Genomic DNA, 111,818 nt, shown 5'->3' with positions numbered 1-111,818 from the left:
TGCACGTCCAGCGCCGCGCGGGCCAGCTCCAGCATCCGGTCCCCCGCCGCGGTCCGCGACACGCAGACCGTCGGCTTTATGTCCCGGTTCATTTCGCTCAGCGTCCAGGAATCGCCCAGCGACAGATCGGCATCGAAGCCGAAATGGTCGAAACAGGCGAGGCACTTCTTTTCCGAGAAATAGTGAAGGTTCTGGAAATGCGTGAACTGCCTGGTCGAGGTGACGATGGGCGCGTCCCCCTTGGGCGTCATGGTGAGATTTCCCCGCCAAGATCCGGTGCGGTAGGTGAACCCCTCCAGGTCGGCCCAATCGACTCCGTGGCGCGCACAGACGATTTCGGTCAGATCGGGCAGCGAGTTATGGCCGCAAAACAGGGCAAGAATGCCGACGACCTGTTGCTCAAGCTCCGGGCTGCGCTCCATGCGGCGGCGAAGATACGTTGCGTCGCAGGGAAGCGCGACCACGGCGATGCGGCCGTCGAAGGCCTGTATCACCGGCATGGCGTCGCGGGCGAAATAGGTGGCGACATAGGTGCTGGTCCTGGCCGAAAGGACTTGCTCGGCCGTTGTCGCCATGATGGGCTCGGCGCAGGGGCGCCCGTCGCGCGTGCCCAGCTTCCACACCAGCGCGCCGTCAATGAAACCTTTGCTCAGCAGCTCGATCAGGATCTGGGACGTGGTTCCGCCCGAGGCGGCCCCGGCGCGCACGTCCGCGTCTTTGCTGCAGGTCAGAAAACAGCCCGAAACGGTGCCTAGAAAGCGATTGGCATCGGCGTTCGACCATTTCTTATCCATGCCGACAGAAACCGCCCGCGATGGTCAAAGAAACGGCGCGATCGCCGACCGCGCGAAGTCTACGAAACGGTTTCATGCCTTCCACCTGAATAGGGCTGCGCGGAACCGGCAATCCCTGGTCTGCCTCCATTAGCTGGTTTTCATTGGTTGTTAGTACAGAACGGGCGCCCGATCCATCGCGTTGATGCCTTGCGCGCCGCGGCGAACCGTACACAGAGCGGCCGCCGATGGCCCAAAGGCAACACCCCAAACAACGGGGTTGCCGCGGCGGCGGGCCGGGCGTATGTGATCCGCGGCGCCCGAGCGCGCCCAATGGAGACTTTATGTCAGAGCTTGTGTGATAAGGCTCTCTGCCCGCCAGAGAGCCTCGTGATCTGAAAATCGGCTGACCGCGCCGCGGCCGGCCTGTTTGTCATATCTGTCACACGAGACCCCAATGAACATTTCCCGCTTCGAACAGCGTGTTCTGCACGTTCTGGCCCTTGGGGGCCGTATCCACCATGAGCGCGACCATCGGCGAAAGGTCACCGGCGTCACCTGCGTGACCCGCGAAGGCCTGATCCTGTCCGATTGCGTGCTCGCCGTCTTTCAGTCGCTGCGCCGCAAGCGGCTGATCGAATCCCGCAATGGCGCGCCCTACACCATCTCCTACCGCGGGCGGTGCACCGTGCGCGCCCAGTTCGACAACCAGGGAGGCTGACATGCTGGTCCGCACCGAAAACCCGCGGGACATCCCCGCCATCACCGCCCTGGTCGAGGACGCCTTCCGGGCCGCGCCTCATTCCAGCGGAACCGAGGCGGACATCGTCACGGGCCTGCGAAACGCCGGCGCCCTGTCGCTGTCGCTGGTGGCCGAAGATCGCGGCACGGTCATCGGCCATCTCGCCGCCTCCGGCGGGCGGATCGGCGACACCGACGGTTGGCACGTGATCGGGCCCCTCGCGGTCCTGCCAGAGCGGCAGGGCCGCCGGGTCGGCACGGCCCTGATGCGCGTGGCCCTCGACCGGCTGCGGCGCTCCGGCCGGGGGGCCGTGCTGGTCGGCGATCCGGTCTTCTACGGCCGTTTCGGCTTTCGCGCCTTTCCCCGCCTGCGAATGCCGGGCGTGCCTGCGGAGGCGGTGCAGGCCCTGCCGTTCGGCGCGGACACGCCGCAGGGACAGCTGTTCCATCACCCCGCCTTCGGCCTCGGGCCAGAGCACAGCCTTTAGGCCGCAGCAAAAGCGGACCGCCGGGCATCTGCCGATGCCCGGCGGTCCCCGCAACGCAGGACGCGTCGATTACGCCGGTGCGAAACCGGCCTCAGTCGTCTTCGTAATAGCCGCGATCGGCACCGCGGTGGCAGGCGACGCAGTTCGACATCGTCTTTGCCCGGTCCCTCATGCGCTGGCTGACTTCGTGATCGTGTTCATGCTTGAACCATGGCAGTTCGCTGATCCTGAGCGGGGTCTCGTCGGCCGGGATGCTCCGGGTGCGCCGGGCGGCCCCGGACACGAGATATGCCTCGATCTCGGCGCGCGTGGCCTCGTCCAGGTCGGCGTTCTCACCGAAGTGGTTGGCCAGGTCGCCCATGATCGCGCTCCAGGATCGCGCCGGCAGTAAACCCGGCTGGTAGGCCATGTGGCACGCGCCGCATTCCTCTTGCGTGGCGGCGTGGGTCACCGGCGGAATGTAGTCGTCGTCGGCCAGGGCGGGCGACGCGGCAAGCGCGAGGGCGAGGGCTGCTGAAAATCGGGTCATTCTTTGGTCCTTTCGGTCAGAGGCTGGCAAGCCAGGCGATGATGTTGGCCTTCTCGGCGGCGGTGCAGTCGCGGCCGAGAACGCTGTTGCAGTTGCGGCCGAACCATTTCTCGACCTTCCCGGTATCGGTCATGCGCTGGCCGTTGGCCGCGGGGGCCAGCGGGTCGATGGCCTTACCCGCACGGGTCTGGCCGCCCGCACGCGGGTCGGCGGTGTGACAGGTGGTGCAGGACGGCGTCTCGGGTTTGCCGCCGCCATGCTCGGCGAGGAACAGGTCCTTGCCCGCGGCAGGGTCCGCAGCGGTCCCCGCGGCGGCCTCGTACCCCGCGATCAGCTTCGCGGGCGAGGTATCCTGGGCAACCGCGGGCGCGGCGGCGCCGGCAAGCAGCAGGACGGCAAGCGTAAAGGTCTTCATTCGGTGGTCTCCTTCGGAAGTTTGATGGCAAAGGGGTTGAAAAGGCCGGTTTCGGCATCGGCATGGCAGGCGGCGCAATTGCCCCGCGACAGCACCGGCGCGCGCTCGAACAGCGCATCGGGCAGGTCGTGGTGTATCCGCCGCCAGGCCGGGGTTTCGGTCAGTGCGCCGGGCGCGGCGGGATCGGTTCGGGAAAACAGCGTGGCAGGCCCCGTGGCCACGGTTTCGGCGGCATTGGCCGTCAGCCACGCCTCGATTTCGGCGGCGTCGGCCGGGGCGATCCAGGCATTCTCGCCGAAATGGGAGTCGAGCCCGGTCATCACCTGCCGCCACGATGCCGCGGGCAAGAGACTGGGGTGATAGACCATGTGGCAGGCGCCGCATTCCTCGGCGGTCAGCGGGTCGATCTGGCGGACGGGCAGGTTATCAGCGGGCCGCGCCCAAAGCGCGAGCGCGCCCAGCGTCAGCACCGCGGCAAGCCCTGCGATGACCTTGAGCGCCGAGGCACCCTGCGGACGGCCCTCGATGGGCCGGGCATCGCCCGGGCGCGCCTGCTTGCGCCCCGTCACCATCGACCGCGCGAGGTTTTCGCCGTCGCGGCGGCTCTCGACGGCGACGCCGCCAACATGGAGCGCAACGAGCGCAAGCACGGCGAACGCGACGACCTCGTGCAGCGCGCGCGCCGCCTGTCCCGCATCGGGATCGAGCCCGGCGGCCAGCGGCCCGAGGCGAAACCACCCGCCCAAGATCACAAGACCGCTTACCGTCAGCGCGAGGACCGCCGCAATCAACGCCAGGACCATCAAGGCCCCGAGGGGGTTATGGCCGCGATGCCGCGGGCCGGTGCCGCGGATATGCGCGAGCAGCGCAGCCGGGCGCGGCAGGAAGTCGGCAAATCGCGCATGCGGCGTGCCCAGCACGCCCCAGACGATGCGCGCCAGAACCAGCCCTGCCGCCGCCAGCCCGGCGGCGACATGCACCGCCGCCCAGCGGGCATCGGCAAGAAAACCGGTCAGCGCAGCCGTGACCATGCAAAGCACCAGCCCCCAGTGAAAGAGGCGTACCCAGATGTCCCAGACAGGGACAGGGGAAACGGGGACGGTTCGGGATCGGGTCTGCATCGGCGCGGCTCTTCCACTGAACAGGGTCGAGCCGACAGTCGCACACGATACCTGACGCTGGCCTGATCCGGCCCGTCAGCGATCTGTCAGCAAGCTGTCCGCAGCCGGCAAGGTCAGCCGAGCCTCCAGGCCGGGCGTGGCCGGGCGCAGCTCCAGCGCGCCGCCCAGGGCCTCGGCAATGTCGCTGGCAATGGCAAGGCCGAGACCCGTGCCTTGCGTGTCGGCCCGCGCCCCGCGCGCCATCATCGCCTCGACGCGCTCGGGCGGGATGCCGGGGCCGTCGTCGCGTACGGTGATCTCGATCAGCGGGCCAAGTCGGCGCCCCGCGATCAGGACACGGGCCTGCGCATGACGTGCGGCGTTCTCGATCAGCGCGCCCAGCGCATCGGCGACATCGGCGGCATCGGCCGCGGCCAGCAGCCCATCGGATACATCCACCTGCCAGTCGCGCCGCTCTCCGTCCTGGGTTCGGCGCACGACGCGCACCAGCCCGCCGATGACCTGAGCCAGATCGGCCGCCGGCTGCCGGGCGCCCATCGCCACCCTGGTGCGCGCCAGTTCCCGATCGACCTGCCGGCGCATGGTGCCCGCGATCTCTTCGATGGCGTCGGCCGCGGCCGCCTGTTCTTGCGCCCGCAGCCGCCCGGCCTCGCCCATCAGCGCCTGCAGCGGCGTCTTGAGCAGATGCGCCAGATCGCCCGCCCGCGTGCGCGCCCGCGCGACCTCTTCCTCGCGGGCGGCCAACAGGTCGTCGACCTCGCCTGCGAGCGGCTGCACCTCGGACGGCAAATCGAGCCCCAGCCGCTTTGCCCGGCCCGAACGGATGTCGACCACCCGCGCCCGGATGGCCCCGAGCGGACGAAGCCCGACCGCGATCTGCGCCCACCCTGCAAGGATCAGCGATACCGCCAGCAGGATCGAGTAGGGCGTCAGATCGCGCAGGAAGTCGGCGCGCGCCGCGGCCAGTTCTGTCCGGTCCATCGCCACCGCCGCGCGCAGCCTCGTGCCGCCCAGTCGCCGGGGCAGGGTCGCGCTACGCTCGATCAACAGCAGGGGCTGCGCCGCCGGTCCCGGCAGCGTATGCACATGTTCCGCCCCGTCGGCGAGGCTGTCGGCGGGCAGAGGGATCTCGTAGTCCCACAGCGACCGCGACCGCAGCACCCGCTCCTCCGCCGCGATCTGCCAGTAAAGCCCGCCATAGACCTGCCGAAAGCGCGGGTCGGCGGGGGCGGTCGCAAGCATCAGCTGGCCCTCGGGCCCGCGTTCGATGCTCGCCAGGACCTGGTCGAGCTGCACCGACAGCTCGGCCAGCGCGCGGCGTTCGACATGCGCGCCGAAAAGCGCCGCAAGCCCCAGCGACGACAAAAGGATCGCCAGCGTCACCGTTACCGCGCCGGCCAGTGCCAGCCGCAGCCGCAGCGACAGCCGCCTCATCGGTCGCCGTCTCCGGCATCGAGGAAATAGCCAAAACCGCGCCGTGTCTGGATCGCGCCGGCGCCCAGCTTGCGCCGCAGCCGCGCGACCACGGCCTCCAGCGCGTTGGCCTCGCGCGCGTCGTCGTCACCGTAAAGATGTTCCAGAAGTTCGGTTTGCGGCACGACCCGGCTGCGGTTGAGCATGAGATAGGCGAGCAGCCGGTATTCCAGTGCGGTGGTATCCACCGGCACGCCGCGCAACGACACCGTCATGCGGTTGGTGTCGAGCGTCAGATCGCCCGCCGACTGCACCGCGCTGGCCTGCCCGGCCGACCGGCGCACCAGCGCCCGCGCGCGCGCCACCAGCTCTTCCATGCGGAACGGCTTGGGCAGGTAATCGTCGGCGCCCGCGTCGATGCCTTCGACCCGCTCGTTCCAGGTGCCGCGGGCGGTCAGCACCAGCACCGGCATTTCGCGGCCATTGGCCCGCCACCGCTTGAGAACCGTCAGCCCGTCGAGGCCCGGCAGCCCGAGATCGAGCACGATCAAGCCGTAATCCTCGGTATCTCCCAGAAACCACGCCTCTTCGCCGTCGGTGCAGATTTCCACGCGAAAACCCGCCGCGCCCAGCGCGGCGGACAGATCGCTGGCGATTCTCGGGTCATCCTCGACGGCCAGCACCCGCATCAATCGTCCTCGGTCTCATGCTCGAGCACGGCACCGGTGGTCGCATCCACCATCACCTCCATGATTCGCCCGCCGGGGGTGATCAGCTCTACCTCGTAGACGAAGACGCCGTGCTCGCGCTCCAGCTCCACCTCCAGCATACGCGCGCCGAAACGCTCTTCCAGTTTCGGAAGGATCGTGTGCAGCGGCAGGATCTCGCCGCGCGCCAGCGCCGCGCGCGCGCGGTCGTGGTCGCGGTCGCGGTCGTGGTCGCGGTCACTGTCGGCCACGGCAGGCGGTGCGAACCCCGCAAAGAGCCCCAGCACGAGGCATGGCAAAATCGATGTTGGTTTCATGCGACGGGCTTACTCTGCCCCGTCTGACAGCGCGCTGACAAGCGCGGTCAGGCCCGCGTCAGCAGCCCTGCAATAAAACATGCCCATCACCGCCGGCGACCCGCTGGCGAACATGCAAACCGAAAAAAGGAGACCGACATGAAACGCACGCTTTTCCTCACGGCCGCGCTGGCCTCACTCGCGGGGCTGCTCTCGCCCGCCGCTGCGCTGGCCTCGGGCGATGATCGTATCGCGGTGGAACAGCCGGCGGCCTGGATGCCGCTGGGCGAACTGATCGCCAAGCTTGAGGGCCAGGGCTACAGCGTTCTCGAGGCCGAGCGCGAAGACGGGCGGTATTGGCAGGTTCGCATGCAGGATGCGAACGGCATGATCGTCGAGACCTATCTCGACCCGGCCACCGGCATGCCCGCGAACCGGATCGAAAGGGAGGACGACTGATGGCGGACGAAACCGTTCAAGACCGCGCGCTGGTGCGGGTCTGGGACCCGGTCGTGCGAATCGGGCATTGGGTCCTGGTGGCGGGATTCGCCATCGCCTACATCACCGAGGGCGAGCCGGAATGGCTGCATTCCTGGGCCGGCTACGCCATCGCGATCACCGTCGCAGCCCGTATCGTATGGGGGCTGATCGGGCCAAAGCATGCGCGGTTTACGGGGTTCGTGACCGGCCCCGCCGCGGTGATCGCCTATCTCAAGGACCTCGTCTCGGGCAAGGCGGACAGGCATCTGGGCCACAGCCCCGCGGGCGGTGCGATGACCGTCGCGCTGCTGGCGATGCTGGCGCTCACCACCTATTCCGGCATGGCGACCCTGGCCGCGGAAGAGGGTGAAGGCCCGTTGGCCGGCGTGATCGCCCAGAGTGAAAGGACAGAGCGCGTCGGCGACACCCTGCCCGACGCGTATGAGCGTGAAGGACACGACGAGGACGAAGAGCACGAAGGCGGCGAGAGCAATTGGGAAGAAATCCACGAAAGCGCCGCGAATATCACGCTGTTCCTGATCTTCCTGCATATCGGCGGCGTGCTTCTGGCCAGCATGGTGCATCGTGAAAACCTTGCTCACAGCATGGTCACCGGCGACAAGCGCGCGTGACCGGCAGGCTGATGCGCATGATCGCGGGCAGGCTCCTGCCCGCGGTCACAGGGTTTCGGCCCCATGGGCGCCCAGCCCCCGGCCCTGCACGGCAACCGCCAGCCCGCTGGCCCGTGCACCCGGCTGTCGCACGGCACACAACCGGGGCAGCGCGGCCGCCCCGTCCTCTCGCCTCAGTCGATCACCGGGTCGAGACCCATCAAACGGCTGACGGGCGCATGGTCATCGGTCAGAACCCGCGCTTTTCGCTGCGCGACGATGCCGTCGACAAAGCGCCGGTCGAGCACCGCGAAGGTTTTGGGCTCGGGCGCGCGCGTGGCGATCGAGGAAACCGGGCTCGGCGTCGCGCCGGCCAAAAGGACGAAGACCCGGCGTTCTCCGGGCTCGGGCGGGCGCGCCTCGGTCCAGACCTCGACGCTGGGAAACACCGCGTCCAGCGTCACGACGACCGCGGCCAGCGCGTCCAGCCGGTCGGCGGCATCGATCAGGTTCATGGCAAAGACGCCCCGTGGCGTCAGCCGCTCGGCCACGAGGCGAAAGAACTCTTCGGTCACCAGGTGCTCGGGCACCGCGATGTCGGTAAACGCATCGCCTACGATGACGTCATAGCGCACCGGGCTGGCGCGCAGGGCGATCCGGGCATCGCGATGCAGCACAGTGGCGATCTCGGGGCGGAACCAGAAATCCTCGACGGCCTGCGCGGTGACCGCCGGGTCGATCTCGGCAACCGTCATGCCGGTGATCCCGCGGTCGGCCCAGGCGCGCGGCACGGAATAAGACCCGCCGCCGATATGGAACGAGGTAAAATCGGTGCGGCCCATGCGCATCCGCGGCAGCGCATCCAGCATCGCCGCGTGGTCGGTGAACATCAGCCGCGGCGCCTCTCGCGCGCTGATCCCGTGGGCGAGGTGATCGACGACCATAAGGTGCACCGGGTCGTCGGCATCCTCGGACAAGGCCACTGTGCGGATGCAGTAGTAGCTGCTTTCCCGGTCGCAAACCGACGGCAGGCCGGCCGCGCCGATCCCCAGCATGGCCGCGCCCGAAAGCCCGGCCGCGGCCCAAAGCATCTGGCCCCGCCCCGGCCGGCCCAGCGCAAAGCACAACAGCGCGGCGATGGCGTAAACCGCGGCGATCACCCCCAGCGTGGCCACGGAGCCGAGCCAGGGCACGAACACGAACCCCGCCAGCAACGTCCCGCCGATCGCGCCCGCGGCGCCGGCCGCATACATCGCGCCGAGCGCCCGCTCCGACTGGGTGCGCCCGCGCATGGCGGCCACGGCCAGCACCGGTGCCGGCACCCCGGCGAAGAGCGACGGCAGGAAAAACACCAGCGAACTGAGCACCGTGATCGCGGCGAGGGGATGAGCGAACGTGCTGAGCACCGGGCCCGACGCCGCCCGCAACAGCAGCGACGCGCCCGCGGTCGCACAGGCGGCTGCGACCATCGTCCACCCGGCACGCCGCAGGGCGCGGCCGGTCTCGTGGGCGGCGATACGCCCGCCCCACCAATGGCCGATCGAAAAACCGGCGAGAACCACGGCGATGATCGCGGTCCAGGTGTAAAGGCTCATGCCGACATAGGGCGCGATCATGCGCCCGGCCACGATCTCGACCACGAGGCTGGCACCCGACACGCTGGCCTGCAGCGCGATCAGCAGCCAGAGCGGCGCGCGCGATGGCGTATCCCGCGAATGCGTCATCGGGTCATTAGGTCACGCCTTGCGGCAGCGTCAACATTCTGTCGCCCCTGCACCGATCAATGACCGCAGGGGCGCGTTCACGTTCGTGAAAACGGGCAGACGGCAAAAGTGACTTTGCCCGGGCTGCTCTATATCATTGCTGGGCCTGTAGCTGCCCGGCGCAGATCACATGGAGCATCTTCGGTGCGGCAACTCCTCCTTTCAATCCTCCTGATCGCGGGCACGCTTGCGCTATGGGTCGCCTATGTGCCGTCGGCCATGCCGGTCCTCGACCGCCTGGGCGTTCTGGATCTTGTGGGCCTGGAGGCCCCCGAAGCCGACAGCGGCTCCGGCGGGCGCCGGTTCGGCGGCGGCGGCCCGGCCGCGGTCGTGGTGACCGAGGTGGACGAGGGCACGATCCGCGACCAGGTCATCGCCATTGGCGACGGCCAGGCACTGCGCAACGTCACCGTGCGCGCCAAGGTCACCGGCCAGGTGGTGGAGCTGGGGCTTTCGGACGGCGACCGGGTAGAGGCAAACGCGGTGCTGGTGCGGCTCGACGACGAGGCCGAGCGCATCGCGGTCGAACGCGCCCGCCTCGTGCTGGACGACGCGCGCGAAGAAGCCGAGCGGATCGTCCGGCTGGAAAATACCGGCGCGGTGACCGAGGTGCGGCGCCGCGAGGCCAATCTTGCCCTGCGCACCGCCGAGCTGGGGCTGCGCCAGGCCGAGTTCGACCTGGCCGAACGCACCGTGCGCGCCCCCTTTGCGGGCTGGGCGGGCGTGCTTGACATCTCGGTAGGCGACCGCGTGTCCAGCGGCGACACGCTGGTCACGCTGACCGACCGGTCGAAAATCCTGATCGATTTCCATGTGCCAGAGCGCGTGGTGGGCCGGATCGCGCCGGGAATGCCGCTTGCCGCCCACCCGCTGGCCCTGCCCGGGCTGGAGCTGGCCGGCGAGGTGCACGCCCTCGACAACATCGTGGACAGCACCAGCCGGACGCTCAGGGTGCAGGGCCGGCTCGAAAACGATGGCGACCGTTTGCGCGGCGGCATGGCCTTCGAGGTGGCGCTCAGCTTGCCGGGCGAGGCGCTGCCGAGCGTCGATCCGCTGGCGGTGCAATGGTCGAGCGAGGGCGCCTATGTCTGGGTCGTGCGCGACGGCAAGGCGGCGCGCGTGCCGGTCAAGATCCGCCAGCGCAACGCCGATTCCGTGCTCGTCGAGGCCGAGTTGGAACCGGGCGATCAGGTGGTAACCGAGGGCGTGCAAACGCTGCGCCCGGGCGCCGAGCTACGCATCGTCGCGCCGCAGGCAGCCGTCAAGCGCCCGCCCGGCGCGCAATCGCTCTAGGAGAGCCAGAAGATGCTGGAACAGGCGACCCGCGCGGCGGAAGGGGGCGGCCCGGCACTGTTCGTGCGCCGGCCGATACTGGCGCTGGTGGTCAGCGCGCTGATCGTGCTGGCCGGCATTGCCGCGCTCTTCGGCGTTGAAATCCGCGAATTGCCGAACGTCGACCGGCCCGTCGTCACCGTGACCACGCAGTTCCCCGGCGCCTCGCCCGAGACCATCGACCAGGAGGTCACGGGCCGGATCGAAGGCGCGGTGGGCCGCGTCGCCGGCATTCGCGCGATCTCTTCCAACTCGCGCTTCGGGCGCAGCCGGGTGACGCTGGAGTTTTCCGAAAGCATCGACATCGACGTGGCCGCCACCGACACCCGCGACGTGGTCGCGCGCATCGCGGACGATCTGCCCGACGGCGCCGAAGACCCCGAGATCGTCAAGGCCGATGCCGACGCCCAGCCGGTGATGCGCATCGCGGTGACCTCGCCCTCGCGCAGCTCGCACGAGTTGACAGAAATCGTCCAGGACAGGGTCGAGGACCGGCTGGTCTCGGTCGAGGGGGTGGCCGATGTCAATATCTACGGCGATTCAGAGCCGATCTTCCGTGTCGATATCGACCAGGCGCAGCTGGCAAGCCGGGGCCTGACGCTGGCGGACATGCGCGATGCGCTGGCCGATGCGGGGTTCAACGCGGCGGCGGGCGATCTGGCGGGAAACCGGCAGTCGATCAACGTGCGCACCACCGCCATGGTGGCCTCGTCCGAGGCGTTCGAGGCGCTCAGGATCGCGCCCAATGTCTATCTGCGCGACGTCGCCCGCGTCAGCCTGGGCCCCGCGCCGAACGAGACGATCCTGCGCGCCAACGGTCAGACCGGCGTGGGCATGGGCATCATCCGGCAGGCCGGAAGCAACACGCTGGATATCTCCAGCGCGGTCCGCGCGGCGGTGGCGGAACTGGACCGCACCCTGCCCGACGACATCTCGATCTTCGTCACCTCCGACGACGCGGTCTTCGTCAAGGGCGCGATCGTCGAGGTGCTGAAAACCCTGGGGCTGGCCATCGGCATCGTCGTGCTGGTGATCTTCGTGTTCCTGCGCGATCTGCGCGCCACGCTGATCCCGGCCCTGACGATGCCTGTGGCGCTGATCGGCACGCTTGCGGCGATCTATCTCGTGGGCTTTTCGGTCAACATCCTGACGCTCTTGGCGCTGGTGCTGGCCACCGGGCTGGTGGTGGACGACGCCATCGTCGTGCTGGAAAACATCGTGCGCCGCCGGGCCGAGGGCATGGGCGCGCGCGCCGCCGCCGTTCTGGGCACCAAGCAGGTGTTCTTTGCCGTCGTCACCACCACCGCCACGCTGGCCGCCGTCTTCGTGCCGCTGTCGTTCTTGCCGGGGCAGGCGGGCGGGCTGTTCCGCGAATTCGGCTTTACGCTGGCGATCGCGGTGGCGATCTCGTCGGTGGTGGCGCTGACGCTGTGCCCGGTGCTGGCCAGCCGCCTGCTGAAGGAAGACACCGGCGGCCGGCCCGGCCCCATCGGCTGGGTCGGCGCCCGGCTGGCCGCGCTTTACGCCCGCACCCTGGGCTGGGCGCTTGCGGTGCCCTTCGTCGTGGTGCTGGCCGCGGGTCTCTTCGCGGCAACCGCCGCGCTGGTCGCCGACGGCATCCGCCAGGAGCTGACCCCGCGCGAGGACCGCGCCGTGGCGCTGCTCAGGATCACCGCGCCGCAAGGCGTTTCGCTGGAATATACCCAGGGCAAGATGCGCGGCATCGAGGACGCGGTGGCCACCCTGCGCGAGAGCGGCGAGATCACCAATGTCTTCTCGATCTCCGGCTTCGGCGCGGATAACCGCGGGTTCATGGTGTTCACGCTGGCGCGCTGGGACGACCGCGCACGCAGCCAGCAGGAAATCGTCGACGACATCAACACCCGGCTCAGAGAGATCGTGGGCGTGCGCGCCTTCGTGATCCAGCCCAATTCGCTGGGCATCCGCGGCGCCGGGCGGGGCCTGAGTTTCGCGATCACCGGCGACAGCTACGAGCAGCTGGCCGAGGTGTCCGAAACCCTGGTCGCGCGGATGGAGGAAAACCCCGCCTTCGGCTCGGTCCGGCTGGAATACGAGCGCACCCAGCCCCAGCTTTTCGTCGAGATCGACCGCACCCGCGCCTCCGACCTCGGGATCGACATCGCCGGGCTGGGACAGGCGCTCAGGGCGGTGCTGAACGGGCGCAGCGTGGGCTCGGTCTTCATCGGCGACAAGAGTTACGACGTGCAGATGCTGTCGACCTCCGACCCGGTGGACGATCCCGGCGATCTGGAGAACGTGTTCGTGCAGACCAGCGCCGGGCAGATGGTGCCGATGTCCAGCTTCGTCCGCCTCGAAGAACGCGCCGTCGCCCCGGAACTCGACCGCGAGGACCAAAGCCGGTCGGTCGAGATCTCGGCCGGGCTGACGCCCGAGCTGGCCCTCGGTGACGCGCTGCGCGAGGTCGAGCGCCTGGGCGAGGATCTCCTGGCCGAGGAAAACAGGATCGTGCCGCTGGGCGAGGCCGCGACGCTGGGCCAGACCAACTCGGGCCTGGCGATCATCTTCGGCTTTGCCATCGCGGTGGTGTTTCTCGTGCTGGCCGCCCAATTCGAAAGCTTCGTCTCGGCCATCGTGGTGATGGCGACGGTGCCCCTGGGGCTGGCCTGCGCGGTCGTCGCCTTGTTGCTGACCGGGCAGAGCCTCAACGTCTACAGCCAGATCGGCCTGGTGATGCTGATCGGGATCATGGCCAAGAACGGCATCCTGATCGTCGAGTTCGCCAACCAGCTGCGTGATGGCGGCGCGGAGATCGGCAAGGCGATCTTCGACGCCGCCACCATCCGCCTGCGGCCGGTCATGATGACGATGACCTCGACGGTGCTGGGCGGCGTGCCGCTGATCCTGTCCAGCGGCGCCGGCGCCGAGGCACGCGAGGCGCTTGGCTGGGTGATCGTCGGCGGGCTGGGGCTGGCGACGCTGTCGACGCTCTACCTCACACCCGTGGCCTATCTCCTGCTCGCCCGCTTTTCACCGCCCCGTGCGGTGGAAACGCGCAAGCTCGCCCGCGAACTGGAAGAGGCGCTGTCGGCCTGAGCGCGGCTGGCCGCGGCGCGCCGCATGATCGCCGCCGGGCCTCATTGGCCCAGGGCGATGCCCTCGCGCCGCGGATCGGCACCGCCTTGCAGGGTTTGCCCGACCGCGATCGCGTGAAGGCCCGAGTTCAGGTCGCGCGCCCCCACCTCGTAGCCATACGCCGCCAGCGCCTGCGACAGCTCGGTCGCCCTTGTCCCCTCTTCCAGGTCGTAGCTGCCGAAGCGATTGACGAGATGCGGCATCGCCACCGCCTGCTGCACATCCATGCCCCAGTCGAGATGGGCGATGATCGCCTGCGCCACATAGCCGATGATCCGGCTGCCGCCGGGGCTGCCGATCACCAGCACGGGTTGGCCGTCTTTCAGAACGATCGTCGGGGACATCGACGAGCGCGGCCGCTTGCCCGGCTCGACGCGGTTGGCGATCGGCACGCCGTCGGCATGGGTTCGAAACGAGAAATCGGTCAGTTCGTTGTTGAGCAGAAAGCCGCGCACGAACAGCCGCGATCCGAACGCGTTCTCGATGGTGGTGGTCATCGACAGGGCGTTGCCCTGGGCATCGACGATCGAGATATGCGAGGTCGACGGCAGCTCTATCGACATGTCGTCGGCCCACAGGAACGCATGGTCCCATTGCGGCGCGCCGGGGCTGACCTGCGGCAGCGCATCGTCGCCCGACAGCAATTCGGCGCGCTCGGCAAGGTAGGCCGGATCGACCAGGCCCTCGGCGGGGACCGGTACGAAATCGGCATCGGCCATGTAGCGGCCCCGGTCGGCAAAGGCCAGGCGCGAGGCGTCGCCGATCAGGCGCCAGCTTTCCGCCGACTGCGGGCCCAGCCCGGCAAGGTCGTAATGCGCCAGCATGCCCAGGATCTGCCCGACCGTCAGCGCGCCCGACGACGGCGGGCCCATCCCGCAGACGTCGTGGCCGCGATAGGCGACGCAGACCGGCGGACGTTCCTTGACCCGGTATAGCGCAAGATCAACGGTCGAAAGAACACCGGGGTTGCCCCCGGCGCCGCGCACCTTGGCCACGATCTCCTCGGCCACAGCACCTGCGTAAAAGGCCCGCGCGCCGTCACCGGCGATCTGGCGCAACGTCGCGGCATAGGGCCGGTTGGTCAGGCGGTCCCCGGCCGCGATGGGGCCCCCGTCGGGAAAGAAATAGGCCTCGGTCGCGGGAAAGCGGCGCAGGCGCTTCGCGTCACCGGCGACAAGATCGGCCAGCCGCGGCGACACCGTGAACCCGTCCTCGGCCAGCGCGATGGCGTCGTCGAACAACCCCGCCCAGTTCGCCCTGCCCCAGCGCCGATGCGCCTCTTCCATCAGCATCGGTGTGCCCGGCGTGCCGACCGAGCGCCCGCCGACGACAGCGTCGAAAAACTTCAACGGCTCGCCCTGGGCCGTCTGGAACAGCCGCGGGGTGGCGGCCAGCGGGGCCGTCTCGCGCCCGTCCAGCGTCGTGATCGCGCTGGATTCGGCGTCGTACCAAACCAGGAACGCCCCGCCCCCAAGGCCCGAGGATTGCGGCTCGACCAGGCCGAGAACGGCCTGCACCGCCACCATCGCATCCGCCGCGCTGCCGCCCGCGCGCAGCACGCGCGCCCCGGCCTCGACAGCCAGCGGATTGGCCGCGGCGACCATCCATTCGCCTGCCTCGGTCGGCCGGCCCGCCTGCTTGGCCATCATCGCCGCGCGGGCGTCCGCGGACAGGCCGGCAAAGGCCGCCGCCGCGTCCGACCCGGCCTCGGGCGCGACGGTATCGGCCTCTTGCTGTGCCGTAGCGGCCCCGCTCACGAAAAATGCGATCAGAAATGCGATCAGCCAAGTCCACATTGCGCCATCCCCCGGTCTGCCTGTTCCGCGCACCAGCCTACACGAAAGCCGGCGCAGGTCCCAAGCTGGACCGCGCGGGACAGGCAACGCCCGCCAATCGCTCAGCAGCAGACCAGCCCGTCATCGACGACCAGCGTCTGGCCCGTGACCGCGCGCGCCCTCGCGGGCACAGGCACGGGCAATCGCGGCCCCAAGGCCGCGGCCGGCCCCGGTGATCAGCACGGTCCGGTTTTTTATGTGCGGTGTCATGTTCGGGCGGTCTCCGGCGTGAAGGCATGGAAATGGTGGACGGGTCCGTGACCCGACCCGACGTTCAGCGCACCCGCCTGGGCGATGGCGCCGGAGATATAGCTCTTGGCCTGCCGGACCGCCTCGGCCAGTGGACGTTTCTGCCCAAGCTGCGCGGCCAGCGCCGAAGAGAGGGTGCAGCCCGTGCCGTGGGTGTTTTCCGTGGCGCAGCGCCGGCCCTCGAACCAGTGCTCGCCCTCGGCGGAAACCAGCAGGTCGGGGCTGTCATTGCCGCCCAGATGCCCGCCTTTCAGCAGGACGGCACCGGACCCGAGCCCGAGCAGGGCATACGCCTGCCTTGCCATCTCGCCGCGTGTCGTTGCCGGGACGTCCCCGAGAAGGTCGGCGGCTTCGGGCAGGTTCGGCGTGACAACCGACGCGCGGGGCAACAGCCGCTCTCGCACCGCGGCAACGGCCTCGGGCGCGAGCAGGCGGTCACCGCCCTTGGCGACCATCACCGGGTCCAGCACGATGGGTGCCGAAAGCCCGGCCAGCGCATCCGCGACACGCGCCGCAATGGCCGCGCTGCCCAACATGCCGATCTTGACAGCGTCGATGCGCACGTCCTCTCGGATGGCGGCGATCTGCGCACCGACCATCTCGGGATCGATCAGCGCGACGCCCTGCACGCCTTGCGTGTTCTGCGCCGTCAGCGCGGTGATCGCGGCCATGGCGTAGCCGCCATTCGCCGAGATTGCCTTGATATCGGCCTGGATACCGGCGCCGCCCGACGGGTCGGACCCGGCGATCGCCAGGATGTTCGCAATCATGTCTGCCTCCATGTCTGGACAAGGGTTCGGGTCGCGGCCTCGGGATCGGCCGCGCGGGACACCGCCGAGACCACCGCCATGCCACGCGCCCCGGCCTGACGCAGCGCGGGCACATCCCCCGCGCCCAGCCCGCCGATCGCCACCGTGGGCACCGGCGACGCGGCGACGATGCGCGCAAGGCCCGCCGCGCCGATGGGCCGGGCCGCATCGGGTTTCGTCGCCGTCGCACGAAACGGACCCGCCCCGATATAGCTGACGCCCTCGGGGATCGCGGCGCATTGCGCGACGGTCTCGACCGAGAGACCGAGCAGCGCGTCAGGAGCGATCCGGTCGCGCGCAGCGCGCGGGTCGCCATCGGACTGGCCGATATGCAGATCGGCCCCGGTGTCCTGCGCGACCGCGACCCGGTCGTTGACGAAGACGCGCACGCCAAGGGGACACAGCGCCTGCATAAGCGCGCCGGTCATCCGGGCCATCTGGGCATCGCTCGCGGTCTTGTCGCGCAGTTGCACCGCCCAGGCCCCGCCGCGTGCAGCGGCCAGCGCCTGATCCATGATCGACCGCGCCGCGCCGGGATCGGTGACGACGTAGACCGGGCCGATCATGTCACCGCCTCGACCCGGGCCGAGGCGTCCAGCGCGGTCGGCGTCAGGCGATACAGCGCGTCCAGGAAGGCCGGCTGAAAGCTGCCCGGCCCGTGCGCCTCGCGGCCTGCGGCCTCTCCGGCCACGCCGTAGGCGGCGAGCGCGGCGGCCGTCGCGTCGAGCGTCGGCTGGCCGACGCAAAAGGCCGCGATCACACCGTTGAGCGAGCACCCCATCACCGTGATCCGGGCCATCAGCGGGTGGCCGTTCGCCACGCGCAGGGCGCAGGCGCCGTCGGTGACGTAATCGACCGGCCCCGAAACGGCGACCACGCCGCCGGTGCGCTGCGCCAGCGCCGCCGCCGCCCCCTCGGCGGCCTCGACGGTGTCACCCGCATCGACACCCTGCGCGGCGCCGCCCAGCCCGGCCAGCGTGAGGATTTCCGAGGCGTTGCCACGCACGACCGTGGGCCGCAGGTCGAGCAGGCTGTTGGACAACTCCTGGCGAAACCGCGTCGCCGCGACCCCCACCGGATCGAAGACCCAGGGGCGGCCTGCCCTGGCCATCACGGCGGCAGCCTCTTGCATCGCGGCGCCCCAGGCGGTGTCGGCGGTGCCGATATTGACCGTCAGCGCCTGCGCCAGACCGGCGAATTCCGCCGCCTCTTCACGGGCATGGACCATCGCGGGCGAGGCGCCGATCGCAAGAAGGACGTTGGCCATGAAATTCATCGCCACGAAATTGGTGATGTTGTGGACGAGCGGGCCCGTGTCCCGCACGGACTGAAGATAGGCGCCGGGGTTGGTCATCTTGCCTCCTTTGGGGCGGAGGCACGGGACGCACATCGCGCGCGATGTGGCCCCGCAACTTCCTCCGCCGGCATGATCCGGGTCAGGTTCAAAGGGTGCTTCTCAGCCCGCGCGATGCGAACGCCCCTGTTGCATGCGGCAGACTTGCAGTTGGGCGTGATGAATTCAAGTGTCCGGCGCAAGCCGGCGGTTTGCCTTTCCGCCCCGATGGGCCCGGAAACGAGCGCGACCGCAGGTCAAAGGGCCCCTAGCCGCGCCTGTTTTCCGCCGGATCCGGCACTGGACCGGATGGCGGGCCGGACTCGGCCAGCGCCACCGCCTTCAGCCGGGCGACGACCTGCTCGCCCTGGTGCAGGCCCAGCCGGTCCCATGACTTGCGCGAGACGCGGGCCAGCAGCGCCGCCCCCTCGCCGTCGGCGCCCAGCCGAAGGCGCACGGTCATCTGGTGGTCGCGGGTCGTCTCGGCGCCCTCGATCCGCGCGGGCAAGGCGTTCAGGATCGTGGTGTCGAGCGGCACGTGGCGCCCGAGGCTGACATCGCTGGCCGGGATGCGCAGCCGGCAGCGCGTGCCGGGCGGTCCGAGATCGCCTGGCACCACCACGACACCGCCGGGCACGTTCACATCGCACAGCCCGTATTGCGGGTCGGATGCGATCACCTTGCCGTCGATCACCGCGGCAGGCTCTGGCAAGTGGATGAGCGGCAGCGCGGGATCGGCCAAAAGATCGGCGATCGGCCCCGCGGCACGCACACGGCCCGCCTGCATCAGCACCAGCGTATCGGCCAGCCGTTCGACCTCGGCGATGTCGTGGCTGACGTAGAGCACCGGGATCGACAGCGCCGCGTGCAGCCGTTCAAGATAGGGCAGGATGTCATCCTTGGAAAACCGGTCGAGCGCCGATAGCGGCTCGTCCATCAACAGAAGGTCGGGCTGGGACAAGAGCGCCCGCCCGATGGCCACCCGCTGACGCTCTCCCCCCGACAGCATTTCCGCCGGGCGGTCGAACAAGGGCGCGATGCCGAGCAGCGCCACCACATCGTCCATCCCGATACGGGGCGCACACCGGGCGCGGCGCAGGCCGAAACGCAGGTTCGCCTCGACCGACAGATGGGGAAAAAGGCTGGCCTCTTGAAAAACGTAGCCGATGGCGCGGCGGTGCGGCGGGACAAAGCGGCGGCCCGCCTGCCATTGCGCGCCATTGACGCAAAGCTGCCCGCCGGGCAGGCGCATCAGGCCCGCGACGGCGCGCAACACCGTGGTCTTGCCGCAGCCCGACGGGCCGAAAAGCGCCGTGATGCCCCGGCCCGGCACCGCAAACCCGACATCCAGATCGAAGCTGCCCAGCCGCCCGCGAAAGGATGCCTCGATCATCGCCGCGCCTTCTTCAGCCGCCGCTCGGCCAGCATCATCGCAAGGATCACGACGAACGACATCGCCAGCATGCCACCGGCCAGGATATGCGCCTTGGCCCATTGCAGCGTCTCGACATAGTCGAAGATGGTGACCGACAGCACCTTGGTCACGCCCGGAATGCCGCCGCCGATCATCAGCACCACGCCGAACTCGCCCACCGTATGGGCAAACCCCAGGATCGCGCCGGTAAAGAGCCCCGGCAGCGCCAGCGGCAACGCAACCGTGAAGAACGCGTCGAGAGGCGAGGCGCGCAGCGTCGCTGCCACCTCCATCGGGCGCGGGCCCATCGCCTCGAACGCGTTGCGGATCGGGTTGACCACGAAGGGCAGCGAATAGACGACCGACCCGACCACGAGCCCCTCGAAGGTAAAGGACAGCTTGCGGCCCAAAAGCGCGGTCAGGGGCGAGTCCGGCCCCATCGCGATCAGCAGGTAAAAGCCCAGCACCGTCGGCGGCAGCACGATGGGCAGGGCCACGACCGTGGCGACCACGTCTTTCCACAGCCCGCGCGACCGGGCCAGCCACCACGCCAGGGGGGTGCCAACCAACAGCAGCACGACGGTCGTGACCGTTGCCAGCTTGAGCGTCAGCATGATCGTCTCGATCATGGCCGCGTCCAGCAGGGCGCCTTCTGCCATGGGTCAGTCTCCCGTGCCGTAGCCGTATCGGGCGATGATCGCGCGGGCCTCGGGGCCCTGCAAAAAGGCAAGGTAGGCCTTCGCGGCGGCGCTGTCGGCACCGGCGGCCAGCAGCACCGCGTCCTGCCGGATCGGGGTATACATCTCCTGCGGCACCGCCCAGCGCGACCCCGCGTCGTGGCCAACGATCTGCGACAGCGCGACAAAGCCCACCTCTGCATTGCCGGTGGCGACGAATTGATGGGCCTGGCTGATGCTCTTGCCCTCAACGAGCTTGGGCGCCAGCGCATCGTAGACGCCCAACGCCCTCATCACCTCGACCGCTGCCGCGCCATAGGGGGCGGTCCTGGGGTTGGCGATGGCGATATGGGTGAGATCGGGGGCGGCCAGCGCGTCGCGGCCCGCGACCCTGGCGGGATCGGGGCTCCACAGCACCAGTTGGCCGACCGCGTAGGTAAAGCGCGCGCCCGGCACGGCGTAACCCTCGGCCTCGGCCCGTTCGGGGCGGGCCTGATCGGCAGCGAGGAACAGCTCGAAAGGCGCACCTTGCGTGATCTGGGTGTAGATCTGCCCGGTCGGGCCGAAACTGTAGCTCACCGTGTGGCCGGTGGCATCGGCAAAGGCCGTGCCGATTTCCTTGGCCGCCTCGGTGAAATTGGCGGCCACGGCGGCAAGCGTCTCGCCCGCGCGGGCCGGGTCGGTCGGCACGAGCAGCGCCAGCAGGGCAGCGCATCCAATGCGCATCGCGGATTTGGGGGGGATCATGGAGGGCAAGACCTTCGGTGCCGGTTGCGTTTCGGGATCAGGGTATGGCGAGGATGACGTGGCTCGCCTTGAACAGCGCCGTTGCCGTGGCGCCGGGCCGCAACCCCAGGCTCTCGGCGCTTGTCGTCGTGATCGTCGCCACCAGCATGGTATTTTCGCCGATATCGAGGGTAATTTCGCTGTTTACCGGCCCATCGCTGCGGGCGGCAACGGTGCCCGCCACACGGTTGCAGGCAGAAACGGCGAGGCCATCCGCGCCCGCGGCGAGCATCACGAAGCTGGCCTTGACCAACGCATGGACGCGCGCGCCCACGCAGAGGCGCATTTCATCGGCGCTGCGTTCGGTGATGACCGCGGCCAGCTTGTGACCGCCGGGCAGCGCGAGGTCGATCCGGGCGTTGACGCTACCCCGGATGATCGCGGTGACGGTGCCGATCAGGACGTTTCGCGCGCTGCTCTGCACCGGGCCGCCGCGGGCGCCGTCGCCGAACCGGCGCTCTGGGTCCGGCCGGTCTGGACATCTTGCGGGCAGGCGGGTCGGCACGGGTTTCGACATGGGCTGGCGGGCTCTGACAAGCTGGTTTTCGCTATATACCCTGACTGCCTATCGCCGGACGAAAGCAGAACGCAAGTGGATTCGTTGGATAGCCCGGGTATATAGCGGTATCGTGCCCAGGCATCCTGGTTTTTCGGCAACCATGGGCGGGGGGGACGCGACATGACCTCTGCGGCGCAGGCCGGGCGGCTGCGCCGCAGCCACGCACGAAAAGTGGCACCGCGCGTCCGTTCGCGGTAAGACAACCGGGCGCAAGGGAGAAGACACATGCCGACACCGGCGGGATTGCGGGGCGCGTTGACCTTCGAACGGCAAGGCGCGCGGATGGGCGCTGACCGGGTGGCGCTCTTGGCGGCGGTCGGGCGAACTGGGTCGATATCGGCCGCCGCGCGCGAGATCGGGCTGTCCTACAAGGCCGCTTGGGACGGCGTGAACGCCATGAACAACCTTTTTGCCAACCCGCTGGTGGTCGCCGCGCCGGGCGGACGTTCGGGCGGCGGGGCGCGCCTGACACCCGCCGGCGAACGCGTGATCGCCGCCTTCGGCGCGCTGCAAGAGGGGCTGGAACGTGTCGCGGCGACGCTGGAAACCCAGATCGACCTCGATCCGGGCGATTTCGTCCGAAGCATGATGATGAAGACCTCGGCGCGAAACACCTATCGCTGCACCGTCACGGCCGTCACCAAGAGCCCGGTCAGCGCCGAGGTCCAGATGGACATCGGCGGCGGCCAGACCCTCGCCGCCGTCATCACCGGGCATAGCGCCGACGAAATGGGCCTCGCGCCGGGGACCGAGGTCTTCGCGCTGGTCAAGTCCAGCTTCGTGATCCTGGCCAAGGGCCGCGAGGACGGCAAGATGTCGGTCCGCAACCGCCTGGTCGGCACCGTGACGGCCCGGACCGACGGCCCGGTCAACAGCGAGGTCGTCATGGACCTCGGCGGCAGCAAGACCCTGGCCGCAACCATCACCCGCGAAAGCGCCGAGGCCCTTGACATACAGCCGGGCGACACGGCGACCGCGCTGGTGAAGTCGAGCCACGTGATCCTCGCACTGGCCTGAGGCTGCGCGGTGCCCGACCGGGGCGCGGGCGACGGCCGCTCTGCCCCGCGACCGGCACCGGCGCCAGCGTGGCCGCGTGCGCATTCCAAAAAACGATGCGGGCCGTTCTACGGCGCGAAAGACGCGATGAAATACCCCGCGACCACGGCGGTGCCGATCACGCCGGCCACGTTCGGCCCCATCGCGTGCATGAGCAGGAAATTTCCGGGGTCCGCCCGCTGGCCCTCGACCTGGCTGACCCGTGCGGCCATCGGCACCGCGGACACGCCGGCCGACCCGATCAGCGGGTTGATCTTGGTCTTGCTGACAAGGTTCATCGCCTTGGCCATCAGCACGCCCGCCGCCGTGGCGACGCAGAATGCGATCACGCCAAGCCCGAGGATCTTCAGCGTGTCCGCGTTGATGAAACGTTCGCCGGTCATGGTGATGCCCACCGAGGTGCCGAGAAAGATCGTGACGACATTGATCAGCTCGTTCTGGGCGGCCTTGGCCAGGCGCTCGGTCACGAGGCTTTCGCGCAGGATGTTGCCGAGCATCAGCATCCCGATCAGGGCCGAGGCCGCGGGCACCAGCAAGATGACCAGCACCGTCACCAGCAACGCGAAGATCAGCTTTTCCAGCCGCGACACCGGGCGCAGAGATTTCATGCGGATCCTGCGCTCGCGCTCGGTGGTCAGCACCCGCATGATCGGCGGCTGCAAGAGCGGGACGAGGGCCATGTAGCTGTAGGCCGCCACCGCGATCGGGGCCAGCAGATCCGGCGCCAGCTTGTTTGCAAGAAAGATCGAGGTCGGCCCGTCAGCGCCGCCGATGATGCCGATGGCCCCGGCCTGCATTGCGCTGAACCCGATCAACGTCGCACCGATAAACGTGGCGAAAACGCCGAATTGCGCGGCCGCGCCCAGCAGCAGCGTGCGCGGATTGGCGATCAGCGGCCCGAAATCGGTCAGCGCCCCGACGCCGAGAAAGATCAGGGGCGGAAATATCTCGTACTCCACGCCCTTGGCGATGTAGTAATAAAGCCCCCCCGCGCCGCCGCCCTCGGGCGGGTTGATCAGGCCCTCGGTCGGCAGGTTGGCCAGCAACGCGCCAAAGGCGATGGGGACGAGCAGAAGCGGCTCGAACTTCTTGTAGATCGCCAGGTAGAACAGCAGGGCGACGATCGCCCACATCACCACCATCTGCCAGGTGACGTCCGCAATCGCGTTCAGGGCCCAGATCTGGTCGAGCAGAGCCGTCGTTGACGTGCCGTTCTCCATCGCGCTGCGCCTTCCTCAGGACAGGGTGAGGAGGGCCTGCCCCTCGGTCACCGTCGCGCCGGGGGCGACGCTGATCGCGGTGACGGTCCCGTTCTGGGGCGCCGAGATGGTGGTGTTCATCTTCATCGCCTCCAGCACCAGCAGGCTGTCGCCGGCCGCCACCGACTGTCCGACCGACACCTCGACCTGAACGACCGTGCCGGCCAGCGGGCTGGGCACCGCGCCGGGCTCTGCCGTGGCGGCAGGCGCCTGGGCCGGGGCCGCAGCGCGCGGCACCGCGGCCGGGGCCGGGGCCGGAGCCGTCACGGCGGCAGCGGTCGGGCTGGCCTGTTTGGGGGCGGCCGGCGATGACGCCGGCGCGGCGTCGAGCTCTTCGACCGTGACATCGTAGGCGATGCCCTCCACGGTGATGCGCAGACGTTTCATTTCCGATGTCCTCTCAGAATGTCGGGGGTCTCGCCGCCGAGGGATGGCCGGGTCGGGCCCCAATCGGTGCGGATGCGGTGGGCGGTGAAGGTCTCGATCCGCCCCTCCATGGGCCAGCCGGCGATCAGGTGGGGCGGGGCCGACACGCGCGTCACCCGGTGCCCCTCGCCCAGCGTATGGGCAACGGCCGCGGCGATCGCGGCCATGTGGTGCGGCGGCACGCCGGGGGCCGTCTGCCCTGCCTCGCGGGCCGGCGTATCGACGGGTGCCGCGGACCTTGCGCTGCGGGTAAACGCCAGCCCGACCGCGGCACAGGCCCCCCAGATCAGCATCAGCACCGACAGCACCACGGCGAAACCCGTACCGACCAATTCGAGATTTTCCAGCATGGCGCGCGCGACCGTTCTAGAGGGGAATGTTGCCGTGCTTCTTCGGTGGCCGTGTCTCGCGCTTTGACATCAGCCCGCGCAGGGTCAGGGCGATGGCGGCGCGCGTTTCGCGGGGCTGCAGCACGTCGGAGACAAACAGCATTCCCGCCGAGAGATAGGGCGACGAGAACTCCTCGCGGTATTCCGCGGCCAGCTCTGCGGCCCGCGCGGCGCGGTCGTCGGCCTCGGCCAGTTCCTTGCGGTAAAGGATGTTGACCGCGCCTTCCGCGCCCATCACGGCGATTTCCGCGGTCGGCCAGGCGATGATGCGGTCGGCCCCCATGTCCTGGCTGCACATGGCGATATAGGCCCCGCCATACGCCTTGCGCATGATCACGGTCAGCTTCGGCACGGTGGCCGAGGCATAGGCAAAGAGCAGCTTTGCCCCGTGGCGGATGATGCCCCCGCGTTCCTCGTGCACACCCGGCAAGAACCCCGGCACATCCACCAGGTTGACCAGCGGCACGTTGAACGCATTGCAAAAGCGCACGAAACGGGCGGCCTTGTCGCTGGCGTCGATGTCGATCGCCCCGGCCTTGACCATCGGCTGGTTCGCAACGAAGCCCACCACGATACCGCCGATACGGCCGAACCCGATGACCATGTTCTGGGCAAAGCCGGCGCTGACCTCCAGGAAATCGCCGTCGTCGGCCAGCCGCTCGATCACCGCGCGGCAGTCGAAGGGCGTCTTGGGGTCGTCCGGCACCAGTTCGTCCAACTCCGGATCGTCGGCGAGCGACAGTTCGGGCTCGATCCGGTGGGGCGGGTCCATCATGTTGTTGGAGGGCAGGAAGGACAGCAGCCGGTGGACGATCGCCACGGCATGCGCGTCGTCTTCCGCGATGAAATGGATCGTGCCGGCCACCGTCGCATGCATATCAGCCGAGCCGATCTCGTCCATCGTCGTGGCCTGCCCGGTGACCGCGCGAATGACCTCGGGACCGCAGATGAACAGGCTGGCATGTTCGCGGGTCATGATGATGAAATCGGTCAGCGCCGGGCTGTAGGCCGCGCCGCCCGCGCAGGGCCCGGCGATGACCGAGATCTGCGGCACGACGCCCGAAAGCTGCACGTTGCGGTAAAAGACCTGGCCATAGGCCGACAGCGCGCCCACGCCTTCCTGGATGCGCGCACCCCCGGAATCGTTGAACCCGATGACGGGGATGCCGGCCTTCAGCGCATGGTCCAGCGTCTGGCAGATCTTCCTGGCGTGGATCTCTCCCAGCGTTCCGCCGGCGACGGTGAAATCCTGGGCGAACGCGGCTGCCGGGCGGCCGCCGATAAAGCCGGTGCCGGTGACGACGCCGTCGCCGGGCAGCGATTTCTTTTCCATGCCGAAATGTCGGGTTGCATGCTGCGCGTGCAGCCCGACCTCCTGAAAGGTACCGGCGGAAAACAGCGAATCCAGCCGCTCGCGCGCGGTCAGCCGGCCCTTGGCGTGGCGGTCGTCGGCCTTTTGCTTGCCACCCGCCTCCAATGCGCTTGCGCGACGGCGTTCGAGCCCTTCGCTCACACTCTTGGAAATCGCCATCAAGAACACCTTTGCGCGAAAAGGGCGGACCTTGGGGGCACCGGGTCGGCGCGTCGACCCCGCCTCGACGCCTCTATACCGAAGCGTCGGCCCGAGTGCCAGAATCCACGGCTGAAAAGACCTTTTAATCGCAGGACGATGCAAGCTTTGGCCAAACCGAAGCATTTTTGAGCAGCCCTGACACGACAGGGCCAGCGCGACCGGCGGCCTTGCGGTTTTGGCCGTATGCGCGGGGGTCGCCACGCGCATTGGCGCCATTCGCCGACCGGGCGGTTGACCCGCAGGCCCGGCGCCCAAACTTTAGACGGGTCATATCGAAACAGACGGGCACCCGATCATGCACTGCCAAACCAGGCGACGGATACTGGCCTGCGGCGCCTCGACTCTCGGCGCCGCGCTGATCGGCAGCCGCGTCTCTGCGCAGGACGGTCTCTCGGCGATTGCCGCCGAGGCCGGAAACCTCGACCAGATGCGCGCGCTGGTCGTCCATCAGGCCGGCGAACCGCTCTTCGCCGAGGCGTTCCGCGGCCCGGCTCTCGACCGGCCCGCGAATGTAAAGTCGGTCTCAAAGACCATCGTCGCCCTTCTGACCGGCATCGCAATCGACCGGGGCGTCCTGGACGGCACCGATCAGCGCGTCCTGCCGATCTTGGGCCGCGCCCCATTCGGCGACGACCGCGACGCGCTGACGATCGGTCACCTGCTGTCAATGCGGACCGGCCTCGGTAGCACGTCGGGCGGCAACTACGGGGCGTGGGTGTCCAGCGGCAACTGGGTCGACTACGCGCTGTCGCAGCCGCTGAACGGCCGCCCCGGCGGGCGCTTCATCTATTCGACCGGCGGCTGGCATGTGCTGGGCGCGGCGCTGGCCCGCGCGTCCGGCAAGAACCTGCATCGTCTGGCGCAAGACTGGCTGGGCGATCCGCTGAACATCGTCATCCCGCCCTGGACCGCCGATCCGCAGGGCCGTTACCTCGGCGGCAACAACATGGCGATCAGCCCGCTCGGCCTGGCGCGGATCGGCGACATGGTGCTGAACGGGGGGCAGATCGACGGGACAAGAGTGGTCAGCGAGGCGTGGCTCGATGTCTCGTGGCAGCCGCGCACACGCTCGCCGTTTTCGGGCGACCAATACGGCTATGGCTGGTTCCTGACCCGCTTCGGCGGGCGCGACGCCGCCTATGCGCGGGGCTATGGCGGGCAGATGCTGGCTGTCGTGCCGGAGCGCCGCCTGTCGATCGTGATCACGTCCGATCCGCTGCGCCCCGCCCGCAGCAGCGGGTATTTCGGCGATTTGCGGAACCTGACGGCAAACCTCGTCTCGGCCGTCTGATCCGCTGGCTGCGCTTTTTCGGGCGCGGCAGACCACCTTCGGCCGAGAGCGAACCGCCCGGCCCGGCCGAAACCGGCACGCAGGCCACCGCGGACGGCCCCGCCCGATCATCCTCGCCCGGCTGGCATCTCGACGGCGCGGCATGCATTGACCTAGCCGTACCGCGCAGCCACCCTATCGGTTGGACTGGGGGGCGGAACCGCGCTAGCAAGGACCCACGCGGCCCTTGCCGCCTTCCCGCCCCCACCTCTGCGTGTCGGCCCACGAAGTCCGTTACCTATGGTAAGACATCTTCTTCCGATTTCTGCGCTTCTGTTCGGCTCCGCCCTTCTTCTCTTTGCGGGCGGCATTCACAGCCTCATCCTGCCGGTGCGCGGCTCGGCAGAGGGGTTCACAGCCACGTCCCTCGGGCTGCTTGGAACGGGCTGGGCCATCGGCTACGTGCTGGGCTGCCTGTTCGTGCCTCGCCTGGTCGGGGCGGTCGGTCATATCCGCACCTTCGGGGTGATGTGCGCCTTCGCCGCGGTTTCGATCCTCATCCAGGCGCTGATCGTAGAGGAATGGGCATGGATCCCGGTGCGGGCCGTGTCGGGCTTTTGTTTCGCCGGTGCCGCGATGATCGTCGAATCCTGGCTGAACGACCGCGCCCAGCCAAGCACGCGGGGCACCATTTTCGGCATCTACACCATGGTGAACCTTGTCGCGCTCACCGCCGGGCAAATGGCGATTTCACAGGGCGATACCACGGGGTTCCTGTTCTTCGCCGTGGGCGCTGTCTTCTACTGCCTGGCCCTGGTTCCGACGGCGTTGTCGACATCGGCCTCGCCGGCGCCGCTGACAACGGTGCGCCTGAATTTGCCGGCGCTCTGGCGCAACTCGCCGGTTGCCGTCGCGGCGGTTTTCATGGTCGGCATTTCCAACGCCGCGTTCGGCACGCTGGCTGCGGTCTATGCCGACCGGGTCGGCCTCGGGCTGACATCGCTCGCGCTTTTTGCCAGCGTTCCGGTCCTTGCAGGCGCTCTGTCGCAGGTGCCGATCGGCTTTGCCAGCGACCGCATGGACCGCCGCATCGTGCTGATCGCGGCCGCCGTCGCGGCCTTGTCGGCCGACCTGGCGTTCATTCTGCTCGCGCCGGAGGGACGGCTGGAAAACCTGCTTCTGGCCGGGCTGTTCGGCGCCGCGATCTTTGCGATGTACCCCATCATCGTCGCGCACGCCAACGACCACGCGCCGCCGGGCACGTCGATCCAGGTCTCGGGCGGCCTTTTGATGGTATTCGGCCTGGGCTCGATCGTGGGGCCGCTGATTGCCGGTGTCATGATGTCAAAGGCCGGGCCCCAGGGCCTGTTCCTGACGACCATCTGCGCCCATGCGACCATGCGACCATGATCGCGTACACGCTCTGGCGGATGTCGCGCAGCCCGAAGGTTCCGGAGGCCGAGAAAGGCGCCTTTCAGGTCGGTCTGCCGGCCCGCGGGGCCACGCCGGAAACCGCCGCGCTCGCAGCGGGCGAGGACGAGGCGATGCCGCTGGTCAACCAGCCCGATATCGCCGACCCTCGGCAGGCCGAACCGTAGCATCGGCCGTTGCCCCGGACAGATCAGGGCCAGATGTAGAAGACATACCCACCATAGCCGGCAAGCAGCAGCCCGCCTTCCCACCGTGCGATCCGCATGCCGCTATAGGCGAAACCGACCAGCACAAACGAAACGCCGACCATGACGAGATTGTCGAAGCGGACAATTTCCGGCGGTACCGCCCCGGGGGCGATCAAGGCGGTCGCACCGCCGATACCGAGGATATTGTAGATGTTCGAGCCGACGATATTGCCGAATGCGACATCGCTCTGTCGCTTCAGCCCGGCGACGATCGAGGTCACCAACTCCGGCATGGACGTCCCGATGGCGACGATAGTCAGACCGATCACCGTTTCGGACATTCCAAAGCCCCGCGCCAGTGCGACAGCCCCCTCGACCAGAAGCTTTCCGCCAAGAACGACCAGGGCGAGCCCGGCCACGGCCAGCAACACCGAGACCGCCATCGATCCACCGGGCGCCGTCGGCGGCGAAAGCGCCGGGTCGGCGTCCTGGGTGGCGCGGCTCTTGTCGTAGACGGCCCCGTGGTCCGGATGCGCCGGCGAGCGTTCCTGACGGAACGCGCGATAGATGTAGAGCGCAAGCGCCGCCACGAACACGGCGCCAAGCGGCCGGCTCGGTGACATCGTGGCGGCGAGACCGGCAAAGGCGACCGTCGCGGCCAGCATGACGAACGCGTCTCGCCTCAGCGCCGAGGAGGTGACCGCAATCGGGAAGACGATCGAGGCAACCCCGCCGATCAGAAGAACGTTGGCGATATTCGAACCGACGATGTTGCCGTAGGCGATCCCTGGCGCGTCGGTCAGAGCGGCCTGTACCGAGGTGACGAGTTCCGGTGTCGATGTGCCGAAGCCAACCAGGGTGAGCCCGATCACGAGGGGCGAGACTCCCAAGGTTGCGGCCACCCGGACAGCGCCGCGCACAAGGAGGTCTCCGCCGGCAATCAGCAGAACCAATCCGCCGACGAGCGGTATCAAGATGTCCAGCACGGTGTTTCCCCGCATTCGGTCCGAAGATGGTGAAAGCCTAGCGGATTGACCCCAGACGTCCAAAACAGCCCCGCCAACCGCCACTGTCCGCGCCGAGAAAAGGACACCGACCGTGCAGGATAAGAGCGGCGTGTGTGCCGCAATATCCGACCGGCGCCGCGGCTGAACGCCGGCGGCCGGCGCAAAGCGTTACCTTTTGCGTCGTGGCGGCGCGTCGCCGCCCTTGCGGTTCGGCGTCGATTTCCCGGCACGCCGTTTCTTGGCATCGGGCCGGTCCATCCGTTTCGAGGTGTCCATGGCACCGGCACGCGTCGCATCGCGGCCGGCCTCGCCCTTCGGCCCGGCCTGCGCGGGCCCGCGCTGGTCGGCGTTGGGCCGTACCGCGTCCTTTTTCCGGGCCGGGTGGCGCGGCTTGCGCGGGGCGTCCTTTTCCTTGGCTTTCGCTGGCGCGGCGGGGGGCCGGGGCGCCGGCGAGTTGGGCTTGGGGTCGGGTTTCCGGGGGGGCTTGGGCGCGGTTTCCGGGCGCGCCGCGGCGCGGGGCGCACCGGTTTGGGCAGGCGGCTTGCGGGCCGGGCGCGGCGCGCTGTCATCCTCTCGCGCGGGGCGCGGACGGTCCGGCGCCGGACGGGGCACATGGGTGTCTTCGGGCGGGCTGTCGCGTTTTACCGCGTGAATACCGTCTTCCAGCTCGCCCTGCGGTCCCAGCCGGTCGAGCATGCCGGGCACCGCCGACTCGGCGATCTCGACGAGGGTGGTGTCGGGCAGCACGCGGATCTTGCCGATCTGCGTCTTGTCGAGGTTTCCGGCCCGGCAGAGCAGCGGCAGCAGCCAGCGCGCCTCGGCCCGGCGGTCGTGACCGACCGACAGCTCGAACCAGACCGAGGGACCGAAAGGCGCGCGTTCGGTTCGAGGGGCACGGGCCGTTGGCGCGTTCAGCTCTTCGGGGGCGGACAGGCGCGCTCGGTAGAGCCGCAGGCAGGCCGCAGCGATCCGCTCGGGCCCGTATTCGGCCATCAGCCCGGCTGCGAAGGCGGCCTCGGCCTCGGTCAATTCGGGCGTCCAGACCGGATCGGCAAGCAGGCGGGTTTCATCGAGGGCGAGGATTTCCTCGGGGGTCGGCGCGAAGATCCATTCGGCCTCGATCTTCGCCCATTTCAATAGCCGCGCGGCCTTGTTCGAAAACTTGTCGGGCACGATCAGCGCCGAGATCCCCTTGCGCCCGGCACGGCCCGTGCGCCCCGATCGGTGCAGCAATCCCTCGGTATTGGTGGGCAGGTCGGCATGGATCACCAGGTCGAGGTTCGGCAGGTCGATACCGCGGGCAGCCACGTCGGTGGCGACGCAGACCCGCGCGCGCCCGTCGCGCATCGCCTGCAGCGCGTGGCTGCGCTCGTCCTGGCTGAGCTCACCCGAGAGGCTGACGACAGGCAGCCCCCTGTTGGCAAGGCGCGCGGCCAGACGGGCGACCGCGGCCCGCGTATTGGCAAAGACGATCGACCGGGGCGCGTCGTGAAACCGCAGCAGGTTGATGATCGCGTGTTCGCAATCGGCCATGGAAACCTGCACGGCCTGATAGGCGATATCGGCGTGCTGCGTGCCGCGCGACAGGGTCGTCACGCGAACCGCGTCGCGCTGATACTGCTTGGCGAGGTCGGCAATCGCCGGCGGCACGGTGGCCGAAAACAGCAGCGTCCGGCGATCTTCGGGCGCCGCGCCCAGCATGAATTCCAGATCCTCGCGAAAGCCGAGGTCCAGCATCTCGTCCGCCTCGTCCAGCACGATGGCGCGGATGCCGGTCAGATCGAGGTTGCCGCGGGTGATGTGATCGCGCAGCCGCCCCGGCGTGCCGACGACGATATGCGCGCCGCGGTCCAGCGCGCGCCGTTCCTCGCGCGCGTCCATGCCCCCGATGCAGGACACCACCCGCGCGCCCGCCTTGGCGTATAGCCAGGCCAGTTCCCGCTGGACCTGCAGCGCCAGTTCCCGCGTCGGCGCGACGACCAGCGCCAGCGGGGCTGCCGGGGGCGCAAGGCGCACCTCCGGCCCCATCAGCGTCGCCGCAATGGCAAGCCCGAACCCCACGGTCTTGCCCGACCCGGTCTGGGCCGAGACCAACAGGTCTGCTTCGGCCAGGTCGGGGGCCGTCACGGCCTGCTGTACCTCGGTCAGGGTGTCGAACCCGCGTTCGGCGAGGGCATCGGCAAGGGTTGAGATCATCGGGGCAACATCCGTGGGGCCATGCGCCGGCGCGGCGCGAAAGGCTGTACCGCTACGTCAGCCGGGGCGGCATGTCTAGGCACATAAGAGGCCGGATCGTCCAGGCGTCACCGCAAGACCGTCTTTTGGGACCCGTGGCACGGGACGCCCGGTGGGGCAAGGTCAACGGCCGATCTTGCGCCGCGATTGGTGTTGCCTTTTTGGGCGCGTGCTTGCGGGGCCGGTTTCTCGGTGTCCCGCCCGGAGGGCCGCCCGGCGCGCAAGGCCCACTTGCCTCGGGCAGCATTTCCGCGGCCGCACTTGCCTTCCAGGGACACAGCAACAGTTGTTTCACTGAAGGACCAAGGAAAACGGGGGCCGACGATGACCAAAACGCTGCTTATCACTGGCGCATCCACCGGTATCGGCGCCGCGACGGCCCGTGCCGCGACCGCAATGGGCTGGAATGTCGGCCTGATGGCGCGATCGGCAGACAGGATCGAGGCGCTCGCGTCCGAGCTGGGCGATGCCGCGTTGCCACTTGCGGGGGATGCCACCGACCTGGCCGCACAACAGGCGGCCGTGGCGCAAACGGTGGAGCGGTTCGGCGCGCTCGATGCCGCCTTCGCCAATGCCGGCCGCGGCCTCGACACGCCCGGCACCGAAAACGGCGATCCCGACGAGTGGCGTCAACTGGTCGATCTCAACGTGATGGGCGTTCTTTACACCGCGCGCGCCGCGCTGCCGGAGTTGCGCAAGTCCAAAGGGCATCTGGTGCTGACCGGCTCGGCCGCGGGACGACGCCATATCAAGGGCTCGATCTATTCCGCGACGAAGTGGTTCGTGCACGGTTATGGCGGCAACATGTCCGAGGAAATGCGCGAATGGGGCGGGCGCTGTACGGTGATCTCGCCCGGAATGGTCGACACGCCGTTCTTCGACACGCCGAAGCCGGACAAGATCAAACCCGAGGATGTCGCCGACGCGGTGATGTTCGCGCTCGAGTCGAACCCGCGCGCAGAGGTGCGCGAAATCCACATCATGCCGACGGGCTAATCCTCGGGCCGCACCGCTCGCGCCACCGATTTCTCCGAGATGCGGACGCGACGCGACCAAGGCCAAAGCGACGCCATCGCAGACCTAACGGAAACCGACATCATGACCGAAGCCCCCGTCATCGCCGCGAAATCCCCGCAGACCGTCGATCTGGAGGAGGGAAAAACCTATTCCTGGTGCCGGTGCGGACGTTCGCAAAATCAACCGTTTTGCGACGGCTCTCACGAAGGCACCGGTCTCGAACCCGTCAGCTTTACCGCCGAAAAGACCGAGCGCGCGACGCTGTGCCGGTGCAAGGCGACGGGCAACGCGCCGTTTTGCGACGGCACCCATGCAACGCTGGACGACCTGTCGGTTGGCGATGACGTACCGTCATCTCAGGAGCGCGAGGGCAACAGCGCCCCCGACGCCAAGCCCACGGCAGAGGAACCGACCGTCGCGCGCATCCACGCCCTGGCGCGTGACGGGCTGTCACAGATCGGCCGGCACGGCGAGGTCGACGCGATGGGGGTGCCGCGAAAGGATCTGCCGCACTGGGACGACATTCAGATCCTGCCGGCGCAGGTGGCGCGCAAGCCCCTTGCCGACGATCACCCCGTCGCCACGGAAACGGTGATCGGGCCGCGTGCCGCCAAGCCGCTGCGCCTCGGCATTCCGCTCTTCGTGTCGGACATGAGCTTTGGCGCGCTGTCCGAGGAAGCCAAGATCGCGCTGGCACGCGGGGCAGAGATGGCGGGCACCGGCATCTGCTCGGGCGAAGGCGGTATGCTGGCCGAGGAAAAGGCCGAGAACAGCCGGTATTTCTACGAGCTGGCACCGGCCGGGTTCGGCTGGGAGCCGGAACTGGTCGAGACGGTCCAGGCCTTTCATTTCAAGGGCGGCCAGGCCGCCAAGACGGGCACGGGCGGATACCTTCCCGGTGAAAAGGTCGAGGGCAAGATCGCCGAACTGCGCGGCGTGGAGCCCGGTCAAAGCGCCTACTCGCCCAGCAGTTTCCCCGATCTCGACAGCGCCGGGGACTTTCGCAAGCTGGCGGACGAGGTGCGCGAACGCTCCGGCGGCATTCCCATCGGGTTCAAGCTGTCGGCCAACCATATCGAAGACGACATCGATTTCGCGCTGGAGGCCGGCGCCGACTACATCATCCTCGACGGGCGGGGCGGCGGCACCGGGGCCGCGCCCCTTCTGTTCCGCGATCATATCTCGGTTCCGACCATACCGGCGCTGGCCCGCGCGCGCCGGCACCTGGACAATCGCACGGGCGGCGAGGTGACGCTGGTGATAACCGGCGGCCTCAGGGTTGCCGAGGATTTCACCAAGGCACTGGCGCTGGGGGCGGATGCCGTCGCTGTGGCCAATGCGGGCATCCAGGCGGTCGGCTGTGTCGCGGCGCGGATCTGCCATACCAACAACTGCCCGTCCGGCGTTGCCACACAAGACCCTGAACTGCGCGCCCGGCTCGACGTGCAGGTGGGCGCAAAGCGGCTTGCCCGCTACTTCGGCGCATCGGTCGAACTGATGCAGGTGCTCGCCCGCGCTTGCGGGCACGACAAGCTGTCGGACCTGTCACAGCGCGACCTCGCCACCTGGAAGCGCGAGATGGCCGATCTGAGCGGCGTCCGCTTCGCCGGCGTCGGGACCTGACGGCGCGGCCTAATTCCGCGCCGCCCCGGTCGCGCTATCGGCACCACGCCCGCAGGGTATCACTCAAGACCCGGCGCAGCATCGACCCACAATACGGGATGTTTGCGGTCAGAGTTTTCCGGCGCCGGCTCAAGGTGCTGAAGTCGGGCACCGTCCAGTCGAGATCGGCCAGGCGCAATCGGCGCTCGACGAAGCCGGTCGTCTGCAGCGTCGACATTGTCGCTCGGACCAATGACGCTCTCAATGTCGACCATGCCGAACAGCCCTTTCATTGAAAGGCAGGTCTGGATGGCGGCAGCGCCTGCCTGTCGGGGCGGCACCCCAGCTCATCCCGGGGTCGAACCAGATCGTCAGCGAGCCCCGGCGCTTCAGCGCCTCATTTTAGGCCGGCCAGTTCCTGGTCCTGTAGATCGGGGGGGTAGGTCTGCGCCTGTATCCCAGCTACCACGCTGGAGTCACGAGATGAATCCCTGACAGGATTTGTGCAACAGAGCCTTTGGATGGCGCAAATGGACACGATTTGGCGGTCACATCACCCGACCCTGTCAGCCGCTCACGAGCATTTGGAATGCCCGCAACTCATGCAGGTCATGCAGCCCTCGACCATCCGCATCTCGTAAGAGCCGCAGCTTGGGCAGGCCGGGCCGCGGCGGGTTTCGCCGACCGCCATGGCCTCGATCTGCGGGTCGGCTTTCAGCCCCATCCCCTCGCCGTCGATGAAACCGATCGAGATCAGGTGGTGCTCGATCACGCCGCCGATGGCGGCCAGGATCGAGGGGATGTACTTTCCCTGCATCCAGGCCCCACCGCGGGGGTCGAACACGGCCTTCAGTTCCTCGACCACGAAGGACACGTCGCCGCCGCGCCGGAATACCGCCGAGATCATCCGCGTCAGCGCGACCGTCCAGGCGAAATGCTCCATGTTCTTGGAGTTGATGAACACCTCGAAGGGGCGCCGCCGCCCGCCGACCACCACGTCGTTGATGGTGATGTAGATCGCGTGCTCGCTGTCGGGCCATTTGAGCTTGTAGGTGTTGCCCTCCAGCGCCTGCGGGCGGTCCAGCGGCTCGGAGATGTAGACCACGTCGCCGGGCGGCACCGCGTGCTGGCCGTCGGTTACGACGATATGCTCGGCCGAGGCGGCCTCGGGTTTTTGCTCCGATACACTCAGCACACTGCCGGTCACATCGTTCGGCCGGTAGGTGGTGCAGCCCTTGCACCCGGTCTCGTAGGCTTGCAGGTAGACGTTCTGAAAGGCGTCGAAGTCGATATCCTCGGGGCAGTTGATCGTCTTGGAAATCGACGAATCCACCCATTTCTGCGCCGCGGCCTGCATCTTCACATGCTCCGACGGGCTCAGCGTCTGGGCATTGACGAAATGGTCGGGCAGTTCGGCCTCGCCGAATTTTTCGCGCCACATCTGTACGGCGTAATCGACCACCTCTTCCTCGCTGCGCGAGCCGTCGCGCTGCAGTACCTTGCGGGTGTAGCTGTAGGCGAAGACCGGCTCGATACCCGACGAGACGTTGCCGGCGTAAAGCGAGATCGTGCCGGTGGGCGCGATCGAGGTCAGCAGGGCGTTGCGGATGCCGTGCTCGGCGATGGCCGCGCGCACGTCCTCGTCCATGTGGGTCAGCGACCCGCTGGCGAGGTATTTTTCCGCCTCGAACAGCGGGAAGGCGCCCTTCTCCTTCGCCAATTGCACCGAACCCAGGTAGGCGGCGCGGGCGATCCGGTGCAGCCAGCGTTCCGTCTGGCGCGCCGCCTCGTCAGAGCCGTAGCGCAGCCCCACCATGAGCAGCGCATCGGCCAGCCCCGTCACGCCCAGCCCGATCCGCCGCTTGGCCTTGGCCTCGTCGGCCTGCTGCGGCAGGGCGAAGCGGGAGACGTCGACCACGTTGTCCATCATCCGCACGGCGGTGGTGACCAGCTCGTCCAGTTCCGCTTCGTCCAGCGCCGCGGCATCCTCGAACGGGTCGCGCACCAGCCGAGCGAGGTTGATCGACCCCAGCAGGCAGGCGCCGTAGGGCGGCAGGGGCTGCTCGCCGCAGGGGTTGGTGGCCGCGATGGTCTCGCAATAGCTGAGGTTGTTCATCGCGTTGATGCGGTCGATGAAGATCACGCCCGGCTCGGCATAGTCGTAGGTGGCGCGCATGATCTTGTTCCACAGATCGCGGGCCTGGACCGTGTGGTAGACCTTGCCGCCGAAGATCAGCTCCCAAGATCCGTCGTTTTTCACCGCCTCCATGAACGCGTCGGTCACCAGCACCGAGAGGTTGAACATCCGCAGGCGCGCGGCGTCCTGCTTGGCGGTGATGAAATCCTCGATGTCGGGGTGGTCGCAGCGCATGGTGGCCATCATCGCGCCCCGGCGCGAGCCCGCCGACATGATCGTGCGGCACATCGCGTCCCATACGTCCATGAAGCTCAAGGGCCCCGAGGCGTCGGCCGCCACGCCGTGCACATCGGCGCCCTTGGGCCGAATGGTCGAGAAATCGTAACCAATGCCGCCGCCCTGCTGCATGGTCAGCGCGGCCTCTTTCAGCATGTCGAAGATGCCGGCCATGCTGTCGGGGATCGTGCCCATCACGAAGCAGTTGAACAGCGTCACCGACCGCCCCGTGCCGGCACCGGCGGTGATGCGGCCGGCGGGCAGAAAGCGGAAATCCACGAGCGCATCGTAAAACCGCTCTTCCCATTGGGCCGGGTCGTCCTCGACCACGGCAAGCGCGCGGGCGATGCGCCGCCAGCTGTCCTCGACCGTCAGATCGCGGGGCGTGCCGTCGGCCGCCTTGAGGCGGTATTTCATGTCCCAGATCTGCTCGGCGATGGGGGCGGCGAAACGGGTCATCGGGCGGGTCCTCGGGCGGCGGGAAAGGGCGATCAGGATACGGGTTCGGCTTGAACTCCGCAACAACTAGCCTACCCTGCCGACTCATCATCATGATCTAGGGGGCACGATGGGCAAGGCCCATGTCAATCTGGTAAAGCTCTGCGTCGGCGCCGAGCGGGTAGAGGATCTGCTGCACTGGCAGGCCCAGCCGCGCGCCAAGGGGCCCGACGGGCTGCCCCGCCACGTCACCCGGATGTGGCCCAAGCGCGAGGCCGAACTGCTGAACGGCGGCTCGCTTTACTGGGTGTTCAAGGGGGTGCTGCTGGCGCGGCAACGCATCCTGCGCCTCGACGCGGTCGATGGCGCCGATGGCATCACCCGCTGCGGCATCGTACTGGACCCGGACGTGGTGCGCACCGAGGCCGTGCCCAAACGCCCTTTCCAGGGCTGGCGCTACCTGCCGTCAGAGATCGCTCCGCGCGACCTGTCCGCCGCCCGCCAGCACGACACCGACCTGCCGCCCAGACTGATGGCCGCGCTGGCCGAGATCGGTGTGCGCTGAGACGCGGTCCCACGCCGACAAGGCGACGGGTCGTCTCGGCAGCTTGGCGCCACGCCTGACCGCGCCCAAGCGGGCCACGCGGCGAGGGCCGCCGCGAACATGCCGATGTCGATCGGATGAACATCCGCGTGCCCTCGCGCAACGCCGGGCTTCGGGTCGAGGCTTGGGGCGGCAACCGGGTCGCAATGCTCGGACCAAGGCAATTCCCGAGGCACGTCCGGCCGGCAGCACGATCCGGCTTTGCAGCCCTTCACGGCTGCGCGCGCTCACTCCCCCAGGCCCAGCCGGTCCGCCAGTCGCTGATAGACGCCCCGCGCCCCGTTGTCCCAATCGGCCCCGCGCGCTTTGAAAAGCGTCGCCTGGCTGCGGTGAATCACCCCGTCGGACAGGATCTTCAGGTGGTTGGCGCGCAGGGTCTCGCCGGTCGAGGTGATGTCGGCGATAGCCTCGGCGGTGAGGTTCTTGACCGTGCCCTCGGTCGCGCCCTGGCTGTCGACGAGGGCATAATCGGCCACACCCGCCTCGCGCAGGAACTCCCGCACGAGGCGGTGGTATTTCGTGGCGATCCTGAGGCGGTGCCCATGCGCCGCGCGAAAGGCCGCGGCGGCGGCGTCGAGATCGTCGAGCGTTTCGACATCGGCCCAGAAGGCGGGCACCGCGATCACCAGGTCGGCAAAGCCGAAGCCCATGGGCTCCAGCGCCGCGACGCGGGCTTGCCAATCGGCCAGCTTTTCCTGCACCAGGTCAGAGCCCGTCACACCCAGATGGATGCGCCCCGCCGCCAGCTCGCGCGGAATCTCGCCCGCCGACAGCAGCACCAGCTCGATCCCGTCGATCCCCTCGACCGCGCCGGCATATTCGCGCTCCGACCCGGTACGCCGGATCGACACACCGTGCCCCGCGAACCAGTCGAAGGTCTTGTCCATCAGCCGGCCCTTCGAGGGCACCCCCAGTTTCAGCGTCATTGCCCGGCCCCCGACAGCGTCAGCACCAGTTCGGGGCGCACCACCCCGCCCACGGCGGGCACGCCCGTGCCGCCGCCCAGCCGCGCGGTCAGCGCGTCGTAGCGCCCGCCGGTGGCCACAGGGGGCAGGTCGGGCCGCGCCTCGGCGTAAAAGCCAAAGACGAAACCGTCGTAATATTCCATCGTCGTGCGCCCGTAGCTCGCCTCGAAATCCAGCAGATCCACGTCGATGCCTTCGGCTGCCAGCGCATCCAGGCGCGCGGCCATGCGGTCGATGGCGGGCGCGATGGCGGGCATGTCGACGGCGATGTCGCGCAAATGCTCCAGCGCGTTCACGCAGGTCTCGCGCAGCGACATGAGGTCATCGAGCAGCGCAACCTCGGCGGCGGCGATCGGCGGCTCGGCGGCATCTTGGGCAAGCGCGTCCAGCCGCGCGGCCACCTCGTCGCGCCGCCTGAGCCCGATCTCGGGGCCGGCCCTGCCGATCAGCGCCTCGGCGCCCTCGGCCTCCAGCGCCTGCAAGAGCCTGGCACGCGCCTCGCGCACCGGTACGCGCCCGCCGAACCGGTCGAGCAGCGCCTTGAAGCGCCGTGGCCGCCAGAGATGCCGCCGGAGCGCGGCCTTGCGCTTTTCGGTGGTCGAGAGCCCCGCAACGGCAGACAGCAACAGCCCGATATCGCCGGTGGCCGCGCGCAGGCCCAGCGGCGACAGCACCTCGGAGAAGAGCGCGAAAACCTCGGCCTCGGCGGCCGCCGGGTTTTCGCCGTCGAAAATCTCGAACCCCACCTGGATGTATTCGCTGGCCCGGCCGGGGTGCTGTTCCTGCCGGCGGAAAACCTCGCCCAGGTAGGTATAGCGCGCGGGCGCGGCGCCCTCGGCCATGTGCATCTGCACCACCGGCACGGTGAAATCGGGCCGCAGCATCTGTTCGCCCCGCAGCGCGTCGGAGGTGACGTAGGCCCGCCCGCGGATGTCCTCGCCGTAGAGGTCCAGCAGCGCCTCGGCGGGCTGCAAGATGTCGGTTTCCACCGGCACCGCCCCGGCACCCTTGAAGAAGCCCTGCAACCGCTCGGCCTGGGCGCGGATCTCGGCCTTGGTGGGCATCAGTATTTCTCCAGCAGGCTGCTGAGCTCGGTCACCAGATCGGCGCGCGGCACCTCGAATTGCGCGGGCTGGGATTTCCATTCTTCCAGGCTGGCGCTCTCGGCGATCTTGGCGCCGAGGACCAGATCCTTGATCTGCACCACGCCGCGCTCGGCCTCGTCACTGCCCTGGATGATGGCGGCCGGCGAATTGCGCTTGTCGGCGTATTTGAGCTGGTTGCCGAAATTCTTGGGGTTGCCGAGGTAGACCTCGGCGCGGATGCCGGCGGCGCGCAGCTCGCCCACCATTTTCTGGTAGTCGGCCATGCGGTCGCGGTCCATCACCGTGACGATCACGGGGCCTTGCAGGGTCGCGCCCGCCCGGCCCTTTTCGCGCAGCGCGGCGAGCAGCCGGTCGACCCCGATGGAAACGCCGGTCGCCGGCACCGCCTGCCCGGTGAAGCGCTTGACGAGGTCATCGTAACGCCCGCCGCCCGCGACCGAGCCGAACTGGCGCGGGCGGCCCTTCTCGTCGAGGATCTCGAAGGTGAGTTCGGCCTCGTAAACGGGGCCGGTATAGTAACCGAGGCCGCGCACGACCGAGGGGTCAAGCTCGATCCGTTCAGGGCCATAGCCCTGTGCTGCCAGAAGCGCGGCGATGGTTTCCAGCTCGGTCACACCTTCCGAACCTATGGTTGAGTGCGCCACCAGCTCGCGCAGGCGCGTGCAGGTCGCCTCGCCATTCTCGCGTTTTGCGGCCATGAAGCCCATCACCACCTCGGCCTGCTCGTCCGAGAGCCCGGCCCCTTCGGTGAAATCCCCCGACTCGTCGCGGCGCCCCTCGCCCAGAAGTGCACGCACGCCGTACTCGCCCAGCCGGTCGAGCTTGTCGATGGCGCGCAGCACGATGCCGCGTTCGTGCTCGTGCTTGTCGGGGTCGGCGGGGTCCAGCACGCCGGCCACCTCCATCACCCCATTCAGAACCTTGCGGTTGTTCACCCGCACGATGTAGTCGCCGCGCGGAATGCCCACGGCCTCCAGCGTGTCGGCCAGCATCGCGCAGATCTCGGCATCGGCGGCAACGCTCGCCGCCCCCACCGTGTCGGCGTCGCATTGGTAGAACTGGCGGAACCGCCCCGGCCCCGGCTTTTCGTTGCGCCAGACCGGACCCATGGCGTAGCGCCGATAGGGGCTGGGCAGGTCGTTGCGGAACTGCGCGGCAACGCGGGCGAGCGGCGCGGTCAGGTCATAGCGCAGCGCCAGCCAGTCGCCGTCGTCCTCCTGCCAGGCGAAGACGCCGGCATGGGGGCGGTCGACATCGGGCAGGTACTTGCCCAGCGCGTCCAGGGTTTCGACGCCCGAGCTTTCCAGCGGGTCGAACCCGTAGCGATGGTAGACCTCGGCGATGGTGTCGAGCATCGCCTTGCGCTCGGTCACGTCCGCGCCGAAATAGTCGCGAAAGCCCTTGGGCGTTTCCGCCTTGGGCCGCCGCGCTTTCTTGTCCTTGGCCATCGCTTTCCGCCTCGCGTCGCTGTCGCGCGGTCTCTAGCGGATGGGGGGCGGGGGGGCAAGGTACCGGGCGCAGGGTCGGGGCGGGGTGTTTCCTACCCGTCTTCCGGCACGTCCTTGCCCAGCGCCTCGGCCACGTGCCGGCCCAGGATCACCCGTTTGCCCCGCGCCCGTTCCTCGGCCACGCGCCTGCGGAAATACGCGCGTTCGAAATCGGGCTTGTGCGAATAGGTCTTGTCGCGGGTCATCAGCCCCTTCAGCCGCGCCTCGGCGCTGGCGTCAGAGGTGAAATCGTCGTTGTAGCCGGGCACATAGCCGGTCTGGAAAAAGGTAAACCCGACGACGTGGAACCGTGCGAATTCCTGCCCCAGCACCCATTCCAGCGCCGCCATTCCCGCCGTGGGCTTGGCCCCGTGCAACCGGTCGGCCAGCGCGTTCAGAAAGCGCGGGCCGATGAACCAGACATCGAGCGGATGCCTGAGAAACGGCAAGAAGATCAGCTTTCGCCCCAGCTTGGGCAGCTCGCGCCAGCGGTAGAACAGGAACACAAGGTTTTCCACCCCCCGCGCCCGCAGGTTGGCGCCGGTGTAATGCCCCGCCAACGCGCCGGCCCGGTTGCCGTTCTGGTTGCGGATATAGGTGTTGAACCGGTTCGCGCCGCGCCCTTGCCCGAGGCTTTCCAGCTCGATCGCGCGGTTGATGCGGATGACGATGTCGAATGCCGCCGGGTCGACCCCCTGCAACTCGTCCTCCGCCGTGCCCGCGGGGCCGATGATGAGCACCGTTTTGCCCGACAGGAAACGGTTGCCGAAATGCAGCCGCTTGCCGCGCCGCGCGCTGGGAGTAGGTGACTTCATCGCCGGAACGTGCCCTAGAACTCTTCGACCGTCAAAACCCCCGCAAAGGCCTTGATCGCGCCCTTGATCTGCGGGTTCACCGGGTATTCTTCGTCCAGCGACATCTCGACCTCGCCGGGCAGATCGGGCGCCATCAAACAGAAACAGACCGGCCCGCGCCCCTTGATGCCGCCCTCGGACTTGGCGCGCTGCAACAGGCCCGAGACCGATTTCACCGCCACCGGGTCGTCGACGAACACCCGCAGGCCCAACGCGCCCACATCAGCCACGACGCCATCGACCGGCTGAACCGACCGCGCCAGCAGCTTGAGCTGGTCGGATTCCAGCGTCGCCTCGACCCCCAGCACCACGTTCTGCCCCGCCTCCAGATGGTCGCGCGCCTGTTCCAGAACGTCCGAAAAGACGGTGACCTCGTATAGCCCGGTCGGGTCGGAAAGCTGGGCAAAGGCAAAGCGGTTCCCGCGGGCCGATTTCCGCTCTTGCCGTCCCGAGACGGCCCCGGCCAGCTTGGCCACGCGCGGCCCGGCCTTGACGGCCTCGGCCAGGTCCGAAAGCGTCGTCACCCCCTTGCGCTTGAGCGCGGCCATGTAATCGTCGAGCGGATGGCCCGACAGGTAAAAGCCGACCGCCTTGTGCTCTTCGGCCAGCCGCTCGTTGGGCAGCCAGTCGGCCACGGGGCTCAGCCGCGGCTCGGGCAGATCGTCGCCCGCCTCGCCGAACAGCGACACCTGCGCCGACCCGCGCTGGTCATGCACCGCCGCGGAATAGGCGGCCAGCGCGTCGAGGCTGTCAAAGACACGCCGGCGGTTGGGGTCGAGCTGGTCGAACGCGCCGGCGCGGGCCAGCATCTCCAGCGGCCGCTTGCCGATGCGTTTGAGATCAACCCGCCGGGCGAAATCGAAAAGCGTGACGAAGGGCTTGTCAGGGCTGGCCTCGTCACCCGGATCGGCGCGCCGCGCCGCGACGATCATCTTCATCGCCTCGACGCCCACGTTTTTCAGCGCCCCCAGCCCGTAAACCAGCTTGCCGTCCGCCACCCCGAACATCGCGCCGGAACGGTTCACGCAGGGCGGCACGATCTCGATATCGAGGCCGCGGCGCACCTCTTCGGCATAGACGGCCAGCTTGTCGGTAAGGTGGATATCGCAGTTCATGACACCGGCCATGAACTCGACCGGATGGTTCGCCTTCAGCCACGCGGTCTGGTAGCTGACCACCGCATAGGCCGCGGCGTGGGACTTGTTGAAGCCGTAATTGGCGAACTTGTCCAGCAGCGCCCAGGTCTCCTGCGCCTTCTTCTCGTCCACCCCGTTCGCCTTGGCCCCGGCCAGGAACTTGGGCTTCTCGGCATCCATCGCTTCCTGGATCTTCTTGCCCATGGCGCGGCGCAGCAGGTCGGCGCCGCCGAGGCTGTAGCCCGCCATCTCCTGCGCGATCTGCATCACCTGTTCCTGGTAGACGATGATGCCCTGGGTTTCGTCCAGAATGTGATCGACGGTGGGATGCAGGCGGTCGCGTTTCGACAGTCCGTTCTTCACCTCGCAATATTTCGGGATGTTCTCCATCGGGCCGGGGCGGTAAAGCGCCACCAGCGCCACGATATCCTCGATGCAGGTGGGCTTCATCCGCCTCAGCGCATCCATCATGCCCGAGCTTTCCACCTGGAACACGGCGACCGTTTTCGCGCTGGCATAAAGGCGATAGGTCTTTTCGTCCTCCAGCGGGATCTGGCCGATATCGTTCTCCGCCCCCTCGGCCGGTTGATAAAGGACGCTTCCGTCGGCCGCCTCGTGCAGATTGCGCCCGCCGCCGAGGATCTGCTCGATCGCGTTCTGGATCACCGTCAGGGTTTTCAGCCCGAGAAAGTCGAACTTCACCAGCCCCGCCTGCTCGACCCACTTCATGTTGAACTGGGTCGCCGGCATGTCCGAGCGCGGGTCCTGGTAGAGCGGCACCAGCGCGTCCAGGGGCCGGTCGCCGATCACCACGCCGGCGGCATGGGTCGAGGCGTTTCTGAGCAGCCCCTCGACCTGCTGGCCGTAGGTCAAGAGACGGTCCACCACCTCCTCGGCGCGCGCGGCCTCGCGCAGGCGCGGCTCGTCGGTCAGCGCCTGGGCAATCGAGACGGGCTTGACCCCTTCCACCGGGATCAGCTTCGACAGCTTGTCGACCTGCCCGTAGGGCATCTGCAGCACGCGCCCCACGTCGCGCACCGCAGCCTTTGACAAGAGCGCGCCGAAGGTGATGATCTGCGCCACCTTCTCGCGCCCGTACTTGCGCTGGACGTACTCGATCACCTCTTCGCGCCGGTCCATGCAGAAGTCGATGTCGAAGTCGGGCATACTGACCCGCTCGGGGTTGAGGAACCGTTCGAACAGCAGCGAATAGCGCAGCGGGTCGAGATCGGTGATGGTCAGCGCATAGGCCACCAGGCTGCCGGCGCCCGAACCCCGCCCCGGCCCCACCGGGATGTCCTGCTCTTTCGCCCATTTGATGAAATCGGCCACGATCAGGAAATAGCCGGGAAAGCCCATGCCCTCGATGATGCCCAGCTCGAACTCCAGCCGCTTTTCGTAGGCATCGACCGGCGCGGCATGGGGGATCACCGCCAGCCGCGCGGCCAGCCCCTCCTTCGCCTGCCGGCGCAACTCCTCGACCTCGTCATCGGCAAAGCGCGGCAGGATCGGCGGGCGTTTCTCCGCCTTGACCGCGCAGCGCCTTGCGATCTCGACGGTGTTTTCCAGCGCCTCGGGCAGGTCGGCGAAAAGCGCGGCCATCTCGTCGGCGCTCTTGAAATAGTGCTGCGCGGTCAGCCGCCGGCGCGGATCGGCCTGGTCGACATAGGCGCCCTCGGAAATGCAGATTAGCGCGTCATGGGCCTCGTACATCTCTTCCTTGGGAAAATAGACATCGTTGGTCGCCACCAGCGGCAGCTCCATCGCATAGGCGATCTCGACATGGCCGCGCTCTGTCGCCTGCTCCGCCTCGGTCGGATGTCCGCCGGGCCCCGGGTGGCGCTGCAGCTCGACGTAAAGCCTGTCGGGAAAGGCCCCCGCCAGCCGCGCCGCCAACGCCTCGGCCTTGGGCCGCTGGCCGGCCTGCAACAACCGCCCCACCGGCCCCTCGGGCCCGCCGGTCAGACAAATCAGCCCGCCGGCATGCGCCACCAGCTCGTCCAGCGTCACCTGCGGCAGCTGCCCCGCCTTGCCAAGGTAGAGGCAGGAATTCAGCTTCATCAGGTTGCCGTAACCCGCCTCGTCCTGCGCCAGCAGAACCAAGGGCGCCGGCGCGCGCGGCCGCTCGCCCGGCGCCGCGGGATCGTAGGCCAGATCGACCTGGCACCCCAGGATCGGCTGGATGCCCGCGCCCGCGGCCAGCGTCGAAAACTCCAGCGCGCAGAACATGTTATTGGTGTCGGTCACGGCGACGGTGGGCATCCCCGCGGCACGGCACATCTCGGGCAGCTTCTTCACCCGCACCGCCCCTTCCAGAAGCGAATACTCGGTGTGAAGCCGCAGGTGAATGAATCGGGGAAGGCTGCTCATGGCCGGCAGGCTAGCCCGCCGGCCGGCCCCCCGCCAAGCGCTATCGCGCGCCCTCCATCAACTCGATCCGATTGCCGAAAGGGTCGTCGATGAAAAACCGCCGCACCTGCGGGATGGCCTCGTCCCAGACCAACGCGCAGCCCGCCCGCTCCAGCCGCTCGGCCAGCGCGTCCAGATCCGCCACCATCAGGGCCGGGTGCGCCTTTCTCGCGGGGCGAAACCCCTCTTCGACGCCCAGATGCAACCGCAACTCGCCGCGGTAGAACCACACCCCGCCGCGCGCATCCAGCGCCTCGGGCCGGGCCTCTTCCTCCAGCCCCAGCAGGTCGCGGTAAAACGCGCGGCCCGCGTCCTCGCCGCCCGCCGGCATCGCCAGTTGCACATGGTGCAGCGCGTGGGGAAACATGGCACGCCCTCCTTCGCGGCATCGACCTCGAAAACCAGCCTAGCCGCCGGGCAGCCTGCGCGAAACCCTCCGCCGCCCCTTGCCAAGTCCCCGCTTTGCCGGTTTCCTCGGGTCTCGGAACGGTCGCCCCAGCCCGCCGCCGCATCGGGCGAGGCACGCGGCCGGCGCGAAACACCAAAGCGGCGGACCGGCCATGCCCCTGCGCTTTCTTCTCAACGGCGAGACGGTCGAGCTGACCGACCCGCCGCCCACGCTGACCCTGCTTGACTGGCTGCGCGAGGCGCGCGGGCTGACCGGCACCAAGGAAGGCTGCAACGAGGGCGATTGCGGCGCCTGCACCGTAATGGTGACCGACGCGCGCGGCACCCGGCCGCTCAACGCCTGCATCCTGTTCCTGCCCCAGCTTCACGGCGCCGCGGTGCGCACGGTCGAGGGGCTCGCCGGCCCCGATGGCACGCTCCACCCGGTGCAGGAGGCGCTGATCGAGCATCACGGCAGCCAATGCGGCTTTTGCACCCCCGGCATCGCGGTCGCGCTGGCCGCCGCGCACCGCAATGGCGAGGCTGACCATGACACGGCCCTTTCGGGCAACCTCTGCCGCTGCACCGGCTACGCCCCCATCGTCCGCGCCGCCGAGGCCGCGGCCGCTCAACCGGGCCCCGGCTGGCTCGCAGACACCCTTCCCGACGCCCCAAGGTTCCTCTGGCCCGAAATATCCTCGGGGGTCGCCATCGGTGGCGCCATCGGTCCGAGCGACGGTGGCGCCGGGGGCGGACAGCCCCCAGGCGCGTTCCGCCCGGCCGACGCCGACGAACTCGCCACCTGGTACGAAGAGCACCCCGACGCCACGCTCGTCGCCGGGGCCACCGATGTGGGCCTGTGGGTCACCAAGGGGCTGCAGGACCTCGGCCAGGTGGCGTTTCTCAACGGCTGCGCGGACCTGCAGAAGATCGAGATTACCGACACCGAGATCCGCCTCGGCGCGGGCGTAACGATCGCCGAGCTGATGACGCTGATGCAAAGCCACCACCCGCATTTCGCGGTGATGCTCGCCCGCTTCGGCTCGCCCCAGGTGCGGGCGGCGGCGACGGTCGGGGGCAACATCGCCAACGGCTCGCCCGTCGGCGACACACCGCCGGCGCTGATCGCGCTGGGCGCCACGCTGCACCTGAGAAAGGGCGAGACGCACCGCAGCCTGGCGCTGGAAGAGTTCTTCCTCGACTATGGCAAACAGGACCGCACCCCGGGCGAGTTCGTCGAGGCGGTTTCGATCCCCCGCCAGCCCGATGCCCTGCGCTGCTACAAGCTGTCGAAACGGCGCGATCAGGACATCTCGGCGGTTTGCGGATGCTTCAGCATCGCCGTTGAAGACGGCACGATCCGATCCGCGCGCATCGCCTTCGGCGGCATGGCCGGCATCCCGAAACGCGCGGCTGCGGTCGAGGCCGCGCTCGCCGGCCAGCCCTTTGCCGAGGACACGCTCATCGCCGCGCGTGACGCCATGGCCGAGGATTTCCAGCCGCTATCGGACATGCGCGCCTCGGCCGGATACCGCCTGGCGACCGCCCAGAACATGCTGATGCGGCTCTGGCACGCGCGTTCCGGCGCGGCGAGCGACATCGGCGAGGTGGCGCCGTGAGCGTGACCAAACCCCTGCCCCACGACGCCGCGCGGCTGCACGTCACCGGCCAGGCGCGCTATGTCGACGACATCCCCGTGCCCGCGGGCACGTTGCACCTGGCCTTCGGCCTGTCGACCGTCGCCCATGGCGAGGTCACCGCGCTCGATCTCGACCGCGTGCGCGCCGCGCCGGGGGTGGTGGCCGCCTGGGGTCCAGGCGATCTGGACCCGATGCCCGATTGCTCGCCCTCGGCCCATGACGAGCCTCTACTGGCGCCCTGGGTGGTGTCCTATCACGGCCAGCCGCTGTTCCTGGTGGCCGCCGAAAGCCACCTCGCCGCGCGCAAGGCGGCGCGGCTGGCCGCGGTGGACTACGCCGAGGCGCCGGCGATCCTGACCATCGACGATGCTCTGGCCGCCAACAGCCGCTTCGAAGAGGGGCCGCGCGTCTGGGCGCGCGGCGATGCCGCCGCCGCAATCGCCGCCGCACCCCACCGCGTGGAAGGACAGATTGAGATCGGCGGGCAGGAGCATTTCTACCTCGAAGGCCAGGTCGCGCTGGCCCTGCCGCAGGAAGGCGGCGACATGGTGGTTCACGCCTCTTCGCAGCATCCCAGCGAGATCCAGCACAAGGTCGCCGATGCGCTGGGGCTGGCGATGCATGCCGTCCGTGTCGAAGTGCGGCGCATGGGCGGGGCCTTCGGCGGCAAGGAGAGCCAGGGCAACGCGCTGGCCATCGCCTGCGCGCTGGCGGCCCGCGCCACGGGCCGTCCCTGCAAGATGCGCTATGACCGCGACGACGACATGATCGTCACCGGCAAGCGCCACGATTTCCGCATTCGCTACCGCGCCGGGGTCGACGGCGAGGGGCGTCTGTCGGGCGTCGAGTTCGTGCACTACGCCCGCTGCGGCTGGGCGCAGGACCTCAGCCTGCCCGTGGCCGACCGGGCGATGCTGCATGCCGACAACGCCTATTTCCTGCCCGCCGTGCGGATCGAGAGCCACCGGCTGCGCACCCATACCCAGTCGGCCACCGCGTTTCGCGGCTTTGGCGGGCCGCAGGGGATGGTGGGGATCGAGCGGGTGATGGACCACATCGCCCACCAGCTGGGCCGCGACCCGCTGGAGGTGCGGCGCACCAATTATTACGACGCGCCCGGTGGAGAGGCGGGGGGGCCGTCTGCCCCCCCGAGCCCCCCCGAGGGTATTTCGACCAAGAAGAAGACCCGAACGCCCTACGGGATGGAGGTTTCGGATTTCATCCTGCACGAGATGACGGAGGCTTTGGCCGAGCGCGCCGATTATGCCGGGCGGCGGGCGGCGGTGGCGGCGTGGAACGCGGAAAACACGGTGATCAGACGCGGAATCGCGCTGAGCCCGGTCAAGTTCGGGATTTCCTTTACCCTGACCCATCTGAACCAGGCCGGCGCGCTGGTGCATGTCTACCAGGACGGCTCGGTGCATCTGAACCATGGCGGCACCGAGATGGGCCAGGGGTTGTTCCAGAAGGTGGCGCAGGTGGCGGCGAGTGCCTTTGGCATGCCGGTCGAGGCGGTGAAGATCACCGCGACCGATACCGGCAAGGTGCCCAACAGCTCGGCCACCGCGGCCTCGTCGGGGTCAGACCTCAATGGCATGGCGGTTCAGGCGGCCTGCGACGCGATCAGGGGACGGATCGCGGCCCATCTGGCCGAGACGCACCAGACCGAGGCCCGGCGGGTGCATTTCGCCGGCGGCCGGGTCTTCGTCGGTGACGACGAGATGTCGTTCGCCGAGGCCGCGAAAAGCGCCTACCAGGCGCGGGTGAGCCTGAGCGCGACCGGGTATTACCGCACCCCGGGGCTGGACTGGGACAGGATCGCGGGCGCCGGGCGGCCGTTTTTCTATTTCGCCTACGGCGCGGCGGTGAGCGAGGTCGCGCTGGACACGCTGACCGGCGAGAACCGCATCCTGCGCACCGATATCCTGCACGATGCCGGCGCCAGCCTGAACCCGGCGCTGGACATCGGGCAGATCGAGGGCGGCTATGTGCAGGGCGCGGGCTGGCTGACCATGGAAGAGCTGTTTTGGGACGAAAAGGGACGGCTGAAGACCCATGCGCCCTCGACCTACAAGATACCCGCCTGTTCGGACCGGCCCGACGTGTTCAACGTCGATCTCTGGCCCGGCGAGAACCGGGCCGCGACGGTCTTTCGGTCGAAGGCGGTGGGCGAGCCGCCCCTGATGCTGGGCATCTCGGCCTTCCTGGCGCTGTCGGACGCGGTTGCGGCCTGCGGGCCGGGCTACCCGGCGCTCGACGCGCCGGCAACGCCCGAGCGTCTGCTGGCCGCGATCGCGCGGGTGCGGGGATGAGCCTGGACCGGGCGGCGCTGGAGGCGGCGACCGCCGCGCATGGCCGGGTGGCGCGGGTGGCGGTCGCGCAAACGCAAGGGTCGGCCCCGCGCGAGCCCGGCGCGGCGATGCTGGTCTGGCCCGGCGGGCAGGCGGGCACGATCGGAGGCGGGGCGCTGGAATACGCAGCCGCGCGGGCGGCGCGGGCCCAGTTGGCCGATGGCCCGGCGGTCGCCGTGACGCGCCACGCGCTGGGGCCGGGGCTGGGCCAGTGCTGCGGCGGCGCGGTGACGCTGGTGAGCGAGGTGTTCGACGCGGCGGCGGTGGCGGCGCTGGCCGGCCCGGTCTTTGCCCGACCGGTGGAGCAGCGCGCGGGCGAGATGCCCCTGGCGATCCGCCGGGTCGTGGCGGGGGCACGGGGCGGACAGGGCGCGGGCGGGCCGCTGCTGGCCGGCGGCTGGTTGATCGAGCCGGTGGCGCCTGCGGCCCGGCCGGTCTGGGTTTGGGGGGCGGGCCATGTGGGCCGCGCGCTGGTGGGGGTGCTGACCCCCCTGCCCGATATCGCCCTGGTCTGGGTCGACACGGGGCCCGAGCGGTTTCCCGATCCGGCGCCGGAGGGCGTAACCTGCCGCGCGGCACCCGACCCCGCCGCACTGGCGGCCGAGGCGCCCGCCGACGCCCACCACCTGATCGTCACCTATTCCCACGCGCTGGACCTGGAGCTGTGTCACCGGCTGCTCAGCCATGGCTTTGCCTCGGCCGGGCTGATCGGGTCGGCCAGCAAATGGGCGCGGTTTCGCGGCCGCCTTGGGCAGCTGGGCCATGCGCCTGCACAGATTGCGCGCATTCGCTGCCCGATTGGGCAGCCCGAGCTCGGAAAACACCCGCAGGCCATTGCCGTGGGCGTCGCCGCCGCGCTACTAAGCGATGATACCGAGAACGTGGCCGCGGGGGACGCCGCCGGGTGACAGCGCTATTGACAGTCGAGGGCCTGACCAAGGCCTATCCGGGCGTTCTGGCCAATGACCGCGTATCCTTCGAGGTCGCGCCGGGCGAGGTGCACGCGCTGTTGGGCGAAAACGGCGCGGGCAAGTCGACGCTGGTCAAGATGATCTACGGCCTGGTCACGCCCGATGCGGGCAAGATGCGCCTCAACGGCGCCGCGTTCGCCCCGCCCGAGCCGCGGGCCGCACGCGCCTCGGGCGTGGCGATGGTGTTTCAGCATTTCTCGCTCTTCGCGGCGCTGAGCGTGGCCGAGAACGTGGCGCTTGGCATGGAAGACCCGCCGCCGATGGGAAAACTGGCCGCGCGCATCCGCGAGGTCAGCGAGACCTACGGCCTGCCCCTGGCGCCCGACCGGCTGGTGGGGGATCTGTCGGCGGGCGAGCGGCAGCGGGTGGAGATCGTGCGCTGCCTGTTGCAGGACCCCAAGCTTCTGATCATGGACGAGCCGACCTCGGTGCTGACGCCGCAGGAGGTGGAAATCCTGTTCGCCACGCTGCGGAAACTGGCCGCCGAAGGCACGGCGATCCTTTATATTTCGCACAAGCTGGAGGAAATCCGCGCGCTCTGCGACCGGGCGACGATCCTGCGGCTGGGCAAGGTGGTGGCCAGTTGCAACCCGCGCGAACGGTCCGCGGCCGAGCTGGCCGAGATGATGGTGGGTACCAAGCTGACACCGCCCAGCCGGACCGAAACCCAGCCGGGCGAGGTGATGCTGAAGGTCGAGGGGCTGAGCCTGCCCTCGTCCAACCCGTTCGGCACCAGCCTCAAGGACGTCACCTTTTCGGTGCGCGCCGGCGAGGTGCTGGGCATCGGCGGCGTGGCGGGCAACGGCCAGGACGAGTTGCTGGCCGCATTGTCGGGCGAGGCACCGAGCGCCGGTGGCGCGGTCTCGCTGCACGGCACGCCGATCGGGCGGCTGGGCCCGCTGGAACGCCGGCGCATCGCGGTGCTGGCCGCGCCCGAGGAACGGCTGGGCCATGCCGCGGCGCCCGACATGAGCCTGACCGAGAACGCCATGCTGACCGCGGCCGAACGCGAGGGGCTGGCGGTGAACGGGTTTTTGAAATGGCCCGCGGCACGGGCCTTTGCCGAGAAGGTGATCGAGGCTTTCGATGTGCGCACCCCCGGCCCCGGCAACGCGGCGCGCGCGCTGTCGGGCGGGAACCTGCAGAAATTCGTGATCGGGCGCGAGGTGTTGCAGCGCCCCGAGGTGCTGGTGGTCAACCAGCCGACATGGGGCGTGGATGCCGCCGCCGCCGCGGCGATCCGGCAGGCGCTGCTGGACCTCGCTGCCGGCGGAACCGCCGTCGTGGTGATCAGCCAGGACCTGGACGAACTGATGGAAATCGCCGACCGCTTTGCCGCGCTCAACGAGGGGCGGCTCAGCACGCCGCGGCCCACAAGGGGCCTCAGCATCGAGGAGATCGGCCTGATGATGGGCGGCGCCCATGACATGGAGGTGGCCCATGTCGCCGAATAGCACCGGGGCGCACGCATGATACGGCTGGAAAGACGCCCGGCGCCCTCGCGCGCCTGGACGGTGGCGACACCGCTTCTGGCGGTGGCGCTGACCATGGTGGCCGGAGGGCTGCTGTTCGCAGCGCTTGGGAAAGACCCGGTCGCCGCGATCCGCACGATTTTCTGGGACCCGCTGTTCAACGACCAGTTCGCTGCCTATTCCCGGCCGCAACTGCTGGTCAAGGCGGGGCCGCTGATCCTGATCGCGATCGGGCTGAGCCTGGGGTTTCGCGCCAATATCTGGAATATCGGGGCCGAGGGGCAATACATCATCGGCGCGATCTGCGGCGCGGGCGTCGGGCTGGCCTTTTACCCGTCGGAATCGTGGCTCGTGTTCCCGCTGATGGTGATCGCGGGCGGGTTGGGCGGCTGGGCCTGGGCGATGATCCCGGCGATCCTGAAGACCCGGTTCCAGACCAACGAGATCCTCGTCTCGCTGCTTTTGGTCTACGTGGCCGAGCAGATCCTGGCCTCGATGTCGCTGGGGTTGATGCGCAACCCCGAGGGCGGCGGTTTTCCCGGCAGCCGGAACTTCCAGCAATACCCGGCCGCCTCGAACCCCGAGCTGATCGCGGGCACGGGCATGCATTGGGGCGTGGTCGCCGCCTTTGTCGCGGTGATCGGCGCCTATGTGCTGCTCAACCGGCACATGCTGGGCTTTCACATCCGTCTGACCGGCCAGTCGCCGCGCGCCGCGCGCTTTGCCGGCGTGCGGCCCACGCGGCTGGTGCTGTTCTGTCTCGGCGCGTCGGGCGCGCTGGCCGGGCTGGCGGGCCTCTTCGAGGTGTCGGGGCCCGCGGGCCAGATCAGCATCGACTTCAACCAGGGCTACGGGTTTACCGCGATCATCGTGGCCTTCCTGGGCCGGCTGCACCCGGTGGGTATCTTGCTTGCGGGGCTCTTGATGGCGCTGACCTATATCGGCGGCGAACTCGCGCAATTCATGCTGGGCCTGCCGGCGGCGGCGATACAGCTGTTCCAGGGGATGCTTCTGTTCTTCCTGCTGGGCGTCGACGTGCTGTCCAATTTCCGCATCCGGCTGGGCCGGAGAGAGGCCGCCTGATGGATCTTTCCGCAATCAACCCGGTGATTCTGATCGCCTCGCTCATGGCGGCGGCGACGCCGATCCTGCTGGCGGCGACGGGCGAGCTGGTGGTCGAGAAATCGGGTGTGCTGAACCTCGGGGTCGAGGGGATGATGATCACCGGCGCGATCTGCGGCTTTGCCGCCGCGGTCGAGACCGGCAGCCCCGCCCTGGGCTTTGTCGCCGCCGCTTTGGGCGGCGCGGCGCTGTCGCTGATCTTCGGGTTTCTCACCCAGGTGCTGATGTCCAACCAGGTGGCCACGGGGCTGGCGCTGACGCTCTTCGGCCTCGGCCTCTCGGCGCTGATCGGGCAGGGCTACGTGGGGATCAAACCGCCGGGCACGGCCGCGCTGAACCTCGGGCCGCTGTCGGACATCCCCGTCATCGGCCGTATCCTGTTTTCCCACGACCTGATGGTCTATCTCAGCCTCGCGCTGGTGGCCGGCGTCTGGGCCGGCTTGCGCTATACCCGCGCCGGGCTGGTCCTGCGCGCGGTGGGCGAAAACCACGACGCCGCCCATGCGCTGGGCTACAAGGTGGTGCGCCTGCGGCTGGCCGCCATCGCCTTCGGCGGCGCCATGGCAGGACTGGGCGGCGCCTATCTCAGCCTCGTGCGCGTGCCGCAATGGACCGAGGGCATGACCGCCGGCGCGGGCTGGATCGCGCTGGCCATTGTCGTCTTCGCCAGTTGGAAGGCGCCACGGGTGCTGCTGGGCGCCTACCTGTTCGGGGGCGTCGCGGTGCTGCAGCTCAATCTGCAGGCCGCCGGCCTGGCCGTGCCGGTCGAGGTCTTGTCGATGTCGCCCTATCTGGTAACGATCCTGGTGCTGGTCATCATGTCCGCCGACCGCTCGCGCGCGGCGATAAACGCGCCCGCCTCGCTGGGGCGGCGTTTCCACGCCTCGAGCTAGGGGCGGTAAAACCTTCCGGGCATGTCGCCCGCCAACAACACGGGGAAAGCGAATCATGAAACTGACTTCCATTCTGGCCGGCGCCGCGCTGGCGCTGGGCCTTGCGGGCGCCGCGACCGCCCAGGACAAGACCAAGGTGGGCTTCGTCTTCGTCGGCCCGATCGGCGACGGCGGCTGGACCTACGAGCACAACCAGGGCCGGCTGGCCGTGGAAGAGGAATTCGGCGACGCGGTCGAGACGATCTATCAGGAAAACGTGCCCGAGGGCGCCGATGCCGAGCGGGTGCTGACCCAGATGGCCCTGTCGGGCGCCGACCTGATCTTTACGACCTCATTCGGGTACATGGACCCCACGATCAACGTGGCGCAGAAATTTCCGGACGTGAAATTCGAACACGCCACCGGCTACAAGCGCGCCGATAACGTCGGCACCTATTCCGCCCGCTTCTACGAGGGCCGCGCGGTGCAGGGCCATATCGCGGGCAAGCTGACTGAGTCCAACATCATCGGCTACATCGCCTCCTTTCCGATCCCCGAGGTCATCCGCGGCATCAACTCGGCCTATATCCATGCGAAAAAGGCCAACCCCGATGTCGAGTTCAAGGTGATCTGGGCCTACACCTGGTTCGACCCGGCGAAAGAGGCCGACGCGGCGCAGGCGCTGATCGAACAGGGCGCAGACGTGATCCTGCAGCACACCGATTCCACCGCGCCCCAGGCCGCCGCCGAGAAGGCCGGCGACGTCTATACCTTCGGCCAGGCCTCGGACATGGCCGAATACGCGCCGATGCCGCGCGTGAGCTCGATCATCGACAACTGGGCGCCCTACTACATCGACCGCGTGCAGGCGGTGATCGACGGCACCTGGGAAAGCGACGACACCTGGGACGGCATCGGCCCCGGTATGGTCGGCATCGGCGAGATTTCCAGTGCCGTGCCCGAAGACGTCAAGGCCGAGGCGCTGGCCCTGAAAGAGGCCATCGCCAATGGCGACTACCACCCCTTCACGGGGCCGCTGAACAAGCAGGACGGCACCGCCTGGCTGGCCGAGGGCGAGACCGCCGATGACGGCACGCTGCTGGGCATGAACTTTTATGTCGAGGGGCTGACCGGGTCGATCCCGCAGTAAGGCCGACAGCGGCCCGGGGGCGCTGCCCCCGCCGCCGCATCCGCGGCGGCTCCCCCGGGATATTTCGGGCCAGAAGAAAACGGCTGAAGGGTGGGTGAAACCCCACCCTTTTTTCATGTTCGGGAACGGTCGGTTTGCGGGCGGGCTGAACCCGCATTGCGCGCTTGCCCCCGTGCTGTCGCATCAATTTGCAGGGCGCGATGACATGCCGCCGCGGAAAAGTTGACCGCCTGGCAGCGCCGGCTGTTCCATCGCCCGGCGGCTGCGGCTAGCTTTGCCGCATGGAGAACGATTTTCTGGTTATCGGCGGCGGCATCGCCGGGGTTTCGGTGGGCGCGCGGCTGTCGCATCTGGGCCGCGTGGCGCTGGTCGAGGGCGAGGCGGGGCTGGGCTACCACGCCTCGGGCCGGTCGGCCGCGCTGTTCGACGAATGCCTCGGCGCGCCACAGATCGTCGCGCTCAACCGCGCCAGCCACGCCTACCACGCCAGCGCCAATGGCGGCGTGCTGTCCGACCGCGGGCTGATGGTGGTGGCACGGGCGGAGGATGCCGCGCTTTTCGACCGTGACCGCGCGCATATGGGGCTCATCCCTCTCACCCCCGAAGAGGCGCGGGCGCATGTGCCGATCCTCAACCCCGAAACGGTGGCCCATGCCGGGCTGAACGAGAACGCCTGGGACCTGGACACCGACCGGCTGATCCAGAATTTCGCGCGCGAGATCAGGGGCAATGGCGGCATTGTACGCACGGGCGCGCGGGTGACGGCGATCGCGCGCACCGGCGCCGGCTGGCAGGTCGAGGCAGGCGGCGAGACCGTCGCGGCCCGGGTGCTGGTCAACGCCGCCGGCGCCTGGGTCGACGAGGTGGCCGACATGGCCGGCGTCGCCCGCCTGGGCTTTACCCCGATGCGCCGGTCGATGGCGCGGTTGCCCGCGCCCGGCGGGCATGACCTCGGCACCTGGCCCATGGTCCTGGGCGCCGGCGAGCGGTGGTATTGCAAGCCCGATGCCGGCAAGCTGCTGGTCTCGCCCGCCGAGGAACACCCGCAGCACCCCCACGACGCCTGGGCCGACGACATGGTGCTGGCAGAGGGCCTGGCCCGCTACGAGGAAATGGTCACCGAGCCCGTGACCCGGGTGGAAACCAACTGGGCCGGGCTGCGCACCTTTTCGCCCGACCGGCTGCTGGTCATCGGGTTCGACCCGGCCGAGCCCGCATTCTTCTGGCATGCGGGCCAGGGCGGCGTGGGCTTTCAGACCGCCCCCGCGGCCAGCCGGCTGGCCGCCGACATCGTGGCCGGGCGACCGCCCGAGATCGACGCCGAAATCGCCGCGCGGTTTTCGCCGGCGCGGTTTGCCTGACATGGCCCGGCGGCTGACCCTGCCCGACACCGCCTCGGCCGCCGAACCGCGCGAGGGCGGGCGGCTGCACGCACCGTCGGCCCGGCGCAACGCCGCGGCGATCTGCGCGGCGATCGCAGAGCACGCCCCCGAAACGGGCCGCGCGCTGGAGATCGCCAGCGGCACCGGCGAACACGCCGCCGCCATCGCCGCGTGCAAGCCGGGGCTGACCTGGCAGCCCACCGATGTCGACCCGGCGCGGCTGGCCAGCATCGACGCCTGGGCCGCCGACGCGGGATGTGGCAACCTCGCGCCCGCGCGGCTGCTCGACGCGACCGAGGCCGGGTGGGGCGCGGCCGAAGACCCCTGGGACCTGATTTTCGCCAGCAACATCCTGCATCTCGTCAGCGACGCCGAGGCCGAAACCCTGATCGCCGAGGCGGCCCGGGCGCTGGCCCCCGGCGGCCTCTTGATGATCTACGGGCCCTTTCGCCGGCCCGGCGGCTTTGCCAGCTCGGGCGACGAAGCCTTTCACGCCAGCCTGACCGCGCAGGACCCCGAAATCGGGTACAAATCGACCGGCGATGTCGCCGCCTGGTGCGCCCGCGCGGAACTTGTCCACGAGGCCGAGCTGCCCATGCCCGCCAACAACTTGACGCATCTGGCAAGAAAGCCCCGCTGACTTGACCCCGATCAAGGCTTGTGCGTCTGCGAAATGCTCAGACGGCGAGAACGGACAACCAAGGAGACCCTCATGGACTGGACGCAAAAACGCGATGGCACCAAGGACCAGCTGCGCCGCCTGAACAAGGCAATCCCCGACACCACCAAGGCGTTCAGCGGGCTCGGCAAGGCGGTCAAGGAAGGCGGCACGCTGGATTTCAAGACCAAGGAACTGGTCGCCATGGGCATGGCCATCACACTGCGCTGCGAGGCCTGCATCGTGCTGCACATGGAGGCGCTGGTGCGCGCCGGCGCGACCCGCGAAGAAGTGGGCGACGTCCTGTCTATGGCCATCCAGATGGGCGGCGGTCCGGCCATGATGTATGCCGCCGAGGCGATAGAATGCTACGATCAGCTGACCGAGGAGAAGGCCCAGGCCGCCGAATAGGCCCGCCTCACACCACGGCGAGGTAATCCGTCCCGCTGGCCGAGGGGTACTCGGCCGGCGGATAGGCCGACGGGTCTTTCCTGAGCTGCGGGAACCGGTCGAACAGGGACGTACGCTCGGCCAGCCCCAGCCCGGCGATCACCCGTGCGCCGGGCGCGAGGCTTTCCACCGGAAGGCCGTTGACCAAGAGCACCTGCGGGCTGTCGAAAACAAAGTGATAGAGTGTCACCGCGGCCGGCGCGCGGTCGATGAAGGCCGCGTCGGACGTGCCGGCGATCTCGCGCGCGGGGACCAGCGCGGCGCGGTCGTCGGGCCAGGCCGCCAGCCGCCAGCCGGGTATCAGCAGGCGGTGATCCGGCGCCACCAGCAGCGCGGATTGCGGCATCATCGGGCCCAGCGCGCGCGGCATCAGCCGCACCGGGGCGCGGTCGGGGTGGCGGGCGACCTCGTCTGCCGTCAGGCGGCGCTGCCAGACCAGGCGCACCGGCTGCAACCCGCCGGTGCGGGTGACGATCATGTCGCCATTGCGCACGAACTCTACCCGGCGCGGGCCGCAGGGGGTACGCAGGTTGGCCCCCTCGGCCACCCCGCCGGGAAAGGCCGGGCCGCCGCCGGGCGGATCTATCTTCTGCAAAAGGCTCATCAAGACCGACTCGCTTTGTGGCGCATCGTTCACAAACTGACGTGCATTTGCGGCGGCAATTGGGAGAGGCGATGCCGGGCGAGAGACAATCGCGCCGCAGGTCGGGCCATTGTCTCGGGGCGCGACATAGCCGCAACCTGCGAGATTGCGCCGCGCCGGGCTTGGCAGCGGGTGAGCCCATGCCTAGCTGAATATCGACACTTGGAAAGGAGTCACGACAATGCCCCGCCACGCCCTCGGCCTTATCCTCGGCCTTGCCTTCGCGGCGCCCGCGCTCGCCCAGCAGGGCGTGCCCGGCGAGCGTTTTCTCGAAGTCTGGGACCTCGACCAAAGCGGCGAGGTCACGCTGGAAGAGATGAAAACCCAGCGCGGCACCGTCTTTTCGATGTTCGACACCAACGAAGACGACATTCTCGACGCCGAGGAATACAGCTATTTCGACGAGGCCCGTGCCAACGACGTGGGCGCGCAGGCCGCCGCCGGCGGGCGCAAGCTGCAGCGGCTGGCCAACGGCCTGTCGCTTGCCGCCAACGACGCCGACGGCGACGGCCAGGTGACGCGGGCAGAGTTCATCGCCGGCACCGAAGGCTGGCGCGACCGGGCAGACCGCAACGGCGACGGCGTGCTCAGCGCGGCGGATTTCGGTCCGGGGCGCTGACCGCCCGGGCCCAGCCCGCGCGATCGACCCCGCGGATCAAAAGCCACAGGCAAAACGCGGCCTCGGCCAGCAGCGGCAGCGCATAGGCCGGGGCAAAGGCCCCCGACAGCCCCGGGGCCACAAGCCGCAGTGCGCTGCCCGTCAGGTAAACCGCCCCCGCCGCGGCCAGAAGCGCCCCCAGCCACCGCGGCAAATAACCCGAGCGCCACACCAGCAGGCCGAGCAGCCCGCAGGCCACGCCGAAAAACGCCAGCCCGGTATCGTAACCCAGCCCGTGCGCGGCCAGGAGCAGCGCGGCCAGCCCCTCGCCGCCGTCACCGGCCACACCGTCCAGCGCCAACAGCGCAGCCTGCGACAGGATCAGCGTCATCCCGACGATGGCCGTCTGCGCCAGGCGGAACACCAGCGCCGCCAGCGACAAGATCGCGCCGACCGGCCGCAGCAGCACGAAAAGCAGCACCCCCAGCCCGGCATCGGCCAGCCCCATCGCCGCGTCCGCCGCCAGCCCCAGCCGGAACCGCCCCTCGGCCGCGCCGATATTCGCCGCCGTCGCCGCCGCATCGCCCGGCACGATCAGCGCCTGGCGCACCGCCAGTTCCGCCAACAGCCCGCAGACGATCACCACGAGGTACAAAAACCCCGCCCACCGGGCGAGCTTGACGGCCGTTTCGGGGGCGAGGGCCCTTGTCATGCGTCGACGCGGATGCGGGCGTTCTTCGGGTCGTAGGGGCAATCCTCGGTCACCTCGGCGTCCCACAGATCGCCCAGCATCCGGACCTTCAGCCTGGTGCCCGGCACCGCCAGATCGGGCCGCACGTAGCCCATGCCGATGGATTTGCCGAAGGCCACCGAATGGCCGCCCGAGGTCAGCCGGCCCACGCGCGTGTCGCCATCATAAAGCGCCTCGCGGCCCCAGGGGTCGGCATAAGCCGGCCCGTCGATCAGGAAGGTCGCGCATTTGCTGCGGATGCCGGTTTCCTCCATCGCCGCCTTGCCGTGGAAGTCTTTCGACAGGTCCACGAACCGGTCCAGCCCGGCCTCCAGCGGCGTCGCGTCCCGCCCGAGTTCCGTGCCGAAGGCGCGATAGCTCTTCTCCTGCCGCAGCCAGTTCTGCGCCCGCGCGCCCACCAGCCTCAGCCCGTGGGGCCCGCCTGCCTCCATCAGCCGGTCGAACAGGTAGTTCTGCATCTCCATCGGGTGGTGCAGCTCCCACCCCAGCTCGCCCGTATAGGCCACGCGCAACGCGATGGCGGGGCACATCATCAGCTCGACGTCGCGGCCCGAGAGCCACGGGAAACGCGCGTTCGACAGCGCCGTGCCCGGTTCGGCGTCGCGCACCAGCGCCGCCAGGATGTCGCGCGATTTCGGCCCGGCCAGCGCGAAGACACCGTATTGCGAGGTGACGTCGGCCAGGTAGATCGGGCCGAACTCGGCCATCTTGTCCTCGATCGCCTTGATCAGGAAATCCTGGTCATAGGCCTGCCAGGCCCCGGCGGAGACCAGGTAATAGGCATCCTCCGCCCGGCGCAGGATGGTGTATTCGGTGCGTACCGTGCCTGCGGTGGTCAGCGCATAGGTCAGATTCACCCGGCCCACCTTGGGCAGGCGGTTGCTGGTGAACCAGTCGAGGAAGGCCGTCGCGCCGGGCCCCTTGATGACATGCTTGGTAAAGGCCGTGGCGTCGATCATCCCCGCGCCTTCGCGGATCGCCCTGGCCTCGTCCGCCGCGTATTGCCACCAGCCGCCCCGGCGGAACGACCGCGCCTCGTGGTCGAAGGTGTCGGGCGCATCCGCGGGGCCGAAATAGTTGGGCCGCTCCCACCCGTTCACCTGCCCGAACTGCGCGCCCAGCGCCTTGACCCGGTCGTAGCAGGGCGCGGTTTTCAGCGGCCGGCAGGCGGGGCGTTCCTCGTCGGGGTGGTGCAGGATGTAGACATGCTCATACGCCTCCTCGTTCTTGCGGGCGGCGTATTCGGTGGTCATCCAGTCGCCGTAGCGCCTGGGGTCGAGCGAGGCCATGTCGATCTCGGCCTCGCCGTCGTCCATGAGCTGGGCCAGGTAATGCCCCGCACCGCCGGCGGCGGTGATGCCGAAGGAAAAGCCCTCGGCCAGCCACATGTTCCTGAGGCCCGGCGCGGGGCCGAGCAGCGGGTTGCCGTCAGGCGTGTAACAGATCGGGCCGTTGTAATCGTCCTTCAACCCGACCTCTTCCGAGGACGGTATGCGGTGGATCATCGACATGTATTCCTCTTCGATCCGCTCCAGATCGAGCGGGAAGAGGTCGGCGCGAAAGCTGTCGGGGCAGCCGTATTCGAACCGGGCCGGCGCGTTCCGCTCATAGGGGCCCAAGATCCAGCCGCCGCGTTCCTCACGCACGTACCACTTGGCGTCGGCATCGCGCAGGACGGGATGTTCGGGGTTGCCTTCCTTGCGCCATGCCACCAGCGCCGGGTCAGGCTCTGTGACGATATATTGGTGCTCGACCGGGATCGCGGGGATCTTGAGGCCCAGCAGTTGCGCGGTGCGCTGGGCGTGGTTGCCGGTGGCGGTGACGACATGCTCGGCGGTGATGACCGTTTGCTCGTCGGTCGGCACCAGGTTGCCGCCCTTCTCGGCCATCTTGGTGACGGTCACCCGCCACTCGGACCCTGTCCATTCATAGGCGTCGACCTGCCATTTCCGTTCGATCGCGGCACCGAACTGGCGCGCGCCCTTGGCCATCGCTTGCGTCACGTCGGCGGGATTGATGTAGCCGTCGGTCGGATGGTAGATCGCGCCCTTCAGGTCCTCGGTGCGCACCAGCGGCCAGCGTTCCTTGATCTCTTGCGGCGTCATCCATTCATAGGGTACGCCCACGGTCTCGGCCGTGCTGGCGTAGAGCATGTATTCATCCATCCGCGCGTCGGTCTGGGCCATGCGCAGGTTGCCGACCACGTAGAAACCGGGGTTGAGCCCGGTCTCGTCCTCCAGCGTCTTGTAGAACTTGATCGAGTAGTCGTGGATATGGGTCGTCGCGTAGGACATGTTGAAGTAGGGAAGCAGCCCGGCCGCGTGCCAAGTGCTGCCGCTGGTCAGCTCGTCGCGTTCCAGCAGCATCGTGTCCCACCCGCGCTTCGCCAGGTGATAGGCGATCGAGGTGCCGACGGCGCCGCCGCCGACGACAAGGGCTTTGACATGGGTCTTCATGGCCGGAACTCCCGCAAGACGTCTTTCCGCCCACAGTTATGCGCAAATCGCCGCGCGCGGCGAGGGGCATCCGACGCAAGGTGGCGCGAAACCGACGCCGCGCCTATTCCGCGCCCGGACCGAAATCGAACAGCAGGAACCGCACAATGCGGGTCTCGCTATCGGTGAAGCGGTAGGCCCGCGCGCGCGCCTGCCGCAGCGCCCACATCATCACCGGCGGCGCAGCCAGCATGAAGAGCGGCAGCATCCAGTGGGCGTGGACGAAGGCGGTGCCGGTCAGCACCACGCCGAGCGCCAGCAGCGTCGCCTGGGCGGCAAAATAACCAGCGCGAGCTGCCAGAATTAGCGCCGCCGCCAGTCGGCCGCTTACTCAAGCCCGTCCGGCACCGGTGTCTCGACCAGCAGCCAGCGGATCGGCAGGGTCTCTTGCGACCGCGCCGAGGGCAGCCGTATCACGCCCTCATCGCGGACCTCCGGGCCGGCGCCCGCGGGCCAGCCGGCCAGCCGCATTCCCACCTCAAGGCTCGACGGGACATCGTCGCGCAGCAGGAACAGCGCGGTTTGCCCGCCGAGCCCGGGCGCGACGAACGGGAGGTAGGGCGAGACAGACCAGTCGGGCTCCAGCCGCTTGAGGTTGCCGGCGGTGTAGAACTCGGCCACCACCGGCACGTCGGGCAGCGGTGCGACTTCGGCCAGCGCGCCGGGCAGGGGCGTGAAATCGACATCGCGCCGCGCGCCGGGCTTGAACCGGTCATAGGTCAGCCCGCCCATCACCAGCACGGCCAGCAGCGCGACCGCCAGATAGCTGCGCCCCACCGCGCGGGGGCCGATCCGCCGGTGCAACCAGACGAAGAGACCGGGGACGAAGAGGAATGCGACCGGCAACAGCCAGCGCGGCGTGATATGTCCGATATCGGCGGTGTAGACCCCTGCGCCGACCAGCAGCGCCAGGATCAGCGCCGCGCGGACCAACAGCGCCGCCACCCCCGGCCGCGGCACCGGCACCGGCTTGCGCCGCCCCAGCCAGAACAAAAGCCCCGCCACGATCAGCGGCAACGCCAGCAACAGCCCGGCGCCCTGCGCCATCAGGGTCAGTCCTTCCGGGCTGACGCCCGCGGGCGCCTCGTTCAGTTGCAGCTTGTGCAGCGAGGCGAAGGCCAGGTCGGGGTTTTGCACCATCCAGTTATAGGGAGCGGCCAGCATGGCCAGCGCGACGAGCGGTGCCAGCAATGCCCGCCAGCGGACGAGTTGCGCGCGCATCTGCACAACCGTAAGCGCCGACAGCGCAAGGCCCGCGGGAACCAGCCAGTAGTTGTATTTGGCAAGCCCCCCCAGCCCCATGGCCAGCCCCAGCAATAGCCACGCCGCCAGCGCGCCGCCGCGCAGCGCCCAGAGAAACGCCGCCAGCGTCAAGCCCGAGGTGGCCAGCAGCATGTTGGAATGAGTCGTCGCGCGTTCGGCCTCCCACGCGATGTCGGGCACGAAAAAAAGCGCCAGCGCACCGAAGACGGCGGCGCCCGCGGGCACCCAGAGCCGGAGCCCGAGGAAGACGAAAAGATAGCTGAGCCACAAGAGCCCGTTCTTGACCAGCGAAAGCGCGAAGAGCGACCGGCCGAACAACTCGAACACGCCCCATTGCACCCAGTTGTAAAGCGGCAGTTGCGGGCCGTAGCCGAGCCGAAGGCCCGGCGTCATGACCATCATCTCGGCCTCGTCGGTCTCGAGCGCGCCGCCGAGCGCCACGCGCAGCCCTGTCTGGGCGGCGAAATAGGCGGTGATCGCCAGCAGGAACATAAGCGTGGCAAGCCAGCCGCGGCGGGGCACTCGGGGGGTGTCTTCGGTCATCGCTCCCTCCCCTGGGGCGGGGTTACAGCATGCTCGGAACCACCAGGTCGGGCGGGCGGTGGCCGTCGGCGAATGTCTTGACGTTGATGATCACCTTTTCGCCCATCTCGGTGCGCCCCTCGATGGTGGCCGAGCCCATATGCGGCAGCAGCACCACGTTGGACAACTCGCGCAGGCGCGGGTTGATTTCATGCCCGTGCTCGAACACGTCCAGCCCGGCCCCCGCGATTTCGCCCGCGCGCAGCATCCGCGTCAGCGCATTCTCGTCGATCACCTCGCCGCGCGAGGTATTCACGATCACCGCGTCGGGTTTCATCAGCTTCAGCCGGCGGGCGTTCATCAGGTGAAAGGTCGACGGCGTGTGCGGGCAGTTGACGCTGATCACGTCCATCCGCGACACCATCTGGTCCAGGCTTTCCCAATAGGTGGCCTCGTGCGCCTCCTCGACCTCGGGGCGCAGGCGGTGGCGGTTGTGGTAGTGGATCTGCATCCCGAAGGCGCGGGCGCGCCGGGCGACCGCCTGGCCGATCCGGCCCATGCCCAGAATGCCCAGCCGCCGCCCGCCGACACGTCCGCCCATGAACGCCGTCGGCGCCCAGCCCGCCCACTGGCCCGACTGCATCATCGCCAGCCCCTCGGGGATGCGGCGGGTGACGGCGAGCACCAGCGCGATGGTCATGTCGGCTGTGTCTTCGGTGACGACGCCGGGGGTGTTCGAGACGAGGATGCCCCGCTGCCGCGCGGTCTGCACGTCCAGATGGTCGACGCCCGCGCCGTAATTGGCGATCAGCTTCAGCTTGTCGCCGGCCTGGGCCAGCATCGCCTGGTCGATGACATCGGTGACGCAGGGCACGATCACGTCGGCGCGCTGCATCGCGGACACGATGTCCTCGCGGGACATCTTGGTGTCGGTCTCGTTCAACTCGACATCGAAGAGCTCTTTCATCCTCGTCTCGACGGCCTCGGGCAACCGTCGCGTCACGACAACACTCAGACGTTGAGCGGGCATCCAGAGCCTCCCCCTGCTTTCCAACCCGTGGGCACAGTGGCAAACTGTCCGAGATCACAGCAAGGCACAAGACCCCGTTCGACGGGGCAGCCGAAGTAACGAGGCAGCGGGCGATGCGGGCAGGATTGTCGGCGGTATTTTTCTGTGCGATGGCGGCGATGGCGAGCGCGGGACAGGACCGGGGTCCGGTCACCAACCTGCCGCTGCCGCGCTATGTCTCGATGAAGGCCGGCGAAGGCAACGTGCGCCGCGGCCCGAGCCTGAGCCACAGGATCGACTGGGTCTACAAGCGGCGCAACCTGCCTCTGGAAATCACCGCGGAATACGGCCACTGGCGGCGCGTGCGCGACCGCGACGGGGCCGGCGGCTGGATGCATTACTCGCTGCTGTCGGGGGCGCGCACCGTGGTGATCGAAAAAGACATGGTGGCCATGCGCCGCACCCCGTCGCCGGATGCGCCGGTGCGCGCGCAGGCCGAGATCGGCGTCGTCGCGCGGCTGGGCGAATGCCTGCCCGACTGGTGCCGGATCAGCGCCGGCGGCCAATCCGGCTGGGTGCCCAAGGCCGCGCTGTGGGGCGTGGCGCCCGACGAAATACGAGAGTGATCTTGCGCCGGGGGGCGGGCATGGGCTAGGCGAAGTCCGAACCCCAGCCATCGACGCCCCCATGTCCCGCGCCACCCGCCTGAACATATCCGCGAGCCTTGCCTCGGTCGCCACCGCGCTGATCCTCGTGGCGCTCAAGCTCTGGGCGATGGGCGAGACGCAGTCGCTGTCGGTGGCCGCCTCGCTGGCCGACAGCGCGCTCGACCTGATGATGTCTGCCGCCGGGCTGACCGCGATCCTTTACGCCGCGCGGCCGCCCGACGACGACCACGCCTTCGGCCATTCCGCCGCAGAAGACCTGGCCGCGCTGGGCCAGACGGTGGTGATCCTCGTCTCGGCCGGCGTGATCGCCTTTGCCGCCACAAGGCGATTGCTGGCGCCCGAACCGGTGATGCTGGCCGCCGAGGGACGCGGCATGGTGGCCATGGCGCTTTCCATCGCCCTCACCCTTGCGCTGGTGCTGTGGCAGCGCCGGGTGGCGGCACGCACGGGCAGCCGGGTGGTGGCGGCGGATTCGCTGCATTACCTGGGCGACCTGTTGCCCAACCTGGGCGCGCTTCTGGCGCTCTGGGCCTCGGCCCAGTTCGGACTGGCGCGGATCGATTCGGTGGTGGCGATCGCCGCGGCAGCGATGCTGGCGGTCGGCGCGCTGGGCATCGGCCGAGGCGCGTGGGACGCGCTGATGGACCGCGCCGCCGACCCCGAGGTCGTCGCCCGCATCGAAGCGCTGGCCGGCAGCCAGCCGGGCGTTCACGCCTATCATGACCTCAAGACCCGCCGTTCGGGCGCAACGCTGTTCGTGAACCTGCATATCGAGCTGGACGGCGAGCAGAGCCTGAACGCAGCGCACGGCATCGGCGCGACGCTGAAGCACCGGATCTTGCAGGAATTCCCCGGCGCCGACGTGATCATCCATTTCGACCCGCTGCGCGAGGGCAACGGGTAGGGCCGCGCCCCGCCCCGGTGGCCGGCCCGGCGGAGGGGCCGGGCGATCGGGTATTTTTTCCAAGAAGAAGGGGGCGGGTCAGTCGTAGCTGCGCTGATCGTCGATGACCTTGCCGTCATTGGGCAGGCTGCCGGGCGCCACCAGGTCGACCTCGCCCTTGAGCTTGAGCACCTCGGCGACGGAGGCGGCGAAGGCGGCCGGGTCGGTTGCCTCGGTTTCCAGTTGTACGCGCATCGCGTCCATCTCGCCCTCGCGAGTGGCGATGACGCGGGCCTTGGTCACCTCGGGGTGGCGGGCGACGAGGTCGGCCACCTGTTCGGGGCGGACGAACATGCCCTTGATCTTGGTGGTCTGGTCGGCGCGGCCCATCCAGCCCTTGATGCGCATGTTGGTGCGCCCGCAGGGCGAGACCCCCGCCAGCACGGCGGAAAGATCGCCCGTGGCGAAGCGGATCAGCGGATAATCGGGGTTGAGCGAGGTGACGACCACCTCGCCCACCTCGCCCTCGGCCACGGGGTCGCCGGTGCCCGGGCGGACGATTTCGACGATTACGCCCTCGTCGACGATCATCCCTTCCATGGCCTCGGATTCATAGGCGATGTTGCCCAGATCGGCGGTGGCGTAGCACTGCCGGCAGGCGATGCCGCGGTCGGCGTATTCCTGCCGCAGCGAGGGGAAGAGCGCGCCGCCCGAGACCGCCGCGCGAGTGAGGCGCGAGAGGTCCAGCCCCGTCTCGTCGGCCTTGTCGAGGATGACCTTGAGGTAGTCGGGCGTGCCGGCATAGGCGGTGGTACCGATGTCGGCCGCGGCGCGGGCCTGCAACTCGGTCTGGCCGGTGCCCGCAGGCAGCACGGCGGCGCCCACCGCGCGTGCGCCGTTCTCGAAGATCATGCCGGCGGGGGTGAGGTGATAGCCAAAGCAGTTTTGCACGATATCGCCGCGGCCGATGCCGCAGGCGTGCAGGAACCGGCCCAGCCGCCACCAGTCGGTGGATGTGCGGCCGGGCTCGTAGATCGGGCCCGGCGACTGGAAGACGTGGTCGAACTCGTGCGCCGCGCGCGTGGTGAAGCCGCCGAAAGGCGCGTCGCTCGCCTGCGCCTTGGACAGGCCCGATTTGCGCAGCACCGGCAGGCCGGCCAGCGCGGGCCTGTCGGTGACGGCCTCGGGCTCGGCCCCGGCCAGCGTTTCGCCGTAACCGGGCAGCGCCTTGGCCATGGCGACAAGCGAGGGCAGGCATTGCGCCAGCGAGGCGGCGCGCTCGTCTTCGGAGCGGGTTTCCAGCGCGTCGTAATGGGCGGTCATGGGCGATTTCTCCGGTCGGGTATGGCGGTCGTCGGCAGGCGGCGTCCCCGCGCGCGCCCCGGGTCAACTGAGCCAGCGCTTGCGGCGCCGGTAGGAGCGCACGTCGCGAAAGCTCTTGCGGCCCTCCTCGGACATGCCGAGGTAGAACTCCTTGACATCCGGGTTCTCGCGCAGCTCGGCGGCGGGGCCGTCCATCACGATGCGGCCCGATTCAAGGATATATCCGTAATGGGCATAGCGCAGCGCGACGTTGGTATTCTGCTCGGCCAGGAGGAAGGTCACCCCCTCGTTCTCGTTCACCGATTTCACGATCTGGAAGATCTGTTCCACCAGTTGCGGCGCGAGGCCCATCGACGGTTCGTCGAGCAGGATCGTCTCGGGGCGGGACATCAGCGCGCGGCCGATCGCGGTCATCTGCTGTTCGCCGCCCGAGGTGTAGCCCGCCTGGGATTTGCGCCGTTCCTTGAGCCGCGGGAAATAGGAATAGACCATGTCGAGATCGGCCTGGATCGCGGCCTTGCCGTCGTCGCGGGTATAGGCGCCGGTCAGCAGGTTTTCCTCGACGGTCAGGTGCTCGAAGCAATGCCGCCCCTCCATCACCTGGATCACGCCCGTCTTGACGAGATCGGACGGGCCAAGGTCCTGCACCCGCTCTCCGCGGTAGAGGATCGAGCCCTTGGTGACCTCGCCGCGTTCGGAATGCAGCAGGTTGGAAATCGCCTTGAGCGTGGTGGTCTTGCCCGCCCCGTTGCCGCCCAGAAGCGCGGTGATGCCGCCCTTGGGCACCGAGAGCGACACGCCCTTCAGCACCAGGATCACGTGGTTGTAGATCACCTCGATATTGTTGACCTCGAGAAGCGTTTCTTCGGTGCGTCCGGCGTCGAGCATCGGGGCCTCTTTCGGGTTGAGCCCCGGCCCCCTGACGGGGCCGGGGCGACACGGATCACTGGCAGCGCAGATCGATATTGTTCTCGCTGGCGTAGGCCATCGAATCCTCTTCGACCAACGGCGCGATCACCTCGCTGTCGGGCTGGATGTAGTCGGTCAGCGCGACCCATTTGCCTGCATCCGCATCCCATTGCTGCACGATGCCCTGGCCCGAGCCGCCGTGATCGGCGCAGCTCACGCTGAACTCGGGGCCGATGCCGGGCACGCCCAGCGCCTCCATCTTCGCGGCGGTCATCTCCAGCGCCTCCATCCCGTCGCGCATCATGGCGGCGGTGATGTCGGGGGTGCCGTGGATTTCCTGCGCGGTCTTGGCGGCCTCGACAGCGAGCACGGCGGCGTACATGCCGCGGGTGTAGAGCACCTTGCCGACATTGGAGCCGTCGCCTGCGGCCATGCCCTTGTCATGAACGTAGGTCTTGATGTCGTCGAAGACCGGCAGATCGCCGATGCGGTTCATGTTGAGCGATTTGTAACCGTCGGCGGCCGCACCCGCGGGGGTGACGTCATGCTCGGCGCCGGCCCACCAGTTGCCGATGAAGTTTTCCATCGGGAAACGAATGTTGGCGGCCTCCTGCACGGCGACCTGGTTCATCACGCCCCAGCCCCACATCAGCACGTAATCGGGCCGTTCGCGGCGGATCTGCAGCCACTGGCTCTTTTGTTCCTGGCCGGGATGGTCGACCGCGATCGTGGTCAGCTCGTAGCCGTGCTTGTCGGCCAACTCCTCAAGCGTGCGGATCGGTTCCTTGCCGTAGGCGGAGTTGTGATAGAGCAGCGTGATCTTCTTGTCGCTCAGATCGCCGCCGTTCTCGTCGGAGAGATACTTGATCGCCACCGAGGCGGCGTCCCAGTAATTGGCCGGATAGTTGAACACCCATTCGAACACCTCGCCGTTGGCCGCCGAGGTGCGGCCATAGCCCATGGTGTGCAGCGGGATCTCGTCGGCCGAGACCTTGGGGATCAACTGATAGGTAATGCCGGTCGAGAGCGGCTGGTAGATCAGCGCGCCTTCGCCCTTGGTGGCCTCGTAGCACTCCACGCCCTTTTCGGTGTTATAGCCGGTCTCGCACTCGATGACCCGGGCCTTCACCCCACCGATGCCGCCGTCGCGCTCGTTGACCAGGGAAAAATAGTCCTGGTAGCCGTCCGAGAACGGCGTGCCGCCCGCCGCGTAGGGGCCGGTGCGGTAGCTGAGATCGGGAAAGACGAGTTCGGCCATTGCCGGGCCGGCGGCAATCAGCGCGGTCAGCGCGAATGTTGCGAGTCTGAGTCTCATGTCTTGGTTTCCTCCCAAGTGGTTTCGGATTCGCCGGGTTTTCCCGGTCGGGGTTGTGCGGCCGCCCCCTAATGCGGGAACGGCCAGAGCCGGAGCTTTTCCTTGCCGATGCGCCAGAGCTGGGCCAGGCCATGCGGCTCGGCGATCAGGAAGAAGATGATGAGCGCGCCCACGATGATCAGCTCCAGGTGCGCGGTCAGGTCGGTAGGCCAGCCAAAGCCCCCCACCAGCGTGTTTTTCAAGAGCACGGGCAGAAGCACGAGGAAGGCCGCCCCGGCGAAACTGCCGAAGATCGAGCCAAGCCCCCCGATGATGACCATGAAGAGCACCAGGAACGATTTCTGTATGCCGAACGCCTCGCCCACCTCGACCGCGCCGAGATAGACCGAAAAGAACAGCGCTCCGGCCACGCCGACAAAAAACGACGAGACGGCAAACGCCGTCAGCTTGGCCTTGAGCGGGTTGACCCCGATGATCTCGGCGGCGATGTCCATGTCGCGGATCGCCATCCAGCTGCGCCCCACCGTGCCGCGGGTCAGGTTGCGCGCCACCCAGGCCAGCGCGACGACGAAGACAAGGCAGACCATGTATTTCGCCCAGGCCTCGGTATTGGGCCCGGTCACCGCCACGCCAAGCACCGTGCGCTCGGGCGCGCTGATCTGGCCCGAGGCGGAGTAGTTGTAAAACCACGGCACCTTGTTGAAGAGCCAGACAAGGAAGAACTGCGCGGCCAGCGTCGCCACGGCCAGGTAGAACCCCTTGATCCGGAGCGACGGCAGGCCGAAAAGCACCCCCACCGCCGCGGTGATCACGCCCGCGCCCAGCACGTGGATCAGGATGGATATCTCGGGAAAGGCGGTCATCAGCTTGTAACAGGAATAGGCGCCCACGGCCATGAACCCGCCGGTGCCGAGGCTGACCTGCCCGCAATAGCCCGTCAGGATGTTCAGCCCGATCGCCGCGATGGCATAGATCAGGAAGGGCACGAAGACCGCGCTGGCCCAGTAATCGTTGATGACGAAGGGGATCACCCCGAAGGCCACGGCCAGCACGGCGTAATACCGCCAGCGGTCGAACCTGATCGGAAAGGTCTGGCCGTCCTCGACATAGGAGGTCTTGAAGTCGCCCGCCTCGCGATAGAGCATACGCTTTGTTCCTTACCTGCTCATGCCATTTGCCGCCGGACCGGTCACACGCACTTGCCCCGGGCGATGCGCATCCAGGCCCAGACCCCGACCATGAGCCCGGCAAAGGACAGGACCGTGCCCGTTACCGGCATCCAGGCCGCATCGTTGATCGAGGCGATGGCGAAATATCCGAAGACGACAAAGGCCGCCCATCCGACCACGCAGGCCACGGAACAGATTTTCAGCATGTCATACCCTCTCGATGATCTTTTCGCCAAAGAGGCCCTGCGGCCGGAACACCAGGAAGACCAGTGCCAGCACGTATGCGAACCAGTTCTCGGTGGCGCCGCCCACCATGGGCCCGATGGTGAACTCGAACAGCTTTTCGCCGACACCGATGATCAGCCCGCCGACGATGGCGCCGGGGATCGAGGTGAATCCGCCCAGCATCAGGACCGGCAGCGCCTTGAGCGCGATCAGCGACAGGCTGAACTGCACCCCCGATTTCGCGCCCCACATGATGCCCGCCACCAGCGCCACGAAGCCCGCGATCGACCAGACCAGCACCCAGATGAAGCGCAGGCTGATGCCCACGCTGAGCGCCGCCTGGTGGTCGTCGGCCACCGCCCTCAGCGCCCGGCCCTGTTTCGAGAACTGCGAAAAGAGCGTGAGCGAAATCACCAAGAGCGCCGCCACGAGTGCGGCCACGATGTCGAGCCGGTCGATGAAGAAGCCGTAGAAGCCGTCGCCGCCCAGCGCAGCGGTTTTTTCTTCGATCCAGATACTTCCGCCCTGGGGCAGCCCGACATCGAGGGTCTTGATGTCCGACCCCCACATGATGTCGCCGAACCCTTCGAGGAAATAGGCAAGGCCGATGGTCGCCATGAACAGGATGATCGGCTCCTGGTTCACCAGGTGCTTGAGGATGAATTTCTCGATGACGATGGCAAGCAGCACCATCACCCCCATCGTCAGCACGATCGCCACGATCGCCGGCAGCTCCCACCCGAAATGATGGATCTCGGTGCCGAAGATCGCGTTGATCAGATGGGCGAACGGCACCTGCCCCTGTTGCAGCCCCACCAGCGTCAGCGCGGCGAAGAGCGCCAGCACGCCTTGCGCGTAGTTGAAGATGCCCGAGGCCTTGAAGATCAGCACGAAGCCTAGCGCCACCAGCGCATAAAGCACCCCGGCCATCAGCCCGTTGATCATCACCTCGATGCCGTAAAGCAGCTGATCAGGCATCGGCCGTGCCCCCCTGGTTTTGCCGCGCGTCAGTCATGGGTCACCCCCAGATAGGCGTCGATGACCTCCTGGTTGCCGCGCACCTCGTCGGGGGTGCCGTCGCCGATCTTCTTGCCGTAATCCATCACCACCACCCGGTCGGAGAGGTCCATCACCACGCCCATGTCATGCTCGATCAGCGCGATGGTGGTGCCGAACTCGTCGTTCACGTCGAGGATAAAGCGGGACATGTCCTCTTTCTCTTCCACGTTCATGCCCGCCATCGGCTCGTCGAGCAGCAAGAGCCGCGGCTCCGCGGCCAGCGCCCGGCCCAGCTCGACCCGCTTTTGCAGGCCGTAGGGAAGCCGGCCCACCGGCGTCTTGCGAATATGCTGGATCTCAAGAAAATCGACGATCTTCTCCACCGCCTCGCGGTGTTCGCTCTCCTCTCGCTGGGCAGAGGCCCACCACAGGGCCTGCGCGGGCAGCGAGGAATGCATCTTGGTTATGCGTCCCGTCATCATGTTGTCGAGCGTCGACATGCCCTGGAACAGCGCGATGTTCTGGAATGTCCGCGCGATGCCCTGGCGGGCCACCTGGTAGGGCCGCATCGGCGGGCGCTTTTGGCCCTCGAACCAGACCTCGCCCTCGCTGGGCGTGTAAAACCCCGAGATCACGTTCAGCATCGACGACTTGCCGGCGCCGTTCGGGCCGATGATCGCGCGGATCTCGCCCTCGCGAATGTCGAAGGAAATGTCCTTGATCGCCACCACGCCCCCGAAACGCAGCGTGATATTGCGCATCTCCATCAGCACCCCGCCGATGGTGCGGCCGTCCTCGGTGACGAAAGGCTCGTAGCTGACCATGGTCATGCCGCCACCTGCCGCTTGTGCTGCGGATCGCCGACCTTGGCGTCGCGGATTTCCAGTGTCGCCTTGATGCTGCCCTTGCGCCCGTCCTCGTAGGTGACTTCGGTCTCGGTGTAGACCGATGTCGAGCCGTCATAAAGCGCGTCCACCAGTTCGCCGAATTTTTCGGCGATGACGTTGCGGCGCACCTTGCGGGTGCGGGTCAGCTCGCCATCGTCGGCGTCCAGTTCCTTGTGCAGCACCAGGAAGCGGTGGATCTGGCAGCCCGACAGGATCGGGTCCTCGGCGACCGAGAGGTTGACCTCTTCAACATGGGCCTGGATCGTCTCCAGCACCCGCGGGTGGCCGGCAAGCTCCTGGTAGCTGGCGTAGGCGATGTTGTTGCGCTCGGCCCAGTTACCCACCGCGCTGAGGTCGATGTTGATGAAGGCGGTACACATCTCGCGCCCGTTGCCGAACACCACGGCCTCCAGGATGTCGGGGTAGAATTTCAGTTTGTTCTCGACGTATTTCGGCGCGAACAGGCTGCCATCGGCCATCTTGCCCACGTCCTTGGCCCGGTCGATGATCCGCAAATGCCCGGTGCCTTCCTCGAAGAACCCGGCATCGCCCGTGGCGACCCAGCCCTCGGCGTCCTTGGTCGAGGCCGTGCTCTCGGGGTTCTTGTAATATTCCACGAACACCCCGGGCGAGCGGTAGAACACCTCGCCCGACTCGGCGATCTTGACCTCGACGCCGGGGCTGGGCACGCCCACCGTGTCGGACCGCACCTCGCCATTGGGCTGCTGGGTGATGAACACCGACGCCTCGGTCTGGCCGTAAAGCTGTTTGAGGTTGATCCCCAGCGAGCGGTAGAAATCGAAGATCTCCGGCCCAATGGCCTCGCCCGCGGTATAGGCCACGCGGATGCGCGACAGGCCAAGCGTGTTCTTGAGCGGCCCGTAGACCAGAACATCGCCCGTGCGATAGTCGAAATAGTCGCGCAAGGGCTGGGGGTAGAGGTTAAAAATCGGCCCCCGCGCCGAGAAATGATCGCGCGCCTTGACCGGGTGGCGCAGCTTGATGAAAAACAACCGGACGGCGTTTTCCACCAGCGTCTCGACGGCGAAACCGATCCCCATCGCGTAGCGAAAGATCGAGCGCCAGCGGCGGCGCAATGTCGGCGTCGACTGCTGCTTGCGCAGCTTGGGCATGCCGTAGGTCTCGCCGGTGGTCTTGGCGAATTCCATGAAATGATGGAACAGCCCGTGCTTGAGGTCGCCCGCGTCTTCCATGCGGATCATCACGTTGGTCAGCATCGTCTCGAAGATGCGCGGCGGGGCGAAGAAATAGGTTGGCCCGATTTCGCGCAGATCGGTCATCATGGTGTCGGGGCTTTCGGGGCAATTGACGCAAAAGCCCGCATACATCGCCTGGCCGATGGAAAAGATGAAATCGCCCACCCAGGCCATCGGAAGGTAGGCCAGCACCTCTTCGTCGGGGCCGAGCTTGTCGAACTCGACCGAGGCGCGCGAGGTCTCGATGATGTTGCGGTTCGACAGGACCACGCCCTTGGGCTTGCCGGTCGTGCCGCTGGTGTAAAGCATCACGCAGGTGCTGTCCCAGGCCAGCTCCGCGATGCGGCGGTCCAGCTCGGGGCCCAGCCGGAAATGGCCCGCGCGCCCCTCTTCCTCGATGTCCTTGAGCCAGTTGAGATGCGTGTGGTCGTATTTACGCATGCCCCGCTTGTCGTTGTAGAGGACATGCTCGATGTGGTGGATGCGGTCCTGCACCTCGATGACCTTGTCCACCTGTTCCTGGTCGCCGCAGACCACGAAGCGCGCGCCGCAGTGGTCAAGCACATAGGCCATCTCTTCGGCCACCGCGTCCTGGTAAAGCGGTACAGGCACCGCGCCGCACATCTGCACGGCCACCATCGACCAGTAATGCGCCGGGCGGTTGCGCCCGATGATCGCGACGTATTCGCCGCGTTGCAGCCCCAGGGCCAGCAGCCCCATGGCCATGGCCCGAATCTCGTCGGCGGCCTCGGCCCAGGTCCAGCATTGCCAGATGCCGAATTCTTTCTCGCGATAGGCCGGCCTGTCGCTGAAGACCTGCGCGTTCCGGGCCAGCAGCGCCGGAATCGAACAGAGCTCGTCCGGGGACGCGCTGTGCGGTGTCAAATTGTCTCCTCCCTGCGCCGGGCGCTCGTTGCGCCGATCGCTTTGTACGATTCTTGCGCAGCCCCAGCGTGGCGTTTTCTTCGCGGCGGTCAACAACTTCGCCGGTTTTTCCGATCTTGCGGCCGGCCTGGGCCGGCCGCATTGCCCCTCCAAAGGTATCGGCTTTAGCCGGTCGCAGCGCCCTCCCCGCGCCATAACGACGCACAGACATTTGCCCAGCCGAAACGGGAGGTCAAGCGAAAGCTATTGCCGGCTGCCGGCCCCTTGGCCCCGCCCGGGCTTTGGCCTAGACCGGGGGCCGAGTATCGGGTGGCGAACGATGACACATCTGTGGGTCCGGGCCGAACAGCGGCCCAATGAAGAACGCGTCGGGCTGACGCCCGCGGGCGCGGCTGCCCTGGTCGGGGCCGGCCTGCGCGTCAGCGTCGAGCAAAGCAGCGTGCGCGCGATCCCGATCGCGGGCTTTTCCGAGGCGGGCTGCGAAATCGTGCCGGAAAACGCCTGGCCCGAGGCGCCCCAAGACGCCATTGTCTTCGGCCTCAAGGAACTGCCCGAGGATGGCACGCCGCTGGTTCATCGGCACATCATGTTCGGCCATGCCTACAAGGGCCAGCCGGCCGGGCGCGCATTGCTGAAGCGGTTCAAGGCCGGGGGCGGCACGCTCTACGACCTTGAATACCTGATGGACGAGGCCGGGCGGCGGGTCGCCGCCTTCGGCTATTGGGCGGGTTACGCCGGCGCGGCGGTCAGCCTGTCGTGCTGGGCGGCGCAGCAGCGCGGCGGCATCGCCGGGCCGGTGGGCGTGCATGCCGGCTCGGCCGACCTGCGCGCCGCGCTGAAAGAGGCGCTGACCGGCCTCGCAGCGCCGCGCCCGCGCGCCATCGTCATCGGCGCGCTGGGCCGCGTGGGCACCGGCGCGGCGGATCTGTGCGATGCGATGGGTGTCGAGGTCACCAAATGGGACATGGCCGAAACCGCCCATGGCGGCCCCTTTCCCGAGATCCTCGACCACGAGCTTTTTCTGAACTGCATCCTGGCGCGGCCCGGCACCCCGGTTTTCGTGCCCGAGCACGCCAAGACGGCAAAGCGCCGCCTGTCCGTCATCGGCGACATCGCCTGCGACCCGTCGTCGGATTTCTCGCCGATCAAGGTCTACGACCGGGTGACCGACTGGCACGCGCCGGCGCTGCGGGTGCACGACGATCCGGTCCTCGACGTTACCGCCATAGACAACTTGCCCTCGATGCTGCCGGTGGAATCGTCGGAGGATTACGCCGCGCAGCTTTTGCCGTCGCTGCTGGGCCTGCACGATCTGGGCGCGGGTGTCTGGGGCCGGGCGGCGGCCGAGTTCGAGCGGCACACACGAGATATCTGAGGAGAGCGCGATGACCATCCACTGGTGCGGCACCGGCCTTTCGGCCATTCCGGGGCTGAGGCGTCTGATCGAGGCGGGCAAGCCCGTCACCGTCTGGAACCGGACGGTGGAAAAGGCCCGGGAGGCCGTGGGCGATCTGACCGACGACATCCGCGCATTCGACCTGGACGCGCTGTCGGCAGAGCTGGAACCGGGCGACGTGGTGGTGTCGATGCTGCCCGCCAACTGGCATGTTCCGCTGGCCGAGGCGGCGATAGACAAGGGCGCGCATTTCGTCTCGTCCAGCTACATCGCGCCCGAGATGCGCGCGCTCGACGCACGCGCCAAGGCCGCGGGCGTGGCGCTGGTCAACGAGGTCGGCCTCGACCCCGGCATCGACCACCTGATGGCCCATTGGCTGATGACCGATTACCGCGCCTCGGGGGCGCACGGCGCCGGCAACGTGTTTTCCTTCACCTCCTATTGCGGCGGCGTGCCGAAAGAGGCCAACGCGTTTCGCTACAAGTTCAGCTGGTCGCCGCTGGGCGTGCTGCGCGCGCTGCGCTCGCCCTCGCGCTCGATCCGCGATTTCTCCGAGCTTTCGGTACAGCGCCCCTGGGACGCGCTGGGACGCTACGACGCGCCCTTGCCCACGCCGGAAACCTTCGAGGTCTACCCCAACCGCGACTCGCTGCCGTTCATGGCGCAATACGGGTTCGAACCCGGGTGGAAGGTGCGCGATTTCGTGCGCGGCACGCTCAGGCTGAACGGCTGGGCCGACGCCTGGTCCGGCATATTCGACGAGATCGAGACGCTGGAAGGGCCCGAGGGCGAGACCCGGCTCAAGGAGATGTCCGACGACTTGTGGGCCAACTATGCCTACGCCGAGGGCGAGCCCGACCGGGTGGTGCTCTGCGTCGCGCTGAAGGTCGAGCGCGATGGGCGGCCGGTCTACCACAAGACCTACGTCATGGATGCCTGGGGCGACGCGCGCGGCACGGCGATGGCGCGGCTGGTCTCGGTGCCCGTGTCGCTGGCCGTCGAGGCGGCGCTGGATCACGAGATCGCCCCCGGCGTCAGCGCCGCCCCCAGCGACCCGCGGCTGCTGACCCGCTGGCTGGCCGAGGTCGACCGGCTGGCCCAGCACATGCAGGTGGTCGATCAGCTTTGAACGGACGAGGCGGGGTCCAGCGCGTTTGAGCGGCGGCGCCAAGGGAATGGGCAGCGCCCTGGCAGGGCCAGCTATCCGCTAAAACCGCCCCCGCCCCACTTGGCGCGGTCCCGAAAGCAACTTGCTCCTCTCTGCGGGACGGAGCGAACAGTCGCATGTCGCCCCCGGCCCGGAGTCAAGCCGACGGCGCCGGGCCGGCGCCGCCCCGGCTTACCTTGCGCGGCGGTGTCAACTCCCACCAAGGGCTCTTGGCATAGCGGCACGCTTGCATGACACGGCGCGGGCCCCGTTCCGGGTCTATGCCGCCCCAACTATCCCCCGCACACCGGGCAATCCTCGCGCCGGTTCACCGCGATCTGCCGCGTATCCGCATAGAGACCGTCGTAAAGCAGCATCCGGCCCTTCAGCCCCTCGCCCGCGCCGGAAATCGCCTTGATCGCCTCCAGCGCCATCATCGCGCCCATCACGCCCGGCAGGGGGGCGACCACGCCCGCTTCGGCGCAGGCGGGCGCCAGGCCCGGCGCGGGCCGGGTGGGAAAGACGCATTCGTAGCACGGCCCGCCCGCGGCCGGATGGTAGAGGCTGATCTGCCCCTCCCACTGGGTGATCGCCGCGGCGATCAGCGGCTTGCCCGCGGCCACCGCAGCGCGATTGGCCAGATAGCGGGTGTCGAAATTGTCGCTGCCGTCGAGGATCAGATCGTAATCGGCGAACAGCTCTTCGGCGATGTCGTCGGTCAGGCGGCGGTTATAGGGGCGGATCTCGACAAACGGGTTCTGCGCCTCGAGCGCCATCTGCGCCGAGAACACCTTGGCCATGCCGATCCGCGCGTCGGTATGGATCACCTGCCGCTGCAGGTTGGAATTATCCACCGTGTCACCGTCGATCACCCCGATCCGGCCCACCCCGGCGGCGGCCAGGTACATCAGCGCCGGCGCCCCCAGCCCACCCGCGCCGATCACCAGAACGCTGGCCTGTTTCAGCGCCTTCTGGCCCGGTCCGCCGATTTCTCGCAGCACGATGTGGCGGGCGTAGCGGTCCAGCTCGACCGGGCGGAAGGTGCCCGTCCGCTCGGGCGCCACCGCGGGCGCCGCCGCAGGCGCCACCCGGGCGCGCAGCCGGCGCACGCCCCAGGCATAGGCCGCCACCAACACCCCCACCACGCCCAGCGCCAGCCAGCCTTGCGGCGTTCCGCCCAGGGTGGCGCGCAGCGCGTGGCCCTCGGGCATCACCAGATGTACCAGCACCACGCCCAGATAAAGCGACAGGATCATCGCCAGCCGCGCCCGGCGCGAGGCGCCCATCAGCGCGCCGAGGCCCCAGAAAGCCAACGCCAGACCGAAGACCAGCCCCATCAGCCGCGCCCCGTGGACCCGAACCCGCCGGTGCCCCGCGCGGTGTCGCCCAGCGCCTCGACCACCTCGAAACGGACCTGCACCACCGGCGCCACGATCATCTGCGCGATCCGGTCGCCGTGGTGGATGGTGTAGGGCGCGCCCCCGAAATTGACGAGCAGCACGCCCAAAGGCCCGCGATAGTCGCTGTCGATCGTGCCTGGCGTGTTGGGCAGCGTGATGCCGTGTTTCAGCGCGAGGCCGGAACGTGGCCTGATCTGCATCTCGAACCCCTGCGGAATTTCCACGCGCAGGCCGGTGGCCACGATGCGCCGCTCCATCGGGGCCAGCGCAATGCCTTCCTCGCGGGTCTCCGGCGGCAGGTTGGCGCGGATGTCGGCGCCCGCCGCGCCCGCGGTCTCGTAAGACGGCAGGGGTAGCGACCGGTCGGCCCATTCCTCCCAGAGGATATTGAGAACGGGGCTCATCCCAGCGCCTCGGCGATGCGGGCGGCCAGCCGCCGCGCCACCTCGGGCTTGCCCATGCGCGGCCAGGTCTCGGCACCGTCTGCGGTGATCAGCGTCACCTCGTTCTCGGCGCCCCCCATGATGCCGGTGGCGGGCGACACGTCGTTGGCCACGATCCAGTCGCAGCCCTTGCGGGCGCGCTTGGCTGTGGCATGGGCGATCACGTCATCGGTTTCGGCAGCGAAACCCACCACGAGGGCGGGCCGCCCGGCCGAGCGCCGGGCGATCGCGGCCAGGATGTCGGGGTTTTCGACGAATTGCAGCGCGGGCGGCGCGCCGCCGGGCTGTTTCTTGATCTTGGCGCCCGATTGCTCGGCCACCCGCCAGTCCGCCACCGCGGCGGCGAAGACCGCGGCATCCGCAGGCAGCGCGGCCTCGACCGCGGCCAGCATCTCGCGCGCGCTTTCCACCGGCACGACCGTGACGCCGCCGGGCGGGGCCACATCGGCCGGGCCGGTGACGAACACCACCTCGGCGCCCAGCCCGGCCAGCGCTGCGGCAATCGCCGTGCCCTGCGCCCCCGAGGATCGGTTGGCGATGTAGCGCACCGGGTCGATGGGCTCTTGCGTCGGTCCCGATGTCACGACGACGCGCCTGCCCTTGAGCGGACCGTCGGCCACCGCGGCCTCGATGGCGGCCAGGATCGCGGGCACCTCGGCCATGCGGCCGGGCCCGTATTCGCCGCAGGCCATGGCGCCCTCGTCGGGGCCGACGACGGCGATGCCGTCGCCCTTCAGCGCCGCGAGGTTTCGTTGGGTGGCCGGGTGCTGCCACATCCGCACGTTCATCGACGGCGCGATCAGCACCGGCGTGTCGGTCGCCAGCAGCAGGGTCGAGGCCAGGTCGCACGCCAGGCCGTTTGCCATCTTGGCCATCAGGTCGGCCGTTGCCGGCGCCACGACGATCAAATCGGCGCTGCGCGACAGCTCGATATGGCCCATCTCGGCCTCGTCGGTCAGGTCGAACAGGTCGCGGTAGACCTTGTTGCCAGACAGCGCGGAAACCGACAGCGGGGTGACGAATTGCTCGGCGGCGCGGGTCAGCACCGGGGTAACGGCGGCGCCCTTCTCGCGCAGCCGCCGGATCAGGTCGAGCGACTTGTAGGCCGCGATCCCGCCCGAGACGATCAGCAATATGCGTTTGCCTGACAGCATGTGGCCCGCCTTTCAATGCCCCCGGCCTGTCTAGGCCGCACGCCCGCGCGAGACAAGCTCAGTCGGATCTGAACGCCGCGCAGGGGTCGGACCGCTCGGCCGGTTCGGTCACCAGCCAAAGATCGTAGGGGGCATCCGCCCGGGGCGACTCTTCGAACTGCCCCAGCGCCAGCACACTGGCCCCGGGCATGGCGTGGCCCAGCGCGGCCGCGATGCCCCAATCGGTGCGCGCGTGGCCGTTGCCGGTGATCACCGCCACCGGCCCGCCGGTCTCGTCCAGCGCCCGGACGACGGCGCGGGCCATGGCCGCGTCGCGCAGGCGCTGCGCCTCGACCATGCCGGGCAGCATCTCGGGCGGCAGGGCGTTGCAGTGGGCGGCTTGCTGGCCTTCTTCGCGCGTGGCCTGCTGGTCGGCCGGCAACGGGTCGGCCAGCCCGTAGGACGCCGCATCCGGCCCGAACACGGCGGCCGCCCCCTCGCCGATGGCGCGGCGCACGTCGCCGCGCGGCAGCGCCCCGCCATAGACCGCCGCGCGCGGCGCGGCCGCGAAAATCGGGTGGTACATGTCGAAATCGGGCCAGCCGGATGCCTCCCAGTCCAGCGCGGACTCCAGCGCATCGGCATCGCCGCGCACCCCGTCGGTGACGCGCGCGGCCTGTTCGGCGGTCAACATCTCGAAAACAATGGCCGCGGGCTCCAACGCCGCAACGGCTGCGGCCTGATTTCCGTGGTGGTCGGGGTTATCATGTACTTCGCCCAGCACCACCACATCCGCAGCGGGCAGGCGCACCAACCCTTCCGGCCCGATCTGGTCGGCCCCGGCGGCGGTGGCAGCGGCAAGCGCAATGGCGGCAAATGCTCGGATCGGGTGTCTCACACGAGGAAGTGATGCACTTCCGAGGACTGCGTCTCAAGGCTTTTGCGCATCTTGCCGAATGCGGCGGCCTCGATCTGGCGGACCCGCTCTTTCGAAAGGCCCAGCTCCTGGCCCAGGCTTTCCAGCGTCCGCGGCTCGTCGCGCAGCTTGCGCTCGCGCACGATGAACTGCTCGCGGTCATTCAACTGCGTCAGCGCAGCCACCAGCCAGTGACGCAGGGTGGCGCGATCGCGCCCTTCCTCGACCAGCTCGGCCCCGTGATCGCCCTCATCCTCGATGGTCTCGATCCACTCGCGGCCTTCCTCGTCGGTCGACTGGGTGGCGTTCAGCGAGAAATCCGAGCCCGACAGCCGGCCTTCCATCATCTCGACATCGTGCAGGGGCACGCCGACTTCGCTGGCGATCATCTGGCGCAGCTGATGACGATCCAGCGCCTCGCCGCGGGAGCTGGCCTCGCGCTCCAGACGCGCCTGCACCCGGCGCATGTTGAAGAAAAGGGATTTCTGCGACGAGGTCGAACCCGTGCGCACCATCGACCAGTTGCGCATCACGTAATCCTGAATCGACGCCTTGATCCACCAGACGGCGTAGGTGGAAAACCGGACGCCCCGGTCAGGGTCGAACTTGTCGGCGGCCTTCATCAGGCCGAGGCTCGCCTCCTGGATGAGGTCGTTCATCGGTGCGCCGTAACGCTTGAACTTGGCGGCCATCGAGATCGCAAGCCGCATGTAGGCGGTGATCAGCCGGTGCAGCGCCTCTTCGTCGCGCTCGTCGCGCCAGGCGTAGGCAAGCCTGAGCTCCGTCTCGGCGTCCAGAAGCTCGGCCTTCATGGCGTGGCGCGAGAGCGATTGATCGTCGTATGCGTCGAATGCCATCTTAAACCCCCCGGTTTTTGACTTGGTGCACGCTGATCGTCACTGGTCCGTTTGGTGTGATATACGTCCCCCTCCATCAGTCGGATCACCGACAGGGCGGCCTCGCCCCGGAATTCGGGCGCACTGGTCTTGTGCGAAAACGCACAGGGGGGCGGTTCGGTTCCATCTGGTGTGACGATTTTCGTCGGCCCGGCAAAACGGTCGGCGTTCCATCGGCCCGCCCCCGACATCCGAGGGCGCGCCGCCACCGGGCTGCGCGGGCCGTCCTGTCAGGCCGAAACGCCTTTGCGATCAAAGGCAAGGCACCCGCGCAGGTCGCTTTCCCGTTGCGGGCCGTTTACCATTCGTAAACCATAGCGGCCTAGCCCTGAGCCCAGTCAGGGGAGGCCCGCAATGGTGGCACGCGCCTACACGGTCGCGTTCGAAGGGGTCGAGGCGCGGCTCGTCGAGGTACAATGCGCGGTCTCGGCCGGGCTGCCGGCCTTTTCCATCGTCGGCCTGCCCGACAAGGCGGTGAGCGAGGCGCGTGACCGGTTGCGCGCGGCGCTGACCGCGATGTCCATCGCGCTGCCGTCGAAACGGATCACGGTCAACCTGTCGCCCGCCGATCTGCCCAAGGAGGGCTCGCATTTCGACCTGCCCATCGCGCTGGCGCTGCTGGCCGCGCTCGAGGTGATCCCGCGCGAAGAGATCGAGGGCGCCGTGGCACTGGGCGAGCTGTCGCTCGACGGCGCGCTGGTGCCGGTGATCGGCGCGCTGCCGGCGGCCATGGCCGCCGCCGAATCCGACCGCGCGCTGATCTGCCCGCGTGCATGCGGGGCCGAGGCCGCCTGGGTAGGCGCGGCGCAGGTGCTGGCCGCGCCGGGGCTGGGCGAGGTGGTGCGCCATTTCACCGGGCAGGCGCCGCTCGCGCCTGCCGAACCCGGCGAGGTGGCCGGCCCCGAAAGGGCGCGCGACCTGTCCGACGTCAAGGGGCAGGAACGCGCCAAGCGGGCGCTCGAGGTGGCCGCGGCGGGACGGCATCACATGCTGATGGTGGGCCCACCCGGCGCCGGGAAATCGATGCTGGCCGCGCGGATGCCGACGATCCTGCCGCCGCTTTCGCCCGCCGAGGCGCTGGAAACCTCGATGATCCACTCGCTGGCCGGTCTGCTTGACGAGGGCGGCATCTCGCGCAACCGCCCGTTCCGCGAGCCGCATCATACCGCGTCGATGGCCGCCATCGTCGGCGGCGGGCGCGGCGCCAAACCCGGTGAGATCAGCCTCGCTCATAACGGGGTGCTGTTCATGGACGAATTCCCCGAATTCCCCCGCGCGGTGCTGGAAACGCTGCGCCAGCCGATCGAGACCGGCGAGGTTATCGTGGCCCGCGCCAATGCCCATACCCGCTATCCTTGCCGCTTTCTGCTGCTGGCCGCGGCGAACCCGTGCAAATGCGGCTACCTGAGCGATCCGTCGCGGGCCTGCGCGCGCGTGCCCCAATGCGGCGAGGACTATTTGGGCCGCATCTCGGGGCCGCTGATGGACCGGTTCGATCTGCGCGTCGAGGTGCCCCCGGTGGCCTATACCGATCTCGACCTGCCCGCCCCGTCAGAGGGGTCGGTGCAGATGGCCGCGCGCGTGGCCGCGGCGCGGGCGCGTCAGGCCGACCGCTTCGCCGGCCATGCGCGGGTGCGCGTCAATGCCGAGGCCGAAGGCGCCCAGCTGGAAGAAATTGCCGCCCCGGACGCCGAAGGCCGCGCACTTCTTGCCCGGGTGGCCGAACGGTTCGGGCTGTCGGCGCGGGGCTATCACCGGGTGCTGCGTGTTGCGCGGACCATCGCCGATCTGGACTTGGCAGAGGGCGTCGGCCGCGACCACGTGGCCGAGGCGGTCAGCTTTCGCCTGGCCGGCGCGGCCGGGCGGTGACCGGGTCGACCTGCGCGTTTCGAAACGGGCCTCTTGGCAAGATACTTTCCAGCGATCTTGCGCCGCGGGCGCGCCGCCGCATTCAGCCGCGCCGGGCCTCGATCGCCTCCCAGACGCGCGCCGTTAGGTTGACCTCGTCGAAGCGTTCGAGTTCCTGCAGCCCCGTGGGCGAGGTCACGTTGATCTCGGTCAGATAGTCGCCGATCACGTCGATGCCGACGAAGAGCTGGCCGTTGTCGCGCAGGGTCGGGCCGATGGCGGCGCAGATTTCCAGATCGCGCGCGCTCAGCGCCGCGCGTTCCGGGCGCCCGCCCACATGCATGTTCGACCGTGTCTCGCCGCGCGCCGGCACCCGGTTGATCGCCCCCACCGGCTCGCCATCGACGAGGATGATCCGCTTGTCGCCCTCCGACACCGCCGGCAGGAATTTTTGCGCGATCAGCGGCTCGCGGCTCATCGTGGTGAACAGCTCGTGCAGCGAGGAGAGGTTGCGGTCGTTGGGGTCGAGGCGGAACACGCCGGCGCCCCCGTTGCCGTAAAGCGGCTTGAGAATGATATCGCCATGCGCGTCCTTGAAGCGCCTGAGCGTGCCGAGGTCGCGGGCGATCAGCGTGGGCGGTATCAGCTCTGGAAAGCGCAGCACCAACAGCTTTTCCGGGAAATTGCGCACCCAGAACGGGTCGTTGACCACCAGAGTGCCCGGTGAAAGGTGCTCCAGCAAATGGGTGGTGGTGATATAGCCCATGTCGAAGGGCGGGTCCTGGCGCAGCCAGACCACGTCGTAGCCGCCCAGGTCGACATCCTCCTCCGCGCCGAGCGTGAAATGGTCGCCGACCACGCGGCGCACCTCCAGCGGCCATCCGCGGGCCATGACGCGCCCGTTGTCCCAGTAGATCCGGTCCGGGGTGTAGTAAAACAGCCTGTGGCCGCGGGCCTGCGCCTCTTCGGCCAGCCGGAAGGTGGTATCGGCGGCGATGTCGATCCCGGCGATCGGATCCATCTGGATGGCGACGTTGAGCGACATGGCGCCCCCTTCTCCTGCGGCTTTCGCCTTACATGGCCGAGCCGCCCGGGCTTTGCAACGGCGCCGGTTCAGGCCGGAAAGGCGTTTGGCAGGATTTCCACCTGCCCCTGCCCATCGACCAGCGCGACGTCGAACCGGCTTTCGCTCGACAGCCCGAGGGGCGCGCCCGCGAGATACTCGCCAGCCGCCGCCACGATCCTTTCGATCTGGCGCGGCGTCACGCGTTCGGCGGCGCGGTCAAAGCTTTTCGCCTTTTTCACCTCGACGAAAATCAGCACGCCGCGATGTTCGACCACCAGGTCGATCTCGCCGCCCCGGCCGCGCCAGCGCCGCGCCGCGATGGTCCCGCCCTGCCGCTGGTACTGGCGGGCCACGCACTCCTCGGCCGCGAGGCCCGAATGATAGGCGACCGTTCCGCTCATTTTCCATCCTCCAGCGCCAGCGCGGCCTGGTAGACCTGGCGGCGCGGCAGGTTCAGCGCGGCAGAGACCTCGGCCACCGCATCCTTGACCGACAGCCGGTCGAGCGCCGCCCGGAGCGCGGCTTCGAGCGTCGCGTCATCGGCCGTCTCCGTGCCGCCCCGGTCGATGACGAGCACGATCTCGCCCTTCACCTGCCGGCTGTCGAAATCCGCCGCCAGCGCGCCCAGCGCGCCGCGGCTGACCTCCTCGAACCGTTTGGTCAGCTCGCGGCAGACCGCCGCCTGACGGTCCTCTCCCCAGACGTCGCGCAATTCGGCTAACAGCCGGTTAATCCGCTTGGGCGATTCATACAAAACGATGGTTGCGTCGAGCCCCTTGAGGCCTTGCCACTGTGCCGCGCGCGCGCTGGCCTGCACCGGGGGGAACCCGGCGAAAAACACCCGGTCTGTGGGCAGCCCCGACACCGAAAGCGCCGCCAGCAGCGCCGACGGCCCCGGCGCGGCGATGACCTTGTGCCCTTCGTCGACGGCTGCCCGCACCAGTTGGTAGCCCGGATCGGCGACCAGCGGCGTGCCCGCCTCGCTGACATAGGCCACCGCCCGCCCGGCGGCGATATCGCCGATCAGGCGGGCGCGCGCGGCAGGCCCGCTGTGGTCGTGATAGGCCACCACCGGACGCCCGCCCAGCGCCACGCCATGGATCTGCATCAGGTGCCGCGCGGTGCGCGTGTCCTCGGCGGCGATCACGTCGGCCGAGGCGAGAATGTCGAGCGCGCGCAATGTGATATCGCGCGCCGCGCCGATCGGCGTCGCCACAAGGTAGAGCCCGGGCGCCAGCGGGCCTGTCTCGATCTGCATCGCCACCTCGTCGGATGTCGGTCGTTTACTTGCCCAGCCGATACGCTTAGGCTGCCGCCGCAACAACCCGGCCCCGCCCTGCGGCTGCAAGGAGAGTGACATGATCGCCCGTTCCCGCCCCTTCCGCAACCCGCTGATCGGGCTTGTCGCGATGCTGTCCGCCCTGGTTCTGGCCGGCTGCGATCCGGTGGCCGTGGGCGGTGGCGGGCCGCGGATCGACGCGCGCGCGCCGGTGCCCGTGGCGCTGCTGGTGCCCGGCGGCTCGACCCAGGGCGAGGACGAGGTACTGGCCCGCAGCCTGCGCAACGCCGCCGAACTGGCGGCCTCGGACCTCGACGGGGTCGAGATCGACCTGCGCGTCTACAACACCGCGGGCTCGGCGGCGCAGGCGGCCTCGGCCGCGACGCGCGCCGTCGAGGAGGGCGCCAAGATCATCCTCGGGCCGGTCTACGCCCAGTCGGCCAATGCCGCTGGCAGGGCCGCGGCCGCCCGCAACGTCAATGTCCTGGCCTTTTCCAACAATACAAGCATCGCCGGCGGCAATGTCTTCGTACTGGGCCCGACCTTCCAGAACACCGCCGACCGGCTGTCGCGGTTCGCCCTGTCCCGCGGCAGGAACGCGATCATGGTCGTCCACGAGCGCAATGTCGCGGGCGAGGCCGGGCGCGCCGCGATCACCAGCGCGGTGCAGGGCGCGGGCGGGCGCGTGGCATCCGTCGAATCCTACGAATTCTCGCAGAACGGGGTGGTCGACGCCGTGTCCCGCATCGCCGGCAGCGCCAGGTCCACCGGGGCCGATGCGATCTTCTTCACCGCCGACACGGCGGGGGCGCTGCCGCTCTTGACCCAACTGTTGCCTGAGAACGGGGTGGACCCGCAGACGATACAGTTCATCGGCCTTACCCGCTGGGACATTCCGCCCGCCACTCTGGCCCTGCCGGGGGTTCAGGGGGCGTGGTTCGCGCTGCCCGATCCGCAACTCAGCAACCGGTTCTACAGCCGCTACACCGAAGCCTTCGGTGAGGCGCCCCATTCCATCGCCGGGCTCGCCTATGACGCGATCGCGGCGGTGGGCGCGCTGGTCCAGCGCGACCAGTCCAACGCCCTGACCGCGGCGGCCCTGACTCAGGCGTCGGGCTTTGTCGGCGTCAACGGCGTGTTCCGCCTTCGCCCCGACGGCACCAACCAACGCGGCCTCGCCGTCGCGCAAATCAGCAACAACCAGGTGGTCGTGATTGATCCTGCCCCTAGAAGCTTCGGCGGCGCCGGCTACTGAGCCGCGCACCGACGACCCGACGATACCAGCAGCGCCGGACGGGCTGGCCTGCCCGGCACCCGACATCTTCGACCTCGGCGCGTTTCGCGCCTTGATGGCAGACGCCTGCGCAGAGGGTTTGCAGCCACGCGCGGTGCGCGACATGGCGGTCAAGCACCTGTTGGCGGCCCGCACGCGCGGAATGGACGCGATCTCCGCGGCGTTCGAGGCAAGGCCCTTCGACGCCCGGCCCACCGTGCGCAGCTACACCTACCTGACCGATGCCCTGGTCGGCGCCGCGCTGGAGGTTTGCACCCGCTACCTGCACCCGCTGCCCAACCCCACCGAGGGCGAGCGCATCGCGGTGCTGGCCGTGGGCGGCTATGGGCGGGGCGAGATGGCGCCCTTTTCCGACGTCGATCTGCTGTTTCTGACCCCCTACAAGATCACCCCCTGGGCCGAGAGCCTGATCGAGTCGATGCTCTACATCCTGTGGGATCTGCGGCTGAAGGTGGGCCATGCCAGCCGCACGGTGAAGGATTGCCTGCGGCTGGGGCGCGACGACTACACGATCCGCACCTCGCTGCTTGAGCTGCGCTTTCTCGGCGGGCACGAACCCCTGGCCGCCGAGCTGAAGGACAGGCTCTGGAGCGACCTTTTCGCCTCGACCGCATCGGATTTCATCGAGGCCAAGCTCTCGGAACGGGCCGAACGTCACCGCAAGCAGGGCGGCCAGCGCTACGTGCTGGAGCCCAACGTGAAAGAGGGCAAGGGCGGGCTGCGCGACCTGCAATCGCTCTACTGGATCGCCAAGTACGTCCACCGGGTGGACAGCGTGGCCGAACTGGCCCGCGTCGGCGTGTTTACCGAGGAAGAGCTGCAAAGCTTTGACCGGGCCGAGAACTTTCTTTGGGCGGTGCGCTGCCACATGCACCTGATATCGGGCCGCGCGATGGACCAGCTGACCTTCGACATCCAGGTCGAGGTGGCCAGCCGCATGGGCTATGCCGACCGGGCCGGGCGCCGGGCGGTCGAGCATTTCATGCAGGACTATTTCCGTCACGCCACCACCGTGGGCGAGCTGACGCGCATCTTCCTGACCGCGCTGGAAGCAGCCCATGTCAAGAAGGCGCCGATGCTGCTGGGGCTCTGGCGGCGCAAACGCAAGGTCAAGGAGGGCTATGTCGTCGTCCAGAACCGGCTGAACGTCGAAGACCCCGAGCAGTTTACCCAAGACAAGCTGAACATCCTGCGGCTCTTCGAAGAGGCGCTGCGGACGGGCATGCTGATCCATCCCGAAGCGATGCGGCTGGTCGCCGCAAACCTGGACAAGATCGACGACGACATGCGCAACGACCCCGAGGCGCGGCGCATCTTCCTCGATCTGATGCTGAAGCACGGCAATCCCGAACGGGGGCTCAGGCGGATGAACGAGCTCGGCGTGCTCGCCGCCTTCATCCCCGAGTTCGAGCCCATCGTGGCGATGATGCAGTTCAACGTCTACCACCACTACACGGTGGACGAGCACACCATCCAGTGCATCTCGACACTGGCCAAGATCGAGCGCGAAGAGCTGGTCGAGGAACTGCCCATCGCCAGCCGCATCCTCCAGAACGGCGTTGACCGCAAGGTGCTGTACGTCGCGCTGCTGCTGCACGACATCGGCAAGGGCCGGCCCGACGACCATTCGGTGCTGGGGGCACAGATCGCGCGCAAGGTGGCGCCGCGGCTGGGGCTGAAGGCCGAGGATTGCGAGACCGTCGAGTGGCTGGTGCGGTATCACCTGCTGATGTCGGACATGGCGCAAAAGCGCGATCTGTCCGACCCGCGCACGGTGCGTGATTTCGCCAAGGCAGTGAAGACCAAGAAGCGGCTGGACCTGCTGACAGTGCTGACCGTCTGCGACATCATCGGCGTCGGGCCGGGCACCTGGAACAACTGGAAGGCCCAGTTGCTGCGCAGCCTTTACCGCGAAACCGCCCAGGCGCTGGAAACCGGGCTGGAGGCCGTCAACCGCGAAAAGCGCGAGGCCGAGGCCAAGCGCGCGCTGCGCGCCGCCCTGCCCGACTGGGAAAAGAAGGACCTGCGCGCCGAGACCGGGCGCCACTACGGCCCCTACTGGCAGGGGCTGGCCACCGACACGCAGGTGGTCTTTGCCAACCTGCTGCGCGGCATCACCGACGACGAGATCCGCATCGACCTGGACGAAGACGCCGATCACGACGCCACGCGGGCCTGTTTCGCGCTGGCCGACCATCCGGGCATCTTCTCGCGGCTGGCGGGCGCGCTGGCGCTGGTCGGCGCCAACGTGGTGGACGCGCGCACCTATACCACCAAGGACGGCTACGCGACCGCCGTGTTCTGGATCCAGGATGCCGACGGCGCACCCTACGAGGCCGCGCGCCTGACCAAGCTGCGCGCGACGATAGAAAAGACGCTGATGGGCAAGATCATGGCGCGGGAAAAGCTGGCCGACCGCGACAAGCTGAAAAAGCGCGAGCGCGGCTTCCGCTTCCCGACCTCGATCGCCTTCGACAATGAAGGCTCCGAGATCTACACGATCATCGAGGTCGACACCCGCGACCGGCCCGGCCTTTTGTACGATCTCACGCGGGTTCTTGCCAACAACAACATCTACATCGCCTCGGCCGTGATCGCGACCTACGGCGCGCAGGTCGTCGACAGCTTTTACGTGAAGGACATGTTCGGGCTGAAGCTCTATTCCCGCGCGCGCCGCGAGGCGCTTGAGAAAAAGCTGCGCGCAGCCATCGAACGCGGCGACGACCGGGCCCGATCCTGATGCTGCCCATCCGGCTGGTTTCGGGCTTTTTGACCGTGGGCGGCTGGACGATGGCCAGCCGGGTACTGGGTTTCGTGCGCGACGTGCTGATCGCGGCTTTCCTCGGGACGGGGCCGGCGCATCAGGCCTTCGTCATTGCCTTTTCGCTGCCGAACCTGTTTCGCCGCTTCTTCGCCGAGGGCGCGTTCAACATGGCCTTCGTGCCGATGTTCTCGAAGCGGCTGGAAACGGGCGAGGACGCGCTGGGATTTGCCCGCGACGCTTTTTCGGCGCTGGGCGGGCTGTTGGTGGTTTTCACCCTGGCGGCGCAGGCGGCCATGCCCTGGCTGGTGCTGGCCATGGCCAGCGGGTTCCGCGGGGCCGAGCAGTTCGACCTGTCGGTGCTCTACGGGCGCATCGCCTTTCCCTACATCCTGTTCATATCGCTCGCCGCGCTGTTGTCGGGCGTGCTGAACGCCACCGGGCGCTTCGCCGCCGCCGCGGCCGCGCCGGTTCTCTTGAACGTGCTTTTCATCGGCGCGATCGGCGGCGCGGCGGCGCTGGGCGCAGATGTGGCAATGGCCTTGGTCTGGGCTGTTCCGGTGGCCGGCGCCGCGCAGCTGGCACTGGTCTGGTGGGCCGCGCGCAAGGCCGGGTTTTCACTGGTCCCGCACCGCCCGCGCCTGACGCCCGAGCTCAAGCGTCTGTCGATCATCGCCGCGCCCGCGGTGCTGGCCGGCGGCGTGGTACAGATCAATTTGCTGATCGGCCGGCAGGTCGCCAGCTATTTCGACAGCGCGGTCTCGTGGCTCTACAACGCCGACCGGCTGTACCAGCTGCCGCTGGGCGTGGTCGCCATCGCCATCGGCGTGGTGCTGCTGCCGGACCTGTCGCGCCGGCTGGCCGCCGGCGACGAGGACGGCGGGCGCGCCTCGTTCAGCCGCGCCACCGAGTTTGCGCTGATGCTGACCATCCCCGCCGCGGTGGCGCTGGTGGCGATCCCGGCGCCGCTGGTCTCGGTCCTGTTCGAGCGCGGCGCCTTCAAGCCCGAGGACACCGTGCCGACCGCGCTGGCCGTTGCGGTCTACGGCGCGGGCCTGCCGGCCTTCGTGCTGCAAAAGGTGCTGCAACCGCTGTTTTTTGCGCGCGCCGACACGCGGCGGCCATTCTACTACGCGACGATGTCGATGGTGGTGAACGCCGTGATCGCCATCGGGCTGGCGCCGTTCGTGGGGTTTATCGCGGCGGCCATCGGAACCACGGTCGCGGCCTGGGCGATGGTGGTTCAGCTTTGGCTGGGGTCGCGGGACATGGGCCGCGCCGCGGGGCTGGACGACCGGTTCGTGGCGCGCGCCCCGCGCATCGTGGCGGCCTCGGCCCTGATGGGCGGCTGCCTGTTGCTGGGCCAGTGGGCGCTGGGCCCCTGGCTGGGCACGGCGGGCTGGCGCTATCTCGCGCTTCTGGCGCTGATCGGGGTCGGCATCGTCAGCTATTTCGGCGCGGGCGCGCTGCTGGGCGCGTTCCGCACCGCCGATTTCCGCGCCGCGCTGCGCCGTCAGCGCTGACGCAGCCTGGCCAGCACCCGCTGCCATCCCCCGGGGCTCACCACGAAAGACAGCACGAAGCCGGTGCAGAACCCGGTGAGATCGGCCAGCCAATCGTTGCCGGCCCCGAAGAACAGGCCAAAGACCAGTTGCAGCCCCATCAACACCCCGATCAGGGTGAAGGCACGGTACTGGCTCTCGCCCAGCGCCCCGAGGCGCACCCACATCACGAAGGTATAGGCCCCGATCAGCCCGTAGACGGCCGGAAACCCGCCGATCAGCGGCATCGCATCGTCGAGAAGCAGCCCATAGGCCAGCGCGCCGGCGACGCCCGACGCGAAAAAGAGCAACAGCACCGCCCAGGCACGAAAGATCTCGCCCACCATCTTGCCCAGCGCCAGCAGGAAAACCGTGACGAAGATCGCATGGGTAAAGCTTGCATGGACGAAGAGATAGCTCACGAAGCGCAAGACATGCTCGGGCGGCCACGTACCGCGCGCGATCATCCACTCCAGCACCGGGCCCGAGAAACCGAACCGTTCGATCGCCTCCAGCCGCCAGCCCACCGCCGACGGACCGCCGACAAGGCCAGCCGCGCCCGCGCCCAGGACCACCTCCATCGCAATGATCGGCAGGGCAAGCGCCCAGACCACCGGGGGCAGCGGGTTCAGGGCGGAGGCATTGGGATCGGGCTGCATCGGCGCGGGCCTTTGGTTGACGGGCTTTGCGGCCATGGGTAAGCGAGCGGGGCAACGAATGCCAGTCGGAGACTGCACCATGGCCGAGCCCGCCTTCACCCCGCGCGTCTTTTCCGGCATCCAGCCCTCGGGCGGGCTGACGCTGGGAAATTACCTGGGCGCGCTCAAGCGCTTTGTCGACACCCAGGAAAGCGGCGGGATCGAAACGATCTATTGCCTCGTCGACCTGCACGCGATCACCGTCTGGCAGGATCCCGAAAAGCTGACGCGCGCGACGCGCGAAATGGCCGCAGGCTTTCTCGCCTCCGGCGTCGACCCGGCAAAGTCGATCCTGTTCAACCAGTCCCAGGTGCCCGCCCATGCGCAACTGGCCTGGATCTTCAACTGCGTCGCCCGGCTGGGCTGGATGCAGCGGATGACCCAGTTCAAGGACAAGGCCGGCAAGAATTCCGAGAATGTCTCGCTGGGTCTGTTCGGCTATCCGGCTCTGATGGCCGCCGACATCCTTGTCTACCATGCCACCCACGTGCCCGTAGGCGAGGACCAGAAGCAGCATGTAGAGCTGACCCGCGACATCGCGATCAAGTTCAACAACGATTACGGCGTCGAGTTCTTCCCGGTACCCGAGCCGGTGATCGAGGGCGCCGCCACCCGGGTGATGAGCCTGCGCGACGGCTCCAAGAAGATGTCGAAATCCGACCCTTCGGACATGAGCCGGATCAACCTCACCGACGACCCCGACACCATTTCCAAGAAGATCCGCAAGGCCAAGACCGACCCCGAGCCCCTGCCGGAGACGGTGGAGGGACTCGACGGCAGGCCCGAGGCGCGCAACCTCGTGAATATCTACGCCGCCCTCGCCGAGCTGACGCCGGAGCAGGTGATCGCCGAACATGGCGGCCAGCAATTCGGCACGTTCAAGCCCTCGCTCGCCGATCTGGCGGTGGCCAAGCTCTCGCCTCTGACCGCAGAAATGGGCCGGCTGATGCAGGACCCGGCCGAGATCGACCGCATCCTCGCCGACGGCGCCCGGCGGGCCGACGCGATCGCCGCGCCGATCCTGCAAAAGACCTACGAGATCGTCGGCATGATCGGCGCCCGCAGCTAGGCCAATGGGCGCGGGATGGGCCGCTCCGGGCTGCGCCCATCCTGCCGCTTCGTGCGCCGCTTTCGCCCATCCGTTGCTCGGCGGTTGCCCGGTGCGCGGCGGGCCGGGCTCGGGCCGCGTCGATCCCTGCGGGGCCGTGCCGGCGCCGCTGTGGCGCAGGCCGGCCAGATGCCCCCCACGTTACCCAAACGTCATGAAACGGTCATTGCGGCGACTCCCTGGCCCGGCACCCTGACACCACTGTGCCGAGGGCCGGGCCGCCTCACTCAAGGCAGGACGCGCGCGTCCGTCCCCGCCACCCGAAACCGCGCGCGACCGTCCCCCGCCCTGCCCCGCGGCCCGGCCTCGGCCCGGCGTCCCCAGCCCCGGCTGGGGGCGCACCCATGCCGCGGAGCGCGGGGCTGGACGAGGGTAGGGGGCGGGTCTAGTGTGCGCCCGCACTCGAGGAGAACCCTGATGGCGACCGGCACCAACATCCGCACCTATTTCGAGGGAACATGGCACCGCGGCGATGTGCCGATCATGCGCGCCGCCGACCACGGGTCGTGGCTGGGCACGACGGTGTTCGACGGTGCGCGCTATTTCGAAGGTCTCGCGCCCGACCTGATGGCCCATTGCGAGCGCGTGAACCGCTCGGCCGAGGCGCTGATGATCACGCCGACGATCACTGCCCGGGACATGCACGACATCGTCTGGGAGGGGCTGAAGACCTATCCCGCCGACGCCGCGGTCTATGTCCGGCCGATGTACTGGGCGCTCGAGGGTGACTTCCTCGGCATCGTCCCGAAACCCGACGCCACCGGCTTCGCCATCTGCCTGGAAGAAATCCCGATGGCCCCGGCGGGCAGCTCGACCACGATCACCACCACGCGCTACCACCGGCCCATCCTGGCCGACAACGTGGTCAACGCCAAGGCCGGCTGCCTCTACCCCAACAACGCGCGCATGCTGGCCGAGGCCCGCGCCAAGGGTTTTGGCAACGCGCTGGTGGCCGACGCGATGGGCAACGTCGCCGAAAGTGCCACGGCGAACGTGTTCATGGTGCGCGACGGAGAGGTCTTCACCCCCATCCCCAACGGCACCTTCCTGGCCGGCATCACAAGGGCCCGCCATATCGCCAATCTCAAGGCCGAGGGGGTCACGGTGCACGAAACGGTTCTGGGCTTCGACGATTTTCGCACCGCCGACGAGGTTTTCCTGTCGGGCAACCTGATGAAGGTCACGCCCGTGAAAGCCTTCGACGAGGTGCAGTACCAACCAGGCCCGATGACCCGGCGGGTCCGCGACCTTTACTGGGACTGGGCGCGCTCGGCCAAGTAGCGCCCCCTGCCCGGCCGGCCGCCGCCTGGCCTGCGTTGCGACATGGGTATTTGGACCAAGAAGAAGCGGCTTGCAGTTCTTCTTGGTCCAAATACCCGAAATCCCGAACCGCGGAGCCGCCGCCGGCTGCGGCAAGTGCGCCGACAGCGGGAGTTGCCACGGGACCCCGGCTCGGCCATGCTGTCGACCGGGTTGCGGGAGGATCGGATGCGCAAGTTTCTCGTCGTGCTCGACGACAGCCGCGAATGCCTGAACGCGATGCGTTTCGCCGCGATGCGGGCGGCCAAGACGAAGGGCGGAGTGCAGATCCTGTCGGTGATCCCGCCCGAAGAGTTCAATCATTGGATCGGCGTGGGCGATCTGATGCGCGAAGAGGCGCGCGAGCGGATCGAGGCGCATTTCGAGGTCTTCGCCAAATGGATGCGCGACAAGCAGGGCATCGACCCCGAGCTTGTGATCCGCGAGGGCGAGGCGGTGCCCGAGATCCTGGCGCAGATCCGCGAGGATGGCGATGTCGGCGTCCTGGTGCTGGGGGCGGGCACCGGCAAGGCCGGGCCGGGCCCGCTGGTCATGCAACTGACCAAGAGCGCCGGCAGCCTGCCCGTGCCGATTACGGTTGTGCCGGGCGAGCTGTCGAAAGAGGGGCTGGAGGCGGTCTGCTGATCGTTTTAGAATGGCTCTAAACTTGACATCCGCCGGGTGCGAGCGCATATCCGAGTGGAAAGCTAAGGAATAGGCGCATGTTTATCCAGACCGAGTCCACCCCCAACCCCGCAACGCTGAAATTCCTGCCGGGCCAGGCCGTGCTTGAGGCGGGCACCGCCGATTTCCCGGGCCCCGAGGGGGCCGCGGGTTCGCCGCTGGCGCAGCGTATCTTTGCCGTCGAGGGTGTACGCGGGGTCTTTCTGGGCACCGATTTCGTGACGGTGACCAAGGACGAGGCGACCGCGTGGGAACATATCAAGCCCGCACTTTTGGGCGCGATCATGGAGCATTACCAGTCGGGCCAGCCCGCGATCATCGGCGAGGCCGAGGCGGCCCATGCCGCGCATGACGGTCCCGATTCCGAGATCGTGAACCAGATCAAGCAATTGCTCGACACCCGCGTCCGGCCCGCCGTGGCGCAGGATGGCGGCGACATCACCTTCCACGGCTTCGACCGGGGCGTGGTCTACCTGCATATGCAGGGCGCCTGCGCGGGCTGCCCGTCCTCGACGCTGACGCTCAAGATGGGCATCGAGAACCTGCTGCGCCATTACATCCCCGAGGTGACCGAGGTGCGGCCCGTCGCCGAGTGATGCAAGGGAAGGGCGGGCTCGCCCCGAACGTTCTGGCCTTCGACACCAGCCTGCCGCAGATTTCCGCGGCGGTGATGTGGCGCGATGTGCTGGCCGAGCGCGAGGAGGCGATGCAGCGCGGCCAGGCCGAGCGGCTGATGCCGCTTCTGGAAGAGTTGCTGGCCGAGGCCGGGGGAAGCTGGCGCGATCTTGATCTTATCGCCGTAGGCATCGGCCCGGGCAATTTCACCGGCACACGCATTTCCGTGGCCGCCGCGCGGGGGCTGGCGCTGGGCCTTGGCATCCCGGCCATCGGTGTGTCGATGTTCGAGGCGCTGCTGGACTGGGACGGGCCGCTGTACCAACCCGCCGAAATCCTCAGCCTGGAGGCGCCGCGCGGCCGGGCCTTCATCCAGCATTTCCGCTATGGCAACCCCCAGTCCCCACCGCGCCTGGTCGATCCCGCCCATCCGCCGGCCGATATCGAGCTGCCCGTGAACATGGTCGTGCGCGGCTTTCGCGCCGACGAGATCGCGCGCCCGTTCCACGCGGCGTTCGAAGTTCTCGGCCCGTCGCGGGTGGCCGCCCACATGGCGCGCATCGCCGAGGCTCGCTGGCGCGAAAAGGGCTTCGACCGAAGCGCGCGGCCCGCGCCGCTCTACGTGCGGCCCGCCGACGCCGCGCCGCCCTCCGACCCGCCGCCCATGATCCTCGATGACGCCTGAGGCGCTGGCCGCGTTGCATGCGCTGTGCTTCAGCCACCCGCGGCCGTGGTCGGCCGGCGAATTCTCTGCGCTGCTGGCATCGCCGGGCGTCTTTCTTTGTGACGGAGAACACAGCTTTGCCCTGGGCCGGGCGCTGGCCGGCGAGGCAGAGCTGTTGACGCTGGCCGTGCACCCGGGCGCCCGGCGCGCGGGGCTGGGCCGGGCGCGGCTGGCGGCGTTCGAGGCCGGGGCGCGGGCGCGCGGCGCCGAGGACGCGTTTCTGGAAGTTGCTGCGGACAACGGCCCGGCCCTGGCGCTTTACCGCGATGCGGGCTATCGGCAGGTCGGGGCGCGCCCCGGCTATTACGTCAGGCCGGACGGCGCGCGCATCGACGCGCTGACCCTGCGCAAGGCTCTGCCGCCCGAGGATCGAGGAATCGGTTGACGGTCTCGGGGCGCTGCGGCCTTAATTGGTTCAGCTTACGAGGCTTTGGCCCGCCCTGCGCGAGGTCGCCATCGAAATACCAACCGGGAGTAATCTCATGAGCCTGATCACCAAAATTCTGGGCACGGCCGCAGCAGTCGCCATCGGGGCGGGGGCCGCGTTGGCCGAGCCGGCCATGATCTACGACCTCGGCGGCAAGTTCGACAAATCCTTCAACGAGGCCGCCTTTGGCGGCGCCGAGCGGTGGAGCGAGGAAACCGGCGGCAGCTACCGCGAGATCGAGCTGCAATCCGAGGCCCAGCGCGAACAGGCGCTGCGCCGCTTTGCCGAGGCTGGGCTGAACCCCATCGTGATGGCGGGCTTTGCCTTCGGGTCGGTGCTGGAAGAGGTGGCGCCCGATTATCCGGATACCAAGTTCCAGATCATCGACATGGTGGTTGAAGCCGACAACGTGCGGTCGCTGGTGTTTTCCGAACACGAGGGCAGCTATCTGGTGGGCATGATGGCCGCCATGGCGTCCGAGACCGGCACCGTGGGCTTCGTCGGCGGCATGGACATTCCGCTGATCCGCAAATTCGCCTGCGGCTACGTGCAGGGCGTCATGGCCGCCAACCCCGACGCGACGGTGATCCAGAACATGACGGGCACCACGCCCGCGGCTTGGAACGACCCGGTGAAGGGCGGCGAGCTGACCCGCGCGCAGATCAGCCAGGGCGCGGACGTGATCTATGCCGCGGCGGGCGGTACCGGCGTGGGCGTGCTGCAGACCGCCGCCGACGAGGACATCCTCTCGATCGGGGTGGACAGCAACCAGAACTACCTGCACCCCGGCCAGGTTCTTACCTCGATGGTCAAGCGCGTCGACGTGGCCGTCTACGACGCGTTCAAGGCAGGCCCCGATCTGGAAACCGGCGTTTTCGTTCTGGGCCTCGCCGAAGGCGGCGTGGACTACGCGGTGGACGAACATAACGAGGACCTGCTCACCGAAGAGATGATCGCCGCGGTGGAGGACGCCAAGGCCAAGATCATCGCGGGCGAGCTGGTCGTGCACGACTACATGTCCGACAACACCTGCCCGGTGAAATAAGCCCCGATGCCGGGGGCGGACACGGCCGAGGGGCGGCAGACCGCCGCCCCGGCGATCGAGCTACGCGGGATTTCCAAGGCCTTCGGGCCGGTTCAGGCGAACCGGGATATCTCGCTCAAGGTGATGCCCGGCACCATCCACGGGATCGTCGGCGAAAACGGCGCGGGCAAATCCACGCTGATGTCGATCCTCTACGGTTTTTACAAGGCGGATGCGGGCGAGATTTTCGTGGGCGGGCAAAAGACCCTGATCCCCGACAGCCAGGCGGCGATCAAGGCCGGCATCGGCATGGTGTTTCAGCATTTCAAGCTGGTGCAGAATTTCACCGTTCTGGAAAACGTGATCCTGGGGGTGGAAGAGGGCGCACGGCTGAAGGCGTCTCTGGCCAAGGCGCGGGGCAGCCTGAAACGGCTGGCCGAGGAATACGAACTGAACGTCGACCCCGATGCCAAGATCGAGGACCTATCGGTCGGCCACCAGCAGCGGGTCGAAATCCTCAAGGCGCTTTACCGGCAGGCCGATATCCTGATCCTGGACGAGCCGACGGGCGTGCTGACCCCGGCCGAGGCGGACCATTTGTTCCGCATCCTCGACAACCTCAAGGCCGAGGGAAAGACCATCGTTCTGATCACCCACAAGCTGCGCGAGATCATGGCGGTGACCGACACGGTCAGCGTGATGCGCCGGGGCGAGATGACGGCAACGCTGGAAACCGCCACCACCAGCCCCGAAGAACTGGCCGAGCTGATGGTGGGCCGCAAGGTGCTGCTGCGCGTCGACAAGAAACCGGCGCAGCCCGGGCAGACCGTGCTGGAGGTCGAGGATCTGCACGTCACCGACGAGGACGGGGTGGCCCGGCTGAAGGGTGTGTCGTTCCATGTGCGGGCGGGTGAGATCCTAGGCATCGCGGGGGTCGCGGGCAACGGACAGTCGCACCTGCTGGAGGTGCTGGGCGGAGTGCGCGAGGCCACCGGCCGAATCCGCGTGAACGGGCAGGACATCGACCTGACCGGCAAGCATTCAGACGGCCGCTCGCGCCGGGCGCGCGGCATCGCCCATGTGCCCGAGGACCGCCAGCGCCAGGGTCTGGTGATGGCGTTCAAGGCCTGGGAAAACATGATCCTGGGCTATCACCACGACCCGGCCTACCAGAAGAACCGGTTCCTGATGGACAACGCGGCGATCCGCACCGAAAGCGCCGCCAGTATGCAACGTTTCGACGTGCGCCCACCGAACCCGAACCTTGCGGCGCGCAACTTTTCCGGCGGCAACCAGCAAAAGATCGTGCTGGCCCGCGAGATCGAGCGCAGCCCCGACCTGCTGCTCGTCGGCCAACCCACCCGCGGCGTCGATATCGGCGCGATCGAGTTCATCCACCAGAGCATTCTCGACCTGCGCGATGCCGGCAAGGCGATCCTGCTGGTCAGCGTCGAGCTGGAGGAAATCCTGTCGATGTCCGACCGCATCGCGGTGATCTTCGATGGTCTGATCATGGGCGAACGCCTGCCGGACGAGACCGACGAGAAAGAGCTGGGCCTCTTGATGGCGGGCATCACCGATACCGAGGCCCCGCCCGATTTCGAGACCATCGAGGCCGCGCTGGACGCCGCCGCCGGGCCGGGGGACGCGCCCCATGGATAAGATGCCGCGCTGGGCCGATATCGTGCTGATCCCGGTGTTCAGCCTGGTACTGGCGTTCCTGCTGTCGGGCCTGGTGATCGTGGCCATCGGCGAAGACCCGGTGGCCGCCGTCAAATTGATGGTGACCGGCGCGCTGGGCTCGACCTATGGCTGGGGTTACACGCTCTACTACGCCACCAATTTCCTGTTCACCGGGCTGGCCTTCGCGGTGGCCAATCACGCGCGGCTTTTCAATATCGGGGCCGAGGGGCAGGCGACGCTGGGGGGGCTTGGCGTCGCGTTTGTCTGCCTTGCCATCCCCTGGCCGCACTGGGCGCTGGCTCTGCCCGCAGCGATCATCGGCGGGGCGCTGTTCGGGGCCGCATGGGCGTTCCTGCCCGCGTGGCTGCAGGCCAAACGCGGCAGTCACATCGTGATCACCACGATCATGTTCAACTTCATCGGCGCGTCGCTATTGAATTACATGCTGGTCAACGTGATGCGGCCCACCGGGTCGATGGACCCGGCGACGGCCAGGTTTCCCCCCGGCGCGCATCTGCCCACCCTGCACGACCTTCTGGCCGTCTTCGGCATCCCGTTTTCCAAGGCCGCGCCCGCCAATATCAGCTTTCTCGTCGCCATCGCCGCCTGCGTGCTGGTCTGGCTGCTGATCTGGCGCACGCGGCTGGGCTATGAAATCCGCGCCCAGGGCCATTCGGAACCGGCGGCCGTCTATGCCGGCATCCGGCCGGTGCGCATCGTCGTGCTGGCGATGCTGATCTCGGGCGCGCTGGCGGGCTGCATGGCGGTCAACAACGTGATGGGCGAGGCCGAGCGGCTGGTGCTGAACGCGGTCGAGGGCGCGGGCTTCATCGGCATCGCGGTGGCGCTGATGGGGCGCAGCCACCCGTTCGGCGTGTTCCTCGCGGCGATCCTCTTCGGCTTTCTCTACCAGGGCGGGGCCGAGTTGGCACTCTGGACGACTATCCCGCGCGAATTGATCGTTGTGATCCAGGCGCTGGTGATCCTGTTCACCGGGGCGCTGGACAACATGGTGCGGATGCCGCTGGAAAAACTGTTCCTGTCGATGCGAAAGGGGCGCGGGTGATGGATTTCGCAACCGTTCTTCAGGTACTCGACTCCACCGTCCGGCTGGCCACGCCGCTGCTGCTGGCCTGTCTCGCCGGTCTCTTTTCCGAACGCTCGGGCATTTTCGATATCGGGCTCGAGGGCAAGATGCTGTTCGCCGCCTTCTTCTCGGCGGCCATCGCGGCGGTCACGGGCTCTGTCTGGCTGGGGCTCTTGGCCGGGATCGCCTCGTCCATGGCACTCGCAGGTATTCACGGGCTGGCCTCGATCACCTTCCGGGGCAACCAGCTGATTTCCGGCGTGGCGATCAACTTTCTCGCCGCGGGTCTGACCGTGGTGATCGCGCAGGACTGGTTTCAGCAGGGCGGGCGCACGCCCTCGCTGCTTGGCGGCGCGCGGTTCGGCCCGCTTACCCTGCCCTTCGCCGAAACCCTGCGCGACGTGCCCGTCTTCGGCCCGATCTATCACGACCTTATCTCGGGCCACACGATCCTCGTCTACGTGGCCTTCGCCATGGTGCCGCTGACCTGGTGGGTCCTATACCGCAGCCGTTTCGGCCTGCGGCTGCGCGCGGTCGGCGATGCGCCCGAGGCGGTGGATACCGCCGGCGTTTCGGTCATCCGCATGCGATTTACGGCGGTCGCGATCTGCGGCGTGCTCTGCGGCGTCGCCGGGGCCTACCTGGCCACCGCGCTGCAAGCGGGTTTCGTCAAGGACATGACCGCCGGGCGGGGCTATATCGCGCTGGCCGCGCTGATCTTTTCGAAATGGCGGCCATGGTACGCGCTGTCGGCCACGCTTCTGTTCGGGCTCTTGCAGGCGGTGGCGCTGCGCTATCAGAATATCGAAATGGGCGGTTTCGTCCTTCCGGTGCAGGTGATGGACGCGCTGCCGTATATCCTGACGGTGGTGATCCTGGCCGGCTTCGTGGGCCGGGCGATCCCGCCCCGCGCCGGCGGGTCGCCTTATGTGAAAGAGCAGTGAAACCGGCCCCGGCGCCCCGCCCCAAGCTTGCCACGGCAAGGCGCCGCGGCGTAAGGGATGAGCTATGCAGATCTACCTGCCCATCGCCGAGGTCTCGGTCAACGCATTCCTGCTTTTGGGGATCGGCGGGCTGGTGGGTGTGCTCTCGGGGATGTTCGGCGTCGGCGGCGGGTTTCTGATCACGCCGCTTTTGTTTTTCGTGGGCATCCCGCCGGCCGTGGCCGTGGCCACCTCGGCCAACCAGATCGTCGCGTCGTCCTTTTCCGGCGTGCTGGCGCATCTCAAACGCAAGACCGTCGATCTGAAGATGGGCACCGTGCTGCTGGCCGGGGGCCTGGCCGGCGCCTGGGCCGGCGTGGCCGTGTTCAACCTGCTCAGGGAGATGGGCCAGGTCGATCTGCTGGTGCGGCTGTGCTATGTGCTGTTTCTCGGCGTGATCGGCACGCTGATGTTCGTCGAAAGCCTGCGCGCGATCCGGCGCAGCCGCGGTGGCGCGCCGCCCAAGCGCAAGCAACGCACCTGGGTGCACGCCCTGCCCTTCAAGATGAAGTTCCGCACCTCGGGACTTTATATCTCGGTTCTGCCGCCCTTGGCGGTCGGCGCCGCGGCGGGCGTGCTGGCGGCCATCATGGGGGTGGGCGGCGGCTTTATCATGGTGCCGGCGATGATCTACATCCTTGGCATGCCGACCAAGGTGGTGGTGGGCACGTCGCTGTTCCAGATCATCTTCGTCACCGCCTTCACCACGATTCTTCACGCCACCACCAACTACACGGTGGACATGGGGCTGGCCGTGCTGCTGATCGTGGGCGGCGTGATCGGGGCGCAGGTCGGCACCCAGATCGGGCTGAAGATGAAGGCCGAGCAGTTGCGCATCCTGCTGGCGCTCTTGGTCATGGCGGTCTGTGCCAAGCTGGCGCTCGACCTGCTGTTGCGCCCGGACGAGCTTTATACGCTGGCGGGGGGAAGGTGATGGGCTGGCGCGCGCTCCTTCTGCTGATCCTGCTCGCCCTGCCCGCGCGGGGCGAAGAGGTCGTCGCCGGGCTCAGCCAGACGCGCGTGGCGATCACCACCAATTTCTCGGGCTCCGAGATCCTGATCTTCGGCGCGGTCAAGCGCGGCGCGCCGATCCCGCAGGGCCAGCCGCTGCACGTGGTGGTGACGGTGGCCGGTCCCCACACCCCCGTCCTCGTGCGGCGCAAGGCGCGGCGCTTCGGGATCTGGGTCAACACCGACGCGGTCGAAGTGGACGCGGCCCCCAGTTTCTACGCGGTGGCCACGACCGGAACCCTGACAGAGGTGCTGAACGATACCGAGGATCTGCGCCACAAGGTCTCGATCCCCCGCGCGATCCGCTCGGTCGGCGCGCCCGAGGGCGTGGGCGCCTCTGCCGATTTCACCGAGGCGCTGATCCGCATCCGCAGCCGCGACGGGCTTTACCAGATGCATCCCGGCGCCGTGGACCTGCGCGAGCAGACGCTGTTTCGCACCTCGATCGCGCTGCCGGCCAACGTGACCGAGGGCGACTACACCACGCGCATCTTCCTGACACGCGACGGGGCGGTGGTCGACGCCTATCAGACGGAAATCGGCGTGCGAAAGGTGGGCCTGGAACGCTGGGTGTTCACGCTGGCCCATAACCAGCCGCTGATCTACGGCATCCTGTCGCTGGCCATCGCCATCGCCGCGGGCTGGGGCGCCTCGGCGGCGTTCCGCATGTTGCGGAACTGACGGCGGCCGCCCAAGGGTTTTGATCAGAACTCTTGGCATGGACGGTTTTGAAGGTTTTCCGGCATTGGACCGCTGCGGGGATTTCTTGCCGTTCGTCGCATCACTGCTCAGGGGTCGCGGGGGCCTGCCCACGGCACCCTGCTTTGGCGCGACGATCATCCCTGTCACGGAAAAGACGTGGCCGAGATGCCTTCGTCGGGCTAGCCTCTTGGCAGGCTTTCTTTTGGGATATCCCGATGGCGACCGACTTCTGCCGCTTGTTCAGCGTCAAGCACCCAGTCGTATTGGCTCCGATGGGGCGTGTGGGGACACCGGAACTTGTCGCCGCGGTCAGCAATGCCGGTGGGCTCGGGCTCGCGCCGCTTTGGGTCTACGGCCCCGATAAATTGAGATCGGAAGTGCGACGGATCAGGGATCTGACCGACAAGCCCTTCGGGGTGAACCTCAACATGGATTTCCGCAACGACGATCAGCTCGACATCTGCCTTGATGAGGGCGTCGATATCCTCTCGCTTTTCTGGGGCGACACAGGCGATTTCGTCGGCCGGGCCAAGGCCGCTGGCGCGAAGGTCATCATCACGGCCAGCACCGCCGCAGACGCCACAGAGGCGGTGGCCCTCGGCGCCGACGCGATCTGCGCGCAGGGGTGGGAGGCCGGCGGACATGTCGAGGGCACGGTCTCGACGATGGCGCTCGTGCCCGCGGTGGTCGATGCGGTGGGCGACGTCCCGGTCATCGCCGCGGGCGGCATCGCCGACGGGCGCGGGCTGGCGGCGGTGCTGGCGCTTGGCGCGTCGGCGGCATGGATCGGCACGCGCTTCCTTTCGGCAAAGGAGGCCTCCGTTCACCCGGAATACCTGGCGCGTCTATTGGCGGCGACAGAGAACGACACAGGCCACTACGACAATCTCTACGATATCGACTGGCCGAACGCGCCGCACAGGACCCTGAAGAACAGCACGTCGGCCATGTGGGAGGCCGCCGGGAAACCTCCGCTCGGGCAACGCCCCGGAGAAGGCGACATGCTTGCCCGACGCCCGGACGGAGGCGAGGTCTTCCGCTACGAAAGCGCGTCGCCCTATGCAGAGTTGAAGGGCGAGATCGAGGCGGTCTCCATGTGGTCGGGGCAGGGCGTGGGTCTTGTCAGAGAGGTCCAGCCGGCGGCCGAGATCGTCCGGGAAATCGTCGAGGAGGCCGGCGCGGTCATTCGGTCGTTGCGGTAGCGTGGCGCGTCACCCTTTGCAGGTGATGGTGTCGGCAAGGTCGTTTTCCCACAGCTCGACGCGCGACTTGTTTTCCAGCGCTTTGTTCGGGCCCGGCGCGCCCGCCCAGCGCCACCGACCGGCGATAGGTTGATGGCCGGGCCGAGTGGCCCGGTTCAGGGCGCGGGCTCTTCGGCGGTCAGCGTCAGTGGCGCGGCGGGCGCGGCCAGGTCGCCGGTGCCAAGCGCCTGCCGGGGCCGGCCCAGGCGGTAGCGCGTGATCCAGATCAGCCGCGATTCCGCGCGCGTGATCGCCACATAGGCCAGCCGCTTCCACAGGGGCTGCCCCGCCTCGACCCGGCCCGCCCGCGCCGCGGCGTAGAGGTCGGGCGCAAAGACCTGCACCGTGTCCCATTGCGACCCCTGCGCCTTATGGATGGTCACCGCCGCCCCGTGCAGGAAGGCCGCCCCCATGTTTGCGGCCTGGGGGATAAAGGGCTCGTCCTCGCCGGGCATCTCGATCTTGATGATCGAGGCGGCCGAGACCTGCGGCTCTTCCGCACCGATCACGTGCAACCGGGTAAACCCCGGGCGCCGGCCGGGGCCCAGATAGATCACCTGCGCCCCCTTGATCAGCCCCCGCGCCTCCAGGTCGAGCCGTTTCTTGCGGTACTTGAGCGGCAGTTCGATGCCGTCGCAGATCAGCGGCTCACCCGGCAGCAGCTCGGTTGCGGGCGCGCCATGGGCGGCGCGGAAGGCGTGGATCAGCCGGATGCGCGTCGCATTGCGCCAGACCAGCACCGGCGAGCGCGCCATCAGGTCGGAATCGACCCGCCCCGCGACCACGATACGATCGTCGCGCGCCGCGGCCGCCTCGATCTGCCTTTCGAAATCCTCGAAGCCAAGCTCGGGGTCGGCCAGCGCGTGGGCGAGATCGAGGATCGGGTTGTCGGCGGCCTGCCGGTGGATCCGGTGCAGCGTCAGCTTTTGCGCCTCGGGCAGACCGTCAAAGACCATCTCGCCCGACTGGTTCACCGGCGCCAGTTGCGCCGGGTCGCCGAACATCACCAGCGTCGGAAAGATCTCTTGCAGATCCTCGTACTGGCGCGCGTCCAGCATCGAGGCCTCGTCGACGAAGCCGATATCCAGCGGTTCCTCGCGCCGCTTCCAGCCGAGGATGAAATCGCTGCCCTTCAGCCCAGCCGCGGCCAGCGCGCCGGGAATCGACTTGTTGCCCTGGTAATAGGCGAAGGCCCGGTCGAGCGCGGCCTCGGTCAGCCCCTCGACCTCGGGCCGCTCGCCCTCGCCGGCCAGCCATTCGGCGATCTTTTCGTATTCGGGGTCGTAGACGGGCGTGTAGATGATCCGGTGGATCGTGGTCGCCGGCACGCCGCGCTGACGCAGGACGCTGGCCGCCTTGTTGGTGGGGGCCAGCACCGCCAGCGTGCGCCGATCCTTGCGCCGGCGCCCCTCGTAGTCGCCCGAAACGGTTGCGACGCCGGCCTCGCCCAGCGCCTTGACCAGCTCCGCCAGGAGCAGCGTCTTGCCCGAGCCCGCCTTGCCGGTAATCGCCAGCACCCCGGCCTTGCCCTCGGTGCGCGGGGTCAGCCTTGCGTTGTCGAGATCGACGCCCTGGCCGCGCAGCAGCTCTGCCACGCGGTCATGGGCCTCGGCCTGATCGTCGGAAAATGTCAGCGCGGTCAGGGTCATGGGGCGGAGCCTATCGCCCCGCCCTGCCCGGCGCCAGCACTCAGGCCGCGGACCCGGCCTCGAGCACGTCCTCGAAGGTGCGCAGCCCGGTGAGCGGCGCCTGCACCAGCACCGCCATATTACCCGGCTTGTGTTCGTTGCGCAGCATCTTCAGATGCGCGGCCGGTATTTCGGCCCAGGGGAACACCTCGGACATGCAGGGGTCGAGCCGGCGCTGCACCATCAGCCGGTTGGCCGCGGCCGCCTGCTTGAGATGCGCGAAGTGGCTACCCTGGATGCGCTTCTGGTGCATCCAGACATAGCGCGCATCCATCGTCAGGTTGAACCCGGTGGTGCCGGCGCAGATCACCACCATGCCGCCGCGCTTGACCACGAAGGTCGAGATCGGGAAGGTCGACTCGCCGGGATGCTCGAACACCATGTCGACATTCACGCCCTTGCCGGTGACCTCCCAGATCGCCTTGCCGAACTTGCGCGCCTCGGTGAACCACTCCTTGTATTCGGGCGTGTTCACCTTGGGCAGCTGGCCCCAGCATTTGAAGTCTTTGCGGTTGATCACGCCCTTGGCGCCGAGATTCATAACGAACTCGCGCTTGTCCTCGTCGGAAATCACGCCGATGGCGTTGGCCCCGGCGGTGTTGATCAGCTGGATCGCGTAGGAGCCCAGCCCCCCCGAGGCCCCCCAGACCAGCACGTTCTGCCCCGGCTTCAGCTCATGCGGATGGTGGCCGAAGAGCATCCGGTAGGCGGTGGCCAGCGTCAGCGTGTAACAGGCCGATTCCTCCCAGGTCAGGTGCTTGGGCCGCGGCAAGAGCTGCTGCGCCTGGACGCGGGTGAACTGGGCAAAGCTGCCATCGGGCGTCTCGTATCCCCAGATCCGCTGCGAGGGCGAGAACATCGGATCGCCGCCGTTGCATTCCTCGTCGTCGCCGTCATCCTGGTTGCAGTGGATCACGACCTCGTCGCCCACCTTCCAGGTTTTCACCTTGTCACCGACAGCCCAGACGATGCCCGAGGCATCCGAGCCGGCGATATGATAGGGCGCGCCATGGCCGTCGAAGGGCGAGATCGGCACGCCGAGCCCGGCCCAGACGCCGTTATAGTTGACGCCGGCGGCCATAACCAGCACCAGCACCTCGTGGCTGTCGATCACGGGGGTTTCCACCACCTCGACCTGAAAGCTCTTGTCAGGCTCGCCATGCCGCTCGCGCCGGATCGCCCAGGCGTACATCTTGGGCGGCACGAACCCGAGCGGCGGCATCTCGCCCACTTCGTATAGCTCTTTCTCGGGCGCCTCGTAGGGGACGACGGACGGGTTGGTGTCGAGTGCCATCGGGGCCTCCATGGTCGGTCAGAATGGTTTGCCGCAGCGCAGAATCGCCCGGCGCTTCCCGGTGAGATAGAAGTCTGCGCGCAACTTTGCAATGATAAACAGGGCCGAATGGGTAATTTTATGACCCTAAAAAGACGGGCGCGCGCTGCGTCGCGGCGTGATCGCGCTTGTCTGCTGTCCGTTCGCTTTGCGGGACCCTCAGGTCCCCGCAAAGCCCGCGCTTCCGAGTTTCCGTAGCGTCAGGGCGGGGTTTATGCTAACTTTTTAGAACGTGTGTAGGCTGGGGGGGATTCTGCAACGACCTGCGGCATGCGTAACCAGTCGGATCGACGGTTTTTTTGTCCGGCCCTGGTCATCATAGGAAGGAAATGAAAATGAAGAAGTTTGCACTTGCGCTTGGCGTCGCCGTGGCGTCGATCGCTGCGGTTCCGGCCTCGGCCCTGGGGGTTGACCCGAACACCGGACTTACCGATTTCGTGTTCAATTTTGGCGGTGTCGGCTCCAGCGCGACGTTCAGCGGCGACGACACCCTGGAAATAACGCTGGGCACCCGATCGACCCTCGATTTCCATGTCGAGGATTGCTGCAGCGACTTCGACGAGTGGGATCTGGTGGTGAACGGCGGCGTGGTTGCCTGGGATGCGATCCAGGGCGGCGACGGCAATGCCAACGGCGCCGCCGCGTTTGGCGCGCCGGGCGATTACTTCGAAGCCATCGCCGCCATCACGCTGGACGCAGGATCGCATACGTTCGACCTGACCCAGACCGTGGGGGTCTCCGGCGGATCGTGGCTGAATATCTCGCCGGCGCGTCCGTCCGAAGTGCCGCTGCCGGCCGGTGGCGTCCTGCTGATTGGTGCCATGGCCGCCCTTGGGCTGGCTCGCCGCAAGCGTTCCGCCTGACGCCATCGCCCGAGAGACAATGCGAAGCGGCCGCCCCGGGCGGCCGCTTACGTTTTCGCCGCGCCGCGGCACATTGGTAGGATACCCTGAGACCCGTCGCTTCCCGATAAGGTGGACGTTTTCGCGCGCCCAAGCGATCGCGTTTGCCCACTTGATGAGCTTTCGTCGGACCGGATCCCGGTATCGCCGTCTCGACCTCACGATAACCTTGACACGTGATCTCGCTAACTTAAGGTTTCAACGTGTGTTCGCGTGATTTCCAGTTAGTATTGAAACGAAAGGAAACTATGATGAAAATGCGTTATATTGCTTCCGGCATCGCAGGTATCATGATGGCGGCCGCCGCAGGTGCTTCGTCTGCCGCGGTGCTCGACTTCGACACGGTCGGCGACTGCAGTGGCGGTGACATCGTCACCATCTCCACGCTCGGCAGCGCGACATGTTCCGTGTCAGCATCTCCTGAAGGCAGTGACAGCTTGCTTCTGCAGACGCCCGGCACCTTCTCGCAGGCGCGCGCCGACTTCTCGTCGCTCGTGTCGTCCGTCTCGGTCGATCTCGGCGATTTCGCTCCGTCCGACTCCGACAACGTCTTTCTCGAGATCTTCGACTCTGGCGATAGCTCGCTGGGCTACGTCGATTTCCTCCGCCCCGGCAGTTCTGACGAGATGAACACGCTGTCGCTCTCGGCGGCCGGGATCGCCTACGCGGTGTTCGGAACGAACGGAGACGACATCGGCGCGATCTTCGCCGATAACCTGTCCTATGAAACGTCGGCCATTCCGCTTCCCGCAGGCGGCGTTTTGCTGATTGGCGCCCTGGGCGCCCTTGGGCTGGCCCGCCGCAAGCGTTCGGCCTGACGCCATCGCCCGAAAGACAATGCGAAGCGGCCGCCCCTGGCGGCCGCTTTCGTTTTCGCCGCGCCGCAGCACATTGACAGGGACCGATGATTCCCGATACTGCCCGGGGCACGCAATTATATTGCGGCGAAATCGAGAGGTCTGC

Annotated in this window: 101 protein-coding genes, 2 pseudogenes and 1 riboswitch (1 of these 104 cut by a window edge); of the genes and pseudogenes, 47 read left to right on the top strand and 56 right to left on the bottom strand. The window is 68.2% G+C overall.

The genetic code is table 11. The features are described 5' to 3' along the window. Positions 1-794, bottom strand: partial view of a polysaccharide pyruvyl transferase family protein gene (locus Ga0609869_RS08635; RefSeq protein WP_125408690.1) — the 5' end (the start) only. Its footprint begins 1,573 nt before the window's first position; the window shows 794 of its 2,367 coding nt (coding positions 1-794); it begins with the start codon at positions 792-794; its stop codon lies off the left edge, out of view. 436 nt (positions 795-1,230) lie between these two features. On the opposite strand from Ga0609869_RS08635, the gene Ga0609869_RS08630 reads away from it, so the two are divergent. Together Ga0609869_RS08630 and Ga0609869_RS08625 are read left to right on the top strand one after the other, a co-directional pair. Further along, positions 1,231-1,494: a YjhX family toxin gene (locus tag Ga0609869_RS08630; RefSeq protein WP_125408689.1), complete on the top strand. Its 264-nt coding sequence runs from the start codon at positions 1,231-1,233 to the stop codon at positions 1,492-1,494. Position 1,495: 1 nt separating this feature from the next. Continuing rightward, a complete protein-coding gene (locus Ga0609869_RS08625) occupies positions 1,496-2,002 on the top strand; it encodes a GNAT family N-acetyltransferase (protein WP_125408688.1) in 507 nt (168 codons plus the stop codon). A gap of 91 nt (positions 2,003-2,093) precedes the next feature. Here Ga0609869_RS08625 and Ga0609869_RS08620 read toward each other — a convergent pair whose 3' ends face one another. The 6 genes from Ga0609869_RS08620 to Ga0609869_RS08595 all read right to left on the bottom strand — a co-directional run bounded on the left by Ga0609869_RS08620 (position 2,094) and on the right by Ga0609869_RS08595 (position 6,504). Beyond that, positions 2,094-2,531 (bottom strand): diheme cytochrome c, encoded by a 438-nt coding sequence (locus Ga0609869_RS08620; RefSeq protein WP_125408687.1) that lies wholly within the window; start codon positions 2,529-2,531, stop codon positions 2,094-2,096. A 16-nt stretch (positions 2,532-2,547) separates the two neighbouring features. Further along, positions 2,548-2,946, bottom strand: coding sequence for a DUF1924 domain-containing protein (locus Ga0609869_RS08615; RefSeq protein WP_125408686.1), 399 nt, complete (start codon positions 2,944-2,946; stop codon positions 2,548-2,550). Further along, on the bottom strand, positions 2,943-4,067 hold the full coding sequence (locus Ga0609869_RS08610) for a cytochrome b/b6 domain-containing protein (RefSeq protein WP_125408685.1): 1,125 nt from the start codon (positions 4,065-4,067) through the stop codon (positions 2,943-2,945). Before Ga0609869_RS08610 ends, Ga0609869_RS08615 begins: the two co-directional genes overlap by 4 nt. Positions 4,068-4,142: 75 nt before the next feature. Beyond that, positions 4,143-5,501, bottom strand: coding sequence for a sensor histidine kinase (locus Ga0609869_RS08605; protein ID WP_125408684.1), 1,359 nt, complete (start codon positions 5,499-5,501; stop codon positions 4,143-4,145). Next, complete coding sequence (locus Ga0609869_RS08600) at positions 5,498-6,169, bottom strand: response regulator transcription factor (protein WP_125408683.1); 672 nt, start codon at positions 6,167-6,169, stop codon at positions 5,498-5,500. The genes Ga0609869_RS08605 and Ga0609869_RS08600 overlap by 4 nt, the downstream gene beginning before the upstream one ends. Then, on the bottom strand, positions 6,169-6,504 hold the full coding sequence (locus tag Ga0609869_RS08595; protein WP_125408682.1) for a PepSY domain-containing protein: 336 nt from the start codon (positions 6,502-6,504) through the stop codon (positions 6,169-6,171). Before Ga0609869_RS08595 ends, Ga0609869_RS08600 begins: the two co-directional genes overlap by 1 nt. 138 nt (positions 6,505-6,642) lie before the next feature. Between Ga0609869_RS08595 and Ga0609869_RS08590 the strand changes: the two genes are divergently transcribed. Further along, on the top strand, positions 6,643-6,942 hold the full coding sequence (locus Ga0609869_RS08590; protein ID WP_125408681.1) for a PepSY domain-containing protein: 300 nt from the start codon (positions 6,643-6,645) through the stop codon (positions 6,940-6,942). Then, on the top strand, positions 6,942-7,595 hold the full coding sequence (locus tag Ga0609869_RS08585) for a cytochrome b/b6 domain-containing protein (protein ID WP_125408680.1): 654 nt from the start codon (positions 6,942-6,944) through the stop codon (positions 7,593-7,595). Before Ga0609869_RS08590 ends, Ga0609869_RS08585 begins: the two co-directional genes overlap by 1 nt. Before the next feature lie 173 nt (positions 7,596-7,768). On the opposite strand, the gene Ga0609869_RS08580 is transcribed toward Ga0609869_RS08585, so the two are convergent. Continuing rightward, positions 7,769-9,298, bottom strand: a complete 1,530-nt coding sequence (locus tag Ga0609869_RS08580) for a fused MFS/spermidine synthase (protein WP_125408679.1) — start codon at positions 9,296-9,298, stop codon at positions 7,769-7,771. 183 nt (positions 9,299-9,481) lie between these two features. Between Ga0609869_RS08580 and Ga0609869_RS08575 the strand changes: the two genes are divergently transcribed. Both Ga0609869_RS08575 and Ga0609869_RS08570 read left to right on the top strand, forming a co-directional pair. Then, entirely contained in the window at positions 9,482-10,630 is a 1,149-nt protein-coding gene (locus Ga0609869_RS08575; protein WP_245972440.1) for an efflux RND transporter periplasmic adaptor subunit, read from the top strand. A gap of 12 nt (positions 10,631-10,642) precedes the next feature. Next, a complete protein-coding gene (locus Ga0609869_RS08570) occupies positions 10,643-13,744 on the top strand; it encodes an efflux RND transporter permease subunit (protein WP_125408678.1) in 3,102 nt (1,033 codons plus the stop codon). 41 nt (positions 13,745-13,785) lie between these two features. On the opposite strand, the gene ggt is transcribed toward Ga0609869_RS08570, so the two are convergent. The 8 genes from ggt to Ga0609869_RS08530 all read right to left on the bottom strand — a co-directional run bounded on the left by ggt (position 13,786) and on the right by Ga0609869_RS08530 (position 21,391). Beyond that, on the bottom strand, positions 13,786-15,579 hold the full coding sequence (gene ggt / locus Ga0609869_RS08565; RefSeq protein WP_125408677.1) for a gamma-glutamyltransferase: 1,794 nt from the start codon (positions 15,577-15,579) through the stop codon (positions 13,786-13,788). A gap of 245 nt (positions 15,580-15,824) precedes the next feature. Next, positions 15,825-16,637, bottom strand: a complete 813-nt coding sequence (gene thiD / locus Ga0609869_RS08560; protein WP_125408676.1) for a bifunctional hydroxymethylpyrimidine kinase/phosphomethylpyrimidine kinase — start codon at positions 16,635-16,637, stop codon at positions 15,825-15,827. Next, positions 16,634-17,242, bottom strand: coding sequence for a thiamine phosphate synthase (gene thiE / locus Ga0609869_RS08555; protein ID WP_125408675.1), 609 nt, complete (start codon positions 17,240-17,242; stop codon positions 16,634-16,636). Before thiE ends, thiD begins: the two co-directional genes overlap by 4 nt. After that, on the bottom strand, positions 17,239-18,030 hold the full coding sequence (gene thiM / locus Ga0609869_RS08550; RefSeq protein WP_125408674.1) for a hydroxyethylthiazole kinase: 792 nt from the start codon (positions 18,028-18,030) through the stop codon (positions 17,239-17,241). Before thiM ends, thiE begins: the two co-directional genes overlap by 4 nt. Before the next feature lie 42 nt (positions 18,031-18,072). Next, positions 18,073-18,168: riboswitch (TPP riboswitch) on the bottom strand. A 109-nt stretch (positions 18,169-18,277) separates the two neighbouring features. Beyond that, positions 18,278-19,402 carry a molybdenum ABC transporter ATP-binding protein gene (modC, locus tag Ga0609869_RS08545; RefSeq protein ID WP_125408673.1) on the bottom strand — a complete coding sequence of 375 codons (1,125 nt, stop codon included), beginning with the start codon at positions 19,400-19,402 and terminating at the stop codon, positions 18,278-18,280. After that, a complete protein-coding gene (gene modB / locus Ga0609869_RS08540) occupies positions 19,399-20,082 on the bottom strand; it encodes a molybdate ABC transporter permease subunit (RefSeq protein ID WP_125408672.1) in 684 nt (227 codons plus the stop codon). Before modB ends, modC begins: the two co-directional genes overlap by 4 nt. 3 nt (positions 20,083-20,085) lie before the next feature. Further along, positions 20,086-20,826: a molybdate ABC transporter substrate-binding protein gene (gene modA, locus Ga0609869_RS08535; RefSeq protein WP_245972438.1), complete on the bottom strand. Its 741-nt coding sequence runs from the start codon at positions 20,824-20,826 to the stop codon at positions 20,086-20,088. 58 nt (positions 20,827-20,884) lie between these two features. Continuing rightward, positions 20,885-21,391, bottom strand: a complete 507-nt coding sequence (locus tag Ga0609869_RS08530; protein WP_245972436.1) for a TOBE domain-containing protein — start codon at positions 21,389-21,391, stop codon at positions 20,885-20,887. Between the two features lie 279 nt (positions 21,392-21,670). Between Ga0609869_RS08530 and Ga0609869_RS08525 the strand changes: the two genes are divergently transcribed. Next, complete coding sequence (locus tag Ga0609869_RS08525; protein ID WP_125408669.1) at positions 21,671-22,462, top strand: TOBE domain-containing protein; 792 nt, start codon at positions 21,671-21,673, stop codon at positions 22,460-22,462. 107 nt (positions 22,463-22,569) lie between these two features. On the opposite strand, the gene Ga0609869_RS08520 is transcribed toward Ga0609869_RS08525, so the two are convergent. Genes Ga0609869_RS08520 through Ga0609869_RS08505 form a run of 4 tightly spaced genes read right to left on the bottom strand, consistent with a single transcriptional unit; the run spans position 22,570 to position 26,106 of the window. Next, positions 22,570-23,721, bottom strand: a complete 1,152-nt coding sequence (locus Ga0609869_RS08520) for a sodium ion-translocating decarboxylase subunit beta (RefSeq protein WP_125408668.1) — start codon at positions 23,719-23,721, stop codon at positions 22,570-22,572. Positions 23,722-23,736: 15 nt separating this feature from the next. Continuing rightward, positions 23,737-24,147, bottom strand: coding sequence for a biotin/lipoyl-containing protein (locus tag Ga0609869_RS08515; protein ID WP_125408667.1), 411 nt, complete (start codon positions 24,145-24,147; stop codon positions 23,737-23,739). After that, on the bottom strand, positions 24,144-24,536 hold the full coding sequence (locus Ga0609869_RS08510) for an OadG family transporter subunit (RefSeq protein WP_125408666.1): 393 nt from the start codon (positions 24,534-24,536) through the stop codon (positions 24,144-24,146). The genes Ga0609869_RS08515 and Ga0609869_RS08510 overlap by 4 nt, the downstream gene beginning before the upstream one ends. A gap of 16 nt (positions 24,537-24,552) precedes the next feature. Further along, positions 24,553-26,106, bottom strand: a complete 1,554-nt coding sequence (locus Ga0609869_RS08505) for an acyl-CoA carboxylase subunit beta (protein WP_125408665.1) — start codon at positions 26,104-26,106, stop codon at positions 24,553-24,555. Positions 26,107-26,443: 337 nt separating this feature from the next. On the opposite strand from Ga0609869_RS08505, the gene Ga0609869_RS08500 reads away from it, so the two are divergent. The 3 genes from Ga0609869_RS08500 to Ga0609869_RS08490 all read left to right on the top strand — a co-directional run bounded on the left by Ga0609869_RS08500 (position 26,444) and on the right by Ga0609869_RS08490 (position 29,016). Further along, positions 26,444-27,439, top strand: coding sequence for a serine hydrolase domain-containing protein (locus Ga0609869_RS08500; RefSeq protein ID WP_125408664.1), 996 nt, complete (start codon positions 26,444-26,446; stop codon positions 27,437-27,439). Positions 27,440-27,718: 279 nt separating this feature from the next. After that, positions 27,719-28,828, top strand: a complete 1,110-nt coding sequence (locus tag Ga0609869_RS08495; protein WP_245972434.1) for an MFS transporter — start codon at positions 27,719-27,721, stop codon at positions 28,826-28,828. Beyond that, positions 28,825-29,016 carry a hypothetical protein gene (locus Ga0609869_RS08490; protein ID WP_245972432.1) on the top strand — a complete coding sequence of 64 codons (192 nt, stop codon included), beginning with the start codon at positions 28,825-28,827 and terminating at the stop codon, positions 29,014-29,016. Before Ga0609869_RS08495 ends, Ga0609869_RS08490 begins: the two co-directional genes overlap by 4 nt. A gap of 23 nt (positions 29,017-29,039) precedes the next feature. On the opposite strand, the gene Ga0609869_RS08485 is transcribed toward Ga0609869_RS08490, so the two are convergent. Both Ga0609869_RS08485 and Ga0609869_RS08480 read right to left on the bottom strand, forming a co-directional pair. Then, positions 29,040-30,023, bottom strand: coding sequence for a calcium/sodium antiporter (locus tag Ga0609869_RS08485; protein WP_245972430.1), 984 nt, complete (start codon positions 30,021-30,023; stop codon positions 29,040-29,042). 189 nt (positions 30,024-30,212) lie between these two features. Beyond that, positions 30,213-32,240: a DEAD/DEAH box helicase gene (locus Ga0609869_RS08480; protein WP_125408662.1), complete on the bottom strand. Its 2,028-nt coding sequence runs from the start codon at positions 32,238-32,240 to the stop codon at positions 30,213-30,215. Positions 32,241-32,603: 363 nt separating this feature from the next. Between Ga0609869_RS08480 and Ga0609869_RS08475 the strand changes: the two genes are divergently transcribed. Then, positions 32,604-33,275, top strand: coding sequence for an SDR family oxidoreductase (locus Ga0609869_RS08475; RefSeq protein ID WP_125408749.1), 672 nt, complete (start codon positions 32,604-32,606; stop codon positions 33,273-33,275). Between the two features lie 102 nt (positions 33,276-33,377). Then, on the top strand, positions 33,378-34,919 hold the full coding sequence (locus tag Ga0609869_RS08470) for a glutamate synthase-related protein (RefSeq protein ID WP_125408661.1): 1,542 nt from the start codon (positions 33,378-33,380) through the stop codon (positions 34,917-34,919). Positions 34,920-35,001: 82 nt separating this feature from the next. Here Ga0609869_RS08470 and Ga0609869_RS18355 read toward each other — a convergent pair. From Ga0609869_RS18355 to Ga0609869_RS08460, 3 genes and pseudogenes are all read right to left on the bottom strand, one after another. Then, positions 35,002-35,130: pseudogene (locus tag Ga0609869_RS18355) on the bottom strand (transposase); the annotation flags it as partial. A gap of 73 nt (positions 35,131-35,203) precedes the next feature. Continuing rightward, positions 35,204-35,360, bottom strand: a pseudogene (locus Ga0609869_RS18350) (IS5/IS1182 family transposase); the annotation flags it as partial. Between the two features lie 112 nt (positions 35,361-35,472). After that, positions 35,473-37,770 carry an adenosylcobalamin-dependent ribonucleoside-diphosphate reductase gene (locus tag Ga0609869_RS08460; protein WP_125408660.1) on the bottom strand — a complete coding sequence of 766 codons (2,298 nt, stop codon included), beginning with the start codon at positions 37,768-37,770 and terminating at the stop codon, positions 35,473-35,475. Positions 37,771-37,879: 109 nt separating this feature from the next. On the opposite strand from Ga0609869_RS08460, the gene Ga0609869_RS08455 reads away from it, so the two are divergent. Continuing rightward, on the top strand, positions 37,880-38,314 hold the full coding sequence (locus Ga0609869_RS08455; protein ID WP_125408659.1) for a DUF1489 family protein: 435 nt from the start codon (positions 37,880-37,882) through the stop codon (positions 38,312-38,314). A gap of 266 nt (positions 38,315-38,580) precedes the next feature. Here the strand turns inward: Ga0609869_RS08455 and hisG are convergent, their stop codons facing one another. The 6 genes from hisG to Ga0609869_RS08425 form a co-directional block, all read right to left on the bottom strand. Next, on the bottom strand, positions 38,581-39,279 hold the full coding sequence (gene hisG / locus Ga0609869_RS08450) for an ATP phosphoribosyltransferase (RefSeq protein WP_125408658.1): 699 nt from the start codon (positions 39,277-39,279) through the stop codon (positions 38,581-38,583). Continuing rightward, the gene (locus Ga0609869_RS08445) at positions 39,276-40,382 is read right to left on the bottom strand and encodes an ATP phosphoribosyltransferase regulatory subunit (protein ID WP_125408657.1); all 1,107 of its coding nucleotides are present in this window, start codon (positions 40,380-40,382) and stop codon (positions 39,276-39,278) included. Before Ga0609869_RS08445 ends, hisG begins: the two co-directional genes overlap by 4 nt. Continuing rightward, positions 40,382-41,872, bottom strand: coding sequence for a histidine--tRNA ligase (gene hisS, locus Ga0609869_RS08440; RefSeq protein WP_125408656.1), 1,491 nt, complete (start codon positions 41,870-41,872; stop codon positions 40,382-40,384). Before hisS ends, Ga0609869_RS08445 begins: the two co-directional genes overlap by 1 nt. A 92-nt stretch (positions 41,873-41,964) precedes the next feature. Continuing rightward, complete coding sequence (locus Ga0609869_RS08435; protein WP_125408655.1) at positions 41,965-42,726, bottom strand: hypothetical protein; 762 nt, start codon at positions 42,724-42,726, stop codon at positions 41,965-41,967. A 14-nt stretch (positions 42,727-42,740) separates the two neighbouring features. Next, the gene (gene dnaE / locus Ga0609869_RS08430) at positions 42,741-46,271 is read right to left on the bottom strand and encodes a DNA polymerase III subunit alpha (protein WP_125408654.1); all 3,531 of its coding nucleotides are present in this window, start codon (positions 46,269-46,271) and stop codon (positions 42,741-42,743) included. 40 nt (positions 46,272-46,311) lie between these two features. Further along, positions 46,312-46,677: a VOC family protein gene (locus tag Ga0609869_RS08425; RefSeq protein ID WP_125408653.1), complete on the bottom strand. Its 366-nt coding sequence runs from the start codon at positions 46,675-46,677 to the stop codon at positions 46,312-46,314. A gap of 193 nt (positions 46,678-46,870) precedes the next feature. Here Ga0609869_RS08425 and xdhA point away from each other — a divergent pair, with 193 nt between their 5' ends. The 10 genes from xdhA (at position 46,871) to Ga0609869_RS08375 (ending at position 58,726) form a co-directional block, all read left to right on the top strand. After that, the gene (xdhA, locus tag Ga0609869_RS08420; protein WP_125408652.1) at positions 46,871-48,316 is read left to right on the top strand and encodes a xanthine dehydrogenase small subunit; all 1,446 of its coding nucleotides are present in this window, start codon (positions 46,871-46,873) and stop codon (positions 48,314-48,316) included. Further along, on the top strand, positions 48,313-50,649 hold the full coding sequence (gene xdhB / locus Ga0609869_RS08415) for a xanthine dehydrogenase molybdopterin binding subunit (protein WP_125408651.1): 2,337 nt from the start codon (positions 48,313-48,315) through the stop codon (positions 50,647-50,649). The genes xdhA and xdhB overlap by 4 nt, the downstream gene beginning before the upstream one ends. Next, on the top strand, positions 50,646-51,596 hold the full coding sequence (gene xdhC, locus Ga0609869_RS08410) for a xanthine dehydrogenase accessory protein XdhC (protein ID WP_125408650.1): 951 nt from the start codon (positions 50,646-50,648) through the stop codon (positions 51,594-51,596). The genes xdhB and xdhC overlap by 4 nt, the downstream gene beginning before the upstream one ends. Further along, positions 51,593-53,113: an ABC transporter ATP-binding protein gene (locus Ga0609869_RS08405; RefSeq protein ID WP_125408649.1), complete on the top strand. Its 1,521-nt coding sequence runs from the start codon at positions 51,593-51,595 to the stop codon at positions 53,111-53,113. The genes xdhC and Ga0609869_RS08405 overlap by 4 nt, the downstream gene beginning before the upstream one ends. Before the next feature lie 15 nt (positions 53,114-53,128). Then, positions 53,129-54,214, top strand: coding sequence for an ABC transporter permease (locus tag Ga0609869_RS08400; protein WP_125408648.1), 1,086 nt, complete (start codon positions 53,129-53,131; stop codon positions 54,212-54,214). Then, positions 54,214-55,146 (top strand): ABC transporter permease, encoded by a 933-nt coding sequence (locus Ga0609869_RS08395; protein WP_125408647.1) that lies wholly within the window; start codon positions 54,214-54,216, stop codon positions 55,144-55,146. The genes Ga0609869_RS08400 and Ga0609869_RS08395 overlap by 1 nt, the downstream gene beginning before the upstream one ends. Positions 55,147-55,201: 55 nt before the next feature. After that, on the top strand, positions 55,202-56,275 hold the full coding sequence (locus Ga0609869_RS08390) for a BMP family ABC transporter substrate-binding protein (protein ID WP_125408646.1): 1,074 nt from the start codon (positions 55,202-55,204) through the stop codon (positions 56,273-56,275). A 281-nt stretch (positions 56,276-56,556) separates the two neighbouring features. Then, positions 56,557-57,636: an NAD(P)/FAD-dependent oxidoreductase gene (locus Ga0609869_RS08385; RefSeq protein ID WP_125408645.1), complete on the top strand. Its 1,080-nt coding sequence runs from the start codon at positions 56,557-56,559 to the stop codon at positions 57,634-57,636. A 1-nt stretch (position 57,637) separates the two neighbouring features. Further along, a complete protein-coding gene (locus tag Ga0609869_RS08380) occupies positions 57,638-58,297 on the top strand; it encodes a DUF938 domain-containing protein (RefSeq protein WP_125408644.1) in 660 nt (219 codons plus the stop codon). A 72-nt stretch (positions 58,298-58,369) separates the two neighbouring features. Next, positions 58,370-58,726 (top strand): carboxymuconolactone decarboxylase family protein, encoded by a 357-nt coding sequence (locus Ga0609869_RS08375; protein WP_125408643.1) that lies wholly within the window; start codon positions 58,370-58,372, stop codon positions 58,724-58,726. Positions 58,727-58,733: 7 nt separating this feature from the next. Here the strand turns inward: Ga0609869_RS08375 and Ga0609869_RS08370 are convergent, their stop codons facing one another. Next, positions 58,734-59,369 (bottom strand): Hint domain-containing protein, encoded by a 636-nt coding sequence (locus tag Ga0609869_RS08370; protein ID WP_125408642.1) that lies wholly within the window; start codon positions 59,367-59,369, stop codon positions 58,734-58,736. A gap of 220 nt (positions 59,370-59,589) precedes the next feature. Between Ga0609869_RS08370 and Ga0609869_RS08365 the strand changes: the two genes are divergently transcribed. After that, positions 59,590-60,027 (top strand): EF-hand domain-containing protein, encoded by a 438-nt coding sequence (locus Ga0609869_RS08365; RefSeq protein ID WP_125408641.1) that lies wholly within the window; start codon positions 59,590-59,592, stop codon positions 60,025-60,027. Here the strand turns inward: Ga0609869_RS08365 and Ga0609869_RS08360 are convergent. From Ga0609869_RS08360 to Ga0609869_RS08340, 5 genes are all read right to left on the bottom strand, one after another. Then, a complete protein-coding gene (locus tag Ga0609869_RS08360; RefSeq protein ID WP_125408640.1) occupies positions 59,996-60,718 on the bottom strand; it encodes a DUF4386 domain-containing protein in 723 nt (240 codons plus the stop codon). The two genes, Ga0609869_RS08365 and Ga0609869_RS08360, sit on opposite strands and share 32 nt — an antisense overlap. Next, positions 60,715-63,213 (bottom strand): GcvT family protein, encoded by a 2,499-nt coding sequence (locus Ga0609869_RS08355; protein WP_125408639.1) that lies wholly within the window; start codon positions 63,211-63,213, stop codon positions 60,715-60,717. The genes Ga0609869_RS08360 and Ga0609869_RS08355 overlap by 4 nt, the downstream gene beginning before the upstream one ends. A 103-nt stretch (positions 63,214-63,316) precedes the next feature. Then, complete coding sequence (locus Ga0609869_RS08350; protein ID WP_125408638.1) at positions 63,317-63,496, bottom strand: hypothetical protein; 180 nt, start codon at positions 63,494-63,496, stop codon at positions 63,317-63,319. Positions 63,497-63,579: 83 nt separating this feature from the next. Continuing rightward, a complete protein-coding gene (locus tag Ga0609869_RS08345) occupies positions 63,580-65,058 on the bottom strand; it encodes a glycosyltransferase family 39 protein (RefSeq protein WP_125408637.1) in 1,479 nt (492 codons plus the stop codon). 22 nt (positions 65,059-65,080) lie between these two features. Beyond that, positions 65,081-66,067, bottom strand: a complete 987-nt coding sequence (locus tag Ga0609869_RS08340; protein ID WP_125408636.1) for a 2-hydroxyacid dehydrogenase — start codon at positions 66,065-66,067, stop codon at positions 65,081-65,083. A gap of 113 nt (positions 66,068-66,180) precedes the next feature. Here Ga0609869_RS08340 and Ga0609869_RS08335 point away from each other — a divergent pair, with 113 nt between their 5' ends. Both Ga0609869_RS08335 and Ga0609869_RS08330 read left to right on the top strand, forming a co-directional pair. After that, the gene (locus Ga0609869_RS08335; protein ID WP_125408635.1) at positions 66,181-66,672 is read left to right on the top strand and encodes an SH3 domain-containing protein; all 492 of its coding nucleotides are present in this window, start codon (positions 66,181-66,183) and stop codon (positions 66,670-66,672) included. Between the two features lie 61 nt (positions 66,673-66,733). Then, the gene (locus Ga0609869_RS08330) at positions 66,734-67,618 is read left to right on the top strand and encodes a cation diffusion facilitator family transporter (protein ID WP_125408634.1); all 885 of its coding nucleotides are present in this window, start codon (positions 66,734-66,736) and stop codon (positions 67,616-67,618) included. A gap of 78 nt (positions 67,619-67,696) precedes the next feature. On the opposite strand, the gene Ga0609869_RS08325 is transcribed toward Ga0609869_RS08330, so the two are convergent. The 8 genes from Ga0609869_RS08325 to Ga0609869_RS08290 all read right to left on the bottom strand — a co-directional run bounded on the left by Ga0609869_RS08325 (position 67,697) and on the right by Ga0609869_RS08290 (position 76,526). After that, complete coding sequence (locus Ga0609869_RS08325) at positions 67,697-68,920, bottom strand: phenylacetate--CoA ligase family protein (RefSeq protein WP_125408633.1); 1,224 nt, start codon at positions 68,918-68,920, stop codon at positions 67,697-67,699. Positions 68,921-68,983: 63 nt separating this feature from the next. After that, on the bottom strand, positions 68,984-69,808 hold the full coding sequence (locus Ga0609869_RS08320; protein ID WP_125408632.1) for an ABC transporter ATP-binding protein: 825 nt from the start codon (positions 69,806-69,808) through the stop codon (positions 68,984-68,986). A gap of 55 nt (positions 69,809-69,863) precedes the next feature. After that, on the bottom strand, positions 69,864-71,144 hold the full coding sequence (locus Ga0609869_RS08315) for an ABC transporter substrate-binding protein (protein ID WP_125408631.1): 1,281 nt from the start codon (positions 71,142-71,144) through the stop codon (positions 69,864-69,866). A gap of 68 nt (positions 71,145-71,212) precedes the next feature. Then, positions 71,213-72,289: a branched-chain amino acid ABC transporter permease gene (locus Ga0609869_RS08310; protein WP_125408630.1), complete on the bottom strand. Its 1,077-nt coding sequence runs from the start codon at positions 72,287-72,289 to the stop codon at positions 71,213-71,215. Positions 72,290-72,333: 44 nt separating this feature from the next. Beyond that, on the bottom strand, positions 72,334-72,519 hold the full coding sequence (locus tag Ga0609869_RS08305; protein ID WP_125408629.1) for a hypothetical protein: 186 nt from the start codon (positions 72,517-72,519) through the stop codon (positions 72,334-72,336). A 1-nt stretch (position 72,520) separates the two neighbouring features. Further along, the gene (locus tag Ga0609869_RS08300; RefSeq protein WP_125408628.1) at positions 72,521-73,516 is read right to left on the bottom strand and encodes a branched-chain amino acid ABC transporter permease; all 996 of its coding nucleotides are present in this window, start codon (positions 73,514-73,516) and stop codon (positions 72,521-72,523) included. A gap of 29 nt (positions 73,517-73,545) precedes the next feature. Next, a complete protein-coding gene (locus Ga0609869_RS08295; RefSeq protein ID WP_438826873.1) occupies positions 73,546-74,361 on the bottom strand; it encodes an ABC transporter ATP-binding protein in 816 nt (271 codons plus the stop codon). Between the two features lie 2 nt (positions 74,362-74,363). Next, complete coding sequence (locus Ga0609869_RS08290) at positions 74,364-76,526, bottom strand: AMP-binding protein (RefSeq protein ID WP_125408626.1); 2,163 nt, start codon at positions 76,524-76,526, stop codon at positions 74,364-74,366. A 319-nt stretch (positions 76,527-76,845) separates the two neighbouring features. Here Ga0609869_RS08290 and Ga0609869_RS08285 point away from each other — a divergent pair, with 319 nt between their 5' ends. Both Ga0609869_RS08285 and Ga0609869_RS08280 read left to right on the top strand, forming a co-directional pair. Beyond that, positions 76,846-77,901 (top strand): saccharopine dehydrogenase, encoded by a 1,056-nt coding sequence (locus Ga0609869_RS08285; protein ID WP_125408625.1) that lies wholly within the window; start codon positions 76,846-76,848, stop codon positions 77,899-77,901. A 10-nt stretch (positions 77,902-77,911) separates the two neighbouring features. After that, entirely contained in the window at positions 77,912-79,051 is a 1,140-nt protein-coding gene (locus Ga0609869_RS08280; RefSeq protein ID WP_125408624.1) for a saccharopine dehydrogenase family protein, read from the top strand. 311 nt (positions 79,052-79,362) lie between these two features. Here the strand turns inward: Ga0609869_RS08280 and Ga0609869_RS08275 are convergent, their stop codons facing one another. From Ga0609869_RS08275 to Ga0609869_RS08255, 5 genes are read right to left on the bottom strand one after another with little or no spacing between them, the layout of a single operon-like run. After that, positions 79,363-80,406 (bottom strand): HesA/MoeB/ThiF family protein, encoded by a 1,044-nt coding sequence (locus Ga0609869_RS08275; protein WP_125408623.1) that lies wholly within the window; start codon positions 80,404-80,406, stop codon positions 79,363-79,365. Then, the gene (dut, locus tag Ga0609869_RS08270; RefSeq protein ID WP_125408622.1) at positions 80,406-80,873 is read right to left on the bottom strand and encodes a dUTP diphosphatase; all 468 of its coding nucleotides are present in this window, start codon (positions 80,871-80,873) and stop codon (positions 80,406-80,408) included. Before dut ends, Ga0609869_RS08275 begins: the two co-directional genes overlap by 1 nt. Beyond that, positions 80,870-82,066 carry a bifunctional phosphopantothenoylcysteine decarboxylase/phosphopantothenate--cysteine ligase CoaBC gene (gene coaBC, locus Ga0609869_RS08265; protein WP_125408621.1) on the bottom strand — a complete coding sequence of 399 codons (1,197 nt, stop codon included), beginning with the start codon at positions 82,064-82,066 and terminating at the stop codon, positions 80,870-80,872. The genes dut and coaBC overlap by 4 nt, the downstream gene beginning before the upstream one ends. A 58-nt stretch (positions 82,067-82,124) precedes the next feature. Then, complete coding sequence (locus Ga0609869_RS08260; RefSeq protein WP_245972426.1) at positions 82,125-82,943, bottom strand: ChaN family lipoprotein; 819 nt, start codon at positions 82,941-82,943, stop codon at positions 82,125-82,127. Then, positions 82,940-83,818 carry an RNA polymerase factor sigma-32 gene (locus tag Ga0609869_RS08255; RefSeq protein WP_125408620.1) on the bottom strand — a complete coding sequence of 293 codons (879 nt, stop codon included), beginning with the start codon at positions 83,816-83,818 and terminating at the stop codon, positions 82,940-82,942. The genes Ga0609869_RS08260 and Ga0609869_RS08255 overlap by 4 nt, the downstream gene beginning before the upstream one ends. Positions 83,819-84,211: 393 nt before the next feature. On the opposite strand from Ga0609869_RS08255, the gene Ga0609869_RS08250 reads away from it, so the two are divergent. Continuing rightward, a complete protein-coding gene (locus Ga0609869_RS08250) occupies positions 84,212-85,726 on the top strand; it encodes a YifB family Mg chelatase-like AAA ATPase (protein WP_125408619.1) in 1,515 nt (504 codons plus the stop codon). 82 nt (positions 85,727-85,808) lie between these two features. Here Ga0609869_RS08250 and gshB read toward each other — a convergent pair whose 3' ends face one another. The 3 genes from gshB to rsmI all read right to left on the bottom strand — a co-directional run bounded on the left by gshB (position 85,809) and on the right by rsmI (position 88,029). Continuing rightward, positions 85,809-86,750, bottom strand: coding sequence for a glutathione synthase (gene gshB / locus Ga0609869_RS08245; RefSeq protein WP_125408618.1), 942 nt, complete (start codon positions 86,748-86,750; stop codon positions 85,809-85,811). A gap of 68 nt (positions 86,751-86,818) precedes the next feature. Then, on the bottom strand, positions 86,819-87,172 hold the full coding sequence (locus Ga0609869_RS08240) for a YraN family protein (protein ID WP_125408617.1): 354 nt from the start codon (positions 87,170-87,172) through the stop codon (positions 86,819-86,821). Continuing rightward, positions 87,169-88,029, bottom strand: a complete 861-nt coding sequence (gene rsmI / locus Ga0609869_RS08235) for a 16S rRNA (cytidine(1402)-2'-O)-methyltransferase (RefSeq protein ID WP_125408747.1) — start codon at positions 88,027-88,029, stop codon at positions 87,169-87,171. The genes Ga0609869_RS08240 and rsmI overlap by 4 nt, the downstream gene beginning before the upstream one ends. Positions 88,030-88,129: 100 nt before the next feature. Between rsmI and Ga0609869_RS08230 the strand changes: the two genes are divergently transcribed. From Ga0609869_RS08230 to murJ, 3 genes are read left to right on the top strand one after another with little or no spacing between them, the layout of a single operon-like run. Then, on the top strand, positions 88,130-89,305 hold the full coding sequence (locus Ga0609869_RS08230) for a penicillin-binding protein activator (protein WP_125408616.1): 1,176 nt from the start codon (positions 88,130-88,132) through the stop codon (positions 89,303-89,305). Next, positions 89,265-92,084 (top strand): [protein-PII] uridylyltransferase, encoded by a 2,820-nt coding sequence (locus Ga0609869_RS08225; protein WP_125408615.1) that lies wholly within the window; start codon positions 89,265-89,267, stop codon positions 92,082-92,084. The genes Ga0609869_RS08230 and Ga0609869_RS08225 overlap by 41 nt, the downstream gene beginning before the upstream one ends. Further along, positions 92,084-93,628, top strand: coding sequence for a murein biosynthesis integral membrane protein MurJ (gene murJ / locus Ga0609869_RS08220; protein ID WP_125408614.1), 1,545 nt, complete (start codon positions 92,084-92,086; stop codon positions 93,626-93,628). The genes Ga0609869_RS08225 and murJ overlap by 1 nt, the downstream gene beginning before the upstream one ends. On the opposite strand, the gene Ga0609869_RS08215 is transcribed toward murJ, so the two are convergent. Continuing rightward, on the bottom strand, positions 93,619-94,305 hold the full coding sequence (locus Ga0609869_RS08215; RefSeq protein WP_125408613.1) for a rhomboid family intramembrane serine protease: 687 nt from the start codon (positions 94,303-94,305) through the stop codon (positions 93,619-93,621). The two genes, murJ and Ga0609869_RS08215, sit on opposite strands and share 10 nt — an antisense overlap. A gap of 79 nt (positions 94,306-94,384) precedes the next feature. Between Ga0609869_RS08215 and trpS the strand changes: the two genes are divergently transcribed. The 13 genes from trpS (at position 94,385) to Ga0609869_RS08150 (ending at position 106,893) form a co-directional block, all read left to right on the top strand. Further along, positions 94,385-95,413, top strand: a complete 1,029-nt coding sequence (gene trpS, locus Ga0609869_RS08210) for a tryptophan--tRNA ligase (protein ID WP_125408612.1) — start codon at positions 94,385-94,387, stop codon at positions 95,411-95,413. A gap of 456 nt (positions 95,414-95,869) precedes the next feature. Beyond that, positions 95,870-96,733: a branched-chain amino acid aminotransferase gene (locus Ga0609869_RS08205; protein ID WP_125408611.1), complete on the top strand. Its 864-nt coding sequence runs from the start codon at positions 95,870-95,872 to the stop codon at positions 96,731-96,733. Between the two features lie 207 nt (positions 96,734-96,940). Beyond that, a complete protein-coding gene (locus Ga0609869_RS08200) occupies positions 96,941-97,396 on the top strand; it encodes a universal stress protein (protein WP_125408610.1) in 456 nt (151 codons plus the stop codon). Positions 97,397-97,473: 77 nt separating this feature from the next. Then, positions 97,474-98,031: a NifU family protein gene (locus tag Ga0609869_RS08195; RefSeq protein ID WP_125408609.1), complete on the top strand. Its 558-nt coding sequence runs from the start codon at positions 97,474-97,476 to the stop codon at positions 98,029-98,031. Beyond that, on the top strand, positions 98,031-98,735 hold the full coding sequence (gene tsaB, locus Ga0609869_RS08190) for a tRNA (adenosine(37)-N6)-threonylcarbamoyltransferase complex dimerization subunit type 1 TsaB (RefSeq protein ID WP_125408608.1): 705 nt from the start codon (positions 98,031-98,033) through the stop codon (positions 98,733-98,735). The genes Ga0609869_RS08195 and tsaB overlap by 1 nt, the downstream gene beginning before the upstream one ends. Further along, positions 98,725-99,159, top strand: a complete 435-nt coding sequence (locus Ga0609869_RS08185) for a GNAT family N-acetyltransferase (RefSeq protein ID WP_125408607.1) — start codon at positions 98,725-98,727, stop codon at positions 99,157-99,159. Before tsaB ends, Ga0609869_RS08185 begins: the two co-directional genes overlap by 11 nt. A 97-nt stretch (positions 99,160-99,256) precedes the next feature. Further along, complete coding sequence (locus Ga0609869_RS08180; protein WP_125408606.1) at positions 99,257-100,246, top strand: BMP family lipoprotein; 990 nt, start codon at positions 99,257-99,259, stop codon at positions 100,244-100,246. Between the two features lie 6 nt (positions 100,247-100,252). Then, positions 100,253-101,887, top strand: coding sequence for an ABC transporter ATP-binding protein (locus tag Ga0609869_RS08175; RefSeq protein WP_125408605.1), 1,635 nt, complete (start codon positions 100,253-100,255; stop codon positions 101,885-101,887). Continuing rightward, positions 101,880-102,974 (top strand): ABC transporter permease, encoded by a 1,095-nt coding sequence (locus Ga0609869_RS08170; RefSeq protein WP_125408604.1) that lies wholly within the window; start codon positions 101,880-101,882, stop codon positions 102,972-102,974. The genes Ga0609869_RS08175 and Ga0609869_RS08170 overlap by 8 nt, the downstream gene beginning before the upstream one ends. Then, positions 102,974-103,939: an ABC transporter permease gene (locus tag Ga0609869_RS08165; protein ID WP_125408603.1), complete on the top strand. Its 966-nt coding sequence runs from the start codon at positions 102,974-102,976 to the stop codon at positions 103,937-103,939. Before Ga0609869_RS08170 ends, Ga0609869_RS08165 begins: the two co-directional genes overlap by 1 nt. 64 nt (positions 103,940-104,003) lie before the next feature. Next, entirely contained in the window at positions 104,004-104,912 is a 909-nt protein-coding gene (locus Ga0609869_RS08160; protein ID WP_125408602.1) for a sulfite exporter TauE/SafE family protein, read from the top strand. Then, positions 104,912-105,670, top strand: coding sequence for a TIGR02186 family protein (locus tag Ga0609869_RS08155; protein ID WP_125408601.1), 759 nt, complete (start codon positions 104,912-104,914; stop codon positions 105,668-105,670). Before Ga0609869_RS08160 ends, Ga0609869_RS08155 begins: the two co-directional genes overlap by 1 nt. A gap of 236 nt (positions 105,671-105,906) precedes the next feature. Continuing rightward, the gene (locus Ga0609869_RS08150) at positions 105,907-106,893 is read left to right on the top strand and encodes an NAD(P)H-dependent flavin oxidoreductase (RefSeq protein ID WP_125408600.1); all 987 of its coding nucleotides are present in this window, start codon (positions 105,907-105,909) and stop codon (positions 106,891-106,893) included. Positions 106,894-107,048: 155 nt separating this feature from the next. Here Ga0609869_RS08150 and Ga0609869_RS08145 read toward each other — a convergent pair whose 3' ends face one another. Together Ga0609869_RS08145 and ccrA are read right to left on the bottom strand one after the other, a co-directional pair. Further along, a complete protein-coding gene (locus Ga0609869_RS08145) occupies positions 107,049-108,581 on the bottom strand; it encodes an ATP-dependent DNA helicase (RefSeq protein ID WP_125408599.1) in 1,533 nt (510 codons plus the stop codon). Positions 108,582-108,621: 40 nt separating this feature from the next. Beyond that, positions 108,622-109,914: a crotonyl-CoA carboxylase/reductase gene (gene ccrA, locus Ga0609869_RS08140; protein ID WP_125408598.1), complete on the bottom strand. Its 1,293-nt coding sequence runs from the start codon at positions 109,912-109,914 to the stop codon at positions 108,622-108,624. A 374-nt stretch (positions 109,915-110,288) separates the two neighbouring features. Between ccrA and Ga0609869_RS08135 the strand changes: the two genes are divergently transcribed. Beyond that, complete coding sequence (locus Ga0609869_RS08135) at positions 110,289-110,816, top strand: VPLPA-CTERM sorting domain-containing protein (RefSeq protein ID WP_245972425.1); 528 nt, start codon at positions 110,289-110,291, stop codon at positions 110,814-110,816. A gap of 290 nt (positions 110,817-111,106) precedes the next feature. Next, positions 111,107-111,673, top strand: a complete 567-nt coding sequence (locus Ga0609869_RS08130; protein WP_170168882.1) for a VPLPA-CTERM sorting domain-containing protein — start codon at positions 111,107-111,109, stop codon at positions 111,671-111,673. The last annotated feature ends 145 nt before the right edge of the window (positions 111,674-111,818 follow it).

The sequence above is a fragment of the Rhodovulum iodosum genome (assembly GCF_041020385.1).
GTDB lineage: Bacteria > Pseudomonadota > Alphaproteobacteria > Rhodobacterales > Rhodobacteraceae > Rhodovulum > Rhodovulum iodosum.
This window is presented reverse-complemented; position numbering and strand designations above follow the sequence as displayed.

What these genes read in the sequence shown, in the direction of transcription:
- Ga0609869_RS08630 (WP_125408689.1), top strand. Translation starts at nt 1,231, where the DNA reads ATGAACATTTCCCGCTTCGAACAGCGTGTTCTGCACGTTCTGGCCCTT.
- Ga0609869_RS08625 (WP_125408688.1), top strand. Translation starts at nt 1,496, where the DNA reads ATGCTGGTCCGCACCGAAAACCCGCGGGACATCCCCGCCATCACCGCC.
- Ga0609869_RS08620 (WP_125408687.1), bottom strand. Translation starts at nt 2,531, where the DNA reads ATGACCCGATTTTCAGCAGCCCTCGCCCTCGCGCTTGCCGCGTCGCCC.
- Ga0609869_RS08615 (WP_125408686.1), bottom strand. Translation starts at nt 2,946, where the DNA reads ATGAAGACCTTTACGCTTGCCGTCCTGCTGCTTGCCGGCGCCGCCGCG.
- Ga0609869_RS08610 (WP_125408685.1), bottom strand. Translation starts at nt 4,067, where the DNA reads ATGCAGACCCGATCCCGAACCGTCCCCGTTTCCCCTGTCCCTGTCTGG.
- Ga0609869_RS08605 (WP_125408684.1), bottom strand. Translation starts at nt 5,501, where the DNA reads ATGAGGCGGCTGTCGCTGCGGCTGCGGCTGGCACTGGCCGGCGCGGTA.
- Ga0609869_RS08600 (WP_125408683.1), bottom strand. Translation starts at nt 6,169, where the DNA reads ATGCGGGTGCTGGCCGTCGAGGATGACCCGAGAATCGCCAGCGATCTG.
- Ga0609869_RS08595 (WP_125408682.1), bottom strand. Translation starts at nt 6,504, where the DNA reads ATGAAACCAACATCGATTTTGCCATGCCTCGTGCTGGGGCTCTTTGCG.
- Ga0609869_RS08590 (WP_125408681.1), top strand. Translation starts at nt 6,643, where the DNA reads ATGAAACGCACGCTTTTCCTCACGGCCGCGCTGGCCTCACTCGCGGGG.
- Ga0609869_RS08585 (WP_125408680.1), top strand. Translation starts at nt 6,942, where the DNA reads ATGGCGGACGAAACCGTTCAAGACCGCGCGCTGGTGCGGGTCTGGGAC.
- Ga0609869_RS08580 (WP_125408679.1), bottom strand. Translation starts at nt 9,298, where the DNA reads ATGACGCATTCGCGGGATACGCCATCGCGCGCGCCGCTCTGGCTGCTG.
- Ga0609869_RS08570 (WP_125408678.1), top strand. Translation starts at nt 10,643, where the DNA reads ATGCTGGAACAGGCGACCCGCGCGGCGGAAGGGGGCGGCCCGGCACTG.
- ggt (WP_125408677.1), bottom strand. Translation starts at nt 15,579, where the DNA reads ATGTGGACTTGGCTGATCGCATTTCTGATCGCATTTTTCGTGAGCGGG.
- thiD (WP_125408676.1), bottom strand. Translation starts at nt 16,637, where the DNA reads ATGATTGCGAACATCCTGGCGATCGCCGGGTCCGACCCGTCGGGCGGC.
- thiE (WP_125408675.1), bottom strand. Translation starts at nt 17,242, where the DNA reads ATGATCGGCCCGGTCTACGTCGTCACCGATCCCGGCGCGGCGCGGTCG.
- thiM (WP_125408674.1), bottom strand. Translation starts at nt 18,030, where the DNA reads ATGACCAACCCCGGCGCCTATCTTCAGTCCGTGCGGGACACGGGCCCG.
- modC (WP_125408673.1), bottom strand. Translation starts at nt 19,402, where the DNA reads ATGATCGAGGCATCCTTTCGCGGGCGGCTGGGCAGCTTCGATCTGGAT.
- modB (WP_125408672.1), bottom strand. Translation starts at nt 20,082, where the DNA reads ATGGCAGAAGGCGCCCTGCTGGACGCGGCCATGATCGAGACGATCATG.
- modA (WP_245972438.1), bottom strand. Translation starts at nt 20,826, where the DNA reads ATGCGCATTGGATGCGCTGCCCTGCTGGCGCTGCTCGTGCCGACCGAC.
- Ga0609869_RS08525 (WP_125408669.1), top strand. Translation starts at nt 21,671, where the DNA reads ATGCCGACACCGGCGGGATTGCGGGGCGCGTTGACCTTCGAACGGCAA.
- Ga0609869_RS08520 (WP_125408668.1), bottom strand. Translation starts at nt 23,721, where the DNA reads ATGGAGAACGGCACGTCAACGACGGCTCTGCTCGACCAGATCTGGGCC.
- Ga0609869_RS08515 (WP_125408667.1), bottom strand. Translation starts at nt 24,147, where the DNA reads ATGAAACGTCTGCGCATCACCGTGGAGGGCATCGCCTACGATGTCACG.
- Ga0609869_RS08510 (WP_125408666.1), bottom strand. Translation starts at nt 24,536, where the DNA reads ATGCTGGAAAATCTCGAATTGGTCGGTACGGGTTTCGCCGTGGTGCTG.
- Ga0609869_RS08505 (WP_125408665.1), bottom strand. Translation starts at nt 26,106, where the DNA reads ATGGCGATTTCCAAGAGTGTGAGCGAAGGGCTCGAACGCCGTCGCGCA.
- Ga0609869_RS08500 (WP_125408664.1), top strand. Translation starts at nt 26,444, where the DNA reads ATGCACTGCCAAACCAGGCGACGGATACTGGCCTGCGGCGCCTCGACT.
- Ga0609869_RS08495 (WP_245972434.1), top strand. Translation starts at nt 27,719, where the DNA reads ATGGTAAGACATCTTCTTCCGATTTCTGCGCTTCTGTTCGGCTCCGCC.
- Ga0609869_RS08490 (WP_245972432.1), top strand. Translation starts at nt 28,825, where the DNA reads ATGATCGCGTACACGCTCTGGCGGATGTCGCGCAGCCCGAAGGTTCCG.
- Ga0609869_RS08480 (WP_125408662.1), bottom strand. Translation starts at nt 32,240, where the DNA reads ATGATCTCAACCCTTGCCGATGCCCTCGCCGAACGCGGGTTCGACACC.
- Ga0609869_RS08475 (WP_125408749.1), top strand. Translation starts at nt 32,604, where the DNA reads ATGACCAAAACGCTGCTTATCACTGGCGCATCCACCGGTATCGGCGCC.
- Ga0609869_RS08470 (WP_125408661.1), top strand. Translation starts at nt 33,378, where the DNA reads ATGACCGAAGCCCCCGTCATCGCCGCGAAATCCCCGCAGACCGTCGAT.
- Ga0609869_RS08460 (WP_125408660.1), bottom strand. Translation starts at nt 37,770, where the DNA reads ATGACCCGTTTCGCCGCCCCCATCGCCGAGCAGATCTGGGACATGAAA.
- Ga0609869_RS08455 (WP_125408659.1), top strand. Translation starts at nt 37,880, where the DNA reads ATGGGCAAGGCCCATGTCAATCTGGTAAAGCTCTGCGTCGGCGCCGAG.
- hisG (WP_125408658.1), bottom strand. Translation starts at nt 39,279, where the DNA reads ATGACGCTGAAACTGGGGGTGCCCTCGAAGGGCCGGCTGATGGACAAG.
- Ga0609869_RS08445 (WP_125408657.1), bottom strand. Translation starts at nt 40,382, where the DNA reads ATGCCCACCAAGGCCGAGATCCGCGCCCAGGCCGAGCGGTTGCAGGGC.
- hisS (WP_125408656.1), bottom strand. Translation starts at nt 41,872, where the DNA reads ATGGCCAAGGACAAGAAAGCGCGGCGGCCCAAGGCGGAAACGCCCAAG.
- Ga0609869_RS08435 (WP_125408655.1), bottom strand. Translation starts at nt 42,726, where the DNA reads ATGAAGTCACCTACTCCCAGCGCGCGGCGCGGCAAGCGGCTGCATTTC.
- dnaE (WP_125408654.1), bottom strand. Translation starts at nt 46,271, where the DNA reads ATGAGCAGCCTTCCCCGATTCATTCACCTGCGGCTTCACACCGAGTAT.
- Ga0609869_RS08425 (WP_125408653.1), bottom strand. Translation starts at nt 46,677, where the DNA reads ATGTTTCCCCACGCGCTGCACCATGTGCAACTGGCGATGCCGGCGGGC.
- xdhA (WP_125408652.1), top strand. Translation starts at nt 46,871, where the DNA reads ATGCCCCTGCGCTTTCTTCTCAACGGCGAGACGGTCGAGCTGACCGAC.
- xdhC (WP_125408650.1), top strand. Translation starts at nt 50,646, where the DNA reads ATGAGCCTGGACCGGGCGGCGCTGGAGGCGGCGACCGCCGCGCATGGC.
- Ga0609869_RS08400 (WP_125408648.1), top strand. Translation starts at nt 53,129, where the DNA reads ATGATACGGCTGGAAAGACGCCCGGCGCCCTCGCGCGCCTGGACGGTG.
- Ga0609869_RS08395 (WP_125408647.1), top strand. Translation starts at nt 54,214, where the DNA reads ATGGATCTTTCCGCAATCAACCCGGTGATTCTGATCGCCTCGCTCATG.
- Ga0609869_RS08390 (WP_125408646.1), top strand. Translation starts at nt 55,202, where the DNA reads ATGAAACTGACTTCCATTCTGGCCGGCGCCGCGCTGGCGCTGGGCCTT.
- Ga0609869_RS08385 (WP_125408645.1), top strand. Translation starts at nt 56,557, where the DNA reads ATGGAGAACGATTTTCTGGTTATCGGCGGCGGCATCGCCGGGGTTTCG.
- Ga0609869_RS08380 (WP_125408644.1), top strand. Translation starts at nt 57,638, where the DNA reads ATGGCCCGGCGGCTGACCCTGCCCGACACCGCCTCGGCCGCCGAACCG.
- Ga0609869_RS08375 (WP_125408643.1), top strand. Translation starts at nt 58,370, where the DNA reads ATGGACTGGACGCAAAAACGCGATGGCACCAAGGACCAGCTGCGCCGC.
- Ga0609869_RS08370 (WP_125408642.1), bottom strand. Translation starts at nt 59,369, where the DNA reads ATGAGCCTTTTGCAGAAGATAGATCCGCCCGGCGGCGGCCCGGCCTTT.
- Ga0609869_RS08365 (WP_125408641.1), top strand. Translation starts at nt 59,590, where the DNA reads ATGCCCCGCCACGCCCTCGGCCTTATCCTCGGCCTTGCCTTCGCGGCG.
- Ga0609869_RS08360 (WP_125408640.1), bottom strand. Translation starts at nt 60,718, where the DNA reads ATGACAAGGGCCCTCGCCCCCGAAACGGCCGTCAAGCTCGCCCGGTGG.
- Ga0609869_RS08355 (WP_125408639.1), bottom strand. Translation starts at nt 63,213, where the DNA reads ATGAAGACCCATGTCAAAGCCCTTGTCGTCGGCGGCGGCGCCGTCGGC.
- Ga0609869_RS08345 (WP_125408637.1), bottom strand. Translation starts at nt 65,058, where the DNA reads ATGACCGAAGACACCCCCCGAGTGCCCCGCCGCGGCTGGCTTGCCACG.
- Ga0609869_RS08340 (WP_125408636.1), bottom strand. Translation starts at nt 66,067, where the DNA reads ATGCCCGCTCAACGTCTGAGTGTTGTCGTGACGCGACGGTTGCCCGAG.
- Ga0609869_RS08335 (WP_125408635.1), top strand. Translation starts at nt 66,181, where the DNA reads ATGCGGGCAGGATTGTCGGCGGTATTTTTCTGTGCGATGGCGGCGATG.
- Ga0609869_RS08330 (WP_125408634.1), top strand. Translation starts at nt 66,734, where the DNA reads ATGTCCCGCGCCACCCGCCTGAACATATCCGCGAGCCTTGCCTCGGTC.
- Ga0609869_RS08325 (WP_125408633.1), bottom strand. Translation starts at nt 68,920, where the DNA reads ATGACCGCCCATTACGACGCGCTGGAAACCCGCTCCGAAGACGAGCGC.
- Ga0609869_RS08320 (WP_125408632.1), bottom strand. Translation starts at nt 69,808, where the DNA reads ATGCTCGACGCCGGACGCACCGAAGAAACGCTTCTCGAGGTCAACAAT.
- Ga0609869_RS08315 (WP_125408631.1), bottom strand. Translation starts at nt 71,144, where the DNA reads ATGAGACTCAGACTCGCAACATTCGCGCTGACCGCGCTGATTGCCGCC.
- Ga0609869_RS08310 (WP_125408630.1), bottom strand. Translation starts at nt 72,289, where the DNA reads ATGCTCTATCGCGAGGCGGGCGACTTCAAGACCTCCTATGTCGAGGAC.
- Ga0609869_RS08305 (WP_125408629.1), bottom strand. Translation starts at nt 72,519, where the DNA reads ATGCTGAAAATCTGTTCCGTGGCCTGCGTGGTCGGATGGGCGGCCTTT.
- Ga0609869_RS08300 (WP_125408628.1), bottom strand. Translation starts at nt 73,516, where the DNA reads ATGCCTGATCAGCTGCTTTACGGCATCGAGGTGATGATCAACGGGCTG.
- Ga0609869_RS08295 (WP_438826873.1), bottom strand. Translation starts at nt 74,361, where the DNA reads ATGGTCAGCTACGAGCCTTTCGTCACCGAGGACGGCCGCACCATCGGC.
- Ga0609869_RS08285 (WP_125408625.1), top strand. Translation starts at nt 76,846, where the DNA reads ATGACACATCTGTGGGTCCGGGCCGAACAGCGGCCCAATGAAGAACGC.
- Ga0609869_RS08280 (WP_125408624.1), top strand. Translation starts at nt 77,912, where the DNA reads ATGACCATCCACTGGTGCGGCACCGGCCTTTCGGCCATTCCGGGGCTG.
- Ga0609869_RS08275 (WP_125408623.1), bottom strand. Translation starts at nt 80,406, where the DNA reads ATGGGGCTGGTCTTCGGTCTGGCGTTGGCTTTCTGGGGCCTCGGCGCG.
- dut (WP_125408622.1), bottom strand. Translation starts at nt 80,873, where the DNA reads ATGAGCCCCGTTCTCAATATCCTCTGGGAGGAATGGGCCGACCGGTCG.
- coaBC (WP_125408621.1), bottom strand. Translation starts at nt 82,066, where the DNA reads ATGCTGTCAGGCAAACGCATATTGCTGATCGTCTCGGGCGGGATCGCG.
- Ga0609869_RS08255 (WP_125408620.1), bottom strand. Translation starts at nt 83,818, where the DNA reads ATGGCATTCGACGCATACGACGATCAATCGCTCTCGCGCCACGCCATG.
- Ga0609869_RS08250 (WP_125408619.1), top strand. Translation starts at nt 84,212, where the DNA reads ATGGTGGCACGCGCCTACACGGTCGCGTTCGAAGGGGTCGAGGCGCGG.
- gshB (WP_125408618.1), bottom strand. Translation starts at nt 86,750, where the DNA reads ATGTCGCTCAACGTCGCCATCCAGATGGATCCGATCGCCGGGATCGAC.
- Ga0609869_RS08240 (WP_125408617.1), bottom strand. Translation starts at nt 87,172, where the DNA reads ATGAGCGGAACGGTCGCCTATCATTCGGGCCTCGCGGCCGAGGAGTGC.
- rsmI (WP_125408747.1), bottom strand. Translation starts at nt 88,029, where the DNA reads ATGCAGATCGAGACAGGCCCGCTGGCGCCCGGGCTCTACCTTGTGGCG.
- Ga0609869_RS08230 (WP_125408616.1), top strand. Translation starts at nt 88,130, where the DNA reads ATGATCGCCCGTTCCCGCCCCTTCCGCAACCCGCTGATCGGGCTTGTC.
- murJ (WP_125408614.1), top strand. Translation starts at nt 92,084, where the DNA reads ATGCTGCCCATCCGGCTGGTTTCGGGCTTTTTGACCGTGGGCGGCTGG.
- Ga0609869_RS08215 (WP_125408613.1), bottom strand. Translation starts at nt 94,305, where the DNA reads ATGCAGCCCGATCCCAATGCCTCCGCCCTGAACCCGCTGCCCCCGGTG.
- trpS (WP_125408612.1), top strand. Translation starts at nt 94,385, where the DNA reads ATGGCCGAGCCCGCCTTCACCCCGCGCGTCTTTTCCGGCATCCAGCCC.
- Ga0609869_RS08205 (WP_125408611.1), top strand. Translation starts at nt 95,870, where the DNA reads ATGGCGACCGGCACCAACATCCGCACCTATTTCGAGGGAACATGGCAC.
- Ga0609869_RS08200 (WP_125408610.1), top strand. Translation starts at nt 96,941, where the DNA reads ATGCGCAAGTTTCTCGTCGTGCTCGACGACAGCCGCGAATGCCTGAAC.
- Ga0609869_RS08195 (WP_125408609.1), top strand. Translation starts at nt 97,474, where the DNA reads ATGTTTATCCAGACCGAGTCCACCCCCAACCCCGCAACGCTGAAATTC.
- tsaB (WP_125408608.1), top strand. Translation starts at nt 98,031, where the DNA reads ATGCAAGGGAAGGGCGGGCTCGCCCCGAACGTTCTGGCCTTCGACACC.
- Ga0609869_RS08185 (WP_125408607.1), top strand. Translation starts at nt 98,725, where the DNA reads ATGACGCCTGAGGCGCTGGCCGCGTTGCATGCGCTGTGCTTCAGCCAC.
- Ga0609869_RS08180 (WP_125408606.1), top strand. Translation starts at nt 99,257, where the DNA reads ATGAGCCTGATCACCAAAATTCTGGGCACGGCCGCAGCAGTCGCCATC.
- Ga0609869_RS08175 (WP_125408605.1), top strand. Translation starts at nt 100,253, where the DNA reads ATGCCGGGGGCGGACACGGCCGAGGGGCGGCAGACCGCCGCCCCGGCG.
- Ga0609869_RS08170 (WP_125408604.1), top strand. Translation starts at nt 101,880, where the DNA reads ATGGATAAGATGCCGCGCTGGGCCGATATCGTGCTGATCCCGGTGTTC.
- Ga0609869_RS08165 (WP_125408603.1), top strand. Translation starts at nt 102,974, where the DNA reads ATGGATTTCGCAACCGTTCTTCAGGTACTCGACTCCACCGTCCGGCTG.
- Ga0609869_RS08160 (WP_125408602.1), top strand. Translation starts at nt 104,004, where the DNA reads ATGCAGATCTACCTGCCCATCGCCGAGGTCTCGGTCAACGCATTCCTG.
- Ga0609869_RS08155 (WP_125408601.1), top strand. Translation starts at nt 104,912, where the DNA reads ATGGGCTGGCGCGCGCTCCTTCTGCTGATCCTGCTCGCCCTGCCCGCG.
- Ga0609869_RS08150 (WP_125408600.1), top strand. Translation starts at nt 105,907, where the DNA reads ATGGCGACCGACTTCTGCCGCTTGTTCAGCGTCAAGCACCCAGTCGTA.
- Ga0609869_RS08145 (WP_125408599.1), bottom strand. Translation starts at nt 108,581, where the DNA reads ATGACCCTGACCGCGCTGACATTTTCCGACGATCAGGCCGAGGCCCAT.
- ccrA (WP_125408598.1), bottom strand. Translation starts at nt 109,914, where the DNA reads ATGGCACTCGACACCAACCCGTCCGTCGTCCCCTACGAGGCGCCCGAG.
- Ga0609869_RS08135 (WP_245972425.1), top strand. Translation starts at nt 110,289, where the DNA reads ATGAAGAAGTTTGCACTTGCGCTTGGCGTCGCCGTGGCGTCGATCGCT.
- Ga0609869_RS08130 (WP_170168882.1), top strand. Translation starts at nt 111,107, where the DNA reads ATGAAAATGCGTTATATTGCTTCCGGCATCGCAGGTATCATGATGGCG.